The organism is Enterobacter sp. Ag1 (assembly GCA_000277545.1).
Classification (GTDB): Bacteria; Pseudomonadota; Gammaproteobacteria; order Enterobacterales; family Enterobacteriaceae; genus Cedecea.
The window spans coordinates 171,132-286,474 of record AKXM01000055.1 but is presented as its reverse complement, the minus strand read 5'-3'; the positions used below and the strand labels follow the sequence as shown (position 1 = coordinate 286,474).

Annotated in this window: 99 protein-coding genes (1 of these 99 only partly in view); 43 read left to right on the top strand and 56 right to left on the bottom strand. The window is 54.2% G+C overall.

Features of this window, described 5'->3' with window-relative positions; all coding sequences use genetic code 11:
• The 3 genes from asnS to A936_RS20560 form a co-directional block, all read left to right on the top strand.
• Window positions 1-1,160: the 3' portion of an asparagine--tRNA ligase gene (asnS, locus tag A936_RS20570; protein ID WP_008461212.1), read on the top strand. 241 nt of this gene lie to the left of the window's left edge; the window shows 1,160 of its 1,401 coding nt (coding positions 242-1,401); its start codon lies off the left edge, out of view; it ends in the stop codon at window positions 1,158-1,160.
• Between the two features lie 596 nt (window positions 1,161-1,756).
• Window positions 1,757-2,839 (top strand): porin OmpF, encoded by a 1,083-nt coding sequence (ompF, locus tag A936_RS20565; protein WP_008461210.1) that lies wholly within the window; start codon window positions 1,757-1,759, stop codon window positions 2,837-2,839.
• A gap of 185 nt (window positions 2,840-3,024) precedes the next feature.
• Window positions 3,025-4,215, top strand: coding sequence for an amino acid aminotransferase (locus tag A936_RS20560; protein ID WP_008461208.1), 1,191 nt, complete (start codon window positions 3,025-3,027; stop codon window positions 4,213-4,215).
• A gap of 57 nt (window positions 4,216-4,272) precedes the next feature.
• Here A936_RS20560 and A936_RS20555 read toward each other — a convergent pair whose 3' ends face one another.
• The 7 genes from A936_RS20555 to cmoM all read right to left on the bottom strand — a co-directional run bounded on the left by A936_RS20555 (window position 4,273) and on the right by cmoM (window position 14,967).
• The gene (locus A936_RS20555) at window positions 4,273-4,920 is read right to left on the bottom strand and encodes an MBL fold metallo-hydrolase (protein WP_008461206.1); all 648 of its coding nucleotides are present in this window, start codon (window positions 4,918-4,920) and stop codon (window positions 4,273-4,275) included.
• 39 nt (window positions 4,921-4,959) lie between these two features.
• Window positions 4,960-5,508, bottom strand: coding sequence for a peptidoglycan L,D-endopeptidase MepK (gene mepK / locus A936_RS20550; protein WP_008461203.1), 549 nt, complete (start codon window positions 5,506-5,508; stop codon window positions 4,960-4,962).
• A 184-nt stretch (window positions 5,509-5,692) separates the two neighbouring features.
• Window positions 5,693-7,531 (bottom strand): L,D-transpeptidase, encoded by a 1,839-nt coding sequence (gene ldtD / locus A936_RS20545; RefSeq protein ID WP_008461201.1) that lies wholly within the window; start codon window positions 7,529-7,531, stop codon window positions 5,693-5,695.
• 182 nt (window positions 7,532-7,713) lie between these two features.
• Window positions 7,714-12,171: a chromosome partition protein MukB gene (gene mukB / locus A936_RS20540; protein WP_008461199.1), complete on the bottom strand. Its 4,458-nt coding sequence runs from the start codon at window positions 12,169-12,171 to the stop codon at window positions 7,714-7,716.
• Window positions 12,168-12,884: a chromosome partition protein MukE gene (mukE, locus tag A936_RS20535; RefSeq protein WP_008461197.1), complete on the bottom strand. Its 717-nt coding sequence runs from the start codon at window positions 12,882-12,884 to the stop codon at window positions 12,168-12,170. The genes mukB and mukE overlap by 4 nt, the downstream gene beginning before the upstream one ends.
• Window positions 12,865-14,187 (bottom strand): chromosome partition protein MukF, encoded by a 1,323-nt coding sequence (gene mukF, locus A936_RS20530; RefSeq protein WP_008461196.1) that lies wholly within the window; start codon window positions 14,185-14,187, stop codon window positions 12,865-12,867. Before mukF ends, mukE begins: the two co-directional genes overlap by 20 nt.
• 3 nt (window positions 14,188-14,190) lie before the next feature.
• The gene (cmoM, locus tag A936_RS20525) at window positions 14,191-14,967 is read right to left on the bottom strand and encodes a tRNA uridine 5-oxyacetic acid(34) methyltransferase CmoM (RefSeq protein ID WP_008461195.1); all 777 of its coding nucleotides are present in this window, start codon (window positions 14,965-14,967) and stop codon (window positions 14,191-14,193) included.
• Window positions 14,968-15,099: 132 nt separating this feature from the next.
• On the opposite strand from cmoM, the gene elyC reads away from it, so the two are divergent.
• Entirely contained in the window at window positions 15,100-15,879 is a 780-nt protein-coding gene (gene elyC / locus A936_RS20520; protein ID WP_008461194.1) for an envelope biogenesis factor ElyC, read from the top strand.
• Here elyC and A936_RS20515 read toward each other — a convergent pair.
• The 12 genes from A936_RS20515 to serC all read right to left on the bottom strand — a co-directional run bounded on the left by A936_RS20515 (window position 15,856) and on the right by serC (window position 29,883).
• On the bottom strand, window positions 15,856-16,749 hold the full coding sequence (locus A936_RS20515) for a YcbJ family phosphotransferase (RefSeq protein WP_008461193.1): 894 nt from the start codon (window positions 16,747-16,749) through the stop codon (window positions 15,856-15,858). The two genes, elyC and A936_RS20515, sit on opposite strands and share 24 nt — an antisense overlap.
• 137 nt (window positions 16,750-16,886) lie before the next feature.
• Complete coding sequence (kdsB, locus tag A936_RS20510; RefSeq protein ID WP_008461192.1) at window positions 16,887-17,633, bottom strand: 3-deoxy-manno-octulosonate cytidylyltransferase; 747 nt, start codon at window positions 17,631-17,633, stop codon at window positions 16,887-16,889.
• Entirely contained in the window at window positions 17,630-17,812 is a 183-nt protein-coding gene (gene ycaR, locus A936_RS20505; RefSeq protein WP_008461191.1) for a protein YcaR, read from the bottom strand. The genes kdsB and ycaR overlap by 4 nt, the downstream gene beginning before the upstream one ends.
• A 48-nt stretch (window positions 17,813-17,860) precedes the next feature.
• Window positions 17,861-19,093 (bottom strand): winged helix-turn-helix domain-containing protein, encoded by a 1,233-nt coding sequence (locus A936_RS20500; protein WP_008461190.1) that lies wholly within the window; start codon window positions 19,091-19,093, stop codon window positions 17,861-17,863.
• A 43-nt stretch (window positions 19,094-19,136) separates the two neighbouring features.
• Window positions 19,137-20,120, bottom strand: coding sequence for a tetraacyldisaccharide 4'-kinase (lpxK, locus tag A936_RS20495; RefSeq protein WP_008461189.1), 984 nt, complete (start codon window positions 20,118-20,120; stop codon window positions 19,137-19,139).
• Complete coding sequence (msbA, locus tag A936_RS20490; protein WP_008461187.1) at window positions 20,117-21,865, bottom strand: lipid A ABC transporter ATP-binding protein/permease MsbA; 1,749 nt, start codon at window positions 21,863-21,865, stop codon at window positions 20,117-20,119. Before msbA ends, lpxK begins: the two co-directional genes overlap by 4 nt.
• Window positions 21,866-21,902: 37 nt before the next feature.
• On the bottom strand, window positions 21,903-24,170 hold the full coding sequence (locus A936_RS20485) for a ComEC family protein (RefSeq protein WP_008461184.1): 2,268 nt from the start codon (window positions 24,168-24,170) through the stop codon (window positions 21,903-21,905).
• A 202-nt stretch (window positions 24,171-24,372) separates the two neighbouring features.
• Window positions 24,373-24,657 carry an integration host factor subunit beta gene (gene ihfB / locus A936_RS20480; protein ID WP_008461182.1) on the bottom strand — a complete coding sequence of 95 codons (285 nt, stop codon included), beginning with the start codon at window positions 24,655-24,657 and terminating at the stop codon, window positions 24,373-24,375.
• A 115-nt stretch (window positions 24,658-24,772) separates the two neighbouring features.
• On the bottom strand, window positions 24,773-26,446 hold the full coding sequence (rpsA, locus tag A936_RS20475; RefSeq protein WP_008461180.1) for a 30S ribosomal protein S1: 1,674 nt from the start codon (window positions 26,444-26,446) through the stop codon (window positions 24,773-24,775).
• Window positions 26,447-26,560: 114 nt separating this feature from the next.
• Window positions 26,561-27,244 (bottom strand): (d)CMP kinase, encoded by a 684-nt coding sequence (cmk, locus tag A936_RS20470; RefSeq protein WP_008461178.1) that lies wholly within the window; start codon window positions 27,242-27,244, stop codon window positions 26,561-26,563.
• 192 nt (window positions 27,245-27,436) lie between these two features.
• Window positions 27,437-28,720 (bottom strand): 3-phosphoshikimate 1-carboxyvinyltransferase, encoded by a 1,284-nt coding sequence (gene aroA, locus A936_RS20465; RefSeq protein WP_034810093.1) that lies wholly within the window; start codon window positions 28,718-28,720, stop codon window positions 27,437-27,439.
• Window positions 28,721-28,797: 77 nt separating this feature from the next.
• On the bottom strand, window positions 28,798-29,883 hold the full coding sequence (gene serC / locus A936_RS20460; RefSeq protein ID WP_008461173.1) for a 3-phosphoserine/phosphohydroxythreonine transaminase: 1,086 nt from the start codon (window positions 29,881-29,883) through the stop codon (window positions 28,798-28,800).
• Window positions 29,884-30,221: 338 nt separating this feature from the next.
• Here serC and ycaO point away from each other — a divergent pair, with 338 nt between their 5' ends.
• From ycaO to pflA, 4 genes are all read left to right on the top strand, one after another.
• The gene (gene ycaO, locus A936_RS20455; protein ID WP_008461170.1) at window positions 30,222-31,985 is read left to right on the top strand and encodes a 30S ribosomal protein S12 methylthiotransferase accessory factor YcaO; all 1,764 of its coding nucleotides are present in this window, start codon (window positions 30,222-30,224) and stop codon (window positions 31,983-31,985) included.
• Between the two features lie 402 nt (window positions 31,986-32,387).
• On the top strand, window positions 32,388-33,245 hold the full coding sequence (gene focA / locus A936_RS20450; protein ID WP_008461168.1) for a formate transporter FocA: 858 nt from the start codon (window positions 32,388-32,390) through the stop codon (window positions 33,243-33,245).
• 50 nt (window positions 33,246-33,295) lie between these two features.
• Window positions 33,296-35,578 carry a formate C-acetyltransferase gene (gene pflB / locus A936_RS20445; RefSeq protein WP_008461167.1) on the top strand — a complete coding sequence of 761 codons (2,283 nt, stop codon included), beginning with the start codon at window positions 33,296-33,298 and terminating at the stop codon, window positions 35,576-35,578.
• A 194-nt stretch (window positions 35,579-35,772) separates the two neighbouring features.
• On the top strand, window positions 35,773-36,513 hold the full coding sequence (pflA, locus tag A936_RS20440) for a pyruvate formate lyase 1-activating protein (RefSeq protein ID WP_008461164.1): 741 nt from the start codon (window positions 35,773-35,775) through the stop codon (window positions 36,511-36,513).
• 132 nt (window positions 36,514-36,645) lie between these two features.
• On the opposite strand, the gene A936_RS20435 is transcribed toward pflA, so the two are convergent.
• From A936_RS20435 to lrp, 9 genes are all read right to left on the bottom strand, one after another.
• On the bottom strand, window positions 36,646-37,794 hold the full coding sequence (locus tag A936_RS20435; RefSeq protein WP_008461162.1) for an MFS transporter: 1,149 nt from the start codon (window positions 37,792-37,794) through the stop codon (window positions 36,646-36,648).
• 296 nt (window positions 37,795-38,090) lie between these two features.
• Complete coding sequence (locus tag A936_RS20430) at window positions 38,091-38,951, bottom strand: dimethyl sulfoxide reductase anchor subunit family protein (RefSeq protein ID WP_008461160.1); 861 nt, start codon at window positions 38,949-38,951, stop codon at window positions 38,091-38,093.
• 1 nt (window position 38,952) lies between these two features.
• Window positions 38,953-39,570 carry a DMSO/selenate family reductase complex B subunit gene (locus A936_RS20425; protein ID WP_008461158.1) on the bottom strand — a complete coding sequence of 206 codons (618 nt, stop codon included), beginning with the start codon at window positions 39,568-39,570 and terminating at the stop codon, window positions 38,953-38,955.
• A gap of 10 nt (window positions 39,571-39,580) precedes the next feature.
• A complete protein-coding gene (dmsA, locus tag A936_RS20420) occupies window positions 39,581-42,022 on the bottom strand; it encodes a dimethylsulfoxide reductase subunit A (RefSeq protein ID WP_008461156.1) in 2,442 nt (813 codons plus the stop codon).
• A gap of 345 nt (window positions 42,023-42,367) precedes the next feature.
• Entirely contained in the window at window positions 42,368-43,660 is a 1,293-nt protein-coding gene (serS, locus tag A936_RS20415) for a serine--tRNA ligase (RefSeq protein WP_008461154.1), read from the bottom strand.
• Between the two features lie 94 nt (window positions 43,661-43,754).
• A complete protein-coding gene (locus A936_RS20410; protein ID WP_008461151.1) occupies window positions 43,755-45,098 on the bottom strand; it encodes a replication-associated recombination protein A in 1,344 nt (447 codons plus the stop codon).
• A gap of 8 nt (window positions 45,099-45,106) precedes the next feature.
• Entirely contained in the window at window positions 45,107-45,718 is a 612-nt protein-coding gene (lolA, locus tag A936_RS20405) for an outer membrane lipoprotein periplasmic chaperone LolA (RefSeq protein WP_008461149.1), read from the bottom strand.
• Window positions 45,719-45,894: 176 nt separating this feature from the next.
• A complete protein-coding gene (locus A936_RS20400) occupies window positions 45,895-49,608 on the bottom strand; it encodes a DNA translocase FtsK 4TM domain-containing protein (protein WP_008461146.1) in 3,714 nt (1,237 codons plus the stop codon).
• Window positions 49,609-49,729: 121 nt separating this feature from the next.
• The gene (gene lrp / locus A936_RS20395; RefSeq protein WP_000228469.1) at window positions 49,730-50,224 is read right to left on the bottom strand and encodes a leucine-responsive transcriptional regulator Lrp; all 495 of its coding nucleotides are present in this window, start codon (window positions 50,222-50,224) and stop codon (window positions 49,730-49,732) included.
• A gap of 492 nt (window positions 50,225-50,716) precedes the next feature.
• On the opposite strand from lrp, the gene trxB reads away from it, so the two are divergent.
• The 5 genes from trxB to infA all read left to right on the top strand — a co-directional run bounded on the left by trxB (window position 50,717) and on the right by infA (window position 56,546).
• Window positions 50,717-51,685 (top strand): thioredoxin-disulfide reductase, encoded by a 969-nt coding sequence (gene trxB, locus A936_RS20390; RefSeq protein WP_008461113.1) that lies wholly within the window; start codon window positions 50,717-50,719, stop codon window positions 51,683-51,685.
• A 113-nt stretch (window positions 51,686-51,798) separates the two neighbouring features.
• Window positions 51,799-53,565, top strand: a complete 1,767-nt coding sequence (gene cydD, locus A936_RS20385; RefSeq protein ID WP_008461111.1) for a heme ABC transporter permease/ATP-binding protein CydD — start codon at window positions 51,799-51,801, stop codon at window positions 53,563-53,565.
• Complete coding sequence (gene cydC, locus A936_RS20380; RefSeq protein ID WP_008461110.1) at window positions 53,565-55,286, top strand: heme ABC transporter ATP-binding protein/permease CydC; 1,722 nt, start codon at window positions 53,565-53,567, stop codon at window positions 55,284-55,286. The genes cydD and cydC overlap by 1 nt, the downstream gene beginning before the upstream one ends.
• Before the next feature lie 61 nt (window positions 55,287-55,347).
• On the top strand, window positions 55,348-56,049 hold the full coding sequence (aat, locus tag A936_RS20375; RefSeq protein ID WP_008461108.1) for a leucyl/phenylalanyl-tRNA--protein transferase: 702 nt from the start codon (window positions 55,348-55,350) through the stop codon (window positions 56,047-56,049).
• A gap of 278 nt (window positions 56,050-56,327) precedes the next feature.
• The gene (gene infA, locus A936_RS20370; protein WP_002211347.1) at window positions 56,328-56,546 is read left to right on the top strand and encodes a translation initiation factor IF-1; all 219 of its coding nucleotides are present in this window, start codon (window positions 56,328-56,330) and stop codon (window positions 56,544-56,546) included.
• 97 nt (window positions 56,547-56,643) lie between these two features.
• On the opposite strand, the gene clpA is transcribed toward infA, so the two are convergent.
• Together clpA and clpS are read right to left on the bottom strand one after the other, a co-directional pair.
• Window positions 56,644-58,917, bottom strand: a complete 2,274-nt coding sequence (gene clpA, locus A936_RS20365) for an ATP-dependent Clp protease ATP-binding subunit ClpA (protein WP_008461105.1) — start codon at window positions 58,915-58,917, stop codon at window positions 56,644-56,646.
• 27 nt (window positions 58,918-58,944) lie between these two features.
• Window positions 58,945-59,265, bottom strand: a complete 321-nt coding sequence (gene clpS, locus A936_RS20360; RefSeq protein ID WP_008461103.1) for an ATP-dependent Clp protease adapter ClpS — start codon at window positions 59,263-59,265, stop codon at window positions 58,945-58,947.
• 323 nt (window positions 59,266-59,588) lie between these two features.
• Between clpS and cspD the strand changes: the two genes are divergently transcribed.
• Complete coding sequence (gene cspD, locus A936_RS20355) at window positions 59,589-59,810, top strand: cold shock-like protein CspD (RefSeq protein ID WP_008461102.1); 222 nt, start codon at window positions 59,589-59,591, stop codon at window positions 59,808-59,810.
• 77 nt (window positions 59,811-59,887) lie between these two features.
• Here the strand turns inward: cspD and macB are convergent, their stop codons facing one another.
• Together macB and macA are read right to left on the bottom strand one after the other, a co-directional pair.
• Window positions 59,888-61,834 (bottom strand): macrolide ABC transporter ATP-binding protein/permease MacB, encoded by a 1,947-nt coding sequence (macB, locus tag A936_RS20350; RefSeq protein WP_008461101.1) that lies wholly within the window; start codon window positions 61,832-61,834, stop codon window positions 59,888-59,890.
• The gene (macA, locus tag A936_RS20345) at window positions 61,831-62,946 is read right to left on the bottom strand and encodes a macrolide transporter subunit MacA (protein WP_008461100.1); all 1,116 of its coding nucleotides are present in this window, start codon (window positions 62,944-62,946) and stop codon (window positions 61,831-61,833) included. The genes macB and macA overlap by 4 nt, the downstream gene beginning before the upstream one ends.
• A 142-nt stretch (window positions 62,947-63,088) precedes the next feature.
• On the opposite strand from macA, the gene A936_RS20340 reads away from it, so the two are divergent.
• The gene (locus tag A936_RS20340; protein WP_008461099.1) at window positions 63,089-64,036 is read left to right on the top strand and encodes a VirK/YbjX family protein; all 948 of its coding nucleotides are present in this window, start codon (window positions 63,089-63,091) and stop codon (window positions 64,034-64,036) included.
• Between the two features lie 21 nt (window positions 64,037-64,057).
• On the opposite strand, the gene A936_RS20335 is transcribed toward A936_RS20340, so the two are convergent.
• Entirely contained in the window at window positions 64,058-65,713 is a 1,656-nt protein-coding gene (locus A936_RS20335) for an ATP-dependent endonuclease (protein WP_008461098.1), read from the bottom strand.
• 410 nt (window positions 65,714-66,123) lie between these two features.
• On the opposite strand from A936_RS20335, the gene aqpZ reads away from it, so the two are divergent.
• From aqpZ to hcr, 4 genes are all read left to right on the top strand, one after another.
• Window positions 66,124-66,819: an aquaporin Z gene (gene aqpZ / locus A936_RS20330; RefSeq protein ID WP_008461097.1), complete on the top strand. Its 696-nt coding sequence runs from the start codon at window positions 66,124-66,126 to the stop codon at window positions 66,817-66,819.
• Between the two features lie 144 nt (window positions 66,820-66,963).
• Window positions 66,964-67,863: a LysO family transporter gene (locus A936_RS20325; RefSeq protein WP_008461095.1), complete on the top strand. Its 900-nt coding sequence runs from the start codon at window positions 66,964-66,966 to the stop codon at window positions 67,861-67,863.
• 141 nt (window positions 67,864-68,004) lie between these two features.
• Window positions 68,005-69,657: a hydroxylamine reductase gene (hcp, locus tag A936_RS20320; protein ID WP_008461093.1), complete on the top strand. Its 1,653-nt coding sequence runs from the start codon at window positions 68,005-68,007 to the stop codon at window positions 69,655-69,657.
• A 9-nt stretch (window positions 69,658-69,666) separates the two neighbouring features.
• Window positions 69,667-70,635 carry an NADH oxidoreductase gene (gene hcr, locus A936_RS20315; RefSeq protein ID WP_008461091.1) on the top strand — a complete coding sequence of 323 codons (969 nt, stop codon included), beginning with the start codon at window positions 69,667-69,669 and terminating at the stop codon, window positions 70,633-70,635.
• Window positions 70,636-70,670: 35 nt separating this feature from the next.
• On the opposite strand, the gene A936_RS20310 is transcribed toward hcr, so the two are convergent.
• A complete protein-coding gene (locus A936_RS20310; protein ID WP_008461090.1) occupies window positions 70,671-71,102 on the bottom strand; it encodes a DoxX family protein in 432 nt (143 codons plus the stop codon).
• A 150-nt stretch (window positions 71,103-71,252) separates the two neighbouring features.
• Here A936_RS20310 and poxB point away from each other — a divergent pair, with 150 nt between their 5' ends.
• The 4 genes from poxB (at window position 71,253) to A936_RS20290 (ending at window position 76,607) form a co-directional block, all read left to right on the top strand.
• The gene (gene poxB / locus A936_RS20305; protein ID WP_008461088.1) at window positions 71,253-72,974 is read left to right on the top strand and encodes a ubiquinone-dependent pyruvate dehydrogenase; all 1,722 of its coding nucleotides are present in this window, start codon (window positions 71,253-71,255) and stop codon (window positions 72,972-72,974) included.
• A gap of 65 nt (window positions 72,975-73,039) precedes the next feature.
• Entirely contained in the window at window positions 73,040-74,041 is a 1,002-nt protein-coding gene (ltaE, locus tag A936_RS20300) for a low-specificity L-threonine aldolase (RefSeq protein ID WP_008461087.1), read from the top strand.
• A gap of 15 nt (window positions 74,042-74,056) precedes the next feature.
• Window positions 74,057-75,508, top strand: a complete 1,452-nt coding sequence (locus A936_RS20295; protein WP_034810039.1) for an SDR family oxidoreductase — start codon at window positions 74,057-74,059, stop codon at window positions 75,506-75,508.
• 88 nt (window positions 75,509-75,596) lie between these two features.
• A complete protein-coding gene (locus A936_RS20290; protein ID WP_008461085.1) occupies window positions 75,597-76,607 on the top strand; it encodes a 3-beta-hydroxysteroid dehydrogenase in 1,011 nt (336 codons plus the stop codon).
• On the opposite strand, the gene A936_RS20285 is transcribed toward A936_RS20290, so the two are convergent.
• Window positions 76,604-77,434, bottom strand: coding sequence for an N-acetylmuramoyl-L-alanine amidase (locus A936_RS20285; RefSeq protein ID WP_008461084.1), 831 nt, complete (start codon window positions 77,432-77,434; stop codon window positions 76,604-76,606). The two genes, A936_RS20290 and A936_RS20285, sit on opposite strands and share 4 nt — an antisense overlap.
• A complete protein-coding gene (locus A936_RS20280) occupies window positions 77,431-77,754 on the bottom strand; it encodes a heavy metal-binding domain-containing protein (RefSeq protein WP_008461083.1) in 324 nt (107 codons plus the stop codon). The genes A936_RS20285 and A936_RS20280 overlap by 4 nt, the downstream gene beginning before the upstream one ends.
• A 108-nt stretch (window positions 77,755-77,862) precedes the next feature.
• On the opposite strand from A936_RS20280, the gene A936_RS20275 reads away from it, so the two are divergent.
• From A936_RS20275 to artJ (A936_RS20250), 6 genes are all read left to right on the top strand, one after another.
• On the top strand, window positions 77,863-78,387 hold the full coding sequence (locus tag A936_RS20275) for a lipoprotein (protein ID WP_008461081.1): 525 nt from the start codon (window positions 77,863-77,865) through the stop codon (window positions 78,385-78,387).
• A gap of 227 nt (window positions 78,388-78,614) precedes the next feature.
• On the top strand, window positions 78,615-79,343 hold the full coding sequence (gene artP, locus A936_RS20270) for an arginine ABC transporter ATP-binding protein ArtP (protein ID WP_008461079.1): 729 nt from the start codon (window positions 78,615-78,617) through the stop codon (window positions 79,341-79,343).
• Between the two features lie 20 nt (window positions 79,344-79,363).
• Entirely contained in the window at window positions 79,364-80,095 is a 732-nt protein-coding gene (gene artJ, locus A936_RS20265) for an arginine ABC transporter substrate-binding protein (protein ID WP_008461077.1), read from the top strand.
• A gap of 8 nt (window positions 80,096-80,103) precedes the next feature.
• Window positions 80,104-80,820 carry an arginine ABC transporter permease ArtQ gene (gene artQ, locus A936_RS20260; RefSeq protein ID WP_008461075.1) on the top strand — a complete coding sequence of 239 codons (717 nt, stop codon included), beginning with the start codon at window positions 80,104-80,106 and terminating at the stop codon, window positions 80,818-80,820.
• Complete coding sequence (gene artM / locus A936_RS20255; protein WP_008461074.1) at window positions 80,820-81,488, top strand: arginine ABC transporter permease ArtM; 669 nt, start codon at window positions 80,820-80,822, stop codon at window positions 81,486-81,488. The genes artQ and artM overlap by 1 nt, the downstream gene beginning before the upstream one ends.
• Before the next feature lie 155 nt (window positions 81,489-81,643).
• A complete protein-coding gene (gene artJ, locus A936_RS20250) occupies window positions 81,644-82,375 on the top strand; it encodes an arginine ABC transporter substrate-binding protein ArtJ (RefSeq protein ID WP_008461072.1) in 732 nt (243 codons plus the stop codon).
• A 301-nt stretch (window positions 82,376-82,676) separates the two neighbouring features.
• On the opposite strand, the gene A936_RS20245 is transcribed toward artJ (A936_RS20250), so the two are convergent.
• Window positions 82,677-83,426 carry a GntR family transcriptional regulator gene (locus tag A936_RS20245; protein ID WP_008461071.1) on the bottom strand — a complete coding sequence of 250 codons (750 nt, stop codon included), beginning with the start codon at window positions 83,424-83,426 and terminating at the stop codon, window positions 82,677-82,679.
• Window positions 83,427-83,750: 324 nt separating this feature from the next.
• Here A936_RS20245 and A936_RS20240 point away from each other — a divergent pair, with 324 nt between their 5' ends.
• Both A936_RS20240 and A936_RS20235 read left to right on the top strand, forming a co-directional pair.
• Window positions 83,751-84,680: a DUF7916 family protein gene (locus tag A936_RS20240; RefSeq protein WP_008461070.1), complete on the top strand. Its 930-nt coding sequence runs from the start codon at window positions 83,751-83,753 to the stop codon at window positions 84,678-84,680.
• A 71-nt stretch (window positions 84,681-84,751) separates the two neighbouring features.
• On the top strand, window positions 84,752-86,605 hold the full coding sequence (locus A936_RS20235) for a glycosyltransferase family protein (protein WP_157141447.1): 1,854 nt from the start codon (window positions 84,752-84,754) through the stop codon (window positions 86,603-86,605).
• Between the two features lie 77 nt (window positions 86,606-86,682).
• Here A936_RS20235 and rlmC read toward each other — a convergent pair whose 3' ends face one another.
• The 13 genes from rlmC to A936_RS20170 form a co-directional block, all read right to left on the bottom strand.
• The gene (gene rlmC, locus A936_RS20230; RefSeq protein ID WP_008461068.1) at window positions 86,683-87,810 is read right to left on the bottom strand and encodes a 23S rRNA (uracil(747)-C(5))-methyltransferase RlmC; all 1,128 of its coding nucleotides are present in this window, start codon (window positions 87,808-87,810) and stop codon (window positions 86,683-86,685) included.
• Window positions 87,811-87,858: 48 nt separating this feature from the next.
• Entirely contained in the window at window positions 87,859-88,332 is a 474-nt protein-coding gene (locus A936_RS20225; RefSeq protein WP_008461066.1) for a YbjO family protein, read from the bottom strand.
• Window positions 88,333-88,407: 75 nt separating this feature from the next.
• Entirely contained in the window at window positions 88,408-89,253 is an 846-nt protein-coding gene (gene potI, locus A936_RS20220; protein WP_008461065.1) for a putrescine ABC transporter permease PotI, read from the bottom strand.
• Window positions 89,250-90,212 (bottom strand): putrescine ABC transporter permease PotH, encoded by a 963-nt coding sequence (gene potH, locus A936_RS20215; protein WP_008461062.1) that lies wholly within the window; start codon window positions 90,210-90,212, stop codon window positions 89,250-89,252. Before potH ends, potI begins: the two co-directional genes overlap by 4 nt.
• A 9-nt stretch (window positions 90,213-90,221) precedes the next feature.
• Entirely contained in the window at window positions 90,222-91,355 is a 1,134-nt protein-coding gene (gene potG / locus A936_RS20210) for a putrescine ABC transporter ATP-binding subunit PotG (RefSeq protein WP_008461060.1), read from the bottom strand.
• Between the two features lie 141 nt (window positions 91,356-91,496).
• Window positions 91,497-92,609, bottom strand: coding sequence for a spermidine/putrescine ABC transporter substrate-binding protein PotF (gene potF / locus A936_RS20205; protein WP_008461059.1), 1,113 nt, complete (start codon window positions 92,607-92,609; stop codon window positions 91,497-91,499).
• Window positions 92,610-92,992: 383 nt separating this feature from the next.
• Entirely contained in the window at window positions 92,993-93,472 is a 480-nt protein-coding gene (locus tag A936_RS20200; protein WP_008461058.1) for a YbjN domain-containing protein, read from the bottom strand.
• Between the two features lie 92 nt (window positions 93,473-93,564).
• Window positions 93,565-94,467, bottom strand: coding sequence for a 30S ribosomal protein S6--L-glutamate ligase (gene rimK / locus A936_RS20195; protein WP_008461057.1), 903 nt, complete (start codon window positions 94,465-94,467; stop codon window positions 93,565-93,567).
• A gap of 75 nt (window positions 94,468-94,542) precedes the next feature.
• Window positions 94,543-95,448, bottom strand: coding sequence for a LysR family transcriptional regulator (locus tag A936_RS20190; protein WP_008461056.1), 906 nt, complete (start codon window positions 95,446-95,448; stop codon window positions 94,543-94,545).
• 65 nt (window positions 95,449-95,513) lie between these two features.
• On the bottom strand, window positions 95,514-96,770 hold the full coding sequence (locus A936_RS20185; RefSeq protein ID WP_008461055.1) for a nucleoside permease: 1,257 nt from the start codon (window positions 96,768-96,770) through the stop codon (window positions 95,514-95,516).
• A 28-nt stretch (window positions 96,771-96,798) separates the two neighbouring features.
• Window positions 96,799-97,632 carry a xanthosine phosphorylase gene (gene xapA / locus A936_RS20180; protein WP_008461054.1) on the bottom strand — a complete coding sequence of 278 codons (834 nt, stop codon included), beginning with the start codon at window positions 97,630-97,632 and terminating at the stop codon, window positions 96,799-96,801.
• 140 nt (window positions 97,633-97,772) lie between these two features.
• Entirely contained in the window at window positions 97,773-98,495 is a 723-nt protein-coding gene (gene nfsA / locus A936_RS20175; RefSeq protein WP_008461053.1) for an oxygen-insensitive NADPH nitroreductase, read from the bottom strand.
• On the bottom strand, window positions 98,479-98,778 hold the full coding sequence (locus tag A936_RS20170) for a YbjC family protein (protein ID WP_008461051.1): 300 nt from the start codon (window positions 98,776-98,778) through the stop codon (window positions 98,479-98,481). The genes nfsA and A936_RS20170 overlap by 17 nt, the downstream gene beginning before the upstream one ends.
• Before the next feature lie 175 nt (window positions 98,779-98,953).
• Between A936_RS20170 and A936_RS20165 the strand changes: the two genes are divergently transcribed.
• Window positions 98,954-99,226: a GrxA family glutaredoxin gene (locus A936_RS20165; RefSeq protein WP_008461049.1), complete on the top strand. Its 273-nt coding sequence runs from the start codon at window positions 98,954-98,956 to the stop codon at window positions 99,224-99,226.
• Window positions 99,227-99,252: 26 nt separating this feature from the next.
• Here the strand turns inward: A936_RS20165 and ybjM are convergent, their stop codons facing one another.
• Window positions 99,253-99,642 carry an inner membrane protein YbjM gene (ybjM, locus tag A936_RS20160; protein WP_008461048.1) on the bottom strand — a complete coding sequence of 130 codons (390 nt, stop codon included), beginning with the start codon at window positions 99,640-99,642 and terminating at the stop codon, window positions 99,253-99,255.
• A 297-nt stretch (window positions 99,643-99,939) separates the two neighbouring features.
• Between ybjM and A936_RS20155 the strand changes: the two genes are divergently transcribed.
• Window positions 99,940-101,622, top strand: coding sequence for an aspartate:alanine antiporter (locus A936_RS20155; RefSeq protein WP_008461047.1), 1,683 nt, complete (start codon window positions 99,940-99,942; stop codon window positions 101,620-101,622).
• A gap of 205 nt (window positions 101,623-101,827) precedes the next feature.
• On the opposite strand, the gene A936_RS20150 is transcribed toward A936_RS20155, so the two are convergent.
• Window positions 101,828-102,388 carry a TetR/AcrR family transcriptional regulator gene (locus tag A936_RS20150; RefSeq protein ID WP_008461046.1) on the bottom strand — a complete coding sequence of 187 codons (561 nt, stop codon included), beginning with the start codon at window positions 102,386-102,388 and terminating at the stop codon, window positions 101,828-101,830.
• Window positions 102,389-102,498: 110 nt separating this feature from the next.
• Between A936_RS20150 and A936_RS20145 the strand changes: the two genes are divergently transcribed.
• From A936_RS20145 to A936_RS20135, 3 genes are read left to right on the top strand one after another with little or no spacing between them, the layout of a single operon-like run.
• Window positions 102,499-103,704, top strand: coding sequence for an MFS transporter (locus tag A936_RS20145; protein ID WP_008461044.1), 1,206 nt, complete (start codon window positions 102,499-102,501; stop codon window positions 103,702-103,704).
• An 11-nt stretch (window positions 103,705-103,715) separates the two neighbouring features.
• Window positions 103,716-104,528 carry a Cof-type HAD-IIB family hydrolase gene (locus A936_RS20140; protein ID WP_008461042.1) on the top strand — a complete coding sequence of 271 codons (813 nt, stop codon included), beginning with the start codon at window positions 103,716-103,718 and terminating at the stop codon, window positions 104,526-104,528.
• A 17-nt stretch (window positions 104,529-104,545) separates the two neighbouring features.
• A complete protein-coding gene (locus tag A936_RS20135; protein WP_008461040.1) occupies window positions 104,546-104,986 on the top strand; it encodes an acetyltransferase in 441 nt (146 codons plus the stop codon).
• Window positions 104,987-105,046: 60 nt separating this feature from the next.
• Here A936_RS20135 and A936_RS20130 read toward each other — a convergent pair whose 3' ends face one another.
• The 3 genes from A936_RS20130 to mntR form a co-directional block, all read right to left on the bottom strand.
• Complete coding sequence (locus A936_RS20130; RefSeq protein ID WP_008461038.1) at window positions 105,047-106,090, bottom strand: aldo/keto reductase; 1,044 nt, start codon at window positions 106,088-106,090, stop codon at window positions 105,047-105,049.
• 123 nt (window positions 106,091-106,213) lie between these two features.
• Window positions 106,214-107,326 (bottom strand): SLC13 family permease, encoded by a 1,113-nt coding sequence (locus tag A936_RS20125; protein WP_008461036.1) that lies wholly within the window; start codon window positions 107,324-107,326, stop codon window positions 106,214-106,216.
• Between the two features lie 2 nt (window positions 107,327-107,328).
• A complete protein-coding gene (gene mntR / locus A936_RS20120) occupies window positions 107,329-107,796 on the bottom strand; it encodes a manganese-binding transcriptional regulator MntR (protein ID WP_008461034.1) in 468 nt (155 codons plus the stop codon).
• Between the two features lie 190 nt (window positions 107,797-107,986).
• Here mntR and mntS point away from each other — a divergent pair, with 190 nt between their 5' ends.
• Together mntS and A936_RS20110 are read left to right on the top strand one after the other, a co-directional pair.
• Window positions 107,987-108,115, top strand: coding sequence for a manganase accumulation protein MntS (mntS, locus tag A936_RS20115; protein ID WP_008461033.1), 129 nt, complete (start codon window positions 107,987-107,989; stop codon window positions 108,113-108,115).
• A gap of 321 nt (window positions 108,116-108,436) precedes the next feature.
• Window positions 108,437-110,020 carry a phosphoethanolamine transferase gene (locus A936_RS20110; protein WP_008461032.1) on the top strand — a complete coding sequence of 528 codons (1,584 nt, stop codon included), beginning with the start codon at window positions 108,437-108,439 and terminating at the stop codon, window positions 110,018-110,020.
• Between the two features lie 71 nt (window positions 110,021-110,091).
• On the opposite strand, the gene ompX is transcribed toward A936_RS20110, so the two are convergent.
• Window positions 110,092-110,601, bottom strand: a complete 510-nt coding sequence (gene ompX / locus A936_RS20105; RefSeq protein WP_008461031.1) for an outer membrane protein OmpX — start codon at window positions 110,599-110,601, stop codon at window positions 110,092-110,094.
• 371 nt (window positions 110,602-110,972) lie between these two features.
• On the opposite strand from ompX, the gene rhtA reads away from it, so the two are divergent.
• From rhtA to glnQ, 5 genes are all read left to right on the top strand, one after another.
• A complete protein-coding gene (gene rhtA, locus A936_RS20100; protein WP_008461030.1) occupies window positions 110,973-111,860 on the top strand; it encodes a threonine/homoserine exporter RhtA in 888 nt (295 codons plus the stop codon).
• A 309-nt stretch (window positions 111,861-112,169) separates the two neighbouring features.
• Complete coding sequence (gene dps / locus A936_RS20095; protein ID WP_008461029.1) at window positions 112,170-112,673, top strand: DNA starvation/stationary phase protection protein Dps; 504 nt, start codon at window positions 112,170-112,172, stop codon at window positions 112,671-112,673.
• A gap of 361 nt (window positions 112,674-113,034) precedes the next feature.
• Window positions 113,035-113,781: a glutamine ABC transporter substrate-binding protein GlnH gene (gene glnH, locus A936_RS20090; protein ID WP_008461028.1), complete on the top strand. Its 747-nt coding sequence runs from the start codon at window positions 113,035-113,037 to the stop codon at window positions 113,779-113,781.
• Between the two features lie 127 nt (window positions 113,782-113,908).
• Window positions 113,909-114,568 (top strand): glutamine ABC transporter permease GlnP, encoded by a 660-nt coding sequence (gene glnP / locus A936_RS20085; protein WP_008461026.1) that lies wholly within the window; start codon window positions 113,909-113,911, stop codon window positions 114,566-114,568.
• Window positions 114,565-115,287, top strand: coding sequence for a glutamine ABC transporter ATP-binding protein GlnQ (gene glnQ / locus A936_RS20080; protein WP_008461025.1), 723 nt, complete (start codon window positions 114,565-114,567; stop codon window positions 115,285-115,287). The genes glnP and glnQ overlap by 4 nt, the downstream gene beginning before the upstream one ends.
• The last annotated feature ends 56 nt before the right edge of the window (window positions 115,288-115,343 follow it).

The window sequence follows — 115,343 nt, the reverse complement described above, 5'->3', positions numbered from 1 at the left end:
TCGAGTCTCAGGGCCAGGGCCAGGCATTCGAACTTCAGGCTACCAAAGTTGAAGTGACCGGCTGGGTTGACGATCCGGATACTTACCCGATGGCGGCCAAACGCCACAGCATCGAATACCTCCGCGAAGTTGCTCACCTGCGTCCGCGTACCAACATGATTGGTGCCGTGGCTCGCGTTCGTCACACGCTGGCTCAGGCGCTGCATCGCTTCTTCCATGAAAACGGTTATTTCTGGGTCTCTACTCCGCTGATCACCGCTTCGGACACCGAAGGTGCCGGTGAGATGTTCCGCGTTTCAACGCTGGATCTGGAAAACCTGCCTCGCACCGCAGAAGGCAAAGTCGATTTTGATAAAGACTTCTTCGGGAAAGAAGCCTTCCTGACCGTTTCCGGCCAGCTGAACGGCGAAACCTACGCGAGCGCGCTGTCCAAGGTTTATACCTTCGGGCCAACCTTCCGTGCAGAAAACTCCAACACCAGCCGCCACCTGGCGGAATTCTGGATGCTGGAACCGGAAGTTGCCTTTGCCGATTTGGACGACGTTGCCGGTCTGGCCGAAGCGATGCTCAAGTACGTCTTTAAGGCTGTTCTGGAAGAACGCATGGATGACATGAAGTTCTTTGCCGAGCGCGTAGACAAAGAGGCCATTGAGCGCCTCGAACGCTTCATCTCCGCAGACTTCGCCCAGGTGAACTACACCGATGCGGTCGACATCTTGCTGAACTGTGGGCATAAGTTCGAAAACCCGGTTTACTGGGGCGTCGATCTCTCCTCCGAGCACGAGCGTTACCTGGCCGAGCAGCACTTCAAGGCACCGGTGGTGGTGAAAAACTACCCGAAAGACATCAAAGCTTTCTATATGCGCCTTAACGAAGACGGTAAGACCGTTGCCGCGATGGACGTCCTGGCGCCAGGCATCGGTGAAATCATCGGTGGTTCCCAGCGTGAAGAACGTCTGGATGTGCTGGATGCGCGCATGGCTGAAATGGGTCTGAATAAAGAAGATTACTGGTGGTACCGCGACCTACGCCGCTACGGCACCGTGCCGCATTCCGGTTTCGGCCTGGGCTTTGAGCGTCTGATCGCCTATGTTACCGGCGTTCAGAACGTGCGTGACGTGATTCCGTTCCCACGTACCCCGCGTAACGCCAGCTTCTAAGCCAACAAAACCAAAGGCCAGCTCTCCGCTGGCCTTTTTTACATTTGAGAATAAAAGGTCTATTTTCTTCAACGCTCATTAAGCAAACGTCAATTTCAACCTCCATTCCCGACTACCCGGTTACCAACTGTTTCTATCTCACACTCTTTAACAAAAATTGCGCTTAAGTTTGCTCGCATTTCAAATCGGTGCTGGGCATAGCACAATCGTTCACTTTTCACACAGACATCTGGACATCCAAAAACAAGTCAAAAAATGAACAATTGTGAGCAAGAAATACCCATTCACTGAGCTTATGCGGATTAAACATAAGTAATTCATATATATATGTTAACAAGCGAAGCATTTTTGTTGCGCTAAGAATGAAATTTGAAATGGTTCACAAAGTTCCCTAAAATTAATATTTAGTTACACATATTTTCTTTTTGAAACTCAATGTGCGCATTTGTAGCACTTTCAGGCTAGCGAAACGGTTTCATGGATGGAAAGATGCCTGACAGATACAGAAAGACACCAAACTATCATCAATAGTTCCGTAAAGAATTATTGACGGCAGTGGCAGGTGTCCATAAAAACCACAATGAGGGTAATAAATAATGATGAAGCGCAATATTCTGGCAGTGGTTATCCCTGCTCTGCTGGTAGCCGGTGCAGCTAACGCTGCAGAAATCTACAACAAAGACGGCAACAAAGTAGACCTGTACGGCAAAGCGGTAGGTCTGCACTATTTTGCTAAAGACAACGGTGTTAACGCTCAGGGTAACGGCGACAAAACTTACGCCCGTCTTGGCTTCAAAGGCGAAACTCAGATTAACAGCCAACTGACCGGTTACGGCCAGTGGGAATACAACTTCCAGGGTAACAACTCTGAAGGTGCTGATGCTCAGAAAGGGAACAAAACCCGTCTGGCCTTCGCAGGTCTGAAATTCGGTGACGCAGGTTCCTTCGACTACGGCCGTAACTACGGTCTGGTTTATGATGCAATCGGCGTGACCGACATGCTGCCAGAGTTCGGTGGCGATACCGGCAACAGCGACAACTTCTTCTCCGGTCGTAACGGCGGCCTGGCCACTTACCGTAACCACAGCTTCTTCGGCCTGGTTGACGGTCTGGACTTCGGCGTTCAGTACCTGGGTAAAAACGATCGTGATGGTAACCCAACCCGCTCTAACGGCGACGGCTGGGCGAGCTCCGCAAGCTACACCGTTGATGGCTTCGGCATCGTAGGTGCATACGGCGCGGCAGACCGCACCAACACTCAGCAGACTCTGACTTACGGTCACGGCGCTAAAGCTGAGCAGTGGGCTACCGGTCTGAAATATGACGCGAACAACATCTACCTGGCCGCGCTGTACGGTGAAAGCCGTAACGCTACCCGTCTGACCATCAACGGTACCGACGGCTTCCTGAACAAAACTCAGGACTTCTCCGTTGTGGCACAGTACCAGTTCGATTTCGGCCTGCGTCCATCCATCGCTTACTACAAATCTAAAGCGAAAGATGTTGAAGGTATCGGCAGCGAAGACTACATCAACTACATTGATATCGGCGCGACCTACTACTTCAACAAAAACATGTCTACCTACGTTGACTACCAGATCAACCAGCTGGACAAAAACAACAAGCTGGGCGTTGGCTCAGACGACACCGTTGCGGTTGGTATCGTTTACCAGTTCTAATTTCAGCCATTTGTTTGTCTGAAATGTTTAAAAACAGGGCTTCGGCCCTGTTTTTTTATGGCAAAAAAGTAGAATAAACCCGATGTTATCGCTAACCGTCTCTTTTTGTCGCAAACGGTTGGCAATTCGTAAAACAGCAGTTAACCTGAAAGCGATTTCCCCCGATATCACTAATGGAACCCGTCATGTTTGAGAACATTACCGCTGCCCCTGCCGATCCTATACTTGGTCTGGCTGACCTGTTTCGCGCCGACGACCGTCCAACCAAAATTAACCTCGGCATCGGGGTCTATAAGGACGAGACCGGTAAAACCCCTGTCCTGACCAGCGTGAAGAAAGCTGAACTTTATCTGCTGGAAAATGAGACCACCAAAAACTATCTGGGCATTGATGGTATTCCAGAGTTTGGCCGCTGCACGCAAGAGCTGCTGTTCGGCAAAAACAACGCGCTTATTGCCGACAAACGCGCCCGTACGGCACAAACCCCAGGCGGGACCGGTGCGCTGCGCGTTGCCGCTGATTTCCTGGCGAAAAACACCTCAGTAAAACGCGTCTGGGTAAGCAACCCAAGCTGGCCTAACCACAAAAGCGTGTTTAACGCCGCTGGCCTGGAAGTGAAAGAGTACGCCTATTACGATGCGGAAAATCACAGCCTGGACTTTGATGGCCTGGTGGCCAGCCTGCAGGCGGCGGAAGCCGGTGACGTGGTGCTGTTCCACGGCTGCTGCCATAACCCAACCGGGATCGATCCTACCGCCGAACAGTGGAAAACGCTGGCGGAGATGTCGCTGGCCAAAGGCTGGCTGCCGCTGTTTGACTTTGCTTACCAGGGCTTTGCTCGTGGCCTGGAAGAAGATGCCGAAGGCCTGCGTCTTTTCGCAGCCGGTCACAAAGAACTGCTGGTGGCCAGCTCCTACTCCAAGAACTTCGGTTTGTATAACGAACGCGTGGGTGCTTTCACACTGGTTGCCGCCGATGCCGACACCGCTGACCGTTCATTCAGCCAGGTGAAATCGGTTATTCGTGCCAACTACTCCAACCCACCAGCACACGGTGCCTCCGTTGTGGCGACTATTCTGAGCAACGACGCGCTGCGTACCATGTGGGAACAAGAGTTGACCGATATGCGTCAGCGTATTCACCGCATGCGTCAGCTGTTTGTGAATACCCTGCAGGAGAAAGGCGCCAACCGCGACTTCAGCTTCATCATTAACCAGAACGGGATGTTCTCGTTCAGCGGCCTGACCAAAGAACAGGTTCTCCGCCTGCGTGAAGAGTTCGGCGTTTACGCCGTCGCATCTGGCCGCGTTAACGTGGCGGGCATGACGCCGGATAACATGGCGCCGCTGTGCGAAGCCATCGTTGCCGTGCTGTAATCACCACGCATAGCAAAAGAGCCGCATAAGCGGCTCTTTTTTTATTTGAAACCCGTTTTACCAGACCGGCTGCTCATCCTGCAAAAACGGATTATGCAGGCGCTCGTAACCCAGCGTAGACATTGGGCCGTGGCCGGGAATAAAGGTCACATCATCCCCCAGCGGCAGCAGCTTACGTTTGATCGAATCAATCAACGCCGCATGGTCACCACGCGGGAAATCGCTGCGCCCCACTCCGCCTTTAAAGATAACATCGCCCGAAACCAGTAAACGAGAGGCCGCATCGAAGAAAACGATATGACCAGGCGTATGCCCCGGACAATGCAACACCTGTAAAGTTACATTCCCTACGGAAACACATTCCCCTTCGTTTAACCAGCGGTCCGGCGTCAAAGGCTGACACTCGTCGAGGCCAAACATCCGGCTTTGCTGCGGCAGTCCCTGCAGCCAGAACTCATCTTCTTTTTCCGGCCCCACAACGGGCACGCCGTAATGTGCCGCCAGCTCAGCCGCCGCGCCGACGTGATCGAGATGACCATGCGTCAACAGAATTTGGCTAATCTGCACGCCTTTTTGCGCCACTTCTTGCTTAATGCGCGCCGCATCGCCGCCGGGATCCACCAGCGCTGCCTGCTGCGTTTCCTCGCACCAAATAAGAGAACAGTTCTGGGCAAAAGCCGTGACCGGAATAATGTGATAGTTCATGCTGCTCCATTACCGACAACAAAGCCGGATTCCGTTGTTTTACCAGTGCCTTACCGGCCCGGTATCAATATGCACAAAGTCGCTGCTGGGGTAGTATCCTACACCACCTGCCCGCATAGATAATGCTGCTTTGCGAATATTGCTTAACGAAACGCCTTCAATATGGAAATCCATCGCCTGGCCTTTGGTGTGGTAGCTTTTTTTCGCCACACCTCGGCTGTGAGCACGGAGTTCATTATTGGTGTCGATGGAACGGTAGCCAGAAACCAGCTGGACCGGTTTGTTAGTCCCCAAAAGCCCCTGCAGGCGATAGAGTTGGTCGAACAGGGAAGGATCGATGGATTTAATCTTGTTCGCCCGGTAGTCCCGGAAGAAATGATTAAGCCTTGCTAATTCATCCTGAATATAGCCTCTGCCATCAAAAAACTCAGCTTTCAGTGACTCTCCAGTATGCAGGTTATTGAGAGTCAAAATACGCGGGCGTGGTGTCGAGAGGGTGGCAAACGACGGCAAAGGCATGAGAGCGGCACCGAAAGCCACGCCCCCCAAAGCCAGTAGCTTGCGGCGATTAGCGTCAAATTTGTCCATGATATCCAGGTCTACAGGTAATAAAATGATGGTTTAATATGCACTTTTGCGCACAGCCATCGCACCATAACTGCCCGAATCCGGGGAGTCAAGGCACGATAAAACCCAGCAACGGCGGGCCCTGCAGAGGGCCCGGCTGCGTTTTACATTTTATACGACCACTAATTCATTAGAAATGTTGCGTTTAGCGGATTAATAACCCGGCTTTTGCGAGGTTTTGTGCGCCAGATCGCGCGGTGAGATCATAATTGTAAATATCTGTACGAAATTCGGTGCGGCCATCTTTTCCGACAAATGCGGTCAGATAGTAGAGATTAACCGGAATGTTATGCCGGATATTGACGTATTTAGTGTTCCCTTCCTGCAAGGTACTGGATATACGGGAATCATTCCATCCGGCATCCTGCAGCAGCATATTTGCCAGCTCAGACGCCTTGTTGACGCGTACACAGCCTGAACTCAGCGCCCTTGCATCCTTCTGGAAGAGGTTATGATTGGGCGTGTCATGCAGGTAGATGGCGTCAGAACTCGGCATATTAAACTTGTAGCGTCCAAGCGAGTTCTGCGTGCCGGGCTTCTGCTGGAAGCGGAACGGCAGATTATTCTCGGTGATCGTCGACCAGTCTACGCGCCACGGATCGATCATCTCCGCATTGTTGCTCCAGCCGCGAATCACGCTATAGCCGTGCTGTTCCAGGTAACCCGGATTCTGGCGAACCTTTGGCAAAATATCTTTTCGCGCCAGCGTTGGCGGCACGTTCCACGGTGGGTTAACCACAACGTTGTTCAGCGCGCTGCTCATCATCGGGGTTTTACGATCCGGGCGCCCAACGATAACGCGAGAAGCCAGCGCCTCGTTCCCGTTAAGGTAATACACCAGCGAATAGTTAGGAATGTTCACCATAATGCCGGTCTCAAGTTTATCCGGCAGCAGGCGTAAACGTTGAATATTCAATGCTACCAGGGCTGCACGCTGCTGAGGCGTGACGTTAAGCCAGTCGCGCGTCAGTTGGCCAATCGCACCGTCCGAGCCTAACCCTTGCCATTGCTGGAAGCGTTTCACGCCATCGACCAGATCTCGGCTATAAACGCCGCGGGCGGCAACCTGAGATTTTTTCTTGCCAGCCTGAGGAGACGCGTCCTCGACGTTAATCGCGGACGGGCTTACGGTGACATCAGCCACGCTGGTCACCCCCGATGGCTTGTCCTGAAGCATTCCGGTTCGGGCAAGAATTTCTCTCAGCGCCCCCACGTCGTTGCTCCACTGCCCTGGCCTTAATGTCTCTTTGCCGGCCATCTGCGGCCACGGACGGGTATCAGCCAACAGATGAATCAGCGACTGATGCAGCTGGGCATACTGCGGATGCTGAGGCGCAAGGCTGTCGATAAAGTTCACCAGAGAGCCCTGATCAACGGCGACCTGCCACTGGTTAATCACCGACAGGGGCGGCGTTTTTAACTTGTAAGGCGTGCTGCTATAAAGCCAGCGATTGCCGTCAATCGGGATGCCCGAAACGAACTGCAGGTAACCCATCATGGCGTCGGAAAGCACCACATCGCGTGCCATACCGGTCACTGCGGGATCGGTCAACAGCTCAACCCACTGGTTAAACTGCGGCTGTATTCCGGCAATGGCCACTTCCGCCAGCTGTTGCTGAAAGGCCTTAACCGCATCGCGGTTTTCCCACATCGGCTTCATGTCACGCGCAGCATAGAAGGCCGACAGGGCGTTGAGATAAACCGGCGTGTAGCCCGCAGGCAGGCCCGCAATAAGCTGCGACCGGCTTTGTGCCGCCGACATCGTGGAGGTGTTTGTTGGCAAAGTTCCGGCCATCGTGGCCGTCGCCGTAGACTGCGCCAAAGGCTGATTGAGTTCCGTGGGCCGATCGGTCTGGAAAGCAGAACTGTCGGAGGGAACGACGGCAGGCTCGTCGGCCTGGGCCACAAACAGCGGAGCGAAACTGAGCGCCAGGCAGTAACCGACTGCCGATAATCGAAAATCTTTAGCTTTTCTAAGCAACATCCCTTGCCCCCTGTTTATTACTGTGCTCACCGTCAAAGGCGGGAAGTATTCACCACTAGTATATAAACAGTAAAAACCATTTGCCTGACAAAATGTAAAGAAAATTAAAGATTAAGACTGTTCGCGACAAAGAAAAAGCGGGCCTTAGCCCGCTTGATAATATCGCATCCAGTAGCGCTGGTTTACGAGGCGTCAGCCGTTTCCGAACCCTGCTGCGGCTCTGGCAGCGCCGGGGCTGCAAAGCCACGCAGGCCAACAACGTGAACGTGCTCGCTGTTCTGGAAGACCTTACGCACCAGCTTATAGGTGGTGCCTTTTTCCGGGCTGATGTTTTCTGGAGCCGCAATAATTAATTGCATTTCCAGACGTTCACACAGCTCAAACAGCGTGGCGATGGACTTGGCATCCAGTCGCGCCGCTTCGTCAAGGAACAGCAGGCGGCAAGGGGAAATGTCTTTCCCACGCAGGCGCTGCGACTCATCTTCCCAGCTCTGAACAACCATCACCAGGATAGACATCCCGGTCCCGATAGCTTCCCCGGTGGACAACGCCCCGCTCTCTGCACGCAGCCAGCCGTCTGAACCACGGTTTACCTCAACTTCCATTTCCAGGTAGTTACGGTAATCCAGCAGCTCTTCGCCGATGGTCTGCGGCGTGCGCTGGCCCATGTCGATCTGCGGGTTAAGGCGCTGATAAAGCTTCGCTAACGCTTCGGAGAAGGTCAGGCGATTGCTGTTGAACAGATCCTGATGCTGCTCATGCTGCTCGGAAAGTACGTTCAGCAGCGTTGCGTGAGCCTCGCGCACGTTGACGTTCAGACGAACGCTCTTCACCTGACCGAAGGAGACGCTTTGCAGGCCCTGGTTGAGCATGCGAATACGGTTCTGCTCGCGCTGGATCGTCTTGCGAATGATGTTCGCCACGCTGCGGGAGCTGATCGCCAGTTTCTGCTCGCGTGAAGTCAGCTCTTCCGTCAGGCGACTCAGTTCAATTTCCATCTGCTCGATGGCTTCAACCGGATCGTCGGTACGAATGATGTCCTGGCGAATACGCTCGCGCAGATGCTGATAAACCGCGACGAAGAACTGGATCTTACGTTCAGGGCGCTTAGGATCTTCCGACAGACGAAGTACGTCACGCAGATGTTCGTTGTCGGCCACCGCCAGGCGCAGTGCACCCAACGCCTTATCCGACATGGAGCGCAGATCGTCCCCGGAGAGATAAGCCAGCTCACGACGATGCAGGCGGCGCTCAACGCCGTTGTCTTTCACCATACGCATGACGGCGCACCAGCCTGCTTTCGCCGTCACAACCTGCTCGCGCATTTCAAAGTAACTACGCTCCAGCTGCTTCAGCTTGCGGGTCAGGTTGTTCATCTCCGCTTCGCAGTAAGTCAGCTGCTTCTCAAGCTGATTACGGCGCGAGCGGTTGTTGCTGAGCGCGGTATGCAGCTCATCGCGGCGCGCACGAGCTCTTTCCTCAGCCCCGGTATCTGCACGAACGCCGATATCCTGCAGCTCTTTATGCAGATCCGTCAGCAGTTCTTTTTTGGTATCAAACGAACTTTTCAGCGACGCCAGAAGCTGGTTGTACTGACCCAGCTGCTGGGCATGCTGGCGCAGCGCTTCACGGGAACGCGTTCGCTCCACTTCAGCCTGTTCCAGACGCTGGCGCAGCTTCTCATTCAGGTCGCTGTTGCCGTCCAGCATAGCGGCAGAATCGCTGTAGCTGAAGTGGGCGCGACGCTGCACGACTTCGGTCAGCGCAAACGCGCGCTGACGGGCATCACGCTGTATTTGCTGCGCGTGAGCGTAGTCGTCTTTAAGCTGCTCGAACTGTTCAGGGTCGCTCTGCAGCACGCTGGCAACGCCTTCCAGTTTGATTAACTGGTTGCCGTGCTGGTGAATAAAGCGAGCTGATTCTTCGGCTTCATCCAGGCGCTCCTGGATTTCATCGCAGCGATCGGCCAGCGTTTCGTCATTCAGCAGGCTAATGCGCGGCAACAGGCGGTTAAGCTGGGCCACGCCCTCTTTTGCCTGCTCAAACTGCTGGCGCTGCTGCTGATTGTCATTTTCGTGGTTGTTGATCGCCCGCTCAATCTCGCCGCGACGGCTGTTGAGGTGGCGAATTTCCGCCTCAGGATCGTCTTCAAACGCCACGCCCAGATGCTGGCCGATAAAGCGGCTAAACGACTGGTGCAGGCGCTGGTTTTTCTGCACATCGAAAGAAAGCGTGGCGAAGCGCTCGGCCAGTGACTCACGTTCGTTATGCAACGCTTCAAGGCGGTTTTCACGCGCGGCACGGCCAAACAGCGGCAGCTCCGGCAGACGCGAATAGCGCCACTGACGTTCAGCGGTTTTGACGAGTACCGCCGTACCCATCTCTTCAACGGTAAACACGCTGTCATCGAACGAAGACGGGTCCCCTTCAATCAGGTACAGGTCTTCCGGGCAATCTTCCAGATTTTCCAGCTGTTCGCGTACTAAAGAAAGATCGGGCACCACGATGGCGTGACGGGATGGACCATACAGCGCGGAGAAGTACGGTGCATCTTCGAGACCGATATCGTCATAAATTTCAGACAGCAGCACGCCGCCAAAACGTTCGGCCAGCGCGTTGAGGCGCGGGTCTTCGGCACCGCCAGGCTGGCTGAGACGTTCGATTTCGTCATCTACGGCACGTTTACGCGCCCCGACTTCGTCACGCTCAACGGTGGATTCGCGCTCGCGCTCCAGCAGTTGCTGCATGTACTCAGTCACCTGCTGGCTGGCTTCGAACTGCTCGCCGCTTTGCTCGCACAGCTGAGTCAGGCTGGTTTGCGCCGCAATCCATCTTGGCGCGCGCAGGTTCAGCGTTTTGATGCTGGCCTGAATTTGTTCCAGCTCCTGACGCAGCGCCATGCGCTGCTCGCTTGCTTCGGCTACGGTTTGCTGCAGCGCGCCGATGCGCTCTTCCAGCTCCTCATGCAGCGCTTCAAGCTCTTCCGGATCGAACTGTTTGCCCTGGCGTTTACAGAAGTCAGCGAGCAAGCGCTCAGCTTCCTGCTGTTCTCGCAGGCGCTGTTCCAGCTCGTTGAGACGCATACGCAGCGGCTGGACCTGTTCGGCCAGATGGCGCTGGTTGCTACTGTCGCGCAGTAATTCACGCGCGGTGTCCCAGGCTTCGCTGCGGCTCACCGGGCCACTGATCGCCGTTACCAGTTGGTAAGCATGTTCGAACTGGCTATGCGCCGCCTGAGCCACGCTCATTTTCTGTTCAAGAGACAGCAGCTTGTCGGTTGCCTCGATCTCTTTCGCTTTGAAAGTGTCCAGCCATTCATCGGCGCTGTCGGCGGTTAAATCCGGCAGATGGCAAAGCTCACGAGCACGCTCCAGCGCCTGAAGCGCCTGCTGATACTGAATAGCGCGGGTCTGCTGCACGTCCAGCGCCTGCTGGTAATCGGCAAGCTGACTCTTCAGCTCATCCACTTCCAGCTCGGCGGCTTCGGCCCGGGCCTCGTTTTCTTCCTGCTGCTCGTGCGCTTCGGCAACGATCTCATTTTGCTCTTCAAGACGAATTTGCAGCTCGTCGAGGTCAGCTTCGTAGCGCTCGATCTTTTCCTGCTGGCGAATCGCCGTTTGCACCAGATTCAGGTGATCGCTTGCGGCCTGGTAATCCGTTTCCAGATCGCCTTCCGCACCGCTGTGTTCACCCAGCTCGCGCGCCATATCAACGTGCTTATATTGTTCGGCGGCCAGCTGCTGGCGGCTAATCAACAGTTCGCGACGAAATTCCAGCGCTTTATCCAGGTGGATACGTCGTTCGTTGGCGTGGCGCATGTAGTCTGCCGCCACATAGTCAGTCGCTTCCGAGATTAAGTGCTTAAACAAATCACGGTCGGACTGGGTGACGCGAATCGCTTCCAGCGTCATGCGGTTTTCACGCAGCGCCGCTTCCATGTCCTGGAAGGCTTTACGCACGCCGCCGTTTTCCGGCAGCAGGTAATCACGCAGAGAACGGGTGATCGCGCTGGAAATACCGCCGTACAGCGAGGCTTCAATCAGGCGATAGTATTTGCTACGGTCTGCGGCGCTGCGCAGGCGACGGGCAACAATGCCCAGATCGAACATCAGCGAGTGGTAGTCGGTAATGGAGTTGAACTGTTTGAACTGCACGCCTTCAATGGCTTCAACTTTATCCTTAAGCTCCTGCAGGCTGAGTACGCGAGCCTGACGTTCATTCAGCGTTTCAGTCAGTAACTGCGTCGGCTGAATCGAGGTTGGCAAGCCCTGAATTGCAAAGGGTTTAATATCGACTTTACGGTCGCGCCCGGCGACCTGCTGCAGACGAACCCCCACTACAACGCGCTGATGGCGCGAGTTGATGACGTCCAGCGTGGAGTAACACACGCCGGCTTTCAGCTTGCCGTGAAGACCTTTATCGCGAGAGCCTGAGGTGGCCCCCGCCTCCGTGGTGTTGCGGAAGTGCAGCAAGGTTAAGTCCGGGATAAGCGCCGTGACGAAAGCCGCCATAGTGGTGGACTTACCCGCCCCGTTGCCCCCGGAAAGCGTGGTGACCAGCTCATCGAGATCGAAGGTACGCGCGAAGAAACCGTTCCAGTTAACCAGCGTCAGCGAGCGAAATTTTCCGCGTTCAATCATTCTTGTTCATCCTCCGCGTTATCCAGTCCTGGTTGTGGCTCATCGCTCTCATCATTGAGCTGCAGGCGACTTTCGACCGCCATGGCTTCGCCGTCGCGAATCATGCGCAGCTGAGCTTCGCGCGGGTCATCGCCGGTGCGCACATCGGCGCCGAAGCGGAAGACCGATTCGGTGATGCGGAATTTACTGCTGTCGTGGCCCATAAACCAGATCATGCCGAGACGGCGCAGGCGAGTCAGTGAAGCACGCACTTTCTCCTGCAGCTTTTGTCGGTCAAGGTCGGACCCGGTGGAGCGGTTGTTCACCAGCTTCAGCAGCTTGTTTTCATCCGCCAGCGTTAGCAGCTCGTCATAAAGCTCCTGCTGGGTGAAGATCCCTTCGTTGGCCAGACGTTCCGGGCTGAGATAGAGGTAGCACAGAATTTTGCCCACCATCATATCCAGCTCGGAGAGCACAGAACGAGGGATTAGCGTGGTGGAACGTGGACGCAGATAGAAAAATCCTTCTGGCGCACGGATGAGTTCCACGTTATAGCGCGCGTAAAACTCTTCCAGATATTCCTGGAAATCCATCAAGAAGGCGTGGTTGTCCAGCTCTTCGAGGCCAATATGACGCCCGGCGCGCAGCTGGCTGTCGAGCGCAGGAAAAAGAGGGTTGGCCAGCGCCTGTGCCAGTTTAACCGGCATCACTTGTTCAATATTTGTTGATGACATGCGCCTGTACCTTGGCTCCGTAATCGTTAATGGTTTGCCACTTAGCCGGCAATCCTGTGAAATCCGCTTCCGCTACGCCCAGACGCACCGCCTGGTCTACAACAATACGCGCCACGTCGAAGTGACGCGCGCGCGGGTATTGCACGAGGTAGTCACGTACCACAACGCCCAAATCAAGAGGAGCTTGTTGGGTTTTGTAGACCTGCAGCGCCGCTTCAATCAGCGCCGCCAGCTGTTCACGAATTTCGTTAAATTCTTCAAACTCGAGTTCACTTGGCAACTCGCCGGTGACCTCTTCATCCCGCAGTGCCATCTCTTCGTCACGCATATCCAGCAGGCGATCGGCGCTGGAGTAGGTCAGCGCCCATGGCGCATCGAAGTAGCTTTGCACCGACTGGCGCAGACGCTGAGCAAAGACGCGGTTTTTATCCATATCGATAGCGGTACGGATAAATTTATGCACGTGGCGGTCGTAGCCAATCCACAGGTCAATGGCCTGCTGGCCCCAGCTGATAATGCGGTCGAGTTTGCTTTGCAGGTCGAACACAAGGCGGTCTACAAAGTGAAGATCGTCGCGCCCCAGGGTTGAGTCCTGAACGCGCAACAGGTTGGCCTGCAGCTTATCCCCCGCGGCTTCGAGCGTATCCTGCAGTTCACGTAGCGTGCCGGATGTCTCTGACAACAGCAGTTCACAGCTTGAAATCGCCGCCCGCCAGTCTTTGTTCAGCAGTTGGGCAATGTCATCTTTTACCTGCTGCTGCTGCTCGTCCATAATGCGCTGGGTAAGATCGATACTGTCGAAAATCTCCGCCACGGAATATTTGAGCGGCGCATAAACATTGCGGTGCCAGTGAAATTCATCGCCATCTTCATCGGCCGCATCAGCGGCGCGCTTAAGCTCGCCCGCAACGATAGAAAGCTGCATAGACAGACGCAGCGTGGAAAACTCACGCTGGCGAATGTAGTAGTCAGTGATGCCAATCCCCAGAGGCGTCAGGCGATAAATGGCATTGCCTTCGGTTAGCTCGCTGACAAAGCGATTGAGCAAACGCTGACGGACCATATCGTTGATGGCGTTGTTCGCGCGCACGCTGATGGTTTCGCTCGTTTGTTCAAAACCATCGCTGACGTGACGAAACGCATCAATCAGCTCTCCCTCGCTCAGCTCGCCATCAAGGCGCTCGCCGTTTAAGGTGGCCACGGCCAGCAAAAACGTCAGGCGCTCCGTCGGTAGCGAGATCGAAAAATCATTTTTCCTGGCCCAGGCAACCAGTTCAGGCACTGTCTGGGAAAAATCACTCATAATTTATCCTTGGCTCTGCGGCTTAAACGCGGTTACGTGAATATAGCGGCCGAGACTGATAAACGGCTCCTGCCGACAATAACGCGTCTCCAGCGTCAGCAAATCGTCAAAACCATCTCGTTGTTTGTGTTTATCTCGCAGGTAATCGTGAAACACCCGCACGCCGGTTTTACCGGTAATTTGCCAGCCAATTTGCTCCAGCCAGTGATAAACCTGTTCTGGCTGCAGCGGATTGTCGGGCGAAAGGGTTTTGCGCTTATTTTTTTTCATCCCCTGCAGTACATATTCGAAGTTTCCGACAAACATGTTTCGCATCAGCAGGCCGTTTGCATTGTAGAACATTAGCGACAAAGTGCCGCCGGGACGCAAACAATCCCAAAGCGCTTTTAGCACGGCCTGAGGATCGGTGACCCACTCAAGCACCGCATGAAACAATATCAGATCAACCGGGCTTTCCAAATGTTGAGCCATATCCTGAGCGGCAGATTGTACAAAATGCATGTTGTCGCTCACACCTTTCTCCTGAGCGAGCATTTTTGCACGCGCAATCATTTCGGCGGACACATCGCAAAGCACGACCTCATGCCCTCGCTCAGCAAAACGGGTGGCCGTTTGCCCCTCCCCACCGCCGGCGTCCAACACCTTTAAGGTTGCGGGCTGTGTCGCCAGAAAAGCATCCAGATCCAGCCAGAGAATCGCCTGCCGCAACTGGCCTTTGGTTGTGCCATAGATATTGTGCGAAAACTTCTCGGCAATATCGTCAAAATTGCGGTCACCCATGGGTACAGCTCCGTGGCAAAAGAGGTCATCTGACAAAACCGCTATTTTGGCACAGGCGGGACGAGAATGAACCCATCTGGTGTAATATCACGGGGGTTTACCTGCTGGATGGTTAAAAAGGATCCGAATTTCATGCTTTTTATACTGAAAAAAATCATTGGCGGGCTGCTGCTTCCCCTGCCATTCCTGCTGTTAACCATGGGCGTGGCTCTGGCACTGCTGTGGTTTACCCGCTGGCAAAAAACGGCCAAAAGGCTACTCACGGCCAGCTGGCTGGTGCTTTTTCTGATTAGCCTGCAGCCCGTCGCAGACTGGATGCTAAAGCCTATCGAAGACACCTACGCCACTCGCCAACACGGAGACAACGCCCGCTACATCGTTGTGCTGGGCGGCGGTTATACCTGGAACCCGGACTGGGCCCCCAGCTCAAATCTGATCGACAACAGTTTACCGCGACTCGCCGAAGCGATTCGTCTGAAACAGCTCAATCCGGGGGCAAAACTTATCTTTACCGGAGCCAGAGCAATGACCAACCCCGTCAGTACCGCAGAAGCTGGTGCCAGGGTTGCGGAAAGCCTCGGCGTTGCCAGAGACGACATCATTACGCTGGACACACCAAAAGACACAGAAGAGGAAGCCCATGCCGTCGCGAAGCTGATAGGCCAGCAGCCGTTTATTCTGGTGACGTCAGCTTCTCACCTGCCACGGGCGATGATCTTCTTCACTCGGGCCGGGCTGCATCCTCTCCCTGCCCCGGCTAACCAGTTGGCGATAACCTCTCCGCTGAATCCGTGGGAAAAGGCTATCCCCGACCCGGTATGGCTGATGCACAGCGAGCGCGTGGGCTATGAAACCCTCGGGCGCCTGTGGCAGTGGCTGAAAGGCCCTTCAGGAGAGCCAGGGCAGCAATGACTTAGAGGCGTTGTCAAACACCGGCCGGTTCAGTCGGCCGGTTTGCAGCAGGTGTGCTACCTCATCCCACAGCACATATAGCCAGCGCCGCCAGAGGAAAGATTCGGCAACCGGGGCGCGCTGCAAATAGTGCCAAAGCAGGCTTTCGGCCTGACCTGGCTCAGCCAGGCGAAACAGCTCATATTCTCGCGGCGCCCAAAGCATAACCCCGGGGTTAACCATCGCCAGCAATTGATCGCTACGAGAATCCTTGAGCATGCTGCGAAGGGAAAAATTGCCGTGAATAAGCACGCAGTTATCGCTGAAGTCTTCGAACATACGCGGCAGACATTCTCGGGTACGAAACAGAATACGTTTATCCTGCATGGTTAACCCGGTGTTCTGGTACTGATTGAGCGTAGTCCAGAGCTCTTCGATTCGCTGGCGGTACCAGTGCGGCCAGATGTTTTCCTGAGTGCTGTCGACGTTTCCCACACAGCCGCTGCTGTCCACGCGATGCCAGGCTAAGAGCCCCTCAACAATCTGGTCTTTGAGCTGCTCCCAGCGGTTAGGCGTTCGGGTTGGTGCTTCACCGGGAACCCCTCGCAGGCGCTCCATCAGTAAAACGTCCGGGCCAGGATGTTCTTCGTGAGTCAACACGCCGTAGACCACCGGCATGCGGACGGTGCCTGAACGCGCCAGCATCGACATTTTCCAGGCCAACTGAGTCGCCAGGCCCGGCGAGGTAAAGCTTTTGGCGAGCAGCGGCATTGCGTGACCGCCGCTGTCATAGAGCGACCAAAGTGCAGTTTCCGCATGTTCGCTAATGCACTCAATACGGCTTAACTTCTCACCCAGCAGGTGACTTAGCTCCTTACGCAGCAATTCCATACCGATTTCCCCTGGTAATACTGTTGATTTAATAATGAGCGCACCAGGCGAAGTTGTCACCACTCCAGATCAATTGGGTTTCAGAAAAAGAAAAACCGGCCTGGTTAGCCGGTTTGATTGTTCACGCTGAAGGTGAATTAGCGCATTGCCAGACGGACGCGTTCAAGATCTTCTGGGGTGTCCACACCAATACTTGGGATGGCTTTCGCCACGGCAACATGTATTTTTTCGCCGTTCCACAAGACGCGCAGCTGTTCAAGCATTTCGATTTGTTCAAGCTGGCTCGGTGCCCAGCTGACGTAGCGACGGATGAAACCAGCGCGGTAGCCATAGATGCCTATATGACGCAGGAAGGTATCGCCAATCTCTTCACGTGAAGCGGCAAAACGCTCGCGATCCCACGGAATCGTGGCGCGTGAGAAATAAAGCGCGTAGCCCTGCGCATCCATGACCACTTTTACCGCATTCGGATTAAACGCTTCTTCCGCAGATTCAATGGGTACTGCGAGGGTCGCCATGCCAGCTTTGCTGTTCGCGACGTTGTTAGCAACCTGCTGAATAATCACCGGGGGGATCATTGGCTCATCGCCCTGCACGTTCACGATCACCGTGTCGTCGCTGAAGCCACATTTCTCAATAACTTCTGCCAGGCGTTCAGTGCCGGACTGATGATCGGGGCTGGTCAGGCAGACTTCTCCTCCCGCAGCTTCGACGACTCGTGCAACTTCCGGGTGATCGGTCGCGACAATGATACGTTCCGCACCTGATTCGCGCGCGCGGTCCAGAACATGCAGCACCATTGCTTTGCCGTTAATCTCTTTTAAAGGCTTACCCGGCAGACGCGTGGACGCATAGCGAGCGGGAATAATGGCGACAAAACTCATGGGTTGGTCTCGTCTGAAGTCAGCGTCCGGGCTTCACTTTCCAGCAGAACTGGAATGCCATCACGCAGCGGGTATGCCAGGCCATCAGGCTTGCAGATAAGCTCTTGCTTTTCCTGGTTATAGTAGAGCTTGCCGTTACAGACCGGGCAGGCAATGATTTCAAGTAAACGACTTTCCATAATTACTCCAGATGAGTGCCATCAACGGCACCAGAATAGCATAAATGACTAGCCAGCCGGGGCCATTTCCCAGCCAGTGCCCCAGCTTTCTCTTAATTCTGCGGGCAAAATACCCAGGGTAAGATGCGTCGCGGATTGCCAGCGCGCAAATTCCGTCAGTGCACCACGCAGACCTGCCTGCAAGGCGTCGGTGTTTTTTATGCCCTCTTCCAGATAGAGGCTTATGACCTCCAGCTCCCCCTGCTTACGGTGCATTTTGGCGTCTATCCTGCCCACCAGCGCCCCTTTGTGCAGCAGCGGTAAAACAAAATAACCATAGCGACGCTTTTCCGCTGGGGTATAGCATTCCAGTCGATAGGAAAAGTTAAACAGCACCTCTGCTCTGCGACGATCCCAAACGACCGGGTCAAACGGTGAAAGCACGGCGCTGTGGGTAGCGTTAAGCTGATTTTGCTGCGCTTTTTCAAGCAGCGGTAGCAGCGAATGATGCAGCAGCATATCGCCCAGTTTATCGGCCTGGACGCGAATGACATTGCCCGATGAAAGCCAGCTTTCTATCAGGGGCTTTAACGCAATATTTTTCAGTCGGTAGTAATCAGTGAGCCATTCCGGACGGAAGATCCCCAGGCTACGGGCGCTGTTTTCCAGCATGAGTAACTCAGCCTCGGGCTGCTCAATCAGATGCAAGGCATCGTTCCAGTGCGGCATAACGCGCTGGGTTAAATCGTAAACTCTTTGAAAATTACGCCGTTCCGTCACCATCACCTGTCCGGCGGTAAATAACCCCTCAAGATGTTTTTTCTGTGGCTTCCATTCCCACCAGCCGCTCGCGCCTTTGCGTGGATGCTCAAAATCAGCTGAACGGACGGGGCCATTGTCTTTGATATAAGCGAGCAGCTGGCTGATATCTTCCGCATGCTCATTCATCCATTCGGGACGGTATTTCCAGCCCATGTTTTCAGGGCTCAGCATCCGGTGGCGAATGAGCGCAAAATCTTTTTTCGGCAAAAAACAGGCTTCATGCGCCCAGTATTCGATTAGCTCACCGCTCACCAGGGCACTATCAAGCCAGCCAGATTCATACTGACCAAGGCGACTGAACAAGACGAGGTAAGGGCTGCGGGCAACAATATTAATGGTGTCAATTTGCAGCAGCGACATGCGGGAAATCGCGTCGGCAACGTCAGAGGGCCGTGCACGACGACGAGGCTTTTGAAGTAATCCCTGGGCCGCAAGGTGGAGATTTCGGGCTGCTCGTAATGAAAGTTGTGAAACGGTCATGGCACACCTGTAATCAACGAACGAAAAACCGGTGCCGCAGAGATTAACGCACCAGCGCCAGTAATTGCTTGAGGAGAGTTTCCGCGAGAGGTGAATCAAGCTGCGCATCAACCGGCAGATACCACCAGTTTGTATGCCCCCCGGCAAACGCACGGCATTTTACTGCATCTTTTTCCGTCATCAGTACGACTTGCTCCGCCGTCGCGATAGCTAACATATCCTGTTCGGTAATTGCCTGATGATCGGCCAGCGCAACGGTTTTCACCGGCGTAATACCGCATTGCGCAAGCGTGGCAAAGAAACGCGGCGGATGGCCAATACCGGCCATAGCCACAACGTCAGTAAAATCGGTGACCGGCCGGCGTTCACCGGTGAGTACGTTAATGGCGAGCCCGGGCTTCAAGCGCATGGCGATTTCACCAGTCTGCGGTTCCCCACCATTGACGATAATTGCGTCCACGCTGCGCAGACGCCCGGCTCTTTCGCGCATTGGCCCGGCAGGTAACCACCAGCCATTACCGAATCTGCGGGCCCCGTCGATCACAACGATTTCTTTATCACGCCCTAGAGCATAATGCTGCAGGCCATCGTCGGTAATGATGATTTGCGGAGCTTTAGCCGCGATGAGGGCTTTTACAGCCTCGCTACGCTTTGGCGCAACGGCGACGGGCGCTCCGGTGCGTTGAAAAATAAGTACCGGTTCGTCTCCCGCTTCGGAAGGTGTGGTTTTTGCGTCAAGCAGCAAAGGGTACGCTGCCGCTTTTCCGCCGTAGCCCCGGGACACAACCCCAACTCGCACGCCACGCTGCTGTAGCTGTTCCACAAGCCAGATAACAACGGGGGTTTTCCCGTTTCCCCCCGCCGTCAGGTTTCCAACGACCACCACAGGTACAGGGGCACGCCATATGGCACGCAGACCAATACGGTAAGACAGGCGAATAACGCCGCTCACCAGGCCATAAAGCCAGGAAAGCGGCAACAGCAGCAGGTAGAGAGGTGATTTTCCCGACCAGATACGCTCTATCATTCGCCGAATTGCATCTTATGTAGCTGGGCATAGACGCCACGATGGGCCAGCAGCTCCAGGTGAGGCCCGCGTTCGACGATACAACCATCTTCCACCACCACGATTTCATCAGCCTGCTCAATCGTCGACAGACGGTGAGCAATCACCAGTGATGTGCGGTTTTTTTGCAGTTCATCCAGGGCAGATTGAATCGCGCGCTCCGACTCCGTGTCGAGCGCAGAGGTTGCTTCATCCAGGATCAGGATGGGGCTGTCACGCAGCAGCGCGCGAGCGATAGCGATACGCTGACGCTGGCCACCAGACAGCAGCACACCATTTTCACCGATAATGGTATCCAGCCCGTTGTCCATTTTGCTAATGAAGTCCATCGCGTAAGCCATGCGCGCGGCCTTTTCGATATCTTCACGGGAATACTCGCCGGTACGGGCGTAGGCAATATTATTCGCCACGGTATCGTTAAAGAGATGAACATTTTGCGACACCAGCCCCACCTGATTACGCAGAGACGCAAGGGTGTATTCGCGTATGTCGTGCCCGTCAATCAGGATGGCACCTTCCTGCTGCTCGTAGAAACGCGTGATCAGGCTGGCAATCGTCGATTTACCCGAACCTGAACGCCCTACCAGCGCAACGGTTTTTCCTGCTGGAATGGTCAGGTTGATATTGCGCAGCGCCGGGACATCACGGCCTGGATAGGTGAAGGTCACATTGCGGAATTCAACGTCACCTTTAGAACGATCGATGACCAGTTTGCCACCGTCCTTTTCCTGCTCAGAGTCAAGGATAGAGAACAGCGTTTGGCACGCTGCCATCCCGCGCTGGAATTGAGCGTTGACGTTAGTCAGTGACTTAAGCGGACGCATTAGCGCAATCATGGAGGAGAACACCACGGTAATGGTGCCGGCTGTCAGGGTTTCCATCACGCTAGGGAAGCTGGCGGCATAAAGCACAAAGGCCAACGCAAGGGAAGCAATAAGCTGAATAATCGGATCAGAGATAGAAGAGGCTGAAACCAGCTTCATCCCCTGATTACGCATGCGGTTACTGACTTTGTCAAAGCGGTCGGTTTCTACCTGCTGGCCGCCGAAAATAAGCACTTCTTTGTGCCCCTTCAGCATCTGCTCTGCGCTGGTTGTCACCTGCCCCATGGTGTTCTGCATGTTTTTGCTGATATTACGGAAGCGCTTAGAGACGAAGCGAATGGCAAAAGACACAACCGGTGCCAACACGATCAGGATCACTGAAAGCTGCCAGCTGTACCAGAACATCAATATAAACAGGCCAATAATTGATGCTCCCTCACGGACAACGGTGATCAGCGCGCCGGAAGAGGAAGAGGCAACCTGCTCAGAATCATAGGTAATACGGGAGAGTAACGTCCCGGTGGACTGCTGGTCGAAGAATGAAACCGGCATCCCCATCATGTGGCTGAACAGTCGGCGACGCATGTTCATGACCACCATACCTGACACCCATGAAATACAGTAGCTTGAAACATAGCTGGTCACGCCGCGCAGCAGCATCAACGCAATCACGGCCACTGGCATCCATAGCAGTACAGAAGAGTCCGTTTTACCAAAACCATCATCCAGTAATGGTTTAAGCAGCGAAAGCATGTAGGTATCACTCGCCGCATTGAGGATTAACGCTATCCCAGACACAATCAGACCCGTTCTAAAGGGGGAAATCATCGGCCAGAGCCGGCGGAAAGTCTGCCATGTGGAGAGATCTTTATCGTTCTGCATTAAGTCGAACCAGCCTTTTATGAAATAGCCGCATATTCTACCCATTATCTCGGGTGACGCCAAACCACTGATGATACCAACGGGGCAATATTTGTTCTCTGAAGCCAGAGATTTGCCATTTATCACCTTTTATTTCAATTGTCAGCTGCCCTGATTGTGCCGTGTCATGCCACTGATAACCGTATTGCCGGTAACGATGAATAATTGTTGAAGACGGTAAGCGCCAGGCGTTAAACCTGGAAGCAGAAGCCAGTGCCACGCTGCCTGAAACGGCTCTCAGTAAAGGGCCGCTGGACGAAGTTCGGCTCCCGTGATGTGGAACCTGCAGGACGTTTGCTTCTAGCGTTTGCCACCGTTTTCTCAGCATAGCCAATTCTGCATTCGCCTCCAGGTCCCCCGTAAGCAAAAGGCTGAATCCTCCGTGACTAACTTTAACCACACAAGAGCGATTGTTGCTGCTTCCCTCATACTCTTCGGGTGGCCACAGCACATCGAATTGAATCTCCTGCCATGCCCATTGTTGACCACGAAAGCAAGGCTCATGTCCCTTCCAGCGTAAAGGACTACGAATATTTAAAGCAGGCCACTGCTGCTTAAGACTTTTCAAGCCGCCGATATGATCAAGATGTTCATGGCTAATAATGACCTGCTCTGGATGAAGATTTCGCCATTTTAACCAGGGAATAATCACGGTTTTAGCCGCGTCTCCCCCTGGCCATGCGTTGCCCGTGTCGTAGAGTAACGCTTTCCCTTCACGCTCAATAACCACGGCAAGCCCATGGCCCACATCAAGCATATGGACGGCCCAGCTATTGGCCTCCGGCTTACGCCAAAAGGGAAACATCATCATAAGCAACACTGCTGCGGCGGTAGCGAAAGAGCTTCGCCAAAAACCGAATCGCCATATCACTATGGTCCACCAGGCAATGAACGCCAGAAATTGATAACGGCGATCGAGTTCTTTCCACCCATCCGGCAACCCAGCCAGTAACCCGAATACGCCTGCAAGTGATTTATCGGCCAGTGACCAAAGCACCTCGCCAATGACAGGGACTTCTCCGAACACCATACCGGCTAAAATGAAAGGCACGCTAACGAAGGTAATCAACGGCACAGCGAAGAGATTAGCGGCCAGCGAAGTCATACTGATGCCGTGAAATAAAATCACCTGAAGTGGAATGAGCAACAGCGTAATGCCTGTTTGCAAATAAAGCAGATCGGCAAAAGGCCGAAGCCAGCGATTTATCGTCATGCGAGGCAGCGGCACCCACTGGTACCAAAAGATAAGCCCGCATACCGCAAGCGCGGAAAGCCAAAGACTTTCAGACAAAATAGCCATCGGTTCGCTAAACACAATGCCCGCGACGCAGCACAACAACACATCCCAGGATGACCACTTTCTGCCGCTCAGACGTAATATTGCCCAAATGCCCATTCCAACCTGGGTTCTGACCGCCGGCGGATTCATCCCTGACAGCCAGGTGTAAAATAGCGCGACGCTAAAACTCATCCCCAGGGGAAAACGAAACCCTATCATCGAAGCTGGCAGGCAAAATTGCAGAACCCGAGCAAACAGCCAGCCAATCCCACCGGCTAACGCAATATGCAGCCCAGAAATGGCCATCAGATGTGCAGTCCCGGTATCACGCATGATTTTTTTGACGTCTTCGCTGACATCTATTCGCTCCCCAAAGCCCAGAGCGATAATCACACCCTGCCACGGGAGATTAGCGGTAGCATTTTTGGCTTGTTGGAGCCATTTACCTCGAAGATTACAGCCGCCCGATAGAAGGCTTGCTTTCAACACCCGACCACTAAACGGCAGCATCTGCGAAAGCGCATAGCGCTGTCCGTCAAAAATACCTTCATTAAGACGCCCATGTACCGGGCGAAGGCGTAGCGTCATTAACCATGTTTGCCCCTCACAAACAGGCTCAGGCAATACGCTATTTCGCAATACAACGCCTGGCGCAGGAAACAGGTAACGATCATCCCGTTTGACTATCCGCAGTTCATGCCGTTTTTCGCCATCACTTCTCGTAATTTTCACCTGTACGGTCAGCGGTTTCTCCCCAAACTCAGAGAACATATCCAGCATTTGCCGCGCACCCAACAGGTTCCAGCTCAAGAAAAAAAGGCAAAGCACCAGATAGCGCACCCAAACGATACGGCCCCAAAAACAGGCCAATGTCAGTGCAGCCGCCACGAACAGTAAAATCCCATTTTGTTCTGGAATAACCGACAGCCATAACAGTGGTAAAGCGCTAATCAGAACGGCGCCAGCAACGGCAGGAATAGAAAACACATTCACCTCCTTGTTACAGGAAGTGTGCGGGAATCTTGAGATTAAATCAGGAAGCAATTGGAGAAATACGTGATGGCCTGAACTCCGATGAGTCCGGCTTAACAATATTGCGTTAACCTTCAGGAAGGCGCTCGCAAAATAGCAAAATCAGTAAAAAAAATGGCACCTCATTTGAGGTGCCATTTTTGCTAACTCTAAGGAATTAGCCGTAAATATTGGCGCGGTCACGCAACTCTTTGCCTGGCTTAAAGTGTGGAACGTATTTACCTTCCAGATCCACTTTGTCGCCGGTTTTCGGGTTACGTCCGGTGCGAGGAGCGCGATAGTGTAAGGAGAAACTGCCGAAACCCCGGATTTCAATACGTTCACCCTCGGCGAGCGTAGAGGCCATATGCTCCAGCATTTCCTTCACCGCATCTTCTACTGCTTTTGCAGGGATGTGAGATTGCTGGGTTGCAAGTCTTTCGATCAATTCTGACTTGGTCATGATTCCTCCGGTTTCCTTTCAGGAAAATTAGCTTACAGCTCTCAATCGAACAAGGGCGGCCGAAGCCGCCCTGATTTTATACCCTGGCAGAAGCCGGGATACAACGCTCGGACGATTACTCGCCTTTAGCTGCTTTGAATGCTTCAGCCATTGCGTTAGAGAAGTTGCCTTCTTCCTGTTTGTTGTTAACAGTCGCAATTGCATCTTTCTCGTCAGCTTCGTCTTTAGCACGAACAGACAGGCTAACAACACGGTTTTTACGATCAACGCCGGTGAATTTAGCTTCAACGTCGTCGCCAACGTTCAGAACCAGAGTTGCATCTTCAACGCGGTCACGGGAAGCTTCAGAAGCACGCAGGTAGCCTTCTACGCCATCTGCTAATTCAACTGTAGCACCTTTCGCGTCAACTGCCGTTACTTTACCAGTAACGATAGTACCTTTCTTGTTCAGCGCAACGTAGTTGTTGAACGGATCTTCTGCGAGCTGCTTAACGCCCAGAGAGATACGCTCACGCTCTGCGTCAACCTGCAGAACAACGGCTGCAATTTCGTCGCCTTTTTTGTATTCACGTACTGCTTCTTCGCCCGCAACGTTCCAGGAGATGTCAGACAGGTGAACCAGGCCGTCGATGCCGCCGTCCAGGCCGATGAAGATACCGAAGTCAGTGATAGACTTGATTTTACCTTCAACACGGTCACCCTTGTTGTGGGTTTCCGCGAACTGCTGCCATGGGTTGTTTTTGCACTGCTTCAGACCCAGGGAGATACGACGACGTTCTTCGTCGATATCCAGAACCATAACTTCCACTACATCACCAACGTTAACAACTTTGGATGGGTGGATGTTTTTGTTGGTCCAATCCATTTCGGAAACGTGAACCAGGCCTTCAACGCCTTCTTCGATTTCAACGAAGCAGCCGTAGTCGGTCAGGTTGGTCACGCGGCCAGTCAGTTTGGTACCTTCTGGATAACGCTTAGCGATAGCTACCCATGGATCTTCGCCCAGCTGTTTCAGGCCGAGGGAAACACGAGTACGCTCGCGGTCGAACTTCAGCACTTTAACAGTGATTTCGTCGCCAACGTTCACGATTTCGCTTGGATGCTTAACGCGTTTCCATGCCATATCGGTGATGTGCAGCAGGCCATCAACGCCACCCAGGTCAACGAATGCACCGTAGTCAGTGAGGTTCTTAACGATACCTTTAACTTCCATGCCTTCTTGCAGGTTTTCAAGCAGCTGATCGCGCTCTGCGCTGTTCTCAGACTCGATAACCGCACGACGGGAAACAACAACGTTGTTGCGTTTCTGGTCCAGCTTGATCACTTTGAACTCAAGCTCTTTGCCTTCGAGGTGCAGAGTGTCGCGAACTGGACGAACGTCAACCAGGGAACCTGGCAGGAACGCACGAATACCGTTCAGCTCAACAGTGAAGCCACCTTTAACTTTGCCGTTGATAACACCAACCACAGTTTCAGCTTCTTCGTAAGCTTTTTCCAGCGTGATCCAAGCTTCGTGACGTTTAGCTTTTTCACGGGACAGCAGAGTTTCACCGAAGCCGTCTTCTACTGCGTCCAGCGCAACGTCAACTTCGTCACCAACCTGGATTTCCAGTTCGCCGGCTGCGTTTTTGAACTGCTCTGCAGGAATTGCAGATTCAGATTTCAGGCCCGCATCAACCAGAACGACGTCTTTGTCGATAGCAACAACAACACCACGAACGATGGAACCCGGACGGGTTTCGATTGTTTTAAGGGATTCTTCAAATAGTTGAGCAAAAGATTCAGTCATGTTTAATCTTCAAAAGTTAGATTAACGTCCATCTGGCCTCATGCCGGATGGGGTTGTTTTACATACCCGCTCACACTCCATTGCAGCGGGGGTACTACAAAATGGGTCGCTATCTCAAGCGAGCGCCAGCTTTTCGCGGGCGTATTGTAGCGCTTTTTCAATCACTTGCTCAATGCTCATACTGGTTGAATCCAGAACTAAAGCATCTATAGCAGGCACTAACGGCGCTACAGACCGATTACGGTCGCGATCGTCGCGTTCCTTGATCTCGGCCAAAAGGCGCTCAAAGTTAACACTAAAGCCCTTCTCCTGCAACTGTAGCATGCGCCTGTGGGCGCGCTCTTCAGAGGAGGCATCAAGGAAAATTTTCACCGGCGCATCCGGGAACACAACGGTCCCCATATCGCGGCCGTCTGCAATCAGACCCGGCGCTTCACGAAAAGCGCGCTGGCGGCGCAGCAAGGCTTCGCGCACACGCGGGAACGCGGCCACCTGAGAAGCCGCGTTTGCCACTTCCTGAGTGCGAATTTCAGCGCTAACGTCTTCCCCTTCGAGAATCACTTCCAAATTGCCGTCGGTGGAAATAAACCGAACGTCCAGGTGGGCCGCAAGGGGCACCAGCGCGTCTTCGGAAGCCACATCAACATGGTGATGTAACGCCGCGAGCGCCAGAACGCGATAAATCGCACCAGAGTCCAGCAGATGCCACTGCAGCGCTTCGGCCATGGCCTTACAAAGCGTGCCTTTACCGGCGCCACTTGGGCCATCAATCGTTATTACCGGGGCGGATGCCGTCATCGTTTTCTCCTCTATCGCTGGATTCGCGGGTGGTAAACGCCGCGCATTATACGCCGCAACCGCCAGGACTGTTATCTTTCCAGGCAAATATCCACGGGAATCAGGCTGAGTGTAGAAGAATTGCGCAACGGGCGTTGTAAGGAATCGTAGAGAGAAAGAAAAACCGCATCAGACGATGCGGTTTTACAAACGTTATACAGGCGTACTGATGCGAGCTAACTGCTCGAAATAATCAGGGAAGGTTTTTGCCGTGCAGCCTGGGTCAAGAATCGTCACTGGCGTATCGGATAACGCCACCAGCGAGAAACACATCGCCATACGGTGATCGTTGTAAGTGCCGATTTCAGCAAACGTCAGCTTAGCCGGTGGCGTAACGCTAATATAGTCTTCGCCCTCTTCAACTTCTGCACCGACTTTTCGTAATTCCGTCGCCATTGCGCTCAGGCGATCGGTCTCTTTTACGCGCCAGTTATAGATGTTACGCAGCGTGGTCGAGCCTTTAGCAAACAGGGCCGCGGTCGCGATAGTCATTGCCGCATCCGGGATATGGTTCATATCCATGTCGATAGCATTTAGCTCACCACGTTCACAGGTAATGAAGTCATCGCCCCAGGTCACTTTCGCGCCCATTTTCTCAAGTACATCAGCAAAGCGAATATCGCCCTGCACGCTGTTCCGCCCGATGCCGGTAACCTTGACCACGCCACCTTTAATTGCCCCAGCGGCCAGGAAGTAAGAGGCGGAGGATGCATCACCTTCTACCAGGTAAGCCCCTGGGGATTGATACTGCTGTGCGCCGCGAATCAGGAAACTGCGATAGTCGCGGTTTTCAACTTCCACGCCGAAAGTTTTCATCAGATGCAGCGTGATATCGATATAAGGTTTGGAAACCAGCTCGCCTTTAATGGTGATTTCAGTGTCATGTGCAGCCAGAGGGGCGGTCATCAGTAGCGCGGTCAGGAACTGGCTGGATACGCTGCCGTCCACTTCAACCTTGCCGCCGCCAAAGCCGCCACGCAGACGCAGCGGCGGGTAATTTTCTTGCTCAAGGTACTCAATGTTCGCTCCCCCCTGGCGCAGCGCATCGACAAGATGGCCGATTGGGCGCTCTTTCATACGCGGCTCGCCGGTCAGCACAATGTTGTTACTGCCGAGGCACAACGCTGCAGCCAGCGGACGCATAGCGGTGCCAGCATTCCCTAAAAAGAGTTCCAGCTCACCTTGTGCCTGCAGAGGGCCGGCCACGCCGGTGACTTCACAACGGGTACGATCCGCCGAAAGCGTATAGCTCACGCCCAACGCCTTCAGCGCGTTAAGCATATGGCGGACATCATCGCTATCCAGCAAATTGGTCAGCACCGTGGTGCCATTGGCCAGCGCGGCCAGGAGCAGCGCGCGGTTAGACACGCTTTTTGAACCTGGCAGATTAATGGTGCCGTCGACCAGCGCGATGGGTTGTAACGTCAGGGATTCCAGCATGGGAAAAATACTCTCAACTCAAACAGAATAAAAACCCCGCAGACGGGCCGCGGGGCGAAGTGCTACTGCATTAATTAACCGTGGCGACGCTCGAAGTCCACCATGAAGTCAGTCAACGCCTTGACGCCATCGAGCGGCATCGCGTTGTAAATCGAGGCGCGCATCCCCCCCACAACGCGGTGACCTTTCAGGGAATGCAGGCCCGCAGCGAAAGACTCGTCAAGGAACACTTTGTCCAGCGCGCTATCCGCAAGTTGGAACGGGACGTTCATCCGGGAGCGGTTAGAGGCCGCAACATCGTTACGATAGAAATCGCTGTTATCAATCACGCCGTACAGCAACTCAGCCTTGGCCTGGTTGATACGATCCATCGAGGCAACGCCGCCCTGCTCTTTCAGCCATTTAAAGACCAGGCCTGCAAGATACCAGGCAAAAGTCGGCGGGGTGTTAAACATTGAGTCATTATCGTTCAGCACGGTGTAATCGATAATCGACGGACACGCTTTGTCCGCCTTGCCTAGCAGATCTTCACGAACAACAACCAGCGTCAGGCCGGCAGGGCCGATGTTTTTCTGTGCGCCAGCATAGATAACGCCGAAACGGCTAACGTCGATAGGGCGAGACAAAATAGTAGAAGAGAAATCGGCGGCAACAACGGTATCACCAAAATCTGGGGTTTCATCGATTGAGATACCGTCAATTGTCTCGTTCGGACAATAGTGCAGAAATGCGCTGTTATCAGATACCAGCCATTCACTCATTGGCTTGATAGCACGTTTACCGTCCACGGTGATTTTTACGTCATGGGCAACCGGCTGGCAGTATTTTTTCGCTTCTTTAATTGCGCTATTTGCCCAGTAGCCGCCGTCAATGTAGTCGGCCGTGGTTTTGTCACCGAGAATATTCAGCGGCACGCCTGCAAACTGACCGCGCCCGCCGCCGTGGCAGAATAAAACTTTATAGTTGGAGGGGATTTGCAGCAGATCGCGAAAATCTTTTTCCGCCTCTTCAGCGACCTGAATAAACTCTTTACCACGGTGGCTAATTTCCATTACGGAAGTGCCCAGACCGTGCCAGTCGCACAGCTCCTGTTGTGCACGACGAAGTACTTCAGCCGGCAGCATCGCCGGACCAGAACTAAAATTGTATACCTGTGTCATTTCCCCTCACCACGCCTCGAGCAATAAGTTTTTATTACATTATCGGTTTTATCATTCAGCGGCGCAGTGTTGCAATGGTTAATCCCTCGCGGAAGACCAATGTGAGCAAAATCACACAACACAATCTTCCGGCAAGCGAAAAAACTGCCCGATTTCCGACGGCAAGGCAATACGACGGACATGCCCAATGGCGGCCAGTCATTTTACTACCATAACAGCGAGTTACTGTAAGCAGGTATAGCCTGTTATGCTAGCGTCGCCTGCACCGTGCGGAGGATAGCGTCTGCCCGGTAAAACCCGTATCATTGCGCGTTTTGCGTACCATTAAAGTGAACCCCATGACCCAGACATTTATCCCCGGCAAAGATGCCGCCCTGGAAGACTCCATCGCTCGCTTCCAGAAAAAGCTGACCGACCTCGGTTTTAATATCGAAGAAGCCTCCTGGCTTAACCCGGTACCCAACGTTTGGTCGGTGCATATCCGCGACAAAGACAGCGCCCTGTGCTTCACCAACGGTAAAGGTGCGACCAAAAAAGCCGCGCTGGCATCCGCGCTGGGTGAATATTTTGAACGTCTGTCGACTAACTACTTCTTCGCCGACTTCTGGCTGGGCGATACGATTGCGAACGGCCCGTTCGTGCATTACCCGAACGAGAAATGGTTCCCGCTGCCGGAAGATGACCAACTGCCTGAGGGCATCCTCGACGATCGTCTGCGCGCTTTCTACGACCCGGAAAACGAAGTCGGCGCCGGGATGCTGATCGATCTGCAGTCCGGGAACGAAGAGCGCGGTATTTGTGCTCTGCCGTTCACCCGCCAGTCAGACCTGCAAACTGTTTATATCCCGATGAACATCATTGGTAACCTGTACGTCTCCAACGGCATGTCTGCGGGCAACACGGCTAATGAAGCACGGGTCCAGGGTCTGTCTGAAGTCTTCGAGCGTCATATCAAAAACCGCATTATCGCAGAAAGCATCAGCCTGCCAGAGATCCCACAGGATGTGCTGGCCCGCTATCCAGGCGTCGTGGAGTCCATTAAAACGCTTGAAGCTGAAGGCTTCCCTATTTTTGCGTACGACGGTTCTCTGGGCGGTAAGTACCCGGTTATCTGCGTCGTGCTGTTCAATCCGGCCAACGGAACCTGTTTCGCTTCCTTCGGCGCGCACCCTGATTTTGGCGTAGCGCTGGAGCGTACCGTCACCGAGCTGCTGCAGGGGCGCGGTCTGAAAGATCTGGATGTCTTTACGCCGCCAACCTTCGATGATGAAGAAGTCGCTGAACACGCGAACCTGGAAACACACTTCATCGATTCCAGCGGCCTGATTTCCTGGGATATGTTCAAGCAGGATGCAGATTACCCGTTTGCTGACTGGAGCTTTGCTGGCACAACGGAAGAAGAGTTCGCTACCCTGATGGCTATCTTCAAGTCGGAAGATAAAGAAGTGTATATCGCCGACTACGAGCATTTAGACGTTTACGCCTGCCGTATTATCGTCCCAGGCATGTCTGATATTTACCCTGCCGACGACCTGCTGCTGGCCAACAACAGCATGGGCAGCCACCTGCGTGAAACAATTCTTGCGCTGCCGGACAGCGAATGGGAGCAGCAAGACTACCTCGATCTGATTGCCCAACTGGACGACGAAGGCCACGATGATTTCACCCGCGTGCGTGAATTACTGGGCCTGGCTACCGGGAAAGATAACGGCTGGTACACGCTGCGCATTGGCGAACTGAAAGCCATGCTGGCGCTAGCGGGCGGCGATCTTGAGCAGGCACTGATCTGGACCGAATGGACCATGGAGTTCAACGCTTCCATCTTTAGTCCTGAGCGTGCCAACTACTACCGCTGCCTGCAAACTCTGCTTCTGTTGTCACAGGAAGAAGAGCGCGAGCCTCTGCAATACCTGAACGCTTTCGTCCGCATGTACGGGGCTGAAGCCGTGGATGCCGCCAGCGCGGCAATGAGCGGTGAAGCGGCCTTCTATGGGCTGCAGCCAGTGGATAAAGATCTGAAAGCTTTCCCGGCGCATCAGGCGCTGCTGGCCGCGTACGAAAAATTACAGCGCGCTAAAGCCAAATATTGGCAGGTAAAGTAATTTCCTGACAACTTCCTGGTGCGCACGGCACCTTGTCTGAGCTATATTACGGGGCGCTTTTTTGCGCCCCTTTTTATTATTGCAACAATAATAATTTATTATGTAATTTTTTGGTTAACTTCAGGTAAATAGTTATTTTTTGACAGCGGCAATAATGTTATCAAAATATAAAAATACCCCATTATAATTAACCAATTTCGCGTAAGGGAGATGCTTAATTCAATTTTATCTATAATTATTAAAATTTATTTTTTCATTTATAATCAATAAATTAAGATGAAAAACAGGTAAAGACCTGCTTTTTCAGTGCCTATTAGCTTGGCGAGATATGATCCACATCAATTTTTACTCTATAATGCTTTGTTAGTATCTCCTCGCCGAATTAAATAAGAGAGAGTTAGTGTGAAAGCTGACAACCCTTTTGATCTAGTACTTCCACCAGCGATGGCAAAAATTGCCGAAGATGCTGGCGTCTATAAAGCAACGAAACAACCGCTAACGACCTTTTACTTAGCGATTACCGCCGGCGTCTTCATTTCGATTGCCTTCGTGTTCTACATCACCGCCACCACAGGCACATCCACGATCCCGTTTGGGATTGCCAAGCTGATTGGCGGCACATGCTTCTCACTGGGTTTAATTCTTTGCGTTATCTGCGGTGCTGACCTTTTCACCTCCACCGTGCTTATCGTCGTAGCCAAAGCCAGCGGCCGTATCACTTGGGGCCAGCTACTGCGTAACTGGGCTAACGTCTACATCGGTAACCTGATCGGTGCTCTACTCTTTGTGCTGCTGATCTGGCTGTCCGGCATGTATATGACCGCCAACGGCGCATGGGGACTGAATGTCCTGCAAACCGCAGATCATAAAATGCACCACACATTTGTTGAGGCCGTCTGCCTTGGCATTCTGGCAAACCTGATGGTGTGTCTCGCCGTCTGGATGAGCTACTCCGGCCGCAGCCTGATGGACAAAATGTTTGCTATGATCCTTCCGGTTGCCATGTTTGTTGCCAGCGGCTTTGAGCACAGCATCGCAAATATGTTCATGATCCCGATGGCTATCGTGGTTCGTGACTTTGCCAGCCCGGAATTCTGGACCGCCGTAGGGTCTTCTCCGGCAAGTTTCTCGCATCTGACCGTGCTGAACTTCATCACCGATAACCTGATTCCAGTCACCATCGGAAACATCATCGGCGGAGGTTTACTGGTTGGGTTGACATACTGGGTAATTTATCTGCGCGGTGGCGACAAGCACTAAGCTCCGTCAGTACGCAGGTTTAAGAACTCCACATTAAAGGTAGGTGTTACATGTCCGAGCAAAATGAAAAGTTAGCCACAGCCTGGGAAGGTTTTGCTAAAGGCGACTGGCAGAATGAAGTTAACGTCCGTGACTTTATTCAGAAAAACTACACCCCGTACGAGGGTGACGAGTCCTTCCTGGCAGGTGCTACCGACGCAACTACCAAACTGTGGGACAGCGTGATGGAAGGCATCAAACTGGAAAACAGCACTCACGCGCCAGTTGACTTCGATACCGACCTCGCGTCTACCATCACCGCTCACGATGCGGGCTACATCAACAAGTCCCTCGAAACTATCGTGGGTCTGCAGACCGATGCTCCTCTGAAACGCGCCATCATTCCTTTCGGCGGCATCAAAATGGTCGAAGGTTCTTGCAAAGTATACGGTCGCGAACTCGACCCAATGCTGAAAAAGATCTTCACCGAATACCGCAAAACCCACAACCAGGGCGTGTTTGACGTTTACACCAAAGACATCCTGAACTGTCGTAAATCCGGTGTTATTACCGGTCTGCCAGATGCCTATGGCCGTGGCCGTATCATCGGTGACTACCGTCGCGTTGCGCTGTACGGTATCGACTACCTGATGAAAGACAAGTTCGCTCAGTTCAACTCACTGCAAACCAAACTGGAAAACGGTGAAGATCTGGAAGCGACTATCCGTCTGCGTGAAGAAATCTCCGAACAGCACCGCGCGCTGGGTCAGATCAAAGAGATGGCCGCCAAATATGGCTACGACATCTCCGGTCCTGCTACCAACGCTCAGGAAGCTATTCAGTGGACTTACTTCGGCTACCTGGCTGCGGTTAAATCTCAGAACGGCGCTGCAATGTCCTTCGGTCGCGTATCCACCTTCCTGGATGCTTACATCGAGCGCGACATCAAAGCAGGTAAAATCAACGAGCAAGACGCTCAGGAAATGATTGACCACCTGGTCATGAAACTGCGTATGGTTCGCTTCCTGCGTACCCCTGAATATGATGAGCTGTTCTCCGGCGACCCAATCTGGGCAACCGAATCTATCGGCGGTATGGGCGTTGATGGCCGTACTCTGGTGACCAAAAACAGCTTCCGCTTCCTGAACACCCTGTACACCATGGGGCCGTCTCCGGAGCCAAACATCACCATTCTGTGGTCTGAAAAACTGCCACTGAACTTCAAAAAATACGCGGCTAAAGTCTCCATCGATACCTCTTCTCTGCAGTACGAGAATGACGATCTGATGCGCCCTGACTTCAACAACGATGACTACGCTATCGCATGCTGCGTAAGCCCGATGATCGTTGGTAAGCAAATGCAGTTCTTCGGGGCTCGTGCAAACCTGGCGAAAACCATGCTGTACGCTATCAACGGCGGCGTTGATGAAAAACTGAAAATGCAGGTTGGTCCTAAAGAAGCCCCCATCACTGCCGACGTTCTGGACTACGACAATGTGTTGGATCGTCTGGATCACTTCATGGACTGGCTGGCTAAACAGTACGTTACCGCGCTGAACATCATTCACTACATGCATGATAAATACAGCTACGAAGCGTCTCTGATGGCTCTGCACGACCGTGACGTTGTTCGCACCATGGCTTGTGGTATCGCTGGCCTGTCCGTTGCGGCTGACTCCCTGTCTGCAATCAAATACGCGAAAGTGAAACCTATCCGCGACGAAGACGGTCTGGCTATCGACTTCGAAATCGAAGGTGAATATCCACAGTTCGGTAACAACGATCCTCGCGTAGATGACATCGCCGTTGACCTGGTAGAACGTTTCATGAAGAAAATTCAGAAACTGACCACCTACCGTGGCGCTATCGCGACCCAGTCTGTTCTGACCATCACCTCTAACGTGGTTTATGGTAAGAAAACCGGTAACACCCCAGACGGTCGTCGTGCAGGTACTCCGTTCGGTCCAGGCGCTAACCCAATGCATGGTCGTGACCAGAAAGGTGCCGTTGCCTCTCTGACTTCCGTCGCTAAACTGCCGTTTGCCTACGCGAAAGATGGTATCTCTTATACCTTCTCCATCGTGCCAAACGCGCTGGGTAAAGACGATGACGTGCGTAAAACCAACCTTGCAGGTCTGATGGATGGTTACTTCCACCACGAAGCAAACATCGAAGGTGGTCAGCACCTGAACGTCAACGTAATGAACCGTGAAATGCTGCTGGATGCGATGGAAAACCCTGAGAAATATCCTCAGCTGACCATTCGCGTATCCGGTTATGCCGTTCGTTTCAACTCGCTGACTAAAGAGCAGCAGCAGGACGTTATTACCCGTACCTTCACTCAGTCCATCTAATTCCTTGTCAGACTGAAGAAGCGTACTATATAAAGGCTCCACTCCCGTGGGGCCTTTTTACTCACCTCCCTACCCTCAGCCTGCTTTGCCAGCTATCTATACTCTGGGTATCTGTCAAAACAGACTTAACACAGCCGGCTTGAGCTGTGCACGACACAGGCCCTGGACGGGCCACATCTGGAGAGATCACCGCAATGTCAGCAATCGGACGAATTCACTCTTTTGAATCCTGCGGTACCGTGGACGGCCCCGGTATCCGTTTTATCACCTTCTTTCAGGGCTGCCTGATGCGCTGCCTTTACTGCCACAACCGCGACACCTGGGACACCCACGGTGGCAAAGAAGTGACGGTAGAAGAGCTGATGAAAGAAGTTGTTACCTATCGCCACTTCATGAATGCCTCGGGCGGCGGCGTTACCGCATCCGGTGGCGAAGCTATTCTGCAGGCCGAGTTCGTACGTGACTGGTTCCGCGCCTGCCGTAAAGAAGGGATTCATACCTGCCTGGACACAAACGGCTTTGTTCGCCGCTACGATCCGGTGATTGATGAGCTGCTGGAAGTCACCGACCTGGTAATGCTCGATCTCAAGCAGATGAACGACGAAATCCACCAAAACCTGGTGGGCGTGTCAAACCACCGCACGCTTGAATTTGCGCAATATCTGTCGAAAAAAGACATTAAAGTGTGGATCCGCTACGTTGTTGTACCGGGCTGGTCTGACGATGACGACTCTGCACATCGACTCGGGGAATTTACCCGCGATATGGGCAACGTTGAAAAAATCGAGCTGCTGCCATACCACGAGCTGGGCAAACACAAGTGGGTGGCGATGGGCGAAGAATACAAGCTGGATGGCGTGCACCCGCCGAAGAAGGAAACGATGGAGCGGGTGAAAGGTATTCTGGAGCAGTACGGCCATAAAGTGATGTACTGATTCGAACCGTGCTCCCCTCTGTGGGAGCACGTATATTTTTTCTTTCGGCTCGCTCACTTCTCAGCAGGGCCTCACATAGCTCAACCAGCCACAAACGCCCATGAGATCGGGTCTATAGACGCGGCAAGCTGATTAAGCGTGAGCCACCGGGGTTGGATGATGGCCCGCCTTACGCAGCAGCATCATCAGGTAAACAAATGACACTGCGGCCATCATGATAAACAGCACGTTATCAGAGTAGTTTTGCATCAGCAGCGCAGTCACTGTCGGCCCAATTAAGCTCCCGATGGTGTAGCTCAGCAACAGCGCCTGATTCATCGCCACCAACTGATGACGCTCAATCCTTTCGCAAGCCCAGGCCATCGCCACCGGGTAGAGCGTGAAACCAAAAGCCCCCAGAACGAATAGCGCAGGCCCCATGGCGGCGTTGCTGAGCATCGCCAGACAGCCGAGAATCACCACAAACACCTGCACACGCAGCACCAGCAGACGGCCATATTTGTCCGCCAGACGCCCCATAGGCCACTGACCAACAATACCCGCGCTGATCATCAGCGCCATCCAGAAACCAATACCGGAGTCACTCACGCCCTGATGGTTCAAATACAACGGCATCAGACCATACAGAGAGCCGAGTACGATACCTGACATAATGCAGCCGTTCACGCCCAGTCGAGCCTGGCGCAGACGCAGCATCGGCCAGACCGGCGTGTTATCCCGATGCTCATCCCCATCGCTCACGATATGGGTAAACAGCAATGGTAGAATAGCGGCCAGCACCAGCGCGGTAGCCCAGGGCAGAACGTTCATCAGCTCTGTAGAAAGCTTGCTGACCATCAGTTGGCCGACCACCATCCCGATGTAGTAAACGGTCATATAAGCCGCCAGCAGACGGCCACGGTTGCGGGAAGTCCCGCTGCACATCAGGGCGCTTTCAACCACAACCCAAATCATGGCGCAGCCCACGCCGGCCACAAAGCGCCAGACCATCCAGCTCCAGAAACCAACCATCAGCCCGAGGCCAATACAGCCCACGGCAAAGATAATGGAGGCAAGATAGTAGCTGCGGTTAAACCCGTGGCGCTTAATCACCCATCCGGTAATCAATGTCCCGACCAGGTTGCCGGTAAAGTAGGCGGAGCCCACCATCCCGACCTGCCAGGTAGGAAGATTATCGTGAGCCAGCCAAAGCGGGACGAGCGTGTTTAAAACCGCCATCGCCAGAGTCAGCAGCAAAAGCCCGCAAAGCAGGAGCAATACGGGACGGGTATAGGTGGTCATGGGTATCAAACCGTGAGGAAATCAGGAAATTTGTGCGCATCATGCCACCGGTAAATTGATTGTCAATCCAGCAATAATGGGGGGTATGGAGGGTTTGAGCGGGTACGATTTGAAAAACTTATCCTGCTAATAAGTGACCGGAGTCACGTAAATTGTATCTCGCTGTTTTTGATGCGATATAGCGGGAAGCAGGTCAAAATGAGCAATCAAAAATTTCATGGATATTCAGGTGAAATTTTCTTATGCGAGAAGATGAAAAAGCGCGCCCTCAGACGCGCTTATAACTCGATGAAATGTTAGCTCGCTATCGCCATACCAACCGTCATATGCAGCCCGTAGAAAACGCCGCGACCGATAAGTTCACCTGCAATCATCAAGACCATCGCCAACGTCAGCAGACCGACGCCAGGCCGAGAGCCTTTCAGCTGCGGTACAATCCAGCCGACCAGAGCAATCACCAGCAGAACCATCCGCCCGGCCATCAGCGAACCGTACTCCGGCACCAGCGCAGATGCCTGTTGAATAGAGTTATGCAGCGTAGCCAGTTCCATCCCCTGCATCAGCACAACAACCATGCTAACCAGCAAAGCAAGCAGTGAGACGACAGGCAATATACGCATCCCCCAACCGCTAACCCCGGCTGCAGAAAGCAGCAAATAGCCCAGCAGTGGACCACCGATAAACATCGTCAGGAAGAAGCTCAGCGGCGTCCAGACGCTAAACCAGGTCGGAACTGTGTCAATCAGGTAAACCCGACTCATCATCCAGACAAATACCACGCCCAGAATCATGGTGATTACGACCCAGACTTTGCTGAGTGCCTGAGGCATTTTTCCGAGCACGGTCAAAAGCCACCAGAAACCACCCACCGCAAAGAATACCGATCCGCTGGCAATTTCATTGCTCAGCGCTGAACTGCCGAGGCGATTCAGGGAGTTGAACGCTCGCAGCGGCGAACCGAGATGCAGAATTGAGGCAATAAAGCCGATGCCCATCAGGATCCATAGCACCACCATCAGCAATTCGGCGCGCTTGCGAACCGCCTTGTCCTTCACGCCATACAATAGCGCCAATGCCATAACGATAAACCCGCCCGCAACGCACTGGCCTAACACCGTAAAGACCATCAGCGGCCATTCATGCCATCCGTTTCCCATCTCACACCTCCTTCGGGTTGGCCAGATAACCGCTGGTATCCCCACTTGGGCGGCTGTTGGCGTTAGGTTTAATCACGATATTTGGTTTTGTGAAGTGCGATGCAGGCAGCGGCGCAATGGCGGCCTGAGTCCCGTACTTTTTGCGTAATTCGTCGACAGGTGCTAAATCCAGCGCTCGCAACGGGCAGGATTCCACACAAATCGGCTTTTTCCCCTCGGCAACGCGCTCATAACAGCCGTCACACTTGGTCATGTGGCCTTTCTCTTCGTTGTACTGCGGCGCACCGTACGGACACGCCATATGGCAGTAGCGGCAGCCGATACAAACCTCTTCGTTCACCACCACAAACCCATCTTCGCGCTTGTGCATGGCACCGCTAGGGCAGACCTTAGTACAGGCCGGATCTTCACAGTGGTTACAGGAAATAGAGAGGTAATAAGCAAATACATCCTGATGGAAAACACCGTTGTCTTCCTGCCAGTTACCGCCCGCATATTCATAAATGCGGCGATAGCTAACTTCCGGACTCAGGTTCTTAAAATCCTTGCACGCCAGTTCGCAGGTTTTGCAGCCGGTGCAGCGACTGGAGTCGATATAAAAGCCATATTGGGTTGTCATTTACTGCTCCTTACGCCTTTTCAACCTGGACCAGGTTACTGTGGGATGGATTGCCTTTTGCCAGCGGTGACGGGCGCTGGGTGGTCAGCACATTGATGCTGCCCCCGCGGTCGACTTTATTGGCATCGGGGCTATACCAGGCGCCTTCCCCTAAGGCGACAACGCCAGGAATGATGCGTGGCGTCACTTTGGCGCTAATGCAGACTTCCCCGCGGTCGTTAAAAATACGGACTTCATCACCATTGGCGATGCCGCGCTGTTTTGCATCAAGCGGGTTGATCCACATCTCCTGGCGACAGGCAGCCTTCAGCACGTCAACGTTGCCATAGGTCGAGTGCGTCCGCGCTTTGTAATGGAAGCCGGTCAGCTGCAGCGGCCATTTCTCCGCCAGCGGATCGCCAACGTTCTCAAAACCAGCGCTATAAACCGGCAGCGGGTCGATGACATCCCCTTCCGGCAGTTCCCAGGTGGCGGCAATATCCGCAAGCTGAGCGGAATAGATCTCAATTTTCCCTGACGGCGTCGTTAATGGGTTGGCATGGGGATCTTCACGGAAGGCTTTGTAGGCGACGTGATGCCCTTCCGGGTCACGCTTTTTAAACATCCCCAATTGGCGGAACTCATCAAAGCTCGGCAGCTCAGGGATCGCTGCCTGAGATTGAGCATACAGGTGACGCATCCAGCCTTCCTGCGTCCGTCCTTCCGTGAAACGCTGCTCCACACCCATACGCTTCGCCAGTTCGGTCGTCATTTCATAGATGGTTTTGCATTCAAAACGCGGCTTGATGGCCTGTTCAGCAAAAATCACATAAGACATGTTGCCGCAGGAAGCATCGAGGCAGAAATCCATCTGCTCAGAGGCCGTGCAATCCGGCAGAAGAATATCGGCGTATTTCGCAGAGGACGTCATATGGTTGTCGATTACCACGATCATTTCGCATTTTTTATCATCCTGCAGAATGTCGTGCGTGCGGTTGATCTGAGAATGCTGGTTAATCAGGCAATTCCCGGCATAGTTCCAGACCATTTTAATCGGTACATCCAGTTTCTCTTTACCACGCACGCCGTCGCGGGTGGCTGTCATCTCCGCGCCGCGTTCGATGGCATCGGTCCACATAAACATGGAAATACTGGTTTGAACCGGGTTTTCCAGCGTAGGCATTCGCACAAAAGGCAGGCTATAAGAGCCTTCACGCGCCCCGCTGTTGCCCCCGTGAATACCGACGTTACCGGTCAGGATAGAAAGCATGGCGATTGCGCGGGAAACCAGCTCGCCGTTGGAGTGACGCTGCGGCCCCCACCCCTGGCTGATAAAGGCCGGTTTAGCACTGCCAATTTCCCGGGCAAGTTTGATAATACGATCGGTCGGAATACCGGTTATCTGCGAAGCCCATTCAGGCGTCTTGGCAATGCCGTCAGCTCCCTGACCGAGGATATAAGCTTTGTAGTGGCCATTGCGCGGCGCACCGGCCGGGAGCGTTTTTTCATCATAGCCCACGCAGTATTTGTCCAGAAAGGCCTGATCTACGAGGTTTTCGTCAATCATGACCCACGCCAGTGCGGAAATCAGCGCCGCATCGGTGCCAGGGCGAATAGGGATCCACTCGTCTTCTCGGCCCGCGCCGGTGTCGGTGTAACGCGGGTCAATAATGATCATTCGGGCATTGGACTTTTGGCGAGCCTGTTCGAGGTAATAAGTTACCCCGCCACCGCTCATCCTCGTTTCGCCCGGATTATTGCCGAACAGCACCACCAGCTTGCTGTTTTCAATATCGGATGGGCTGTTGCCGTCCGCCCAGCCGCCGTAGGTATAATTCAGACCGGCGGCAATCTGTGCGGTGGAATAGTCCCCGTAATGATTGAGGTAGCCCCCGCAGCAATTCATCAGGCGAGCAATCAGCGTGGAACCCGGCGGCCAGGAACGCGTCATGGTTCCACCCAGCGTACCGGTACCGTAGTTCAGATAAATAGCTTCGTTACCATGCTCTTTAATGATGCTCTGCATGCTGTGGGCAATGGTATCAAACGCTTCATCCCAGCTAATGCGCTCGAACTTCCCTTCGCCACGCGCGCCAACGCGTTTCATCGGGTATTTCAGGCGGTCAGCATTATAGACCCGTCGGCGCATAGAGCGACCACGCAGGCAGGCCCGAACCTGGTGTAAACCTTCATAATCGTCATCGCCGGTGTTATCGGTTTCGACATATTTAATTTCGCCATCCACCACATGCATACGCAACGGGCAGCGGCTGCCACAGTTCACCGTACAGGCGCTCCAGACCACTTTTCCACTGCTACCGGGATTAACGGTTTGAGCGGCAAAAGCGAGCCGGGAGAAGGGGAGTGAGAAGGCGCTAGTTGCAGCAGCTAAACCACCGATTGCCGTGGTTTGGACCAGCTTACGACGGCTGACCTCTGCCGCGAGGATCGCGTTAGGGGTTTTATCAGTCATAGTGACCTACTTGTTTTGCTCACAGTTGAAATAAACCGACAGCGGTCACGCGGGTTGAGAGCCCACATTCCGTTGCGCAGCTAAAGGGTGAAAGGGGTGTCCGGTATATTTTTATTGAAGGATTGACCTGGCCGCGTCACGCCTTGTGAAGCACGGCCGTCAAATGATGATTAGATGTAAGTTTTAATTGAACAATCATCACCCGCTTCCGGTGAGCAATAATACTTCTTTGGGAGTAGGGGTTATTGTCTGGTATCAAGAAAGGCGGTGTTGACGTAAAACCTCGGAATTAGGGTATAAAAAAAGCGCCCTTAGGCGCTTTTTCAATGCATCACAAACGGCGGATTACCCGATGTATTCCAGGCCATTCATGTAAGGACGCAGCACTTCTGGTACCTGAATGCGGCCATCAGCCTGCTGGTAGTTTTCCAGGACGGCGACCAGAGTACGGCCAACTGCCAGACCAGAACCGTTCAGGGTGTGAACCAGGCGAGTCTTCTTGTCTGCTTTACTGCGGCAGCGAGCCTGCAGGCGGCGAGCCTGGAAGTCCCAGCAGTTGGAGCAGGAAGAGATCTCACGGTACGTATCCTGTGCCGGCAGCCAGACTTCCAGATCGTAAGTTTTGCGCGCACCGAAACCGATATCACCGCTGCAAAGCAGCACTTTACGGTATGGCAGCCCCAGCAGTTGCAGAACCTTCTCCGCATGCCCGGTCATCTCTTCCAGCGCATCCATAGAGTCTTCAGGGCGAACGATCTGCACCATCTCAACTTTGTCGAACTGGTGCATACGAATCAGCCCGCGAGTATCACGGCCATAGGATCCCGCTTCAGAGCGGAAGCACGGTGTGTGCGCAGTCAGCTTCAGCGGCAGGGAATCTTCGTCGATGATCTCGTCGCGAACCAGGTTGGTCAGCGGCACTTCTGCGGTAGGGATCAGCGCATAGTTGCTGCTGTCCGCTTCTTCTTCCAGCGGACGAGTATGGAACAGGTCACCGCCAAATTTAGGCAACTGGCCCGTACCGTACAGCGTGTCCTGGTTAACCAGATACGGAACATAGTTTTCCATGTAACCGTGCTGCTCGGTGTGCAGATCCAGCATAAACTGGCTCAGCGCACGGTGCATACGCGCCACCTGCCCCTGCATTACTACAAAGCGGGAACCGGTAAGTTTAACCGCCGCAGCGAAGTCCAGGCCTTTTGCCATTTCGCCCAAGGTGACGTGATCGCGCACTTCGAAATCAAATTTACGCGGCTCGCCCCAGCGGCTGACTTCGACGTTTTCGCTGTCGTCTTTACCCAATGGCACGCAGTCATCAGGAATGTTTGGCAATGTCAGCGAGATATCGCGAATTTCTGCCAGCAGAGAATCAAGCTCGTTTTTCGCTGCATCCAGCTCTTCACCCAGCTGGTTAACCTGCAGGCGCAGCGGCTCAATGTCTTCTCCGCGCGCTTTCGCCTGGCCGATGGATTTCGATCGCGAGTTACGTTCAGCCTGCAGATTTTCCGTTTTGACCTGCAGTACTTTACGACGCTCTTCCAGAGAGCGCAGCGTGTCTACATCCAGCTTAAAGCCCCGGCGTGCCAGTTTTTCAGCGACTGCGTCTGGCTCTGTACGCAGCAGATTGGGATCGAGCATGCTTATCCTGTGCTTATCGAATTGAATTTATAGGAGTGCGGCCACAGCCTGCGACCGCTTTGATAGTCTTGCTAACCTTACCGCAACGCCTGCATTAGCGGTAGCGTTTTGTGGGGCTTTTCTGATCCTGCTCGGTCAGCCAGGCTAGCTTTTCGCCAATCTTCCCTTCCAGACCTCTGTTGGTCGGCCGATAGTAGCGAGTTTGCGCCATTTCAGGTGGGAAATAGTCTTCCCCGGCGGCATAGGCATTGGGCTCGTCATGGGCGTAACGGTATTCCTGGCCATAGCCCATTTCTTTCATTAATTTCGTTGGGGCGTTACGCAGATGGACGGGCACGTCATAATCGGGGCGTTCGCGCGCATCCGCCATTGCAGCTTTGAACGCGGTATAAACGGCGTTGCTTTTCGGGGCGCAGGCCAGATAAACAATCGCCTGAGCAATAGCCCTCTCCCCTTCCGCTGGCCCTACGCGGGTGAAGCAATCCCAGGCGGCAATGGCCACCTGCATACCTCTGGGATCCGCGTTACCAACGTCTTCAGAGGCAATCGCCAGTAAGCGCCGCGCAACGTAGAGCGGATCGCCACCTGCGCTAATAATACGCGCGTACCAGTAAAGAGCGGCATCCGGGGCAGAACCGCGAATTGATTTATGTACCGCTGAAATCAGATCGTAAAAACGATCGCCTTTATTATCGAAACGCGCACTGCGTTCACCAGCAATCTCCGTTAGCAATTGGGTTTGCAAAATCCGGTTGCCGCTGGCGTCAATTTCAGCCATATCCGCCATCATTTCGAGCGTATTTAACGCCCGGCGCGCATCGCCGTTTACCAGCTCGGCAATGGCTTTACGCGTTTCGTCCGGCAGGATGATATTTTGCCCGCCGTAGCCCCTGGCTTTATCGTTCATCGCCTGATCGAGCACCAGCTCAATATCCGCCACGGTCAGTGATTTCAGTAGATACACGCGGGCACGGGAAAGCAGCGCCGAGTTGAGCTCAAAAGAAGGGTTTTCGGTTGTCGCACCAATAAAAGTAATGGTGCCGTCTTCGATATGCGGCAGGAAGGCATCCTGCTGGCTTTTGTTGAAGCGGTGAACTTCGTCGACAAAAAGAATGGTGCGGCGCCCGGCATTGCGGTTCTGCCGCGCACGTTCGATGGCCTCACGAATATCTTTCACGCCTGAGGTTACCGCAGAAATACGTTCAACATCCGCGCTGGCATAGCGAGCAATCACTTCGGCGAGGGTTGTTTTACCGGTGCCCGGCGGCCCCCAAAGAATCATGGAATGCAGATGACCTGCTTCAATGGCTCGGGGCAGCGGTTTTCCATCAGCCAGCAGATGCTGCTGGCCGATGTACTGCGCCAGATTTTCTGGCCGCATACGCGCGGCCAGCGGCTGGAAGGTATTCTCTGAAAAATCGAGCGACAGATTGCTCACTCAAGCCTCTACTTACGTTGGTCGTCCACCGTGACGCCTTTTGGCGGGGTGAACGTAAACTTACCGGCATCCACTGCGCCGTTTTGCTGAGCCTTCAAAGTATAGCTGCTGCGCTGGTCATCCTGCTCTACGGCGCTGAACTGATGGATAGTGCCGTCTCGGCCGACGTTGATGGTGAATTGCTTCAGGTTACCAGAGCTGCTTTTTGGCGTCAGCACAAAGTCATCGCCGTTCTGCTTAATGTTGTATTGCTTCCAGTCGCTGGACTGGTTGCGGGCAATCAGCATAAACGGCGTATTGCTGGTGGCGTCTTTTAGCCAGGTAGCCGTAACCTGCTCAACGAACGGGTTGTAGAACCACAGGGTTTTACCGTCGGAAACGAGGATGCTTTCATCGGGCTGAGTCATGTGCCAGTTGAACAGGTTTGGGCGCTTAACCCACAGATCCCCCTGGCCTTCCTGCACGGCAGCGCCGCTACCATCGGTGACTTTCTGGGTGAAGCTGGCGTGGAAGCTGCCAACTTTATCAAGGCGACCTTGCAAATCCCCGGCTGCGTCAGCCCAGGCTCCGGTTGCGGTCAGGCCGGCTAGCAGCGCACAGGTAATTACGATTTTTTTCATTATGTTCCCTCTGGATTCATTGACCACCTGACGATGGCACTTCTGCTGCTCACTCTAGTGAAGTCTTCGGCTACCGCAACAGAAGAATAAGCTGATTTTCCGGTAATTTACCCATCTTTGCAAAAAGAGCCGCAGGCGCGGCTCTTTTTTGCTCAATGGACTAGCGCTCGGCCGGATTACTCAAACTGAGGTGGCGCAAGAACCTCTCGGTTACCGTTATGCCCCTGTGGGCTCACGATCCCCTGCGCTTCCATCTGCTCCACGATTCTCGCGGCTCGGTTGTAGCCGATACGGAACTGGCGCTGCACGCCGGAGATGGATGCTTTGCGTTTCTCTACCACGAAAGCGACAGCCTGATCGAACAGCGGATCCAGCTCTTCGTCACCGTCCATCCCGCCGCCACCGCCGTCAGCGCTGCCTTCATCATCGGTAATGCCGGTGATGTACTGCGGACGGCCACGTGCTTTCCAGTCCTGCACCACCGCATGCACTTCTTCATCACGCACAAAGGCACCGTGCACACGAATCGGCGTCGTGGAGTTTGGCGCGGAATAAAGCATATCCCCCATGCCGAGAAGTGATTCAGCGCCGCCCTGATCCAGGATTGTGCGTGAGTCAATTTTGCTCGACACCGTAAACGCGATACGGGTTGGGATGTTAGCTTTAATCAGGCCGGTAATGACGTCAACCGATGGACGCTGGGTTGCAAGAACAAGGTGAATACCTGCGGCGCGCGCTTTCTGTGCGAGGCGGGCGATCAGCTCTTCTACTTTTTTGCCTACCGTCATCATCAGGTCGGCAAATTCATCCACCAGCACCACGATATACGGCAGTTTCTCCAGCATCGGGTGGCTCACTTCCATGCTGTCACCAGGTTTCCAGAACGGGTCAGGGATTGGGCGCCCCATGCGCTCAGCTTCCAGCACGCGTTCGTTGTAGCCCGCAAGGTTTCGCACGCCCAGCGCGGACATCAGCTTGTAGCGGCGCTCCATCTCGTTCACGCTCCAGCGCAGCGCATTCGCGGCGTCTTTCATATCCGTAACCACTTCGGTCAACAGATGTGGAATGCCTTCATACACCGACAGCTCAAGCATTTTCGGGTCGATCATAATGAAGCGAACATCTTCCGGCGTTGCTTTATACAACATGCTGATGATCATGGCGTTTACGCCAACCGACTTACCGGACCCCGTTGTACCGGCTACCAGCAAGTGAGGCATTTTCGCCAGGTCTGCAACGACAGGCTCACCGCCGATATCTTTACCCAGAACCACGGTCAACGGAGAGCCGTTGTCGCGGAATTTAGCGCAGTCGAGCACTTCACGCAGATAAACGGTCTGGCGCTTTTTGTTAGGCAACTCAAGGCCTACGTAAGGTTTACCCGGAATAACCTCAACCACACGCACGGCGACGGTGGAGAGCGAACGCGCCAGGTCGCGGGAAAGGTTAGAGATGCGGGCAGCCTTCACACCCGGAGCCAAATCCAGCTCGAAGCGGGTAATGACTGGGCCAGGGGAATAATCCACTACATCCGCTTTAATGCGGTAATCCGCCAGACGCGCTTCAACCAGGCGCGCCATCTGCTCCATTGCAAAGGTATCTACCGGTTCAACCTCAGTTGGAGGAGAAGTCAGTAGATCCAACGACGGCAGCGGCGTGGTCGGTTTCTGAAGCGGGCGGTCGTCACCGTTGCGCATCAAGAACGGGTGGATCAGGCTCTCTTTTGGCTCTGGCGCAGCAGGCTGATGCTGAGCCGCCTGAGCATATTGAGAAGGCTGTGCAGCGGGTTGAATGTGCTGAACTGGCTGCGGGGCCGGTTCAAAGCTCGGGGTAAACAGCGGCTCGCTCGGCGTATCATCCACCAGTTCCTTCAACGATGACTGGAAATCAAAGTCGTCAAGAGAGAACGGCGCATTATTCTGCTGTGGCTGCTCGCTATAGCGCTGTTGCTGCTGTGCAGCAAACTGACGCGCAAGTTCTGCCTCTTCCGCCTCGGCCTGCTGTTCTTCAGACCAGCTTTCGTCTTCGTACTCTTCGCCATAGCGCTGCTGTTGCTGGGCTGCAAACTGGCGGGCCAGTTCGTGCTGCTGCAGCGCATCGCCTTCATCGCCGTAATCGTCTTCAGACTGCTGGTTCTCGGCGAGTCTCGCCTGCTCTTCTGCCATTCGCTGGGAAGGCAGTTTTATGCCATAGGACGCCAGTTCACGACGAGTCGGAACGCGTACCCGGTTTGGACGTGGCAGTTGAGGGCCAATACCTTCTTTTACCTGAGGACGTGGCGCATCGCTGGCGATACTGAACACGGGTGAAAATGCTGCCGCTGCAGCCCCAGTTTTTACTGCCTGCTGAATGCCAGATGCAGTCTGCGTTATATCCGGCACTGGCATTTCTGGTGACAATAACGGCGTGGAAGCGGGCGCAGATGTCGGTATCAAAGGTTGAACCGGTTCCGGGCTAGCGGGTTTTACTGGCGCATAGCTGTAAGGATCAGGCTTTGGCTCATTGACTGGTTGATACCACGCCGCAAGCTGTTCGCGTTCCCGGGCTCGCTTCTCTTCCACTTCTTCAAAGTGGTACATCGGCGGGCGAACGTATTTCACCTCTTCTACCGGCTCAGGCACGGACAGTGGTTCAACGGCTGGCTGAGCCACTGGCACAACGGGTTCAGACCAGCTTTGATACGTCTCAGGCACAACCTGCTGTTGTATGCTTGCCGGGTGCGGCGACGTGTAATGATCCGGGGCAGGCGCAATAACCGGTTCTGGCGTGACCGTTGTCGGTGCCGGTTCCCAGGCAATCGCTGGGGCAGCAAGCTCAGCGTCAACGGCAGGTGCCGGTGTTGATACTGGAGGCATTGAAGCAACCGGCGGTACCGGTGCAGCCCACGACTGGTGAACGGTTGTTGCCGCGGCAGCCGCTGCAATAGGCTCAACGGCAGAGTGTCCACTGAACAGCGGATCGTATTCCTGATCTTCTGGCAAAGTCGCTTTATGCCCGGAGAACAGCACATCGTTCGGATCCGCTTCTACACCACGAGCGCTGAACAACACATCGTCTTCAGCGTCATCCATACGCTTGCCGGAGAACAACGCCGCATCCGTTTTGCGACCATTAGGATTAGCAAACTTCTGCGACAAGCGCTGCTTACGCGCAAGCGCCCCGCGTAAAATACGCGCCCGGCGAGATTCGCGTTTCTCAGCAGAAACCTGCGGCGCTTCGTCTTCGTCATGCTCTTCTTCGTATTCGTCCTCATCCTGCCAGGTGTTATCCCGGCGGGTGCGGTTGCTGGCAAAAGTCAGCACGGTCAGCACCGCGCTGCCAAGTTTCTCAGCAATACTGACCCAGGACCAGCCGGTGAACAGCGTCAGACCAGCAGCCCAAACGCAAAGCAGCGCAATTGTGCCGCCGCTGCTGTTCAACAGCGGCATCATAGCGGTGCTAAGCAAGCTACCCAGCACGCCGCCCGAAGCGAAGTACCAAATATCGTCCGCATTGATGGCCGCCAGGCCACAAGAGGTCAGCACCATCGCAAGTACGCCGATCAGGCGCAGCGAAACGGCAAAATAATCGATGAATTCTTCACTGTCACGCTGGCGCCAGGTGAACCAGCAGCCCCCGATGATAATCACCGGAATGGTGTATGCCATCACGCCAAAAATGAAGAACAGCGTATCAGCAAACCACGCTCCCGGCGCACCACCCAGATTATGGATGGGCTCATGCCACGCGGTTTGCGACCAGCTGGGGTCTGAGGGGTTAAAACTTAGCAAGGCTGCCATCAAATAGATGGCGAATAAGGCAACAAGGATCAGCAACGCCTCGAGTAAACGGCGCCCGCTGCTCAGTTTCCGCAATGTTACTTCTTTATCTTCGGTATATTCCTGGCTCAAGAAAGGCTCTCCAGGTCCTTAAACTCAATGGAGACAACAGCACCGGCGGCCTGCCGGAGCTGTTGCTGTATGGATTCCCAGGAGTGTAACCAAAATACGCCAATTTTGCACCTGGCCCGTATTAACGGGTCTTAATGACCAAACGGTTACTCTGTTTGACCTCTTCCATGACAACATAAGTACGGGTGTCGTTCACGCCCGGCAGACGCAGCAGGGTCTCACCTAAGAGTTTACGATACGCCGACATATCCGGCACGCGTGTTTTCAACAGGTAGTCGAAATCACCGGATACGAGATGACACTCTTGAATTTCTTCAAGTTTCTGCACTGCGGCGTTAAATTGCTCAAACACATCCGGGGCGCCACGATTCAGAGTAATCTCAACAAATACCAGCAGCGAGGCATCCAGATAATGCGGGTTTAACAGCGCCGTATAGCCCTGAATAAAACCCTGACGTTCCAGACGACGAACGCGCTCAAGGCACGGCGTCGGCGAAAGCCCAACACGCTTTGAAAGCTCAACGTTAGAAATGCGCCCATCCTTTTGCAATTCGTTGAGAATATTGCGATCGATACGGTCGAGATCTTTGCCCGGGCGCTTCTTGCTATCTACCATTATTATTGTCTCTCTCTATTCCTTCCTTCACCTGCCATAACCCTGGTGACGTCAATGTTCAGGGTGTACGTGAGAAGACCGATGCCTTGCGGCTGCTATCGACATCACGCATAGCGTCTGTCCACGTCATGCGTAAATTTCAATAACTCGGTAAATTTGCATCAGGTTTGCGCGAGAGCACGCGGCTTCCACATCACCAAATGTTTTTCTTCCTCGAATGTTTTCGCAAATGCTTAGGGGATTGTCAAAGCAAAACATCTATTTTTAGTGGAACGTGCCAGATATTCCTTTTGGCTGATGATTATTCATCATTTTCGCACCGTGATTACCGTGCTATTACAATGATTATTTATGCACATGACGGCGATATTCATTGGGCTTATAGGCAGCATCAATGACACACATCGTTAACAACATTGCTGCACTCTTTTTTTACTGCAACGAATTCCCTACAATCACCCCCATTGTCTGTAAACGTTCAATGAGGATCTCATGGGCACAGCTAAACACAGTAAGCTGCTTATTCTTGGCTCCGGCCCTGCGGGCTATACCGCAGCGGTCTACGCTGCACGCGCCAACTTAAAACCGGTTTTGATTACCGGGATGGAAAAAGGCGGTCAGCTGACCACCACAACCGAAGTCGAAAACTGGCCTGGCGATCCTAACGACCTGACCGGTCCGTTACTGATGGAACGTATGCACGAGCATGCGGCTAAGTTCGAAACTGAAATTCTGTTCGACCACATCACCAGCGTCGATCTGCAGAACCGTCCTTTCCGCCTGGTGGGCGACAGCGGCGAATACACCTGTGACGCGCTGATCATCGCGACCGGCGCATCTGCACGCTATCTTGGCCTGCCTTCCGAAGAAGCCTTCAAAGGCCGCGGCGTTTCTGCCTGCGCCACCTGTGACGGTTTCTTCTACCGCAACCAGAAAGTCGCGGTTATCGGCGGCGGGAATACCGCAGTTGAAGAAGCGCTTTATCTGGCAAACATCGCTTCAGAAGTGCATTTGATCCACCGTCGCGACAGCTTCCGCGCGGAGAAGATCCTGATTAACCGTCTGATGGATAAAGTGCAGAATGGCAACATTGTGCTGCACACCCATCGTACGCTGGAAGAAGTCACAGGCGATCAAATGGGCGTCAGCGGCCTTCGCCTGCGCGACACGCAAAACACCGATGTTACCGAAGAACTGGAAGTTGCAGGGCTGTTCGTGGCTATCGGTCATAGCCCGAACACCGCCATCTTCAACGACCAGTTGGAGCTGGAAAACGGCTACATTAAAGTGCAGTCCGGTATTCACGGCAACGCTACCCAGACCAGTATTCCAGGCGTATTTGCCGCAGGCGATGTGATGGATCATATTTATCGTCAGGCCATCACTTCTGCCGGAACCGGCTGCATGGCCGCTCTGGACGCCGAGCGCTATCTCGACGGCCTGGCCGAACAGTGTAAATAATCTAAAGATGTTAAAAAAGGCGGCCTTGCTGGTCGCCTTTCTTGTTTCTGCCATGTAACATTGCCTGTCAAAATTGCCTGAGAATTCCTTCTTCTACCAGAATCTGGCACGCGATGAATAAAACCCGTCAGCAAGAACTTAGCCTCTGGCTAAAACAGCAAAGTCTTATCTCTCGCCGTTGGCTCGGCTTGTCACGTCTGCTCGGTTTGGTCAGTGGTTTACTGATTGTGGCCCAGGCCTGGCTGCTCGCCCGCATTCTCCAGCACATGATCATGGAAAATATTCCGCGTGAAGCACTGCTCATGCCGTTTATTTTGCTGGTTCTGGTATTTGTGCTGCGCGCGTGGATCGTGTGGCTGCGCGAAAAGGTCGGATTCCACGCCGGATTGCACATTCGCCAGGAAATTCGCCGCCAGGTACTCGACAGATTACATCAGGCAGGCCCAGCCTGGATTCAGGGCAAACCAGTGGGGAGCTGGGCTACGCTGGTTCTTGAACAAATAGAAGACATGCACGACTACTACGCGCGCTACCTGCCGCAGATGTCGCTGGCGGTCATGGTGCCTTTGCTGATTATTATTGCCATTTTCCCGATCAACTGGGCAGCCGCACTCATTTTGCTGGGCACCGCGCCGCTTATCCCTATTTTCATGGCGCTGGTAGGCATGGGCGCAGCCGATGCGAACCGCCGTAATTTCCAGGCACTGGCAAGGCTCAGCGGACACTTCCTCGATCGTCTTCGCGGGATGGAAACACTTCGTGTATTTAACCGTGGCGCGGCGGAAACTGAAAATATTCGCGCGGCAAGCCAGGACTTTCGTCAGCGCACCATGGAAGTGCTGCGTATGGCCTTTCTTTCTTCCGGCGTGCTGGAGTTTTTCGCCTCGTTATCTATCGCCGTGGTGGCCGTCTATTTCGGCTTCTCTTACCTTGGCGAGCTGAATTTCGGCCATTATGGTGCTGGAGTCACTTTATTCGCTGGCTTCCTGGCGCTCATTCTTGCCCCTGAATTCTTCCAGCCGCTGCGTGATATGGGCACCTTCTATCACGCCAGGGCTCAGGCCGTAGGCGCGGCAGAGACCCTGAAGACCTTCCTCGACGCACCGCTGCAACACCCTGAGCAGGGAACCGTGCAGCTTTCGGGCAACGGAACTTTCACTCTTGAAGCCCGAGAGATGACAATTCTGTCCGCAGAGGGGAAAGTGCTGGCCGGGCCGCTGAATTTTATGCTTCCTGCCGGGCAACGCGTGGCGCTGGTGGGCCAAAGCGGTGCGGGCAAAAGCTCCCTGCTGAATGTCCTCTCCGGCTTCCTGCCCTATCAGGGGCAGTTGCTGGTCAATGGCGTCGAGCTGGCACAGCTTTCACCTGAATGGTGGCGCACACAGCTTAGTTGGGTGGGGCAAAATCCGCAGCTACCGGCGGCTACCCTACGTGACAACGTACTTCTTGGGATGCCAGAAGCGGACGGCACTCGTTTGCAGGCAGCTCTGGATAAAGCCTCGGTAACAGAGTTTCTGTCGCAGCTGCCAGAAGGTATCGACACCCCAATCGGCGATCAGTCTACCCGTTTATCCGTGGGTCAGGCACAGCGAGTGGCCGTAGCCAGAGCCTTACTCTCCCCTTGCGGTGTTTTATTGCTGGATGAGCCTGCCGCGAGCCTGGATGCCCACAGCGAACAGCGTGTAATGGAAGCGCTCACGGAAGCGTCCCAGAAACAAACCACACTGATGGTGACTCACCAACTGGACTACATCAGCAGTTGGGATCAAATTTGGGTGATGCGGAACGGGCTGATTGTTCAGCAGGGAAACTTCGAACAGCTTTCCGTTGAAGAAGGCCCCTTTGCTCTATTACTGGCCAGTCGCCAGGAGGAGATCTAATGCGCGCATTGCTGCCTTATCTGGCGCTTTATCGCCGCCACAAATGGTTACTGTCTTTAGGCGTTGTTCTGGCGATTATCACGCTGCTTGCCAGCATTGGTCTGTTAACGCTCTCCGGCTGGTTCCTTTCTGCCTCGGCCGTAGTGGGCGTTGCAGGACTCTACAGCTTTAACTACATGCTGCCTGCCGCAGGCGTTCGCGGGGCGGCTATCACCCGCACAGCGGGTCGCTATTTTGAGCGTCTGGTCAGCCACGATGCTACCTTCCGCGTCCTGCAGCATTTACGCGTGTCAACCTTTAGCAAGCTGCTGCCCCTCTCCCCTGCCGGGCTGGCGCGCTTTCGCCAGGGAGAATTGCTCAATCGCGTGGTGGCAGACGTCGATACGCTCGATCACCTTTATTTACGGGTTATCTCCCCGCTCGTCGGCGCTTTTGTCGTTATCCTGGTGGTGACTTTTGGCCTGAGTTTCCTTGATGTTTCCCTTGCCTTAACGCTTGGCGGAATTTTACTCGCGACTCTGCTCCTTCTGCCGCCACTGTTCTACCGCGCCGGGCAGCCAACCGGGGAAGCGCTAACCGTTCAACGCGGTAACTATCGCCAGCAGCTCACCTCCTGGCTGCAAAGCCACGCGGAATTAACCATTTTCGGCGCTGCAAACCGCGCGCGCGAACAGTTAGATGCCACGGAAAACAGCTGGCAGGAAGCGCAACGTCGCCAGGCCGGGTTAACTGCCCTGTCGCAGGCTGTCATGCTGCTTATCAGTGGTATTGCCGTACTGACGATGCTGTGGATGGCATCCGCAGGCGTAGGCGAAAGCCAATCTCCCGGCGCGCTGATTGCCCTGTTCGTCTTTTGTGCCCTGGCGGCATTTGAAGCGATGGCCCCGGTTACCGGCGCCTTTCAGCATCTTGGCCAGGTCATTGCCTCCGCGCTGCGCGTGACGCAAATCACCAGCCAGACACCTGAAGTTATTTTTCCTGAAGCAACGCAGCCCGAGCAACGGCGGGCAACTCTGGACATTCGTGAGCTGAGTTTTACTTATCCAGGCCAGAGTCAGTCTGCACTGAAAGACATTTCACTGTCCGTCAGCGCCGGGCAGAGAATAGCGATCCTCGGTAAAACCGGCTGCGGTAAATCCACTTTACTGCAATTACTGACCCGCGCATGGGATGCTCAGCAGGGCGAAATTCAACTTAACGGCATCACCCTTAGCGCTTTTGATGAAGTCACTCTGCGCAAAGCAACGAGCGTTGTCCCTCAGCGCGTACACCTGTTTAGCGCCACGCTTCGCGATAACCTTTTACTGGCATCTCCAGAGGCCAGCGATGCCCAACTCAGCACCGCTCTGACTCAGGTAGGACTTGAAAAACTGCTTGAAGACGGCGGGCTTAATAGCTGGCTTGGCGAAGGTGGTCGTCAGCTTTCCGGCGGGGAGCTTCGTCGCCTTGCGATTGCCAGGGCAATATTGCATAACGCCCCTCTTATGCTGCTGGATGAACCTACCGAAGGCCTGGATGCAGAAACAGAGCGCCAAATCCTTGATTTGTTGGCTGAAGTCACCAGAGATAAAACGGTGCTGATGGTCACTCACCGCCTGCGCGGTTTGAACGCTTTTGACAGCATAATTGTGATGGACAACGGGCAAATAATTGAGCAAGGTAATCACGCTGAATTAATGGCGTCCGGCGGACGTTATTATCAATTTCGCCAGCGCCTGTAGGCGTTCTGAATAGACTATTATCAATTTATTATTGCTCTATTGCTCTGGAGTATTGGTCGTCATGCGCCTGGTACAGCTGTCTCGTGACTCGATTGCCTTTCCTTCGCCGGAAGGCGCGTTGCGTGAACCTAATGGGTTATTGGCGCTTGGCGGCGACCTGACCCCCGCACGCCTGCTGATGGCCTATCAGCGAGGTATCTTTCCGTGGTTTTCTCCCGGCGATCCTATTTTGTGGTGGTCGCCCGATCCCCGCGCCATTCTTTACCCGGCGCAGTTTCATCTTAGCCGCAGCATGAAGCGCTTTCATCGCACTTCGCCTTATACCGTCACGCTCAACCACGCTTTTGAGCGCGTACTCTATGGCTGCGCCAGCGACCGAAATGAAGGCACATGGATCACCGCAGACATTGTAGAAGCTTATTTGCGCCTGCATGAATTAGGCCATGCCCACTCCGTTGAAGTATGGGAAGGAAAAGAGCTGGTAGGCGGCATGTACGGCGTGGCACAGGGAGCATTATTTTGCGGCGAATCTATGTTTAGCCGCCGGGTGAATGCCTCCAAAACGGCGCTGCTGGTTTTCTGTCAGCACTTTATTCGCCATGGCGGTAAATTGATCGACTGCCAGGTATTAAATGAGCATACGGCTTCGCTGGGCGTGATTGAAATTCCTCGTAGAGAGTATCTCCAGGCATTAGCGGAACTTCGCCTCCAGCACTTGGGCTCTCATTGCTGGGTTCCGCAGATGCTGAGCAATAATGTTTAACAACACATTTTATGTGAGGGTGTTATAATTAGCGCCGCTAAGTGGCTTTTGCCTGCTACCCCGCCGTTGTCTGGGATTTATTGTTTAAGGGAATACCCTCTCATTTATCTCCTTGCGTTCTTCGTCGCAGACGTTGCCATGCGGCAAGCTGCTAACCGGCGGGTAATAAGCAAAATGCACTTTCACTGGTGATTTCACCAACAATTCTTTACATGATAAGCGAACTTCGGCATTATCTTGCCGGTTCAAACTACGGTAGTGATACCCCAGAGGATTAGATGGCCAAAGAAGACAATATTGAAATGCAGGGTACCGTACTTGATACGTTACCTAACACCATGTTCCGCGTTGAGCTGGAAAACGGGCACGTGGTTACCGCTCATATCTCCGGTAAAATGCGCAAAAACTACATCCGCATTCTGACGGGCGACAAAGTCACCGTTGAGCTGACCCCGTACGACCTGAGCAAAGGCCGCATTGTCTTCCGTAGCCGTTGATAGTTTTTATTCCGCGGCCTGAGATGGGCGGCGTTAAGTGTTCGTTGTAATAGAAAGGCCGGGCAATGCCCGGCCTTTTTTACATCCTCAGCCAGCGCTAGTGCGCGGCCTCCGGCTTGTGCTTCTGCGCACTCGCAAAGTTGAAGGTCAACTGCTGCTGGTCTTTATCCAGCGCAACTGTGACCTGCCCACCGTCAACAAGGGTGCCGAACAGCAGTTCGTTGGCCAGCGGTTTTTTCAGGTTGTCCTGGATAACACGCGCCATTGGGCGAGCGCCCATCGCGCGGTCATAGCCCTTATCTGCCAACCAGTCACGCGCTTCCTGACTCACTTCCAGCGAAACGCCTTTCTGATCCAGCTGCACCTGAAGCTCGACAATAAACTTATCCACCACCTGATGAATCACCTCGGTAGAGAGGTGGTTGAACCAGATAATGTTGTCGAGACGGTTACGGAACTCCGGCGTAAAGATCTTTTTGATCTCTTCCATCGCATCGGTGCTGTTGTCCTGGCGGATAAGCCCGATAGATTTACGTTCGGTTTCCCGCACCCCGGCGTTGGTGGTCATCACCAGAATCACGTTGCGGAAGTCCGCCTTGCGTCCGTTGTTATCGGTCAGCGTACCGTTGTCCATTACCTGCAGAAGCAGGTTAAAGACATCCGGGTGCGCTTTTTCGATTTCATCGAGCAGCAGAACCGCATGCGGATGCTTAATCACCGCGTCCGTCAGCAGCCCGCCCTGATCGAAACCAACATAGCCTGGAGGGGCACCAATCAGGCGGCTCACGGTATGGCGTTCCATATACTCGGACATATCAAAGCGCAGCAGCTCAATGCCCAGCGACTTCGCCAGCTGCACGGTGACTTCCGTCTTACCAACCCCGGTAGGGCCAGCAAATAAGAACGAACCGACAGGTTTATGATCCTGACCCAAACCGGCACGACTCATCTTGATCGCTTCGGTCAGCGCTTCAATCGCTTTATCCTGGCCAAACACCAGCATTTTCAGGCGATCGCCCAGGCTTTTCAGCGTATCACGATCGCTCGCGGAAACGCTTTTTTCAGGGATGCGAGCAATGCGAGCGACCACGGTTTCGATGTCCGCCACGTTAACGGTTTTCTTACGCTTGCTGACCGGCATCAGGCGGCTGCGTGCACCCGCCTCATCAATGACGTCGATAGCCTTATCCGGCAGATGCCTGTCATTGATGTATTTCACCGCCAGCTCAACCGCCGCGCGAATCGCCTTCGCGGTATAGCGAACGTCGTGGTGCGCTTCGTATTTCGGTTTCAGCCCGTTGATGATCTGCACCGTTTCTTCAACGCTTGGCTCAGTAATATCGATCTTCTGGAAGCGGCGCGCCAGGGCACGATCTTTTTCGAAGATGTTGCTGAACTCCTGATAAGTCGTTGAGCCAATCACCCGAATTTTACCGCCGGAGAGCAGCGGTTTAATCAGGTTAGCGGCGTCGACCTGGCCACCGGAAGCGGCACCCGCACCAATAATGGTGTGGATTTCATCGATAAACAGGATGCTGTTTTGATCCTGCTCGAGCTGTTTCAGCAGCGCTTTAAAACGTTTTTCAAAATCGCCGCGGTATTTGGTACCGGCCAGCAGAGAACCGATATCCAGCGAGTAGATGGTGCAGTCGGCCATCACTTCCGGCACATCGCCCTGCACAATTCGCCACGCCAGCCCTTCGGCAATAGCCGTTTTACCCACGCCAGATTCACCGACCAGCAGCGGGTTATTTTTACGGCGACGGCACAGAACCTGGATAGCACGCTCCAGCTCTTTATCGCGGCCAATCAGCGGATCGATCCCGCCCACGCGCGCAAGCTGATTAAGATTGGTGGTGAAGTTTTCCATACGTTCCTCCCCGCCTGCTTGCTCTTCGTTGACCGGATTTTCAGAACCCGATGACTGATTCGGTTCGTCTTTGCGCGTGCCGTGAGAGATAAAGTTCACCACGTCGAGGCGGCTTACTTCATGTTTACGCAGCAGGTAGGCTGCCTGGGATTCCTGTTCGCTGAAAATGGCAACCAGCACGTTGGCGCCGGTCACTTCACTGCGCCCGGAGGACTGCACATGGAACACCGCTCGCTGCAGCACACGCTGGAAGCTTAGCGTCGGCTGCGTGTCGCGCTCTTCAACGTTGGGTGGCAGGACCGGCGTAGTTTGTTCGATGAAGGCTTCGAGCTCCTGCCGCAGCGCCACCATATCCACAGAACACGCTTCCAGCGCTTCGCGGGCAGATGGGTTACTGAGCAATGCCAGTAACAGATGCTCGACGGTCATAAACTCATGTCGGTGCTCGCGCGCTCTGGCGAAAGCCATGTTTAAACTGAGTTCCAGTTCTTGATTGAGCATAGGCACCTCCCCAAATTATCGGCCTTGTCAGGCCTTTTCTAGCGTACACAGCAACGGGTACTCGTTCTCCCTTGCATACTGGTTCACTAACGCCACTTTGGTTTCCGCTACTTCTGCAGTAAAGATGCCACAGATAGCTTTACCCTGATAGTGAACCGTGAGCATCAACTGCGTGGCACGTTCAACATCATAAGAAAAGAACTTTTGCAGTACGTCAATAACAAATTCCATTGGCGTGTAGTCATCGTTCATCAGTATAACTTTATACATGGAGGGCGGTTTTAGCGTTTCGCGCAGTTTATCCGCCGCCATTTGGTCAAAGTCCAACCAGTCGTTCGTCTTACCCATTGCGATTTATCATCGTTTGTTGAAGCCCAACATACTGTCAGGCAAGGCCTTATATTGAGTGTAATACGCTTTTCGCAAACGTATGACAACGTATTCGATCCCGTAACGAATCTCCGTAAGCGAGCTACATCACATTAATAGCAATAGCGTTAACTGCTTCAAATTTTTGACTCATTGTTGCCTTACCTGCCCCGCCAGACGCTTGACGCAGTGTATAAAATATCTACATTGTAGCGGGGTGAGTTGGCGAGGTTTTGAACAGCCCGCCCTTACCCACCGGTTGATTCCATCTCACTATTAAGAGTTACGAAGGATGTCGAAGCATGGAGACGGGTACTGTTAAATGGTTCAATAACGCCAAAGGGTTCGGTTTCATCTGCCCGGAAGGCGGCGGCGAAGACATCTTCGCTCACTACTCAACCATTCAAATGGACGGGTACAGAACGTTAAAAGCCGGACAGCTTGTCAGGTTTGATGTGCATCAGGGACCTAAAGGCAACCATGCCAGCCTGATCGTTCCCCACGAGGCGGAAGCGGTCGCGTAGTTCCCCATTAATTGTGTACATCCCGCAAATAAAATGCCAGCCCATAAGGCTGGCATTTTTATGACCAACCGCCGGGATTACTCACGAGCTAGTGCATCGATGGGGTTCAGGCGCGCCGCGTTTCTGGCCGGCAACCAGCCAAAAAGCACCCCCGTGGCCGTAGAGCAGCCAAACGCGGTCAGCAGCGCCACCGGCGAGAAACCTATCTGCCAGCCCGGCAGCACCAGCTGCAGCGTGAACGCGATAACCAGCGACAGCGATATCCCCAGCGCGCCACCGACCAGGCAAACCAGCACCGCCTCAATTAAAAACTGCTGCAGTACATCGCTGGCTCGGGCGCCCACCGCCATACGGATACCGATCTCTTTGGTACGTTCAGTGACCGACACCAGCATAATATTCATGACCCCAATCCCCCCAACCAACAGCGAAATAACCGCTACCAGCGTCAGGAACATCTGAAGAGTACGTGTGGTCTTTTCCGCCGTTTTCAACAGCCCGTCCATGTTATAGGTGAAAAAGTCTTTCTTGCCATGACGCAGCGACAGCAGGCGATTAAGCTGCTGCTCGGCTTCGTGGCTGTCGTACCCTTCTTTAACACGTACGGTTATTGAGTTGAGCCAGCTTTGCCCCATCACGCGCCCGGCCATCGTGTTATAAGGCAGCCAGACGCGCAGCACTTTGCTGCTGCCGAACATCGACTGTTTCTCTTCCGCCACGCCAATCACCGTGGCCGGCATATTCCCCACCAGCACAACTTCCCCGACAACATCACTTTTGTTCGGGAAAAGCTGCCTTTTGCTATTGGCGTCCAGCACCACAACCTGAGCACGACCCTTCATCTGCTCGTCGTTAAAGCTTGCGCCCTGGCTCATAGTCATACCGTAAACATCAAAATAGTCGCCGCTGACGCCATTGACGCTGGCCGCCGCATCCACGTTGCCGTAGCGAAGGCGTAAATTGCTGGAAATAGAAGGCGTGGCCGAACTTACCCAAGGCTGCTGGCCGATAGCCAGCAAATCATCATATTTTAATGCCTGCTGGAACTGCGGATTGTCATCACCAAAATCTTTACCGGGGTAGACATCGATCGTATTGGTGCCGATGGAGCGAATATCCTCCAGCACCATCTGCTTGGCGGCATCGCCCACCACGACAATGGAGACCACCGAGGCAATGCCAATAATAATGCCAAGCATAGTCAGCAGCGTGCGCATCTTGTTCGCGGCCATCGCCAGCCAGGCCATGCCGAGCGCCTCGCGGAAACTGCTGATGACTTGCTGTATCGACGAACCGCTTCGCAGCGTTTGATTTTCAACCATGCGCGCCGCAGGCTGATGAACCGGCGGAGGATTACTGATAATTTCTCCGTCGCGAATTTCAATAATACGCTGAGCCTGCGCCGCCACGGCCGGATCGTGAGTCACAATAATCACCGTATGCCCGCGCTCGCGCAGTTGCTTCAGCGTGGCCATCACTTCTTCGCCGGAATGACTGTCCAGCGCACCCGTGGGTTCATCCGCCAGAATCACCTGCCCGCCGTTCATTAACGCACGGGCGATACTGACGCGCTGCTGCTGCCCGCCCGAAAGTTGTGACGGCAGATATTCCACCCGCTCCTTTAGCCCCAAACGCCCAAGCAACTCATGCGCCCGCCGCTGACGCTGGGCTCTCGTTGTCCCGGCGTACACCGCTGGGACTTCAACATTTTGCGAAGCATTCAGATGAGAAAGCAGGTGATAACGCTGGAAGATAAAACCGAAATGCTCGCGACGCAGCGTCGCCAGCGCATCGTTATCCAGCCCCGACACATCCACGCCCGCGACCTTATAACTGCCGCTGCTAGGTTTATCCAGGCAACCGAGGATGTTCATTAGCGTCGATTTACCGGAACCGGACGCACCGACAATCGCCACCATTTCCCCGGCTTCAATCGTCAGGCTGATGCCCTTCAGGACCTCAACCTGCTCTTCACCAGAAGGATAGCTGCGGCGAATGTCCTTTAATTCAAGCAGCGCCGTCATTTGCTACTCCCGGCATTGGCGCGACCAGTCACCACCTCTTCGCCTTCTTCCAGCCCATTAACGACCTGAACCTGGGTGTCGTTTCGCATCCCGATAGTTATTTCACGGGTTTTGGTTTCCCCGTTGCGCAACACCGTGATGTTATAGCGATTATCACCGATCGGTTCGCCCAGCGCGGCCAGCGGAATCGTCAGTACATCTTTTACGCTGCCGAGTTGAATATGCACCTGAGCGGTCATATCCAGGCGCAGAATGCCCTTCGGATTCGGCACCTCAAAACGCGCATTATAGAAAATGGCCTCATTGACTTTGTCTGGCGTCGGCAGGATATCTTTCAGCACGCCTTCATAGCGCGTCATCGGGTCGCCAAGTACTGTAAACCAGGCTTTCAGGCCCGGTTTGAGATGGATAACATCGGCTTCAGAGACCTGCGCTTTCACCAGCACCGTGCTTAAATCCGCCAGCGTCAGAATATTTGGCGCCTGCTGCGCCGCAATCACGGTTTGCCCCTGCAGCGTCGTTATCTGCGTCACTTCCCCCGCCATTGGCGCGACGATACGGGTGAACTCGAGGTTAGTTTTCGCGGTGCTCAAAGAAGCCTGATTGCGCTTAATTTGGGCGTCAATGGTGCCAATCTGAGCCTGTTTTACCGCCAAATCGGTTGCCGCTTTATCAAGATCCTGGCGGGACACCGCCTGAGTTTTTGCCAGCGTCTGCTGGCGGGAAAGTGTCACCGCGGCAAGCTTACTTTCAGCTTCGGACTGCATACGCTGGGCACGCAGCTCCATCAGCGTGGCCTCAACCTCTTTGACCTGGTTTTCTGCCTGTTCGGGATCGATAACCCCCAAAAGCTGATCTTTTTTTACTTTATCGCCGATGCTAACTGACAGCGTTTTTAACTGCCCGCTCACCTGCGCCCCGACGTCAACTTTGCGCACGGCATCGAGCTTTCCGGTGGCCAGAACGCTTTGTTGAAGCGAAGCCTTACGCACGATCATCGTTTGATATTGTGGGGCTGGCACATGCAAAAACTGCCAAAGCCAGAGGAAAAATATCACCACCAGCAGCGCGTAAAGCCAATAACGTTTTTTAAATTTTCCCTTAATTTTCATATAAATCCTGAAATAGCTAGCGCATGATTAAACGGTTCTTAAACAAACTGCACAATGTGAAGATATGTAACAGTTATTGAACGTCGGTTGACATCCGGCGTGCTGAAATAGTGCCATCTTTCCCGAATATCAGGTTGTTATTATGTCCCAGATCGCTGCCGCGCATGTTACCGAAGCCCTGCCTCAAACAGGCTGGAAACTCTTCCTTTCCCTCGCGACGGGGGAATGGCAGCCGGGAGCATCCTGGGGCAAGAAGGCTTACCGCCGCAAGTTTATTTTACGCTCACTGGCGATGCCTTTGCACACCGTCAGCCTGATGAACAACCTCGCAAGCCAGCCTCATCTTGCCAGCATGCTGAACGCTCAGCCTGGTCTGCCTTGCCGCCTGCATCGCCCTTACCTTGCGCTGCCGCTAAAACGCAAGCATACGCGGGATACTATCGCTTACCACTACCAGAAAATTGCCGAGAAAATGCCGAAAAAAATGCTTAACGGGCATTTCTCTGCAGAAGGTTACCGCCTGGCCACGCTGGTGGGTAAAAACAACGAGCTGATGTTTATCGATCTCACCTCTCACGATATTGAAGGTAAAGAAGGCGAAGCCTTCCTGAACTTCTGTAATGAAGAGGGCGTTCCCCTGGCGCGTATGACCTTTACTCTCAACCAGTTTGAAGGCAAGAACACCTTCTTTATTGGCTGCCTGCAGGGAGCCAAAACCTGGGTGCCTCATGAAGCCATTCAGGCTGCCACAAAGGCTTGCCACGGGCTGTTCCCGAAACGCATGCTGCTTGAGGTTGCCTGTGAACTGGCGAAGCTTCTCGACGCAGAGCGCATTCTGGCCGTCGGCAACGGTACGCATATTTACCGTTCATGGCGCTACGAGAAGAAGAAAAAAGACAGTCTACATGCGGACTATGACAGTTTCTGGCAGTCTATGAGCGGTGAACCTCGCGCCGACGGCCTGTTTGCCCTGCCATCCAACGTGGAACGCAAACCGCTGGAAGACATTGCCAGCAAAAAACGTGCAGAATATCGCCGCCGTTATGAATTGCTCGACGGCATGATGAACAGCATCAACGGTCATTTCTAGATCTGCATTTCCAGCCGGGCGCTAATCCGCCCGGCCACGCGCCAGCCAAAGTACCCGAGAAAACATTTTACGAAACAGCGGCGGAACCGCATCCACGCCGCGACGCCCCGCCTCCAGAGCCACTTCGATAGCTAAATCCGGCTTTGACGAACGATGAATAGCTTTCGTAATAATCCTGCGCAAATTCATCGGCACATTTTCGGGCAACTGAGCCACGCGATGAAACACATCCGAAAATCCCTGCCGATACATAAAGTGTTCCATATCCAGCGCAGGCAGCGCTGTAAGATGATCGCGCTCCTGATCCCGGTCATTGTCCAGCAAGCCGCGTACGGTTGCCGCATATTTTTTACCGGCATCATCCCCATCCACCAGCACATGCCATTCAATGCCCATCCGGCGAGCGAACTTAATCAGCGGGCGCAGGCCAGATTGTGCAAACTCGATGACCTTCACGCCTTCGGCATCAAAATGGTGCCCACACTGGCGCGCCAGTTCGTTCATCACCCACACTTCGGTCTCGCCTTCCACCAGCAGCCAACAGCGGGCAAAGAGTGACGACGCGCGATTAAAACGAATGTGGAAAGCAATTCTCCGGCTCTCTTCCGCGTTCATACCGCCCGGTCCAAGCCGCCACGCGGCCACTCGGGAGGATTCACGCACCAGCCGGCAAACCTGTTCTACCGGCGTCAGAGAGAGCAGCTCTCCGGAATTGGTCGTGGTAATTTTTTGTAGCGGCAGCAGATTCAGCAGGTGCCAGGCGACAGACAGCATAATAGGATGCAGCCGAGTTTCAGGATCTTCCACCAGCAGCAGGGGGCGAGCGTCCCTGTCGAGCGCAATGCTGCCCTTCGCCTGTAGCAACGTGGAAAACATGCCCAGCAGGATCATGCGGTGCGAACGGCTGCCTGGCTTGTCGATCATCCGGTTGATCACATCCAGATAGCGCCAGCTGCGTTGCTCATCATGAGAACGCCGCCGCATCAGGCGCTGGTGCGCTATCGCGCCCTGCTCAGAGAAATAGTGTTCAAGCAGCTGTACCATGGCCGACAGCCCTTGCCGCAGCTGCGCATCGGTGAGGTTTTGCGGCCTTGATACCAGCTCTCGCGCCAGGAAATCCAGCTGGCGCGCGGTCAGCTCCGTTTCCGGCATTTCGGGCATGCTTCCGTTGCGCAGCCGCCGCATGAATCGGGCATCTCTGAGGCGCAGCACCGGGTTCAGCCGCGTGATATTCATCGCCATGTCGTCAATTTCGTCCAGCGCCAGCGGCTGGCCGTGGGCATTGAGAAAGCTTCGCAGCGTTAAAACCGTCCCTTCATCCCCAAGCTCTCCTTCCAGACGGTAATAAATACGATGGAAGCCGTCGTTCCCCGCCACCCAAACCGGGGAAAGGTTACGATACCGCCGCCCTAAATGATGGCCAGGCGCCGCCTCGCGGAAGGTCAGGATGATTTGCAGGTGACTTTCACGGCCATGCAGCTCGCCGGGGGGAAAATAGAAATCTTCGCGAACAAAATGGTACAGCTCCCGGTGCGGGGAAAGTAGCAAAGTCAGCGCATCTAACAGGCTGGATTTACCCCAGGCATTTTCGCCAATCAGCACGTTGTTTTGCTCAAGCATTAACGACAAACGGTTAATACCGCGAAAACCAACCATCTCAACTCGCTCGAGAAACATACCGCCTCCTGTGCATCCGCTTTCATCCAGCGTCCTTTTCGAGTATAGCGGCAACCCGGAAGGCAATGTAACCACACAATGTCAAAGCGTTACGCGATAAACGCACGCCGCCTTTACCATAATCAATTCGTGCTGAGGCGTATTTTTTTATTATCCGGAATATTCTTACTTCATTCAAAGATAACCTATACTTCTGCTACCTCTCCTCAGAAAAGGAATAACACCTCATTGCCCTAAATCAAAAAACTAGAATTTATTGTACTGGTGGCGAAATGGCGAAATACCTAATATTAACGCGCATTTAATATTACTTTCGTCATTCACTTGATGACGGTGAATTAGCGACAGTCAGGGTCATGTGATTTAGCGCGTGAACCTTGCATTGTTTCTGGCTTTTATCAGAGGTGGTTATGTTTAGAAAATTAGCAGCCGAGTTCTTCGGGACATTCTGGCTGGTATTTGGTGGCTGTGGTAGCGCAGTATTAGCGGCAGCATTCCCGGAATTAGGCATTGGCTTTGTCGGCGTCGCGCTGGCATTTGGTTTAACCGTGCTGACCATGGCTTTTGCCGTCGGCCATATTTCCGGTGGTCACTTTAACCCGGCCGTCACACTTGGCCTCTGGGCCGGTGGCCGCTTCCCGGCTAAAGAAGTGATTGGCTATATTATTGCCCAGGTGATTGGCGGGATTGTCGCTGCCGCTATCCTTTATTTAATCGCCAGCGGTAAAGCAGGCTTTGATGCCGCAGCCAGCGGTTTTGCTTCTAACGGCTACGGCGAACATTCTCCGGGTGGATATTCCATGCTGTCCGCCATTGTGATTGAAATCGTATTAACCTGTGGATTCTTGATTGTTATTCACGGTGCAACGGACAAATTTGCTACACCGGGTTTTGCGCCAATAGCCATTGGCCTGGCATTAACCTTAATTCACTTAATTAGTATTCCGGTTACCAACACCTCAGTAAACCCTGCGCGCAGTACCGCAGTGGCTATTTTCCAGGGCGGCTGGGCGCTGGATCAACTGTGGCTTTTCTGGGTGATGCCTATTATTGGCGGGATTCTGGGCGGTATTATTTACCGCACCCTGCTGGAAAAACGCAGCTAGGCCCCGAGGCAGGCTTACTCGGGTAAGCCTGCCGTTTTCTTTTCCCCGCATAAACCTTTTTCTTCGCCCCTACTCGACTCAATTCCTTTCTTTCGGTAGTGTGACATCCGTCGTAACATTTTAACTACAAGGACTGTCCCTCCCATGCTGTCAGGATTACTTATTATCCTGGTGCCGTTGCTCGTCGGTTACCTGATTCCGCTGAAACAAATCCACCTGCTCAGGCTGATTCACCGCCTGCTGGGCTGGATTGTTTACGTGATCCTCTTCCTGATGGGCATTAGCCTGGCGTTCCTCGATAATCTCGCCAGCAACCTGCTGACTATCCTGCATTACTCGGTGATAAGCGTCGGGGTGATCCTGCTGTGTAACATCGCCGGCCTCTTGCTGCTGGAACGTGCTCTCCCGTGGCGGCATCAGCACAAACAGGAAAAACTCCCCTCGCGCCTGGCGATGGCCCTGGAGTCCTTACAGCTTTGCGGGGTAGTGGCTTTGGGCTTCCTGCTGGGGCTGACCGGATTTGAGGTGCTTAAATACGCCACAGAGGCCAGCGAATATACGCTCATTTTCCTGCTGCTGCTGGTCGGGATCCAGCTTCGCAACAGCGGCATGACCTTCCGGCAAATCGTTCTCAACCGTCGCGGCATTATTGTCGCCATTGTGGTCGTTTTCAGCTCAATGGTCGCCGGGGCGATCAACGCCCTACTGCTTGGCCTGCCGATAAAAATAGGTCTGGCTATGGCCTCTGGGTTCGGCTGGTATTCGCTGTCCGGGATCCTGATGACCGAGTCCTACGGGCCGGTGATTGGCAGCGCAACCTTCTTTAACGATCTGGTGCGGGAATTACTGGCTATTATGCTTATCCCGGCTTTGGTGCGCCGCAGCCGCTCAACGGCTCTGGGCCTTTGTGGCGCCACCTCGATGGACTTTACCCTGCCGGTGCTGCAGCGCAGCGGCGGTGTGGAAATCGTGCCTGCCGCCATTGTGCACGGATTTATTCTTAGCCTGCTGACCCCGCTGCTCATTGCCTTCTTCGCCGCCTGATACCTCTCTGGCGGTAGCCTGCTGCCGCCAAAGTTGAGCTATATCAATCTCCCTTTAAGTTGCACCAAAAAGTCCTTTTAACCTGTTGAGCCGGAGCCTAACCTTAAACATGCATTTAAAATATAACTTTAAGGTGACATCATGTTTTGTGTGCAGTGTGAACAGACCATTCGTACCCCGGCCGGCGACGGCTGCGCCTATGCCCAGGGCGTCTGCGGTAAAACGGCCCAGACTTCCGATCTACAGGATCTGCTGATCGCGACGTTGCAGGGGCTGTCCGCCTGGGCCGTTGCCGCACGCGAACGCGGTATTATCGACCACGAAATTGATAACTTTGCTCCCCGCGCCTTCTTCTCAACGCTGACCAACGTGAACTTCGACTCCGGCCGCATCGTTGGCTATGCCCGAGATGCCATTGCCATGCGCGAAGATCTGAAAATCCGTACGCTGGCTGTCGATCCTGCGGCCATCGTCACTCACCCGATGGCAGAGCTTCAGTTGGTCAGCAGTGACCTCGGTGAACTTCAGCGCCAGGCCGCTGAATTCACGCCAAATCGTGACAAAGCCGACATTGGCGAAGATATTCTCGGCCTGCGCCTGCTGTGCCTGTACGGCATGAAAGGCGCCGCCGCTTATATGGAACACGCACATGTGCTGGGCCAGTACGACAACGATATTTACGCCCAGTACCACAACATCATGGCGTGGCTCGGCACCTGGCCTGCGGATATGGGCGCGCTGCTGGACTGTTCCATGGAAATCGGCCAGATGAACTTCAAAGTAATGAGCATTCTGGATCAGGGGGAAACCGGCAAATACGGCCATCCAACCCCAACCCAGGTTAACGTACGCCCGGTCGCCGGGAAGTGCATCCTGATTTCCGGCCATGACCTGAAAGATCTCTATAACTTGCTCGAGCAAACCGAAGGCACCGGCGTGAACGTCTACACTCACGGTGAAATGCTCCCGGCGCACGGCTATCCAGAACTGCGGAAATTCAAACACCTGGTCGGCAACTACGGCAGCGGCTGGCAGAACCAGCAAACGGAATTCGCCCGCTTCCCAGGCCCTATTGTCATGACTTCCAACTGCATCATCGACCCAACCGTGGGCTCGTACGATGACCGAATTTGGACCCGCAGCATCGTCGGCTGGCCGGGCGTCAGCCACCTCGAAGGCGACAATTTTAGCCCGGTGATTACCCAGGCCCAGCAAATGGCCGGTTTCCCGTACAGCGAAATCGAACACCTGATCACCGTCGGCTTTGGCCGCCAGACGTTACTGGGTGCGGCAGACACGCTCATCGATCTGGTTAGCCGCGAAAAACTTCGCCACATCTTCCTGGTCGGCGGCTGCGACGGCGCACGCGGAGAACGTAATTACTTCACCGACTTCGCCACCAGCGTGCCGCAGGACTGCCTAATCCTGACCCTGGCCTGCGGTAAATACCGCTTCAACAAGCTGGATTTCGGCAACATCGAAGGGCTGCCGCGCCTGGTGGATGCCGGCCAGTGCAACGATGCATATTCAGCGATCATTCTGGCGGTCACCCTCGCCGAGAAACTGGGCTGCGGCGTGAACGACCTGCCGCTGAGCCTCGTGCTCTCCTGGTTTGAGCAAAAGGCGATTGTAATTCTGCTCACGCTGCTGTCGCTCGGCGTGACTAACATCGTGACCGGTCCGACCGCACCGGGCTTCCTGACGCCAAACCTGCTGGCGGTGCTGAACGAGAAATTTGGCCTGCGCGCCATCACCACCGTTGAGCAAGACATCCAACAGTTAATGAGCGCGTAAGGAGCAGCCATGACCATGCCAACGCCGCTGTGCCCGCACCGTATGCAGGTACACCATATTCACCAGGAAACGCCGGATGTCTGGACGCTGTCGCTGATCAACCACGACTTCTATCCCTACAAAGCCGGGCAATATGCCCTGGTGAGCATTCGCAACGGCAGCGAGACGCTGCGGGCCTATACGATCTCTTCCACTCCGGGTCTGAGTGAGTTCATCACGCTGACGGTACGGCGCATCGACGGCGGCGCGGGCTCAGAGTGGCTGACCGGAGAAGTGAAAATCGGCGACTACCTGTGGCTGTCTGAAGCCCAGGGCGAGTTCAGCTGTGAAAACATCGTGTCGGAGCGCTATCTGCTGCTGGCGGCGGGCTGCGGCGTCACGCCGATTATGGCCATGCGCCGCTGGCTGGCAAAATACCGCCCGCAAGTGGACGTGCAGGTCATCTACAACGTGCGCTCCCCGCAGGACGTGATTTTTGCTGACGAATGGCGGCATTACCCGGTCACGCTGGTGGCAGAAAACAACGCCACCCACGGCTTTATCGCCGGGCGACTGACTCGCGAGATCCTGGCCGCGGTGCCGGATATCGCCAGCCGGACGGTTATGACCTGCGGGCCTGCGCCTTATATGGACATGGTTGAGAAAGAAGTGAAAGCGCTGGGAGTCGCGGCGTTTTATCGGGAAGTGTTCTTCACGCCAGCCGCTGCACCCTCAGCGGGCGGCCTGAAGTTCACCACGCTCCAGCCGATGCGTGAGTTCTACTCACCGGTGGGCAGCACGCTGCTTGCCGCGCTGGAGAGCAACAGCGTGCCGGTGAATGCCGCCTGCCGCGCCGGAGTTTGCGGCTGCTGTAAAACAAAAGTGGTTTCTGGCGACTATACCGTCTCCAGCACCATTACACTGACGGAAGAAGAAATTGCCAGCGGCTACGTGCTGGCCTGCTCCTGCCATCCACAGAGCGACCTGGTGCTCGCCTGATCTAAACAGGCACCTTCACGGTGCCTTTTCTTTTTCTACCGCCAGGCCGACTTGCCAAACGCGTAACGCCCTGCGCCGCAAAAGACTATCGCCAGCGCGCCGAGGAAAAAGTACATCAGGCTTTCAACGCCCCAGGCCCCGGTTTTATCCAGCATGAAGGTTTCCCCCACGCCCACCAGCAGCCAGGCCACAATCATCGTGCACGCCAGCCCAAGCGCGGACAGGCGAGTGAGGATCCCTAAAATAATCAGCAGCGGGGCAAGCACCTCACCCAGCAGCACGCCATAGGCGACAAACTCCGGGATACCATGCGCCGCCAGCATTCCCTTAATCCCGTCCACGCCGCCAAACAGCTTGTGCAGGCCGTGAAACAGCATCAGGCCGCCTACCGCCAGACGCAGTAACAATTTTCCCAGATCGTCTTTGTTTAGCGCGCCATTCACTGCATTTAACAATTTAGTAACCATATGAATTGCCACCCTTTTAAAATGATAACGAGAATAATTTACGCTTAATATTTGCTAACAAATAGCCCCAATTTTAGGGGGGCCATTCCCTGCCGTTACGCAGAATTGAACTAAGCTTGTAAGCGCTATCACACTGGACAAGGAAAACCGATGAAACAATCCGTAGCGGCCTGGCTGGCCAAAACCCTTGAGAGCGCGGGCGTGAAACGTATCTGGGGCGTCACCGGCGATTCGCTGAACGGCCTCAGCGACAGCCTCAACCGGATGGGCACGATTAAATGGATGCCAACTCGCCATGAAGAAGTGGCCGCTTTCGCCGCCGGGGCCGAAGCGCATCTCACCGGCGAGCTTGCTGTCTGCGCCGGTTCATGCGGCCCAGGTAACCTGCACCTGATTAACGGCCTGTACGATTGCCACCGCAATCACGTGCCCGTTCTCGCCATTGCAGCCCATATTCCCTCCAGCGAAATTGGCAGCGGCTACTTCCAGGAAACGCATCCCGAAGAGCTTTTCCGCGAATGCAGCCACTATTGCGAACTGGTTTCTAACCCGGAGCAGATCCCGCAGGTATTGGCGATTGCCATGCGCAAAGCCATTCTGAACCGGGGCGTTTCCGTGGTGGTACTGCCCGGCGACGTGGCGCTCAAACCCGCGCCAGAGCATGCCACGACGCACTGGTATCCTGCACCGCCGCCCATCGTGGTTCCCCCTCACGATGAGCTTAAAAAACTCGCCCAACTTCTGCGTTACAACGACAATATCGCCCTAATGTGCGGCAGCGGCTGCGCTGGGGCACATACTGAGCTGGTGCAGCTGGCGGCAACCCTGAAAGCGCCCATTGTTCACGCCCTGCGTGGCAAAGAACACGTTGAGTACGACAACCCTTACGACGTTGGCATGACCGGATTAATAGGCTTCTCATCCGGCTTCCACACGATGATGAACGCCGACACGCTGGTCCTGCTCGGCACCCAGTTCCCCTACCGCGCGTTCTACCCGACGGACGCAAAAATTATCCAGATTGATATCAACCCCGGCAGCATAGGCGCGCACAGCAAGGTCGACATGGCGCTGGTGGGCGATATCAAAGCCACGCTGTCCGCCCTGCTGCCGATGCTGGAGGAGAAAACCAATCGCAGCTTCCTCGACAAAGCGCTGGAGGATTATCGCAAAGCGCGTGAAGGGCTGGATGAACTGGCCAACCCCTCGGAAGGCAAGCAAATTCACCCGCAATATCTGGCGCAGCAAATAAGCCATTACGCCGCCGATGATGCCATTTTCACCTGCGACGTAGGCACGCCCACCGTCTGGGCCGCGCGCTACCTGAAAATGAACGGCAAACGCCGCCTGCTGGGCTCGTTTAACCACGGCTCAATGGCTAACGCCATGCCGCAGGCGCTGGGCGCCAAAGCCACCGCGCCCGATCGCCAGGTGGTGGCGATGTGCGGCGACGGCGGCTTCAGCATGCTGATGGGCGACTTCCTGTCCGTAGCACAAATGAAGTTGCCGATTAAAATCGTGGTGTTCAACAACAGCGTGCTCGGTTTCGTGGCGATGGAGATGAAAGCCGGGGGCTACCTCACCGATGGTACCGAACTGCACGACACCAACTTTGCCCGTATCGCCGAGGCCTGCGGCATTACCGGCATCCGCGTTGAAAAACCTGAGGAGCTGAACGCTGCGCTGGAACGAGCCTTCAGCACCGATGGCCCGGTGCTGGTCGATGTTGTCGTCGCCAAAGACGAGCTGGCTATCCCGCCGCAGATCAAGCTGGAGCAGGCCAAGGGGTTCAGCCTGTATATGCTGCGCGCCATCATCAGCGGGCGAGGAGATGAAGTGATCGAGCTGGCGAAAACCAACTGGTTCCGGTAAAAAAGAAGGTTGCCTCAGGCGCCCGGATAACCGTCCGGGCGCAGCCTCTCGATAAAGGACCCGTCATGATCGATTTACGCAGCGATACCGTTACCCGCCCTTCCCGCGCCATGCTGGAGCAAATGATGGCCGCCCCGACCGGGGATGATGTTTACGGCGATGACCCCACTGTTAACGAGCTTCAGGCATACGCGGCAAAAATCAGCGGGAAAGAAGCTGCCCTGTTTTTACCTACCGGCACGCAGGCCAACCTCGTAGCTTTGCTCAGCCACTGCGAGCGCGGCGAAGAGTACATCGTTGGCCAGGCCGCACATAACTACCTCTACGAAGCTGGCGGCGCAGCGGTGCTGGGCAGCATTCAGCCTCAGCCCATTGAAGCGGATCGTGACGGCACGCTGCCGCTGGATAAAGTAGCGGCAAAAATTAAACCGGACGACATTCACTTCGCCCGCACTAAATTGCTGAGCCTTGAAAACACCCATAACGGCAAAGTGCTGCCGCGCGAATATCTCCAGCAGGCCTGGGAATTCACCCGCAAGCACAATCTGGCGCTGCACGTAGACGGCGCGCGTATTTTTAACGCCGTGGTGTCCTACGGCTGCCAGTTGGAAGAAATTACTCGCTACTGCGACAGCTTCACCATTTGCCTGTCGAAAGGTCTTGGCACGCCGGTGGGATCCCTGCTGGTGGGCAGTAAAGAGTACATCAAGCGCGCTGTACGCTGGCGCAAGATGACCGGCGGCGGTATGCGTCAGGCCGGTATTCTGGCGGCGGCAGGCCTGTATGCGCTGAAAAATAACGTCGGGCGGCTGAAAGAAGACCACGACAACGCCCACTGGCTGGCAGGCGAGCTGCGCGAAATCGGCGTCGATGTGATGCGTCAGGACACCAACATGGTCTTTGTGCGCATGACGGCGGAAGAAGCAGAAGATTTAGGGCCCTACATGCGTGAGCGCGGCATCATCCTCAGCGCAGGTCCGGCAACTCGGCTGGTCACCCATCTGGACGTCACCCGCAGCCAGCTGGCTGAAGTCGTCGCCCACTGGCGCAGCTTCCTGCAAAACTAACGGGACTCAGGGACGATGGCAGAACCTCAAAGGATAGTGGTCCTCGGCGCCAGCGGCTACATTGGCCAGCATCTGGTGCCGTTACTCGTGGCGGCGGGACATCACGTCACCGCCGCAGCCCGTCGCATTGACTGGCTAAAAAAACAGCCCTGGCCAGGCGTAGAGTGCCGGCACGTAGATTTGCACTGGCCGCACCGCCTGGGTGCCCTGCTCGAAGGGGCGGATACCGTCTACTATCTGATCCACAGCATGGGCGACGGCGATAATTTTATGGAGTTCGAACGCCAGGCGGCGCTGAACATGCGCGACGCGCTGACCGAACATCCGGTCAAGCAGGTCATTTTCCTTAGCTCTTTGCAGGCCAAAAGCGGGCAAACGCATTCAAAGCACCTGAAAGCCCGGCAAATCACCGCGGATATCCTGCGAGATTCCGGCGTGCCTGTCACAGAACTGCGCGCGGGGATTATTGTTGGCGCTGGCTCGGCGGCCTTCGAAGTCATGCGGGATATGGTGTACAACCTGCCGGTGCTGACGCCGCCGCGCTGGGTTCGCTCCCGTACTTCACCCATTGCTTTGGATAATCTGCTGCACTACCTCGTCGCACTGCTGGACCAGCCGGCCACAGAACATCGCCTGTTTGAAGCCGCCGGACCGGAAGTTCTGAGCTATCAGCAGCAGTTCGAGCGCTTTATGGCTATCAGCGGCCGCCGCCGCCCGCTGATCCCCGTGCCACTCCCCACCAGCTGGATTTCCGTGTGGTTTCTGAATGTCATTACCTCGGTGCCGCCCGGTATTGCTAAGGCGCTGATTCAGGGTCTGGAACACGATTTGCTGGCGGATGACCGTAGCCTGCGCGAACGCATCCCGCAGCAGCTCATCAGCTTTGACGACGCCGTGCGCCTGACGCTGGCCAACGAACACCGGCTCGCCAACTCCCAGGACTGGGGCTACGATGCCCAGGCGTTTGCCCGCTGGCGACCTGACTACGGTTTTTTTGCTAAACAGGCGGGCTGCACGCTGGCCACCCAGGCCTCACTCTCTTCGCTCTGGCAGGTGATCAACCAGCTAGGCGGTAAAGAAGGCTACTTTTTTGGCAATGCGCTGTGGAAAACCCGGGCGCTGATGGATTTGCTGGTCGGGCATCGGCTTGCTAAAGGGCGGCCTGATAAAGCCACGCTGGAAGTGGGCGACACCGTCGATAGCTGGAGAGTGATTATCGCTGAACCAGAAAAAGAGCTAACGCTGCTGTTTGGTATGAAGGCCCCAGGCCTGGGGCGGCTGTCGTTCACCTTGCAGGATGATGGCAAGCAGCGTCGGCTGGACGTCAGAGCCTGGTGGCATCCTCACGGCTGCGCCGGTTTGATCTACTGGCTGGCGATGATCCCCGCCCATTTATTTATCTTTAGGGGAATGGCGCGGCGAATTGTTCATTTAGCGGAACAAAACTCGATCAAAAAGAGAAGTTAGCTCCTAATCTTTCAGTATTCCCATTGCATGCGCTGCCGTTTCACGGAAAAATGCGCAGCGTTAATCCAAAACATAACGAGTTGGTCACATGAAGGTACTGGTCACGGGCGCCACCAGCGGTTTAGGCCGAAACGCGGTCGAGTATTTACGCGCCAGAGGCATCAGCGTTCGGGCCACCGGGCGCAACGAAGCGATGGGCAAACTGCTGCAGAAAATGGGCGCTGAATTTGTCCATGCCGACCTGACGGAGCTGGTCTCTTCCCAGGCGAAAGTGATGCTTGCGGACGTCGACACGCTCTGGCACTGCTCCAGCTTCACCTCGCCGTGGGGAACCCAGCAAGCCTTCGACCTCGCCAACGTCCGCGCCACACGCCGTCTGGGCGAATGGGCCGTGGCCTGGGGCGTGCGTGACTTTATTCATATCTCGTCGCCGTCGCTCTACTTCGACTACCACCACCACCGCAACATCAGCGAAGATTTTCGCCCGGTGCGCTTCGCCAACGAATTTGCCCGCAGCAAAGCCGCCAGCGAAGAGGTGATTCAGCTGCTGGCGCAGGCCAACCCGAACACCCGTTTTACCATTCTGCGCCCGCAAAGCCTGTTTGGGCCGCACGACAAAGTGTTTTTCCCGCGCCTTGTGCAGATGATGCGCCACTACGGCAGCGTGCTGCTGCCGCGCGGCGGCGATGCGCTGGTGGATATGACCTATCTGGAAAACGCGGTACACGCGATGTGGCTGGCGACACAGAAACAGAATTTACCTTCTGGCCGCGCCTACAACATCACCAACATGGAAGCCCGCCCGCTGCGGACCATCGTGCAGAAGCTGATCGACGAGCTGGGCATTAAATGCCGCATTCGCTCGGTGCCGTACCCGATGCTGGATATCATCGCCCGCAGCCTGGAGCACTTTGGCAATAAGTCTGCCAAAGAGCCGGTGCTCACGCACTACGGCGTCTCCAAGCTGAACTTCGATTTAACGCTGGACACCACGCGTGCGGAAACGGAGCTGGGCTATCAGCCTATCGTCACCCTTGATGAAGGCATTCGCCGTACCGCGCTGTGGTTGAAAGATCACGGCACGCTGCACCGGGGCTAACCCTGGCCGTATTTCTCCAGTAATGCCTCGGCGATCGCCAGGCTTTCCGCATCCGCCTCGCCGCTGTAGTTGGCCGGGCGGAAGTGCATCTGGAAGGCGGTAATCACTCTTTTCTGCTGCGCCTCAGTCATGCCCGGCAGCACTTCGTAGCCATACCGGGAAAGCACATCCAGCAGCTCGGATTTATCCACGGGCTGCAGCGGGCCGCGGCCGTTAAGATAAAACGCCACTCTAGCGGCGTCCGGCCATGCGCCAATCCCTTTTTCCGCAAATTGCTTCCAGGGGAACAGCGGGCCAGGATCAACCTTGCGCTGCGGCGCGATATCCCCATGAGCGACCACGTTCTGCGGCGCGATGTTATAGCGCGCAATAATCTGCTTCGCTAAATCCTCAAGCACCGCAATCTGCGGCTGGCTGAAGGGGTAAAAGCGCTGAACACCGCCAACCCGGGTATAGCCCTGGTTTTCCAGCTCAATACCTACGGACGTGTCGTTAATCCGCGTAGCCCCTCGCCAGAAACTGACCCCGGCATGCCAGGCCAGCTGCTCTTCCGGCACCAACTGCCAGACAACGGGTTTCCCGCCGGACAGCGGCGGCTCGGCGGGAACAAGATAGTGGGCGCTGACGTTACGATCGGTCAACGTGGAAAGCGAACTTGAAAAATCATCCGCCGTGTAATGGATCACCAGAATTTTCACCCGCGGATAAGCGGCCTGAGCCTGATGCAGGGTGTCCACTTTATAGCTGCCTCGATCGACAATCCCTTTTTGCCCGGCGCAGCCCGCCAGTAACAGCGCCAGGGCAAGCGCTAAGATCCTGGTTTTCATTTGCGCGTTTTCACCGCCGTCCCGCTGACGCAAACCATCAGCATACTGCCGTCCTTGCCGACGGTTTCATAGTCGATATCAATCCCGACCACGGCGTTAGCGCCCAGGCTTTCGGCCTGTTCCTGAATTTCACGAAATGCGATGTCCCGCGCTTTGCGTAACTCTTTTTCATAAGCCCCCGAGCGGCCGCCGACGATATCGCGAACCCCGGCGAAAAAATCGCGGAAAATATTGGCACCCAGGATAGCTTCCCCGGTCACTACGCCGCAATATTCAGTAATGGTGTGGCCTTCCAGGCCTGGCGTCGTTGTAAACTGCATCACGTTCTCCTCTCTTTGCCATCAACATGTTAGCCCGGCAATCGCCACGCGATTTTGAGCCAATACGCTATGCTAAGGTAGTCCTCCTGAGAAAATAAGGAAATAAAAATGCGCAGCTCGGCTTTGGCTCTTCTCCCCTGTGCCCTGGTGTTGTCGGCCTGTACCACCGTCACCCCGGCCTTCAAAGACATCGGCACCCGCAGCGGCCCCTGCGTCAGCGGCGGCCCGGATGACGTCGCTCAGCAGTTCTATGATTACCGTATCGCGCACAAGGGCGAAGGCCTGAGTTCCGTTGCCGCGCTGCGCCCCTATCTGAGCGATTCCCTGTTCCAGCTTCTGCAAAAATCCAGCACCTCTCCGGCGGCGCAAAGCGCGTTTACCCGCAGCGATATCTTCTCCAGCCAGTCTGAAGGCCCTGACAAAGCCAGCGTGACTTCGGCGTCAACTATCCCGAATACCGATGCGCGAAATATTCCTCTGCGCGTCGAGCTGACCCGCGGCAGCCAGACCTGGAAAGATGAAGTGTTGATGGTCCGTGAAGGCCAATGCTGGGCGGTGGACGATGTGCGTTACCTCGGCGCGGCGAGCCATGCGCCAACCGGCACGCTGCGTCAGGCAGTTGAAGGCAAATAGCGGCAATTTATGCTTACGCTATGCGGGTGGAAGAAACGTAACCCCTGTAAATAGTCTGGTATATTCAGGGATCCCGGTTTTTTATACTTAGCCACCACCCGCCTCGCTATTTTGTGCTAATTTTAGGCAAGGTAAGTGGTTGCTTATAAGTTTTAACGCACAAAGATTGCATAACTATTCTGTTAAAGGTACCCTTTGCGGCCTCAATTGCTATTCAACTTCAGCGCATGAGTATTCAACTAGACAGCATTAATTGCTTTTACGGTGCCCATCAGGCGCTGTTCGATATCACACTACATTGCCCGCAGGGCGAGACGCTGGTATTGCTGGGCCCGAGCGGCGCCGGCAAGAGCTCTCTGCTACGCGTCCTTAACCTGCTTGAGATGCCGCGTTCCGGTAAGCTGAGCATTGCGGGCACGACTTTCGACTTCGCCAAAGCCCCCAGCGACAAAGCGATTCGCGATCTGCGCCAGAACGTCGGTATGGTCTTCCAGCAATACAATCTGTGGCCGCATTTAACCGTGCTGCAAAACCTGATTGAAGCGCCGTGCCGCGTGCTCGGATTAAGCAAAGATCGGGCGCGTGAACGCGCCGATAAACTGCTTGAACGCCTGCGCCTGAAGCCCTACATGGACCGCTATCCGCTGCACCTTTCCGGTGGCCAGCAGCAGCGTGTTGCCATTGCCCGCGCCCTGATGATGGAGCCGCAGATTCTGCTGTTTGATGAGCCTACCGCCGCTCTTGATCCGGAAATCACCGCGCAGATCGTCAGCATTATCCGCGAACTGGCGGAAACCAACATTACTCAGGTCATCGTGACCCATGAAGTAGAAGTGGCGCGTAAAACCGCCAGCCGCGTGGTGTATATGGAAAACGGCCACATCATCGAACAAGGTGATGCCAGCTGCTTTGCTAACCCGCAAACCGATGCGTTTAAATTCTATCTCTCTCACTGATGTTGAACGGGAAAACGACAATGAAAAAAGTTTTGCTGGCCACTCTTTTAGCCACTCTGAGCCTTTCTGCTACCGCCGCACAGACTATCCGTTTTGCTACCGAAGCCTCTTACCCTCCGTTTGAGTCTATCGACGCCAACAACAAGATCGTCGGTTTTGACGTTGATCTCGCTAACGCCCTGTGCAAGCAGATCGATGCCACCTGTACCTTCACCAACCAGGCCTTCGACAGCCTGATCCCAAGCCTGAAATTCCGCCGTATTGACGCGGTAATGGCGGGGATGGACATCACCCCTGAGCGTGAAAAACAGGTACTGTTCACTAAACCTTACTATGACAACTCCGCGCTGTTCGTTGGCGTGAAGGGTAAGTACGCTGATATTGCCGCGCTGAAAGGCAAAAAAGTGGGCATCCAGAACGGCACCACCCACCAGAAATACATCACCGACAAACACCCGGAAATCACCACCGTGCCTTACGACAGCTACCAGAACGCTAAGCTGGATCTGCAGAACGGTCGTATCGACGCGGTCTTCGGCGACACTGCCGTGGTGACCGAGTGGCTGAAAGCCAGCCCTGAACTGGTTGCCGTGGGTGACAAAGTGACCGACAAAGATTACTTCGGCACCGGCCTCGGCATCGCCCTGCGCCAGGGCAACACTGACCTGCAGAGCAAATTCAACGCCGCGCTGGATAAAGTGAAACAAGATGGCACCTACAAAGCCATCTACGACAAATGGTTCCAGAAGTAATCGACTCGATGAACGAATTGTTTCCATTAGCAAGCGCCGCCGGGATGACCGTCGGCCTTGCTGTTTGTGCCCTCATCGTCGGCCTCGTGCTGGCGATGATTTTTGCCGTCTGGGAATCCGCCAAATGGCGCCCGGTGGCATGGATAGGCTCCGGGGTAGTCACGCTTTTCCGCGGCCTGCCTGAAATCCTGGTGGTGCTGTTTATCTACTTCGGCTCCTCCCAGCTGCTGCTGATACTCTCTGATGGCTTCACCCTCAACCTCGGTTTTACCGCGATCCCGGTCAAAATGGAGATTGAGAACTTTGACGTCAGCCCGTTTCTCTGCGGCGTGATTGCCCTCTCCCTGCTCTATTCCGCCTACGCGTCACAGACGCTGCGCGGCGCGCTGAAAGCGGTGCCGGTTGGGCAGTGGGAATCGGGCCAGGCGCTGGGTTTATCCAAAACTGCGATTTTCTTCCGGCTGGTCATGCCGCAGATGTGGCGTCACGCGCTGCCGGGCCTCGGTAACCAGTGGCTGGTGCTGCTGAAAGACACCGCGCTGGTGTCGCTTATCAGCGTGAATGACCTGATGCTGCAAACCAAAAGTATCGCCACGCGCACCCAGGAGCCGTTTACCTGGTACGTGATTGCGGCGGCGATTTATCTGGTCATCACCCTGCTGAGTCAGTACATCCTGAAGCGCATTGACCTGCGCGCCACGCGCTTTGAACGGAGACCTGGCTGATGCTCGAGTATTTACCGGAGCTGATGAAGGGTCTGCACACCAGCCTGACGCTCACCGCCGCTTCCATTGCCGTTGCGCTCGTGCTGTCGCTGCTGTTCACCATTGTTCTGACGCTGAAAACGCCGGGGCTGGTGCATATTGTGCGCGCCTACATCACGCTGTTTACCGGCACGCCGCTGCTGGTGCAGATCTTCCTGATTTACTACGGTCCAGGGCAGTTCCCGTCGCTTCAGCATTATCCGGTGCTGTGGCATCTGCTTTCCGAACCGTGGCTGTGCGCGTTGATTGCGCTCTCTCTGAACAGCGCCGCGTACACCACGCAGCTGTTTTACGGGGCAATTCGCGCTATACCGGAAGGTCAGTGGCAGTCCTGCAGCGCCTTAGGGATGAGCAAGAAAGATACGCTGGCCATCCTGTTGCCGTACGCCTTCAAGCGCGCACTCTCTTCTTACTCGAACGAAGTCGTGCTGGTGTTCAAGAGCACCTCGCTGGCCTACACCATTACGCTGATGGAAGTGATGGGCTACGGGCAGCTTCTGTATGGCCGCACCTATGATGTGGCGGTTTTCGGCGCAGCCGGTCTGGTCTACCTCATCGTCAACGGGCTGCTTACGTTGCTGATGCGCCTGATTGAACGACGGGCACTGGCCTTTGAACACCGCAGCTAGACAAGCTAACAGACAAAGCGGGGCAACCCGCTTTTTTTACGCCCATTTAATTATAAATATACATTTTTATTGCATATAAATTCACTCTTTGGCATGGTGGTTTGACGCCGGGAAACGGCGACTTAAAACAATATTGACAGACAGGAGCAACACGCATGAAAAAGTTACTGTTAGCCGCCATGTTCGCTACAACCGCATTCAGCGCGGCCGCAGCGGAGAAAATCAACTTCGGCTCTTCGGCAACCTATCCTCCTTTTGAATCTCTGGACGCCAGCAATCAGATCGTCGGTTTCGATATCGATCTGGCCAAAGCATTATGCAAACAAATGCAGGCAGAATGTACCTTCACCAACCACGCATTTGACAGCCTGATCCCTTCCCTGAAGTTTCGTAAATACGACGCGGTGATTTCCGGGATGGATATCACACCTGAGCGTGCCAAACAGGTCGCCTTTACCAACCCTTACTACGCCAACTCGGCGGTGGTGATTGCGAAAAAAGGCCAGTTTGCTTCGCTGGACGATCTCAAAGGCAAACGTATCGGGATGGAAAACGGCACCACGCACCAGAAATACCTGCAGGATAAACATCCTGAGATCAAAACCGTCTCCTACGACAGTTACCAGAACGCGATTATTGACCTGAAAAATGGCCGTATTGATGGCGTGTTTGGCGATACCGCCGTGGTGAACGAATGGCTGAAGACCAATCCGCAGCTGGGCACCGTGGGCAAGCATGTGACCGACTCACAGTACTTTGGCACCGGTTTAGGGATTGCGGTTCGCCCGGATAATCAGGCACTGCTGAAGAAGCTGAACGACGCGCTGGCGGCGATTAAAGCGGACGGGACTTACCAGAAGATCAGTACTCAGTGGTTCCCAGGCTGATAACTCCTGTATTCATTATAAATGATGGCCTTTCGTACCCGGTTATTAGCCTGATCTATATTAGCTATTCTTCTAACCTGAGAGGGTGCAACACACTCTCAGGTTTATCCCTGCTCACATCTGCGAGCCGCCACTCATCTAATCGGCAAGCCACATGCTCGACGCTAGTTATTCTGAATACAAAAACATAATCTGAATAATAAAATCCCCTTCTGGATAAATAATATTTATTCATCAGGTAATTTTAAAAAAAATAACATTATGCTGGCGCTAATGGGTAGCACTTTATTTTCCTGATGGATTATTTACCTGTCGTTTTGAGCTCAATTTTGAAATCGTAATATTCGTTCAGACACCATGTCTGCGTATATTCCACGGGAATATTATTATGGCTATACCCGATACGGGTGACCAATAATATAGGATCGCGTTCCGAGATATTCAGGTAATAGGCCAAGTGCTTATCTGCGGCAACTGCGCTAAATTTTTGGGTGGCTGATAACACCGGGACGCCTTTTTCCTCAAGATAGCGATAGAGAGATTCATTCAATTCGTTGATTTTATTCAGCAACGGCGCGGGTAATATTGCCCTCTGCACCGAAACGACGGTGCCACTAATTTTACGCAGGCGCGTCAGCTCGACAATATCTTTATGACTTTCTGCGAGCTGTAAAAATTGTTGTTCTTTTTCAGTCGCAGCTCGACGAACATAGCCCACCAATTCGCTTTGTGCCTCCCCCCCGCTGGCAAAGGCTATTTCACTGAAGCTCTCCAGCTGGACTAATGACTGGCGGACGTGAGGAGCAACATAGGTCCCAGAGCCAGGATTTCGGACAAGGCTTCGATCCTCGATAAGCTGCTCAATAGCTTTTCTGGTGGTCCCCCGAGAAATACCTAACGCCTCCATCAGCGTGCGCTCTGAAGGCAATGCATCTCCAGGGCGAAGCTGACCTTCATCAATCACGCGCTGGATCTCATTCGCCAGTTGCAGATACAGCGGCATGGCATTTGAACCATCGATTTTTAAATCAGCAGGTTGCAACAACTTCATTCTCTTTACGTCCAGTTTGCCAGGTAGCGATTCAACTATACCACTTATTAACAACACAGATATCAACGACGTGATTTTTGATCGTTCTGGCGATCTAAAGAGCCGTACAAGATCACAAAAAAGACAAAATAAGTATGAAAATTCCCCTCATTACCATTATGGTACACAAGTGGTACACAACCGGTACATAGTGAACATTTGAATTTGCAAATGGTTTTTATGCAGGAACGTTTATTACGGTGAAATACCGTTTTTTTCCCACACAAATACCCTGCAGAACGCAGGAGGATTTCGTTAACTACTGCGCCAATGAGGAAATCTATGATGACATCGAAACGTTTACTCGACTGCAGCGCTTCTGAGCTGGCTGCGCTCACCAAACCGCAGCTACTTCACGCTATCCGCGCTAGCGAGGGTCGGGTCATGGTCAGTGAAACCATCGCCATCACTCAACCTCTGCTCGCGAACATCACGAATGCTGAACTTGCAGCCTCTCAGGGTGCCGATATTCTGCTGATCAATATGTTCGACTGCCAACAACCTTTGATACAGGGTATGCCGGGTGATATTGATCCGGCACAGACCTTACATGTGCTCCAACAGCTAACCGGCCGCGTAATTGGCGTCAATCTCGAAGCCGTCGATCCACGGTTTGCCACGGAACATGATGAGTTATGGAAAATGAAGCCAGGCCGTGCGGCGACACCTGAGAATGCCCGCAAATTGGTAAAGATGGGGGCAAAAATTTTAGTTCTTACTGGTAACCCAAACAATGGCGTCAGCAATATGGCTCTGGCTCAGTCGGCAGGAAAAATCCGCAGTGCCATTGGCGACGAGGCCGTCATTATCAGTGGAAAAATGCACGGTGCGGGCGTGGTTCAGGAAAGCGGTACAGCCATTATAAATGAAAGCGATCTCCATGAATTTGCGCGCCAGGGCGTTGATATTGCGCTGATCCCAGCCCCGGGTACTGTACCGGGCATGAGTATTGAGGCAGCCAGCTCACTAATTCGCTGCGCACACTCGGCCGGCATGATGGCAATGACGGCTATTGGTACCTCTCAGGAAGGTGCCGATCGGGATACCGTTCGCCAGATAGCCTTGATGAGCAAAATGGCCGGTGCCGACCTGCATCATATTGGCGATACCGGTTATATGGGGATCGCGCTGCCAGAAAATATTTTCGCCTACGGGATAGCTATCAGAGGAGTCAGGCATACCTACAGCCGAATCGCCCGCTCAGTGAATCGTTAATGATAACGCATTCCGGCCGGTTCACCGGCTGGAATTCCTCCACAATGAAATATCGATGAGGTACGATAATTATGCCACTTGCTGCATCCTCACTTTCGCGTCTATTAACTCAATTTAATCTGGAAAAAACAACAAAGCTCCTAATCGTCGGCTATTCGCCTACGGGTGGAGGGCATACCGGTCGACTATTACAAATAATCGATCATGCCCTTCAGCAAGACACGCTACCTAAAGACTCCATAGTAATATTTCATGCACCTCCCGCCTGGGAGAATGTCCAGCGCCGGGGAGAACTCCAGACGCTTGCAAATAAGCTGGCAAGCCGAGGAATTCACGTCTTACTGACAGAGTCAACTAAGCCCGTCTACGGTTATCTGGATGATAAAACTGGAGGGTCAGACGATGCAAAAATACTTGAAAGACTGGCCAGTAACCCTTTACGATATCGCAACAATCGTCCCGCCTTACTACCTGATATATCTCATCGTACGCGAACCCTATCCCCGGAAACGTTTCTTAGCAATATCCTCGACATCAATAAACTTCCCGTTATTGAAAGCGCCGATCTTTTTAGCCATCTGAAAAAATATCTCGACATAAAAGCGTTTCAAAAACGTATCTATGTACTTACTGATATGGATTATTCCCTGCAAAAATCAGCCGCCAAAGCTGGCGTGCCGGCTATACACCGTCTGGATCAGCAAAATCACGCCATTCTGCTGGATCCCAAAAATTCGGCAATGAACTTACTGCCAAAATATGCGTTGTTAGCAAAGGTATTGGGTGGTACTTTCGAAAATATTTCTCATATATCCCTTGGCGAAAAAAATACGCTGAGTTCGGTCAAATCTACCGCCGACATGCTGCGGATCACCTCCGCCAGCGGAATAAGAGAAGCACATACGAAAATTATTCAATTGCTGCAGGCTCACGCTCTCCCCTTGAATGCGGTCGCGAGTGCCTTAGGGAGCGGTGCTCTCTTTGCGGGAGTGATAGCAGGGAGCAGATGCATGGCAAACATGGCTCTACGCAACATTGTTTATATTTACGCGCATAAGAAAAGCAATCTCATTGCCCAGCATGTTCTGTCTAAAATCAGTCAGAACGATGAGCATTATTCCCGGCGCATATTTTTATTCTGCGGTGCAAAAGCAGTTGGAAACTATAACGCACTGCATCTGGCCTACCTGGCCGATGCTGATGGCATTACCACCGCAGGGGCTGGTACCAACGGAGAATTCAGTTACTTACATCGTAATACTCCATGTAAATCCCGTCTGCTGGTACTGCCTATTGAAGGGCACAACGAACAGTTGGCCAACACCAAATATCTCAGCAGTCATGCCGCTACAAGAGACTTTATCTACCAGTTGGAAGTAAATGAAAAACTTGACGCGGCGCTCGACAAATATGTTTCTACTGAACCTGACGTTATCGATACATCTTTAACGCTGGCCGCATTGATTGAAGCCATATCCTCGCAGGAAACTTATGTTTCAAAGGCACATGACATTTTGTTCAGGCAGCTTCCACTCGCCAATGATTCCCTGCGATTGAAAAATTTAGAGGAAAAAATGAATCAGTCGGTGGTATTAAAAGCTACCCGCCGTTATCTAAAAATTGTGCTTCAGGGCATGCAGGCTCTGGCCTCCTCACCCACAGGCAGCATTAGCATCTGGTATAGCGACAAAGCGACCAATCCCGTTCATTTCGCCAGCCCATGGGAACTGGGACTGATGCTTGAAAATAACAAAATGCTCAGCAACGCTATTGAAATTTCTGAAACGGAAATGCCTGAGCTGCCCTTGCGTCAGCAAGTTGCTAAGTTGTTTAAAGATGGTTCAAAAAATTGGAACACATTATTTATCAACGAGATGAGCGTCATTAAACACAGGCTGGGTGATATCATGATCACTGGCTTCTGACAGTCTTAACGGCTACATATAAAAGCGGAAACACGCATCGTGACGGCACCAACCCGGCGGCTTCCGCTTCCCAAATGTTAGTCCCGGACCAGCAGCGTCAACACTTCGTAATGCGAAGTATGCGGGAACATATCAAACAGCTGGGTACGCACCACGCGATAACCCGGCAGCATCTGAATATCCTTCGCCATGGTCTGCGCGTTGCAGCTTGAGTAGACGATAAACGCCGGAGCCATCTGCGTCAGATAATCGCACAGCGCTTTACCGATCCCACGGCGCGGCGGGTTCACCAAAACCAGCTGCGGGATATCCTGCTGGGCGACGGCAAACTGAGTGGAATCCAGCGCCTGAAAATGAATATTATGCAGGCCCAGTTTTTCAGCCGACTGCTGTGCGCTGGCTATCGCCTCCGGGGCAATTTCAATCCCGGTAAGCTTCATCTCCGGCGTGGCGCAGTGCAGGCCAAAACCTCCCACGCCGCAGAACAGATCCCACATATGGTTGACGGGTAGCGCGCGCACCCAGTCACGGGCGGTGGCATACAACCGGGAAGCAACCTGAGGGTTAGTCTGGAAGAAACTTTGCGGACGAATATAGAGCGGTACGCCGTTGAAAACCTCTTCGAGCGCACGCTGTTCGGTCAGCAGAATTTCCTGCTCACCTTCCATAATCGCCATGTGTACGGGCTGAATGTTGGCCGAAATCACCTTGAGCTGAGGGAGTTGCTGCTGTAACCACGGCAGCGCCGCTCGCAACTGCCCCAGCTTGCTTTCCGAACGCAGCACAAAGCGCAGCATCATGCCGCCATCCGCCAGGCTTTCGGTCAGCAGGAGATACTTCAGCTCTCCACGCTTACGCGCCACGTTGTAGGGCGTTAATCCCGCACGGGCAATAAAGGGCTTCAATGTCGCAAAAACAGGCCCAAATGAAACAGGATACAGCGGGCAGTCGGTTAAATCCTCGGGCGTGCCGTCGCGGTGTAACATCCCCAGCAGCGGTTTTTCCACGCTGCCGCTAACCACCATTTTAGCTTTATTGCGAAATGCCTGCTCAGGGCCGCTGACCGGCTGGCACCACTCGCCCACGGCAATGCCTTCCAGCAGTTGCCGGAGATCGGTCATTTTAGCGAGAAGCTGGTCTTCCACCGGTTGTTCAATCCACTGGCAGGAACGACAGCGGCCGGCATCATAGAGCGCGCATTGCATAGAAAAACCCTGAGAAAAAACGAGGGCGCAGATTGTAGCACTCTGCGCTTACTGAAGTCTGAAAAAAAGCCGGCTGCGGGCGGGGATAAACAGCAAAATCAGCACCAGAATATCGGGCAGCTTTTGGGTAAACAGCGAACGGAAGATCTCGCGCTTAGTGCCCCCGGCAACGCTGAATAATTCAGGGTATCCCCAGCCCAGGGAGGACAGAGACAACCAGGTCACGGAAATAATTTGGGTCAGCAGGAACAGCCAGCGTCCCCAGTTACGCCCTTTGACGATGACGAACGCGCAACGCAGTTCGACAAACAGCATCAACAGGCTGCCGAGAAAAACCAGCGTCAGGGGCCAGGTTTGCACGCTGCGATGGACAAAATCCATCACCCCGCTAACTCCGAGCATATTAAACAGCAGCAGCAGGTCGAGGCATCGGGTAGTGACGATGCCGATAGCCGCCACCATCACCAGCGTGGGGACGTTTAATTTTGCATGGGATGACCGCTGTTTCCTGATAATTTCCACAACCTCGCGTTCCTTACGTCACGGTGCCGCGACAAGCGCGGCACCGGAGGCACATCATTGCAGATTTTAGGCGTTTTAACCACGTCTTGCACTCTGGATATCGCGCAGCCGCTGCTTTTCTGCCCGCGCCATAAACCACCATGCAATCAAGCCGATAACGCCCACAACGCCGAGAATAATGGACGCCAGGGCGTTAATTTCCGGGTTAACCCCCATGCGCACGTTCGAGAACACCAGCATCGGCAGCGTAGTCGCACCCGGCCCGGACACGAAGCTGGCGATAACCAGGTCATCAAGCGAAAGCGTGAACGCCAGCAGCCAGCCGGAGATAATGGCGGGCGAGATCATCGGCACGGTGATCACAAAGAACACTTTCAGCGGCGTCGCCCCCAGATCCATTGCCGCTTCTTCAATGGAGCGGTCCAGTTCCCGCAGGCGTGAGCTAATGACAACCGCAACATAGGCGGTGCAGAACGTCACATGCGCCAGCCAGATGGTAAGCATTCCCCTGTCGCTCGGCCAGCCAATCGCGTGCGCCAGCGCCACGAACAGCAGCAGTAGCGAAAGCCCGGTGATCACATCCGGCATCACCAGCGGTGCCGTTAGCATAAAGGCAAAGCCGGTTGAGCCACGAAAGCGACCAAAACGCACCATCACCACGGCAGCAATCGTCCCCAGGATAACGGCCATCGTGGCGGCCGCCGCAGCAATGGTCAGGCTCAGGCCAACGGCGTTCATCATCGCCGAATCCCGGAACAGCTCCCCGTACCAGCGCGTTGACCAGCCGGCCCACACCGTCACCAGCTTAGAGCTGTTAAACGAGTAGATAACCAGCATCAGCATGGGCGCATACAGGAAGGTAAAGCCAATCACCAGAATCAAAATACGCCACGGAGAGCGCACAACCGGTAAGTTGTTCATGCGTGGTCCTCCCCCGCTTTGTTCTGGTATTTGTGGAACCACATGATCGGCACGATCAGCAGCAGAAGCATGATAATCGCCACGGCTGAGGCCACCGGCCAGTCGCGGTTATTAAAGAATTCCTGCCACAGGACGCGGCCAATCATGATGCTGTCCGGCCCGCCGAGCAGTTCCGGGATAACAAACTCCCCTACCGCCGGAATAAACACCAGCATCGAACCGGCAATAATCCCGCCTTTGGTCAACGGCACAATCACGCTGAAGAACGTTTTCAGCGGCCGCGCGCCGAGATCTAACGAAGCCTCCACCAGCGAATAATCTATGCGCGTTAGCGCGGTATAAATCGGCAGCACCATGAACGGCAGGTAGGCATAAACTACCCCGATGTAGACCGCAAGATTGGTGTGCAGGATCGTCAGCGGCTGGTCGATAACCCCGAGCCAAAGCAGCACGTTATTCAATATGCCGTTGTTTTTCAGGATGCCCATCCACGCATACACGCGGATCAGGAACGAGGTCCATGAAGGCAGGATCACCAGCAACAGCAGGATGTTTCGCGTTGAGGGTTTACTGTGTGCCACCGCCCACGCGAGCGGATAGCCCAGCGCCAGGCAGCACAGCGTTGACACCGCCGCGACCTGCAAAGATTGCAGATAAGCCTCGAAGTAGAGCGGATCGTCCGTCAGCTGGAAGTAGTTCGCCAGATTCAGGGTGATCGACAGCTGGCCATCGGCCCAGCTCACCAGGTCGCTGTAAGGCGGGATCGCCCGGGCTATTTCCGAAAAACTGATCTTAAAGACGATCAGGAACGGCAGCATAAACAGCAGGATCAGCCACAAATAGGGCAGCGCGATCGCCAGCTTGCGCCCGTGCGCCATCTGCAAACGGGCAAGCAAACGCTTCACGCCCGAGGGCTGAGGAACCGCCGTCTCTGCCGGGCCTTCAGAAAGTGTTGTCATCTTGCCCCCTTAAACCGTCAGAACCACGCAGCTGTCGGCATCCCAGCACAGGCGAACTTCATCCCCCCAGGTAGGCGCTCCTTTACGGTAGCGGTGCTCATTTTGCAGCTGGGCGCTGATCATCTGCCCGCTTTTCAGCCGAACGTGGTAGATGGAGAGATCGCCGAGGTAGGCGATATGCACCACCTCTCCGACGGCAAAGTTATAGCCATCGGCGGGCGGCTCCTCGCAAAGCGTCACCTTTTCCGGGCGCAACGCAACGAAGACCGGTACGCCGTCCACCACGGAAGCATCAGGATCCACCTTCAGCGGATGCACAAGTCCGGGGCTGTCTATCACCAGCCCGTCGTCCTGACGCTCTTTCAGCAGCCCTTCGAAGACGTTTACCGACCCGATAAACTCCGCGCTATAGCGGGTGGTTGGGTGCTCATAAATCTCTTCCGGCTCGCCAATTTGCACGAACTTGCCGCGATTCATGATGGCTATTCGCCCGGCCATGGTCATCGCTTCTTCCTGATCGTGGGTCACCATTACGCAGGTCACGCCGACGCGTTCAAGGATGTCCACTACTTCCAGCTGCATCCGGTCACGGAGCTTTTTATCCAGCGCCCCCATCGGCTCGTCGAGCAGCAATAATTTGGGACGCTTGGCCAGGCTTCGGGCTAACGCCACGCGCTGACGCTGGCCGCCGGACAGCTGGTGAGGCTTGCGCCTGGCGAACTCCTGCATGTGTACCAGGGTCAGCATTTCTGCCACCCGGCTGGTAATTTCCGCCTTCGGCAGTTTGTCCTGCTTCAGGCCAAAGGCGATGTTTTGCTCCACGGTCATGTGCGGGAACAGCGCGTAGGACTGGAACATCATATTGATTGGGCGCTGGTAAGGCGGCACATGCGACAAATCGACGCCATCAAGCATGATTTGCCCGGCACTTGGCTGTTCAAACCCCGCCAGCATGCGCAGCAGCGTGGATTTGCCGCAGCCCGAGGCGCCCAGCAAAGCAAAAATTTCGCCTTTGTAGATGGTCAGACTGACGTCATCCACGGCATGTTGGCCATCAAACGATTTTGTGAGGTTACGAATTTCCAGCAGCGGCGTCAGCGCTTTGGGTGTTTTGGACTGCGGGCGAGGGATTGCGTCGTTCAATTCTGTTGCTCTCCGGCAAAAGCAAAAAGAAGATACGGCCCGGTTGCCGTACTTTTCGCCATTCTGGAAACAAGGGCTTCCGTTCAGGCTGGGGCGATTGCACAACTCTGGTGCAACCGCCCGGTGCAGGGTGTCACAGGACTATTTGCCTGTTTTAACCTTAGTCCACGCGCGGGTGATAACCCGGTCAATCTTCGCTGGCATCACCGTTTGTGTGAACAACTTGGCACGAATATCCGCCGGCGGGTAAATTCCCGGATTGCTGCGGACCTCTTCGCTCAGTAACGGCGTAGCTTCTTTGTTGGCGTTAGCGTAGTAAATATGATTACTGATGTTGGCGATAACGTCCGGCTTCATCAGGTAGTTCAGGAACTGGTACGCTTCGTCTTTATTCTTCGCATCTACCGGCAGGGCAAACATATCGAAGTAGACCATCGCGCCTTCCTTAGGAATGGAATAAGCAACATTCACGCCATTTTTAGCTTCTTTGGCGCGGTTTGCCGCCTGCAGAATATCCCCGGACCAGCCAATCGCCACGCAGATGTCACCGTTGGCAAGGTCGTTGATGTACTGCGACGAATGGAAGTAACGAATATTTGGCCGCAGCTTCATCAGCAGATCGTTAGCCGCCCCGGTGTAGTCCGCGGCGTTGGTGCTGTTCGGATCTTTGCCCAGGTAGTGCAACACGGTCGCGTAAATTTCACTTGGCGCGTCCAGGAACGACACGCCACAGCTTTTCAGTTTTTCAAGGTTTTCCGGCTTGAAGATCAGATCCCAGCTGTCCACCGGCGCGTCTTTCCCCAGCACGGCTTTCACTTTATCGACGTTGTAGCCGATGCCGGTCGTCACCATCATGTACGGAATGCCGTATTTGTTGTCGTGGTCGTTTTGCGCCACCAGCTTGAGCATTTCCGGGTCGAGGTTTTTGTAGTTCGGCAGTTTGCTTTTATCCAGCGGCTCGAAGATGCCGGCCTGCGCCTGGCGCTCAAGGAACTGCGAAGACGGCACCACCAGGTCATAGCCCGTGCTGCCCGCCATCAGCTTCCCTTCCAGCACTTCGTTGGAATCAAACACGTCGTAGACCACTTTGATGCCGGTCTCTTTCGTGAAGTTTGCCAGGGTATCCGGGGCTATATAGTCAGACCAGTTATAAACGTGCAGCGTCTTTTGTTCGGCGGCAGAGCTGGCGGCAGAAGCCACCATCAGCGCGCCAGCAACCATCCCCAACAACCCTTTTTTACGTAGGTAGAGCATAATTTCATTCCTTCTGAATAAAGGCCAAACCAGGCTCGAATGAGCCGAATTTACGCAATGTGGCTTATCCGCATTCGCCGCACGCTTTTTTAGCATGCAAAATTCATGCATCTCTATTCATTCTGCTGAAAAAGAATTTGGGTAATCTTCACGCAGACGTTGCTCGTTTTTACGGCCAAGCAAGAATAACTGTAGCCAGGGTTGGCGACTATAGCCCGGATGAAAAAACGCCTTTTATCAACTTTTTAGACATCTTTCGTCTATTCAGGCGGCAAAAACGCGCCTTATGGCAGGGATTTGTCTGGCTGTGACGGCTTTATGACAGAATAAAAACATGCAGAACGCAGCGGCGCTGGTGGCCGCTGCGTTAAAAAAAGAAAGGATCAGTGCAGAGAGTGGGTGTGAATAATTGTGCCGTCGCGCTCTTCTTCTTCGGCCACAAAAAGCAGCTGATTAGCGCAAGCCTCGAGGATCACCATCGAAACCTGCTCTTCGCTCTGCTGAACAAAGGCGGCAAACTGCTCGCGGGTAATGCCCACGGAGGCAGACAACGACTGACACACCACCAGCTTGGGCAGGTTATCATCCTGGATGTCGAGAAACGCTTTCACCGTCAGCGAGCTGGCGTTGATCGAGGAGAGATCGGACGCCAACGGCAGCAGCGCCGACGGCTTAACTTCTGCCAATGCGGAAAACAGAATAATGTTGTCCACGAGATCGATTTTCGCGTCGTATACGCCATCGAAGTTCTGCATATGGGGCAAATGCAATGCCTGGCAGGTATCGCACTCGAAAAAGGTTACGCCAGTTTCATCCAGCCAGCGGCGTAAAGTGTCCAGAGTCGGGACCACGAGTGAATCCATAAACGCAAAAACCTCATTACCTGTTCAAAAATTAACGTGCCATCTTACGCAAAAATGACACGTCATACTATGCATTAGCGCCGATTTGGTAATTATCCCCCGGTTTTAAGACAGTACCCAGGGCGGGCCTGCCGCTCTATCCATTTGATCATCAGCCCGGCGATATCGACCCCGCTCGTGTTTTCAATGCCTTCCAGCCCCGGCGAGGCGTTCACTTCCATCACCAGCGGCCCGCGTTCGGCGCGTAAAATGTCCACCCCGGCAATATCCAGTCCCAGCGTGCTGGCCGCTTTTAGCGCCACTTCTCGCTCAAGATCGGTAATTGTGACCTGATGCGCGACGCCGCCACGGTGCAGGTTTGAGCGGAAATCGCCGGGCTTGGCCTGCCGTTCAATGGCGGCCACAACCTCATCCCCCACCACCAGACAGCGAATATCTCTGCCCTTCGCTTCTTTGATGTATTCCTGCACCAGAATATGGGCGTTAAGACCGCGAAACGCATCAATCACGCTTTCCGCCGCCTGCCGCGTTTCAGCCAGCACCACGCCAATTCCTTGCGTACCTTCAACGAGCTTCACCACCAGCGGCGCGCCACCCACCATATCAATAAGATCGCTGGTGTCGTCCGGCGAGTGGGCAAACCCCGTCACCGGCAAATCAATCCCCTGCTTCGCCAGCAATTGCAGCGAACGCAGCTTATCCCGCGCGCGGGTGATCGCCACCGACTCATTCAGCGGGTAGCTTCCCAGCATTTCGAACTGGCGCAGCACCGCCGTGCCGTAAAAGGTGATAGCCGAGCCAATACGCGGGATAACCGCGTCATAATGCGGCAGTTGACGCCCCTTGTAATGCACGGAAGGCGCGGCCGGATTAATGTTCATATAGCAAGAAAGGGGATCAATGATCTCCACCTGATGACCACGACGCGTTGCCGCCTCGCGCAGGCGCTTGCATGAGTAGAGCGTTCCATCCCGGGATAAAATAGCGATTTTCAACCTGCACCTCTGAGCAACCAGACCAAAATTAACCGCCCGCTAATCATACCACTGCCTTCACCTTTCAACGACGGACTAATCGGTGGGAGACATCTTAAGTGCCTCAATTAATTGCTTTGTGGTCGAGGTGAGATGGACCGGATCAAAAACGGCATACAGGTCGGCGGGTATCGGCCTCGCCGGGGGGCGAAACACCACGCCAGGCCAGTTCATCTGTGCGTAGCTGTCGGCGATGATGGTTAGCCCGAAACCAATGCTCACCAGCGCCAGGACGGTTTGCGGCTCCACCGCCTCACGGACAACCCTCGGGGTAAAACCAGCTTCACGGCAAACACGTTGCAGGAAAGTCCAGTCAGAGTGAATGGCGGTCATCGTCACGAACGCCTCATGCCGCAGTTGGGTAATGTCCACCGTTTGCTGCCGGGCTAGCGGGTGCTGCTCCGGCAGCGCGACCATAAATGTCGCCTCATGCAGCTTTTCGCTCTTAAGGCCACCGGGCGGGCTGGTTTCCATCCGCCAGATCCCGGCATCAATCTCGTGACGTTCAAGCAAAGCAAGCTGATCCCCCGGGGACTTTTCGCGGAAGGTCACATCAATGGCGGGATAGTCAGCAATAAACCGCTGTAGCCCAAGCCGCAGCCCACCCCAAATGGCGGTGCCAACAATCCCTAGCTGAATTCGACCGCCTTCACCACGGCCAATCTGCTCAACCCTGGCCAGCGCAAGGCTTGCGTTGTTCAGCAGCTGTTTTGTCTCTTCCAGCAGGACTTCGCCTGCGTGAGTCAGCGCCACGTGCCGGGAATGGCGGATAAACAGTACCGTCCCCAGCTGAGCTTCCAGTTCTTTGATATGAAAGCTCAGGGGAGGCTGCGACATGTTCAGCCGCGCGGCGGCCCGGCCAAAGTGCAGTTCCTCGGCTACGGCCTGAAAATAGCGCAGCAGCTTAAGATCGGTGCGATAGATACGCTGAGATGTATTCATGAGGCTCCCTGAGTGGCAAGCCTCATAAATTACCATCGCTTACGCTCGCTGTAAGGCCAGGAGCCTTAATGTGCGAGCGATGCCGAAGAATCACTCTGCTGGCGGTGGTGATAGTGGAAGCTAAAGTGGAAGACGACGGCAAGCACCAGCGCATAGCCAGCAAAAACCAGCCAGATAGTCGGCCAGTCTTTGGCGCCATCGGTGGTGAAATAATCCACCACATAACCGCTGACAATCGCCCCGAAATACGCCCCAACCCCGTTCACCATCGTCATAAACAGCCCTTGAGCGCTGGCGCGAATACGTGACTCCACCTCTTGCTCAACAAACACGGAGCCGGAGATATTAAAGAAATCAAAGGCGCAGCCGTACACCACCATCGACAGCAACAGCAGCACAAAACCAAAGACAGAAGGATCGCCCCAGGCGAACAGCGCAAAGCGCAGCACCCAGGCGACCATGCTCATCAGCATGACCTGTTTAATGCCAAAACGCCGCAGGAAGAAAGGGATCGTCAAAATAAAGACCACTTCCGACATCTGCGAGACGGACAGCAAAATCGAGGGATACTGCACCACAAAGCTGCTGGCAAACTCAGGCTGACGGGCAAAATCATGCAGGAAAGGGTTACCGAAAGTATTGGTGATTTGCAGCACCGCCCCAAGCAGCATGGCGAACAGGAAAAAAACCGCCATTTGTGGCTTTTTGAACAGCACAAACGCGTCCAGCCCCAGGCGGCTCACCCAGCTGCGCGTGGCCTGGCTTTTTATCACCGGGATAGTCGGCAATGTGAGCGCATACAGCGCCAGCAGACCGGAAGCCCCTGCGGCAATATAGAGCTGCATGCTGCTCAGCTCTATGCGCATCAGGCTAACGGTCCACATCGCCGCAATAAAGCCCACGGTACCGAACACCCTCACAGGCGGGAAATGCGTCACCGTATCCAGTCCGTTTTTTTCCAGGCAGGCGTAAGACACCGTATTGGACAGCGCAATGGTCGGCATAAAGGCCAGGGCATTACCCAGCATTGCCCAAAACATCAACCCCGGCTGGTCGATGCTGGCCGCCCAGACCAGCATCCCCGCCCCCACCAGATGGCAGAGAGAGTACACCCGATTGGCCGGGAGCCATTTATCGGCCACAATGCCGATAAGACCCGGCATCAGCAGCGCCGCAAGCCCTTTGGTACTGTAAACCATGCCAACATCTGCCCCCTTAAAGCCGAGCGTATTGATCATGTAAGATCCCAAAGTGACCAGCCACGCCCCCCAGATGAAGTACTGTAAAAACAGCATGATTTTTAAGCGGAGTTTAATCGCCATCTGTTTTCCCTGCCTTGGTCAGTGAGGATCAGGCCAGTTTGCCGAGGAAGCCGCAAATCAGGTTAATAAAGTTCTGCCGCGACAGCGCAGCCGCTTTCAGCGTCTGTTCATGGGAAAGCTGAATACTCCCCAGCCCTTCGGCAAGGTTGGTAATCGCCGAGACGGCAACCACCTTCAGGCCGCAATGGCGGGCGCTGATCACCTCCGGCACAACCGACATCCCCACCACGTGGCCGCCAATGATTTGCATCATGCGAATTTCCGCTGCGGTTTCGAAGTTTGGCCCTGGATAAGAAACAAATACTCCCTCGTGCAGCGGGAACCCCTGCTCATGTGCAACCTGCTGGAGTACGGCGCGATAGTCGGCATCATAGGCGTTTGCCAGCGAGAAAAAGCGCTCACCAAACCGCTCATCATTTGGCCCAACGGTCGGCGTGCCCGGCATCGTATTAATATGATCGCTGAGTGCCACCAGGCTTCCAGGTTCCACTTCCGGGCGCAGAGAACCGGCGGCGTTGGTAGAAAACAGCATCTCGCATCCCAGCAGCTTAAAAGTGCGAATTGCGCTGGTCATCACCGACATTCCACGCCCTTCATAAAAGTGCCCCCGCCCTTTCATACAGGCTACAGGCACGCCAGCCAGCGTGCCGACGACCAGTTCGCCCGCATGGCCGTGGACGGTGCTGACGGGGAACCCGGGCAGCTCTTCGTAGGAAAATGTTACAGGGGAGTCGATTTTTTCCGCCAGCTCCCCCAGCCCGGAGCCCAGAATAAAAGCGATGCGGGGTACCAGACCGTTAATGCGGGCGCGAATAATGTCGGCGGCGTAGAAAGGCGAATTATCAAAAGCAGAGGTTGGCATAGAAGGTTCCTTGACAGATTGTCGTTATAACTTCAGCAGTTATAACGACTCACCGACGGATGAAACCAATACCGTTTGAGGCCACGATTAATACTGAAAATGTATCAATCGCCGTTTTGATGACCAGGCGGCCGCGTGAATTAGCGTGTCGCCCAGCCCTGCTTGTGCAGGTAATCCAGAATGAAAGGCCGGCTTTCTTTAATGATGGTACGGCTGATGTGGTCGCTCCAGGTGTCGCGCCGTGTATTGCTGTCCCGGCTCAAATAATACTGCGCCAGCTGCTCGTCGTACTCGTCCAGCAGCGGCCTGTTCAGCGGCTGATAGCGGTTTTCATGCACCAGCATCGCAGCGGGCATACGCGGCTTGATATCCGGCGTGGCAGCAGGCCAGCCCAGGCAAAGGCCAAACAGCGGTAACACGTATTTCGGCACGCCCAACAGCTCTCCCACCGCTTCAATGTTGTTGCGGATGCCGCCAATATAGACCCCGCCCAACCCCAACGATTCTGCGGCGGTAAACGCATTCTGCGCCAGAATCGCGGTATCGACCGCACCAAGCAGCAGCTGTTCCGCCAGCCCAAGCTGGGCGTCCGGGCAGATTTGAAGATTGCGGTTAAAGTCGGCGCAGAACACCCAAAACTCGGCGGCTTCCGCCACATGCTTTTGCCCGCCGGTCAGCGGCACCAGCTGCTCGCGCAGCGCTTTATCCGTGATGCGAATGATTGAACTGCACTGAAGGAAGCTGGAAGTAGAAGCTGCCTGTGCACTGGCAATAATGGCTTCGCGCTGCTCGTCGGTAATAGGTTCCCCGGTAAAATGACGAATGGAACGGTGGGAACGAAGCAGATCAATGGTCGGCGTCATCGCGATTTTCCTTTGGCTTTTTTATATCAGAGAGTTTTGAAGCAGAATCAGGCTGCATCAGCTGCGGGGCAAGACGTTTAGCAATATGCCACGTCATGATGATTGCCGCCGGCAGCATCAGCCCAAGGCCAATAAATACCATGACTATGGCCGCCGTTGCAGTGGCCACAGGTGCGGGCAGCGTCAGGTATCCCTGCAGCGAGAGAAAAGCTAGCGCCAAAAAACCTATCCCCACCGCTTCCAGCACAATCACCGATTTGGGTAACGATCCGACCGCGCGCATAGCGGCACCTCCTGTGTTCAGGCCAGCTATCATCGAGTCCGCGCCCCTCCCACTGAAAGGAGATAGCCTACGGGCATCGAACTAACAGGCACGACCTTCTTTAAAAATGTGACGGATATCGGCATTATAAGCGCATTCGCCGGTTCGTATCGGCCATAAAAACTGAGGAGAGAGCATGTTTGCAGTAATTTTTGGACGCCCTGGCTGCCCATATTGTGTTCGCGCTAAAGAACTGGCTGAGAAACTGACCGCCGAGCGTGATGACTTCAACTTCCGCTATGTTGACATCCACGCAGAAGGCATCACCAAAGCTGATCTGGAAAAAACCGTGGGTAAACCGGTTGAAACCGTGCCGCAGATCTTCCTGGATCAGAAGCACATTGGTGGCTGCACCGATTTTGAAGCTTACGCAAAAGAACATCTGAACCTGTTCCAGACCGCACAGTAAACTTTACGAATGCAGAAAACCGACTCTCAGTAGTCGGTTTTTTTATGCGTGCGATTCCGGTTCTTACACATAAAAAATAGCAGATAACACAGCGAACCGAGGGACGACCAGAAGACAGCGCTCAGTAGCCAGGCCATTTCTTGCCAGAACGAGCGTGTGACGGGGAAAAACAGGTGGGCAATCAACAGGCAGAACGGCGAAGCAAGCATCGCTCCCACCAGCGGTTTGACCACTCGATCTCCTTGGGAAAAGAAGCTGGCCACGCCACCCGGGAGAAGGAAAAACAGCAGCCCAAGCTCATAGTGCCCGGTGGCAATAAACCGCCCCATCACGTTCAGGCGCAGAGAAAGAAAAACCAGAATAAAGAGCACGAAGCAGCAGGTAATTCCTAACCACTTTTGCGCACGTCTGTGCATTTTACCTCCTGACATCTGCTTTTGCTCGAAAATACCCTGCCGGAAAATTCAGCAGCGTCTTTACCCGATTTGATAATGCCTGGCCATCCGTGCCGATAAAGCATTGCCACATTTAGCACAATATTCTTACTAGCCGCTGATACAGAGAAAGATTAAACTAGCGGCAGAAATTCGGTCGTCGCGTGAGATATTTATATGCGTGATAATTTGCCGGTCGTCGCTGACGGAACCGTCAAAACCTTAGCGCATAACTCTATCTCTTTCAACAGCTTACTGGTAAACAAGAAGTTAGCCTTCGTGAATATAAACGTCGCAGATTTGTTAAACGGGAATTACATCCTTTTGTTATTTGTTGTACTAACGCTCGGACTTTGCCTGGGGAAATTACGCCTCGGCCCGGTGCAACTGGGTAATTCCATTGGTGTTTTAGTGGTCTCTTTATTACTCGGGCAACAGCATTTCTCGATCAATACCGACGCGCTAAATCTGGGTTTTATGCTGTTCATTTTCTGCGTAGGCGTCGAAGCCGGGCCAAACTTTTTTTCTATTTTCTTCCGCGACGGCAAAAATTATCTGATGCTGGCCCTGGTGATGGTTGGCAGCGCCCTGCTGATTGCGCTGGGGCTGGGCAAACTGTTTGGCTGGGACATTGGCCTGACGGCCGGTATGCTCGCCGGCGCCATGACCTCCACGCCCGTGCTGGTCGGCGCGGGCGATACCCTGCGCCATTCAAGCATCCCCGCCGCGCAGCTTGCGACCTCGCTGGATAATCTGAGCCTCGGCTATGCCCTGACCTACCTGATTGGCCTGGTCAGTCTGATTGTTGGGGCTCGCTATTTGCCGAAGCTGCAGCATCAGGATCTGCAGACCAGCGCCCAGCAAATTGCCCGCGAGCGCGGTCTGGATACTGACGCGAGCCGCAAAGTTTATCTCCCGGTGATCCGCGCCTACCGCGTCGGGCCTGAGCTGGTTGCCTGGGCCGACGGTAAAAATCTGCGCGAACTGGGTATTTATCGCCAGACCGGCTGCTACATCGAACGTATTCGCCGCAACGGCATTCTGGCTAACCCGGACGGCGATGCCGTGCTGCAAATGGGCGATGAAATCTCGCTGGTGGGCTACCCGGATTCTCACTCGCGCCTCGACCCAAGCTTCAGAAACGGCAAAGAGGTTTTCGATCGCGATCTGCTGGACATGCGCATCGTCACCGAAGAAATTGTGGTGAAAAACCACAATGCCGTGGGCCGTCGCCTGGCGCAGCTCAAGCTCACCGACCACGGCTGCTTCCTGAACCGCGTGATCCGCAGCCAGATTGAAATGCCCATCGACGACAATATCGTGCTGAACAAAGGCGATGTCCTGCAGGTCAGCGGCGATGCCAGACGCGTGAAAACCGTTGCCGAGCGCATCGGCTTTATCTCCATTCACAGCCAGATAACCGACCTGCTGGCCTTCTGCGCCTTCTTTGTTATTGGCCTGATGGTGGGCATGGTCACCTTCCAGTTCAGCTCGTTCAGCTTCGGCATCGGGAACGCCGCTGGCCTGTTGTTTGCGGGCATCATGCTTGGCTTCCTGCGCGCCAACCACCCCACCTTCGGCTATATTCCGCAGGGGGCGCTAAATATGGTGAAAGAGTTCGGCCTGATGGTGTTTATGGCGGGGGTTGGCCTGAGCGCCGGTAGCGGCATCAGCAACGGCCTCGGTGCGGTAGGCGGCCAAATGCTGATTTCCGGGCTTATCGTGAGCCTGGTGCCGGTGATTATCTGCTTCCTGTTCGGCGCCTATGTGCTGCGAATGAACCGCGCCCTGCTGTTTGGCGCGATGATGGGGGCACGAACCTGTGCGCCAGCGATGGAAATCATCAGCGATACCGCCCGCAGCAACATTCCTGCGCTGGGGTACGCCGGCACCTACGCTATCGCTAACGTGTTGTTAACACTGGCCGGTACATTAATTGTCGTGATATGGCCAGGTTTGTGATCGCAACCACAGACAAAGAAAAATACTTTTTTTTTATGCCTGAGCGAACTTTCTTTCGGGGCGTCAGTCTGAATTAGTGCCACTGCTTTTCTTTGATGTCCCCAATTTGTGGAGCCCATCAACCCCGCCGCTTTCGGTTCAAGGTTGATGGGTTTTTATTTTTTAGGGCTTCAATAACAAACGCTTACTAGCCCCTCCACTCGCTTTATTTTGCATCCCCTGTCCCCACAATCCTACGCACCATCACCCGCATATCATCGCGCCCCATCGGTTCGCGATCGGTGACGTAGTGCAGCGTCATGCCTTCCAGGAAAGCATCCAGCGCCCGGGCGGTTAGCGGATCGAAAAACGGCTCCAGCGCCTGCTGGCTGCGAATCATCCACTCCTGCATGATGTCTTTTAGCTGCGGATTACAGCTGGCATAAGCATAAAGCTGGTACATCACCTGCATGTTATACGGCGTGGCCACGCAGCCGCCGCAAATCATATCGACAATCGCTTCGCAGGCCTCATCGCGATTGGTGGCCTGCTGCATGCGCTCCCGGTAGCTGTCCGACATCTGGTGGGCAAACAGGGTAAACGCTTCGCAAAGCAGCGATTCAATCCCGGCAAAATAGTAGGTCATTGACCCCAGCGAAACGCCAGCCTCAGCGGCAATTTTGCGGTGCGTGATATCGCTGATGCCGTGCTTTACCACCATATCCAGCGTCGCCTGCAAAATACGCGATCGACGTTCGGGGTCATTCCGGCGCGGGGCTTTGCTCATCATTACCTACCTGAATTTAGAGTATGACAAAGAGTCTATACCGGGATGTGTACAAATGTACACAAGCTTGCTAGTCTGCTCCCCTGTTTCTCTTTCACTGGTTGTTGTTCATGTCTGTTTCACAGAGAAAAGCCCTGCAGCTCCGTACCTGGGCGTTATTCACCTTCTTCTTCCTTCCGGGCCTGGTGATGGCATCCTGGGCCACACGCACGCCCGCCATCCGCGATACGCTCAGCGTCTCGACGGCCGGAATGGGCATCGTATTATTTGGCCTGTCGATAGGATCGATGGGCGGTATTCTCTGTTCCGGCTGGCTGGTGAAACGCTTTGGCACCCGTACCATTATTCGCAGCGGCATGACGCTGATGGTCGCCGGAATGTTAATGATGAGCTTCGCGCTGTACCTCGCCTCCCCGGTGCTGTTTGCCTTCGGCCTGGCGCTGCTCGGCAGCGGGATGGGGTCATCAGAAGTGGCTATGAACGTCGAAGGGGCCATTATCGAGAGCCTGATGAAGAAAACTGTGCTGCCGATGATGCACGGCTTCTTTAGCCTCGGCACGCTCGTTGGCGCCGGGATTGGCCTGACGTTAACCGCGTGGAACGTCGTGTCCTGGGGGCACCTGCTGCTGATTGGTCTGTTGACCATTGCGCCGATTGCCATCGCGCTTATCGCCGTGCCGCACGGCGTGGGCAAAGATAACCCGGAGAACACCGAAGCCCACGAGCCGCACCGACCGTTTTACAAAGATATTCAGCTATTGCTGATTGGTTTTGTCGTGCTGGCGATGGCCTTTGCCGAAGGCTCGGCCAACGACTGGCTGCCGCTGCTGATGGTGGACGGGCACGGCTTTAGCCCAACTTCCGGGTCGCTTATCTACGTAGGCTTTACCCTCGGCATGACGGTCGGGCGCTTCACCGGCGGCTGGTTTATTGACCGCTACAGCCGCGTTATTGTGGTCCGCGCCTGTGCGATCATGGGCATTATTGGCATCGGCACCATTGTGTTTGTCGACAACGCCTTCCTTGCCGGCGTGTCGGTGATTCTGTGGGGGTTGGGCACCTCTTTAGGCTTCCCGCTGACCATTTCAGCGGCGGGTGATACCGGCCCCGATCCGGCCAGCCGCGTCAGCGTCGTTGCCGCTTCGGGCTATGTCGCCTTTTTAGTCGGGCCGCCGCTGCTGGGCTTCCTCGGCGAGCATTACGGGCTGCGCCAGGCCATGCTAGTTGTGCTGACGCTAATGGTGATTGCGGCGCTGGTCGCCCGCGCCGTGGCCAAACCGGGGCAATCTTCCGGCCAGACTTTAGAAACTGAATAATGGAGAGTTCAATGAGCATCAAACTGATTGCAGTAGACATGGACGGCACTTTTCTTAATGACGAAAAAAGCTACAACCGCGAACGCTTTGCCGCGCAATATCAGCAGATGAAAGAGCAAGGCATCCGCTTTGTGGTGGCCAGCGGGAACCAGTATTTCCAGCTTATCTCCTTCTTCCCGGAGATTGCCCACGAGATCTCTTTTGTCGCCGATAACGGCGGCTGGGTGGTCAGCGAAGGCGAAGATCTGTTCAACGGCGAGCTGACCAGACAAGAGTTCAACACGGTGGTCGATCACCTGCTGACCCTGCCGCACGTGGAGATCATCGCCTGCGGCAAGCATAACGGTTATACCCTCAACGGCTATAGTGATGATTTTAAAGCGCTGGCGGCGAAGTACTATCACCGCCTTGAGCACGTGGAAAACTTCTCCGGCCTCGACGACGTGTTCTTCAAGTTTGCCCTGAACCTGCCGGACAGCCAGCTCGATGAAACTATGGACGCCCTGGGCGCAGCGCTGGTAGGCATTATGGTGCCTGTCACCAGCGGGCACGGCTCTATCGACCTGATTATTCCGGGGATTCATAAGGCTAACGGCCTGCGGATCCTGCAGGAAAAATGGGGCATCCAGGACAGCGAAGTGGTGACCTTTGGCGACGGCGGCAACGACATCGAGATGCTGACTCAGGCGCAATACGGGTTTGCGATGGCCAACGCCCCGGACAAAATCAAACGCATTGCCAGCTACCAGGCAGGGCACTGCAATCAACAAGGCGTGCTGGATGTGATCGACAAGATCCTGAAGAAAGAAGCGCCGTTTAACTAACGACCTCTGGAACAAGAATGTTAACGATAAGACAAGCAAACCCGGCGGATTTTGATGCGCTGGCGGAAATCTGGGAAGCATCCGTTCGCGCCACGCATGACTTTTTACCTGAAGAAAATATCAGGGCGTTAAAGCCCCAGGTGCGCGAACTCTACATGCCACAGATCCCGATGCTGCTGGCAGCTGGCAAAACCGGTGAGCCTCTGGGCTTTATCGGCTGCCACGAAAATCGGATTGAAATGCTGTTTGTTTCGCCTGAAAGCCGTGGCACGGGTGTGGGCAAGCAGCTTCTGCAGTATGCCATTGAACATTTGCAGGTCGATGAGGTGGATGTGAATGAGCAGAATCCGCAGGGCGTGGGCTTTTATCTTCATATGGGGTTCGCACAAACCGGGCGGTCTGAACTCGACGGTGAAGGGAATCCTTTCCCTTTGCTGCATTTGAAGCTGAAACGATAGTTTTATCGCATCGCTTGTTTTCCCCCTCTCCCTCCGGGAGAGGGCTAAATTATTCCCGATTTATGACTGATTCTTCAGCTGTTCCCGGCGATACTCACCCTGCCGCTCAAGCATCCAGCCCGGATATTCGCGCGGCAGCTCACTTACCGCATTCAGCCTGTCAAGCTCGTCCGCGCTAAGCTGAACCCCCGTCGCAGCGATATTATCCTCAAGCTGCTCAATGCGCTTCGCGCCCACGATGACCGTCGTCACTGCCTGCTGATGCAGCAGCCAGGCCAGCGCAATCTGCGCCACAGAAACGCCTTTGGCATCGGCTATGTCACGCATCACATCCACGCAATCAAACGCGCGATCCCTGTTTACCGGTGGAAAATCAAACTCCAGGCGGCGGCTGCCGGTTTCGGCTTTCCCGTCGCGGTCGTACTTGCCGCTGAGCAGCCCGCCCGCGAGCGGACTCCACACCATCAGGCCGACGCCTTCACTTTGCATCATCGGCACCAGCTCTCGCTCCAGATCGCGCCCGGCAAGGGTGTAATAAGCCTGCAGAGAGGCAAAACGTGTCAGTCCCAGGCGTTCGGAAATCCCGAGTGCCTTCATGATTTGCCAGGCCGCCCAGTTGGAAACGCCTATGTAGCGAACCAGCCCCTGCTGTACCAGCGAATCCAGCGCCCGCAGCGTTTCCTCTATCGGCGTCGCTGGGTCAAAACCGTGCAGTTGGTACAGGTCGATATAGTCGAGCTGTAGCCGCTGCAGGCTCTCTTTGACGCTATTTAGCAGATGAAAACGCGATGAACCTCGAGAGTTCGGCCCGGCGGTGCCTGTTTCGCCGAATGCTTTGGTGGCCACCACCACATTCTCACGCGGCACATTAAGGTTTTTCAGCGCCTGGCCGGTGATGATTTCCGAACGCCCACCGGAGTAAACATTGGCGGTATCAATAAAGTTAATCCCGGCCTCCAGCGCGCGTCCAACCAGCTTGTCGGCATCATTTTGCGCAAGCTGGCCTATTTTTCCCCATATACCGTCTTCACCACCAAAAGTCATGGTGCCCAGGCAAAGCTCTGAAACAAACAGGCCGGTATTTCCTAATTTTTTATAACGCATAGCGGTACCTCATGTTCAGGATTTCAGGAAGGAAAAGTGCGGACTGCCAGTTATACGCGTCGCCCGCGATTCTGGAATGGGGGATTTCTGCTCATTCCTTGCCTGTTTCTGCCTGAGTGGGCGCTAGCGTAAAAGCAATAATAAGCCGTAGCCGACCAGCGCGGCCCAAAGCAACATAGGGAGAGAATAGAGATGGAACCGCCACCAGATCCGACGGTCGTTGGCCATACGAAGGGCAATCAAGTTCGCCAGCGAACCCGGCAACAGGCCAAAACCGCCGATATTGACCGCGAAGGCCAACAGCAGCGAAGAAGGCACATAGTTCAGCAGTAAAATGGTGGCAGGCACATTGCTGATGAATTGTGACAGCAAAATACCCAGGCCAAACACCCCGCCAGGAGAGAGTTGCGCCACGCCCTGAAGCGAGTGCTGCAGCACCGAAAGTTGGGTGATGAGGTGAACATCAATAAACATCACCATAAATACCACCAGCAGGCTCCAGTCGATACTGAGCAGCACTTTGCGCGCCAGCCCCAGGAACCCAAGCGCAATCAGCCCCAGCCCCCAAAGCTCAAGCTTAAGCTCCAGGGCCAGAATAAAGACGATGTAAAACGCCAGGCAGCACCAGACCAGCTTAGGCTGCCAGCGGCTGTCATTCACTTCACCGTGGTAACGCAGCGGTTTTGGCTTGAAACAAAGCCACGCCAACACCAGCAAGCTGGCGGTCATGGCCAGCGCCAGCGGCATCATCTGCCAGGTAAAGGCGCCGAAAGAGAGCCCGGAATGCCCCCACAGTAAGATGTTCTGCGGGTTACCGATAGGCGTGAGCAAAGAGCCGGCGTTGACCGCCAGCGCCTCAAAAATAATCAGCTTACTGGCCGGCACCGAGCAGAGTTTTTTCAGCGTGATGGTGAGAGGCACAATGATGAACAGCGCGACATCGTTAGTCAGGAAGGTCGACAGGGCCGCCGCTGCCGTAACCATAAACAGCGCCAGCTGCCGCTCGTTGGCAAACCGCGCCACCATCTTGCGGCCCAGCACCTCGAAATAACCGCTCAGCTCGACGCCCTTGGTCAACATCATCAGCCCGGCCAGGGTAATAATGGTGTGCCAGTCTATGGCGGCGGGCCATAAAGCCGGGCGGAACGGCACCGCCAGGCTCAGGGCGACGCCGATTAACAACAATAAATGCAGGAATCGATCGCGCAGGAACGGCTGCGCAAGACGCAGCAGCATGTTTAACCGATGCCTCGCTCTGCGCTGAATTTGCGGAAAGCCTCCAGCGTCTCTTCGCTGACGTGGTGTTCCACACCTTCGGCATCAATACGCGCGGTCTCCGGGCTGATGCCCAGCGCGAGGAAGAAGTTTTCAACAATCTGGTGCCGTTCCCGGCTCTGCTGCGCCAGTTTTTCACCTTCCGGCGTTAAAAAGACGCCGCGCCATGGGATCTGCTCAATCAGCCCGACGGACGCCAGGCGTTTTAGCATCTTGGCAACCGTCGGCTGGGAAACGCCGAGCCGGGCCGCCATATCTACCTGGCGAACCTCACCCACTTCATGAATCAAATCCGAAATCAGCTCAACATAATCATCAATTAACTCGCGGCGGTGCGCCTCGCGTACCTGCCTGAAGCCCTCAACATGCTCTTCAATATTCGGTAATGGCGTCACTTTTTCGCTGTTCTTTTGCCCTGCCCGACGGCTCATAGTGCTTCCTCTTCCAGTGGCGCGGCGTCGTCATCTGACGACGGAAGGCTTTATTGTAAACCAGCATTGCTCATCCACAAAAAATTAACGAAATAGCCATGGCTATAAAATATAGCCTGTGCTATACCTGTATGTAATGCAGTCAGGCTTGTTTACGGAAAAACGGTCGCACGGCTAACAGGAGGACGCTATGAACGAATTTAAGAGGTGCATCAACGTGTTTACACAATCTCCCTTCCAGGTACGCTTAATGCTGCTGAACATGATTTGTGATTGGGTTGCCGGTAAACCCCAGCAGAAAGAAGAAAAACAACAATAACGCCAGGCCACGCCGCCTGGCGACTTTGTTCAGCGTTCCGCGCGAACGATCATCCTTTTGTCACAATTCCCCTGCAAAATCCCCGTTAATGGCTACTCTGGCCGAGCTTTAACCCCATCATTTGTCGGATTTGCAATCAGCTTCGCAAAACCTCGCTCTGTTATCAGTTGATATTCTTATCTTACGGCTCTATCTTCTTGCAGCCCTGCACATGAAGCGGCTCGCAGATGCGGTGCAATTCCCCTTCGTTTCCGTCTGTCAGGCAGGCTCTGCCCTTATCGCCAGGGTCACCGCATGGCGTTTTGCAAGACCATAATAAAGATGAATGTAACGGTTAAAGATACCCTGACTGCGCGCGGAATCGCGCTGAATCCGTGGGCTGGTTTCTATTTTCTGCAGTCTCTGCTGATAAACTTCGCGCTGGGCTATGCCTTCAGCCTGCTTTACGCCATTGCCTTTAGCTGCGTCCTTATGCTGCTGTGGCGCACCGCTCCCAGCGTCCAGAAAATCTTGCTTGGGCTTTGCAGCCTCGTGGCAGCCATGTACTTCCCGTTCGGCCAGGCCTACGGCTCGCCCAACTTCAATACTCTGCTGGCGCTGCATTCAACCAACTTTGAAGAATCCACGGAAATCATGACCATCTTCCCGTGGTACAGCTACGTGGTTTCTCTCTTTATTCTCGCCCTTGGCGTGATGGCGCTGCGCCGCAAACGTGAAGAAAAACGCGCCTGGGGTCATTTCGATAGCTTATCTCTCGCCGTCAGCGTGGTCTGTTTTTTTGTCACACCGGTAACCAACCTTGCCTACGGCGGCGTGTTTAAATTTAAAGATACTGGCTACCCGGTGGTGCGCTTCGTGAAAGATGTCGTGGTCAACAACCACGAAGTTATCGAGGAGCAGGCGCGCATGAAAGAACTGTCGCAGCAAAAAGATTCCTGGAACGTAGTGTCGGTGCAGCCTAAATACCATACCTACGTCGTAGTGATTGGCGAGAGCGCCCGCCGCGATGCGCTGGGAGCCTTTGGCGGCCACTGGGACAACACGCCCTTTGCAAGCCAGGTCAAAGGCAATCTGTTTATGGACTACGTCTCCGCCAGCGGCTCAACGCAAAAATCGCTGGGGCTGACGCTGAACCGGGTCGTGGACGGCAAACCCCAGTATCAGGACAATTTTGTTACCCTGGCAAACCGCGCGGGCTTCCAGACCTGGTGGTTCTCAAACCAGGGCCAAATCGGCGAATACGATACCGCCATCGCCAGCATCGCCAAACGCGCTGACGAAGTGCAGTTTTTGAAAAATGGGGATTTTGAGGCGGATAAAAACACTCGCGATGAAGCCCTGTTAAAAATGACGGCCCAGGTGTTTGCTACTCAGCGCAACACGCCGCAGCTGATTGTGCTGCATTTGATGGGTTCGCACCCGCAGGCCTGCGATCGCACTCAGGGGAAATACAAAGATTTTGTGCAGTCTAAAGAGACATCCTGCTATCTCTACAGCATGACGCAAACCGACGACTTGCTAAAACAGCTTTATCTGCAGTTACAAAACACCGGGAACAGCTTCTCAATGGTCTATTTCTCCGACCACGGCCTGGCGTTCAAAGAGCGCGGCACCGACGTGCAATATCTGGCGCACGACGATAAGTTCCAGCAAAATTTCCAGGTGCCATTTATGGTGTTGTCGAGCGATGACACCGCGCACCGGCTAATCAAAGCACGCCGCAGCGCCAATGATTTCCTCAACTTCTTCTCTGCGTGGACGGGGATTAAGGCGAAAGAGCTTACGCCGAAGTACAAATTTATTTCCGAGCAAAAGGCCGGGCCCGTCTGGATAACCAACTTCAACCTGAAGAAAGTGGACTATACTCATCTGCAGACGGATATGTTTGAGACCAGGACACGTTAACTTTTGCCGGTTAACCGATAAAAAAAATCCGCCACTTGGGCGGATTTTTTATTTCTATCCCGAAAGGGATATTAGAAGCGGTAGCCTACGCCAGCGATCCAGGTGCCAACGTCAACGCTACGAATACGGCTCTGCTCGTAGGAGAAGTCCAGAGCAACGTTTTCGATTGGGTTGAACTGCAGGCCAGCACCGTAGGAGAAGCCGTAGTCGCTAACGGAATCGTGAGCGCCTGGGAATTGAGTCGCCTGGAATTTACCGTAGCCAACACCGACTACACCGTAAATGCTTGCCCAGTCGTTGATGCGGTAAGCAGGACCAGCGGTGATGCCGTAGTACTGGCCTTTGGTGTACACGTCGTTAGAAGTGTCACTTTTCTGGGTGTAGGTGAAGGAGCCGATGTAGCCCAGCGGGGTATCATTTTCGTAACGGTATTTCAGGTTGAAACCGCCAGCTTTGTTAGCAACGCCCTGCATATCGCTCTGAGCATAGCCACCGGTTACGGTGCTGGTTGCTGCAGATGCGGTACCTACGGAGACGGCCAGAACACAGGCCAGAGCTGAAAGACATGCAATTTTTTTCATAATATCCACCTCAAATGTGCTTCAAGTAAGTCCTAAGTTTTAAATATAACAAAACCATGACAGAAACTCTTCGCCAATTGTGTTGTCTAACGATCTTTTTCCTGTAACATAACATTTCCACTACATGCTAAATCACTAAAAAATCAGGAAAATACCGCTTCACGACGGCAAATTTTAATCCCTTTAATAACATCGTCATTCAGATAATTCTGGAATTATTTTTGACACAAACTGACAAAAGCCCCCGGATCGTACTCCACGCCATGAGAATTTTTCTTAATGAAAGTTCAACCAGCCATAACTTAATCCTTTAGACTGGGCAGACTTTTATTTTCTTGACCAAACATAGACAAATACTGACAAGGTACAGGATGCCGCAAACCTCCCGTAATATGCCGCGCTGGCTGCCGATCGTAGTTTTACTTATCGCCATGACCTCGATTCAAAGCGGCGCCTCGCTGGCGAAATCATTATTCCCGCTAATCGGTCCCCAGGGCGTCACTTCGCTGCGCCTGTTTTTAGGCACTCTTATTCTCGCGGTGATTTTTAAACCCTGGCGCCTGCGTTTTAAGCCAGAGCAACGCCTGCCTTTACTGTTTTATGGGCTGGCGCTGGGCAGCATGAATTACCTCTTTTATGTCTCTCTGCGCACGGTACCGCTGGGCATCGCGGTGGCGCTGGAGTTTACCGGGCCGCTTGCCGTGGCGCTTTTTGGCTCACGCCGTGCCGTGGACTTTATCTGGGTGGTGCTGGCGGTAGCCGGACTGTGGTTCCTGCTTCCCCTCGGCCAGGACATCTCCCAGGTAGATTTGACCGGTGCTGCCTGCGCCCTCGGGGCCGGTGCCTGCTGGGCTATCTACATTATTGCCGGGCAAAAAGCGGGCGCTGAGCACGGCCCCGCCACGGTCGCGTTTGGTTCTCTGATTGCTGCCATTATCTTTGTCCCCCTGGGCGCCTGGGAAGCCACCAGCTCGCTGCTGCAGTGGTCGCTGCTACCCGTCGGCCTGGCCATTGCCGTGCTTTCCACGGCGCTGCCTTATTCGCTGGAGATGATTGCGTTAACCCGACTCCCTACCCGCACCTTTGGCACACTCATGAGCCTTGAGCCTGGCCTTGCGGCCCTGTCAGGTATGCTGTTCCTCGGGGAGCACCTGACCCTGGTACAATGGCTGGCTCTGCTCTCAATCATCGCAGCATCGGTGGGATCAACGCTGACCATGAAACGCGAAGCACAGATTAAAAACGTCGACATAAATTAATCTGTTGCCCTGCATTTAATGCGGTGATAATTGCCGCATTAAATGATGTATCCGTAATCAAGCACTTATATTCCCGTCAACTGTAATACTCAATAAGAATTATTTTCTTTTCGCCGTCATATTTATTCATGATTTTTGACATAAATTAAGAACACTCAATAACCAGCTGTTAAATAACAAATTAATCTTTTCCATTTTTCTCTTACTATCGGTTTGATAGGTATTACCCTCACCAGCAAAGTAAAAAAGTGGTGCTATACTTATCCCCGGTAATTCATTGGGACACCAACATCAAGAGGATGAAAGATTATGAGTACCGCTAAACTGGTAAAAACTAAATCTACAAACCTGCTATATACCCGCAATGATGTAAAAGACAGCGAGAAAAAAGCCACTATCGAGCTGCTGAATCGCCAGGTCGTCCAGTTCATCGACTTGTCGCTGATTACCAAGCAGGCTCACTGGAATATGCGCGGAGCTAACTTTATTGCCGTGCACGAAATGCTGGACGGCTTCCGTACGGCGCTGACCGAGCACCTGGACACCATGGCAGAACGTGCCGTGCAGCTTGGCGGCGTGGCGTTGGGCACCACTCAGGTGATCAACAGCAAAACTCCGCTGAAAAGCTATCCGCTGGACATTCACACCGTTCAGGAGCACCTGAAAGAGCTGGCCGATCGCTATGCCATCGTGGCGAACGATGTGCGTAAAGCCATTGGTGAAGCAAAAGACGAAGATACCGCAGATATTTTCACCGCCGTTTCCCGCGATCTGGACAAATTCCTGTGGTTCATTGAGTCCAATATCGAGTAACCAGAGCATTTTCCTATGGCTCCTCCTCCGCCCGGGGGCGGAGCCTGCACCAAAACAGCGCAGACCATCGATTAATTCATAGCCCAAAGTTAATCAAATGTAATAATCACCTCACACAATCGTTAACGAATGATTGTTTTGTCCACTGATTTCGCGGTAAAACTAACCCCTACCCTGCCGGCTCATTTTGCGCACCAAAATGGTGCACCATAACGGTGCGTTATGACCTGCTTGCAACGCTCAATGTGCAATGTTAAATAATCACATCCTTGCAAAACAGTAAGTTGCAAATTTGGCACGATTCTTTCATGAGTCGCCGCTGACGCAGGGGATCGCCCCGTGGATTAACAAAGGAAATGCTATGAAGTCGATTTTGAAAGTTTCACTGGCTGCACTTACCCTGGCTTTCGCTGTATCTTCCCATGCCGCTGATAAAAAACTGGTCGTTGCGACCGACACCGCGTTCGTTCCTTTTGAATTTAAACAAGGCGATCAGTATGTCGGCTTTGACGTGGATCTGTGGGCGGCTATCGCCAAAGAATTGAAGCTGGACTATACCCTGAAGCCAATGGACTTCAGCGGCATCATCCCTGCCCTGCAAACCAAAAACGTGGACCTGGCACTGGCCGGGATCACCATCACTCCTGAGCGCGAAAAAGCGATCGACTTCTCCGACGGCTACTACAAAAGCGGCCTGCTGGTGATGGTCAAAGCCAATAACAACGACATCAAAAGCGTGAAAGATCTGGACGGTAAAGTGGTTGCTGTTAAAGGCGGCACCGGCTCCGTTGATTACGCAAAAGCTAACATCAAAACCAAAGACCTGCGTCAGTTCCCGAACATCGATAACGCCTACATGGAACTGGGCACCAACCGCGCTGACGCGGTTCTGCACGACACGCCAAACATCCTGTACTTCATCAAAACCGCCGGCAACGGTCAGTTCAAAGCGGTAGGTGAGTCTCTGGAAGCTCAGCAGTACGGTATCGCCCTGCCTAAAGGCAGCGACGAACTGCGCACCAAAATCAACGGCGCGCTGAAAACCCTGAAAGAGAACGGCACGTACAACGAAATCTACAAAAAATGGTTCGGTACCGAGCCTAAATAATAATTCTAAGTATGAGTAAGACCTGAGGGGCGCCTTTCGCCCCTCTTATTATTAAACGCCTCTCACGCTGCAAGGCCCCGGCCTGAAGCCCGAAGAGGTGAACCACGGTAGACAACAGGAACACATCATGCAGTTTGACTGGAGCGCCATTTGGCCTGCAATTCCCATCTTGTTTGAAGGCGCTAAGATGACCCTATGGATTTCTATCCTGGGTCTTTGCGGCGGTTTAGTAATTGGTTTAGTGGCGGGCTTTGCCCGTACCTACGGCGGCTGGATTGCCAACCACGTAGCGCTTGTTTTCATCGAAGTGATTCGCGGCACGCCAATTGTGGTGCAGGTGATGTTTATCTACTTCGCCCTGCCGATGGCCTTTACCGATCTGCGTATCGATCCGTTCAGCGCAGCGGTCGTCACCATCATGATCAACTCCGGAGCCTACATCGCGGAAATCACCCGTGGTGCTGTGCTCTCAATTCATAAAGGCTTCCAGGAAGCGGGCCTTGCACTTGGGCTGTCAAAACGTGAAACCATCCGTCACGTGATTATGCCGCTGGCGCTGCGCCGTATGCTGCCGCCGCTGGGTAACCAGTGGATCATCAGCATCAAAGACACCTCGCTGTTCATCGTTATCGGTGTAGCAGAGCTGACTCGTCAGGGTCAGGAAATTATCGCCGGTAACTTCCGCGCGCTGGAGATTTGGAGCGCCGTTGCGGTCTTCTATCTGATTATTACCCTGGTGCTGAGCTTCGTGCTGCGTCGCCTTGAAAGAAGGATGAAAATCCTGTGATTGAATTTAAAAATGTCTCCAAGCACTTTGGCCAAACCCAGGTGCTGCACAACATTGACCTGAACATCAAACAGGGTGAAGTGGTGGTGATTATCGGGCCAAGCGGCTCCGGCAAATCAACCCTGCTGCGCTGCATCAACAAGCTGGAAGAGATCACCAGCGGCGACCTGATTGTTGACGGCCTGAAAGTGAACGATCCGAAGGTAGACGATCGCCTGATCCGTCAGGAAGCTGGCATGGTGTTCCAGCAGTTCTACCTGTTCCCGCACCTGACGGCGCTGGAAAACGTCGCCTTCGGCCCGATTCGCGTCCGCGGCATGAAAAAAGACGCCGCTGAGAAGCTGGCGAAAGAGCTGCTGGCGAAGGTTGGCCTGGCGGAACGCGCGCATCACTATCCGTCAGAGCTTTCTGGCGGCCAGCAGCAGCGTGTGGCTATTGCCCGTGCCCTTGCCGTGAAGCCGAAGATGATGCTGTTTGATGAACCAACGTCGGCCCTCGACCCGGAACTGCGTCATGAAGTGCTGAAAGTGATGCAGGACCTGGCCGAAGAAGGCATGACCATGGTGATCGTGACCCACGAAGTCGGCTTTGCTGCGAAAGTGGCTTCTCGCCTGATCTTTATCGACAAAGGTCGCGTGGCGGAAGACGGCAACCCACAAGAACTTATCGACAACCCGCCGAGCCCGCGTCTGCGCGAGTTTCTGCAGCACGTCGCATAACGCCTGACTCAGGGCGGCAAATTCCAGCCGCCCTGATTTTTCTGGAATCATCCCGC

What these genes read in the sequence shown, in the direction of transcription:
- mukE (WP_008461197.1), bottom strand. Translation starts at nt 12,884, where the DNA reads ATGTCATCAACAAATATTGAACAAGTGATGCCGGTTAAACTGGCACAG.
- A936_RS20295 (WP_034810039.1), top strand. Translation starts at nt 74,057, where the DNA reads ATGGCAGAACCTCAAAGGATAGTGGTCCTCGGCGCCAGCGGCTACATT.
- A936_RS20425 (WP_008461158.1), bottom strand. Translation starts at nt 39,570, where the DNA reads ATGACAACCCAATATGGCTTTTATATCGACTCCAGTCGCTGCACCGGC.
- artJ (WP_008461077.1), top strand. Translation starts at nt 79,364, where the DNA reads ATGAAAAAAGTTTTGCTGGCCACTCTTTTAGCCACTCTGAGCCTTTCT.
- potI (WP_008461065.1), bottom strand. Translation starts at nt 89,253, where the DNA reads ATGAACAACTTACCGGTTGTGCGCTCTCCGTGGCGTATTTTGATTCTG.
- A936_RS20285 (WP_008461084.1), bottom strand. Translation starts at nt 77,434, where the DNA reads ATGAAAACCAGGATCTTAGCGCTTGCCCTGGCGCTGTTACTGGCGGGC.
- mepK (WP_008461203.1), bottom strand. Translation starts at nt 5,508, where the DNA reads ATGGACAAATTTGACGCTAATCGCCGCAAGCTACTGGCTTTGGGGGGC.
- A936_RS20335 (WP_008461098.1), bottom strand. Translation starts at nt 65,713, where the DNA reads ATGTTTCTCGAGCGAGTTGAGATGGTTGGTTTTCGCGGTATTAACCGT.
- hcr (WP_008461091.1), top strand. Translation starts at nt 69,667, where the DNA reads ATGACCATGCCAACGCCGCTGTGCCCGCACCGTATGCAGGTACACCAT.
- lpxK (WP_008461189.1), bottom strand. Translation starts at nt 20,120, where the DNA reads ATGATAGAGCGTATCTGGTCGGGAAAATCACCTCTCTACCTGCTGCTG.
- ltaE (WP_008461087.1), top strand. Translation starts at nt 73,040, where the DNA reads ATGATCGATTTACGCAGCGATACCGTTACCCGCCCTTCCCGCGCCATG.
- trxB (WP_008461113.1), top strand. Translation starts at nt 50,717, where the DNA reads ATGGGCACAGCTAAACACAGTAAGCTGCTTATTCTTGGCTCCGGCCCT.
- cmoM (WP_008461195.1), bottom strand. Translation starts at nt 14,967, where the DNA reads ATGGGTGACCGCAATTTTGACGATATTGCCGAGAAGTTTTCGCACAAT.
- clpA (WP_008461105.1), bottom strand. Translation starts at nt 58,917, where the DNA reads ATGCTCAATCAAGAACTGGAACTCAGTTTAAACATGGCTTTCGCCAGA.
- A936_RS20150 (WP_008461046.1), bottom strand. Translation starts at nt 102,388, where the DNA reads ATGAGCAAAGCCCCGCGCCGGAATGACCCCGAACGTCGATCGCGTATT.
- A936_RS20165 (WP_008461049.1), top strand. Translation starts at nt 98,954, where the DNA reads ATGTTTGCAGTAATTTTTGGACGCCCTGGCTGCCCATATTGTGTTCGC.
- potF (WP_008461059.1), bottom strand. Translation starts at nt 92,609, where the DNA reads ATGCTCTACCTACGTAAAAAAGGGTTGTTGGGGATGGTTGCTGGCGCG.
- A936_RS20310 (WP_008461090.1), bottom strand. Translation starts at nt 71,102, where the DNA reads ATGGTTACTAAATTGTTAAATGCAGTGAATGGCGCGCTAAACAAAGAC.
- A936_RS20555 (WP_008461206.1), bottom strand. Translation starts at nt 4,920, where the DNA reads ATGAACTATCACATTATTCCGGTCACGGCTTTTGCCCAGAACTGTTCT.
- mukF (WP_008461196.1), bottom strand. Translation starts at nt 14,187, where the DNA reads ATGAGTGATTTTTCCCAGACAGTGCCTGAACTGGTTGCCTGGGCCAGG.
- macA (WP_008461100.1), bottom strand. Translation starts at nt 62,946, where the DNA reads ATGAAAATTAAGGGAAAATTTAAAAAACGTTATTGGCTTTACGCGCTG.
- A936_RS20130 (WP_008461038.1), bottom strand. Translation starts at nt 106,090, where the DNA reads ATGCGTTATAAAAAATTAGGAAATACCGGCCTGTTTGTTTCAGAGCTT.
- artQ (WP_008461075.1), top strand. Translation starts at nt 80,104, where the DNA reads ATGAACGAATTGTTTCCATTAGCAAGCGCCGCCGGGATGACCGTCGGC.
- A936_RS20275 (WP_008461081.1), top strand. Translation starts at nt 77,863, where the DNA reads ATGCGCAGCTCGGCTTTGGCTCTTCTCCCCTGTGCCCTGGTGTTGTCG.
- glnH (WP_008461028.1), top strand. Translation starts at nt 113,035, where the DNA reads ATGAAGTCGATTTTGAAAGTTTCACTGGCTGCACTTACCCTGGCTTTC.
- ycaO (WP_008461170.1), top strand. Translation starts at nt 30,222, where the DNA reads ATGACCCAGACATTTATCCCCGGCAAAGATGCCGCCCTGGAAGACTCC.
- artM (WP_008461074.1), top strand. Translation starts at nt 80,820, where the DNA reads ATGCTCGAGTATTTACCGGAGCTGATGAAGGGTCTGCACACCAGCCTG.
- hcp (WP_008461093.1), top strand. Translation starts at nt 68,005, where the DNA reads ATGTTTTGTGTGCAGTGTGAACAGACCATTCGTACCCCGGCCGGCGAC.
- A936_RS20190 (WP_008461056.1), bottom strand. Translation starts at nt 95,448, where the DNA reads ATGAATACATCTCAGCGTATCTATCGCACCGATCTTAAGCTGCTGCGC.
- serC (WP_008461173.1), bottom strand. Translation starts at nt 29,883, where the DNA reads ATGACACAGGTATACAATTTTAGTTCTGGTCCGGCGATGCTGCCGGCT.
- aat (WP_008461108.1), top strand. Translation starts at nt 55,348, where the DNA reads ATGCGCCTGGTACAGCTGTCTCGTGACTCGATTGCCTTTCCTTCGCCG.
- clpS (WP_008461103.1), bottom strand. Translation starts at nt 59,265, where the DNA reads ATGGGTAAGACGAACGACTGGTTGGACTTTGACCAAATGGCGGCGGAT.
- rlmC (WP_008461068.1), bottom strand. Translation starts at nt 87,810, where the DNA reads ATGCAATGCGCGCTCTATGATGCCGGCCGCTGTCGTTCCTGCCAGTGG.
- rpsA (WP_008461180.1), bottom strand. Translation starts at nt 26,446, where the DNA reads ATGACTGAATCTTTTGCTCAACTATTTGAAGAATCCCTTAAAACAATC.
- cspD (WP_008461102.1), top strand. Translation starts at nt 59,589, where the DNA reads ATGGAGACGGGTACTGTTAAATGGTTCAATAACGCCAAAGGGTTCGGT.
- poxB (WP_008461088.1), top strand. Translation starts at nt 71,253, where the DNA reads ATGAAACAATCCGTAGCGGCCTGGCTGGCCAAAACCCTTGAGAGCGCG.
- A936_RS20245 (WP_008461071.1), bottom strand. Translation starts at nt 83,426, where the DNA reads ATGAAGTTGTTGCAACCTGCTGATTTAAAAATCGATGGTTCAAATGCC.
- dmsA (WP_008461156.1), bottom strand. Translation starts at nt 42,022, where the DNA reads ATGACTGATAAAACCCCTAACGCGATCCTCGCGGCAGAGGTCAGCCGT.
- A936_RS20140 (WP_008461042.1), top strand. Translation starts at nt 103,716, where the DNA reads ATGAGCATCAAACTGATTGCAGTAGACATGGACGGCACTTTTCTTAAT.
- A936_RS20185 (WP_008461055.1), bottom strand. Translation starts at nt 96,770, where the DNA reads ATGGCGATTAAACTCCGCTTAAAAATCATGCTGTTTTTACAGTACTTC.
- potH (WP_008461062.1), bottom strand. Translation starts at nt 90,212, where the DNA reads ATGACAACACTTTCTGAAGGCCCGGCAGAGACGGCGGTTCCTCAGCCC.
- ompF (WP_008461210.1), top strand. Translation starts at nt 1,757, where the DNA reads ATGATGAAGCGCAATATTCTGGCAGTGGTTATCCCTGCTCTGCTGGTA.
- mntR (WP_008461034.1), bottom strand. Translation starts at nt 107,796, where the DNA reads ATGAGCCGTCGGGCAGGGCAAAAGAACAGCGAAAAAGTGACGCCATTA.
- msbA (WP_008461187.1), bottom strand. Translation starts at nt 21,865, where the DNA reads ATGCAGAACGATAAAGATCTCTCCACATGGCAGACTTTCCGCCGGCTC.
- infA (WP_002211347.1), top strand. Translation starts at nt 56,328, where the DNA reads ATGGCCAAAGAAGACAATATTGAAATGCAGGGTACCGTACTTGATACG.
- A936_RS20515 (WP_008461193.1), bottom strand. Translation starts at nt 16,749, where the DNA reads ATGGAATTGCTGCGTAAGGAGCTAAGTCACCTGCTGGGTGAGAAGTTA.
- lolA (WP_008461149.1), bottom strand. Translation starts at nt 45,718, where the DNA reads ATGAAAAAAATCGTAATTACCTGTGCGCTGCTAGCCGGCCTGACCGCA.
- rhtA (WP_008461030.1), top strand. Translation starts at nt 110,973, where the DNA reads ATGCCGCAAACCTCCCGTAATATGCCGCGCTGGCTGCCGATCGTAGTT.
- mntS (WP_008461033.1), top strand. Translation starts at nt 107,987, where the DNA reads ATGAACGAATTTAAGAGGTGCATCAACGTGTTTACACAATCTCCCTTC.
- A936_RS20170 (WP_008461051.1), bottom strand. Translation starts at nt 98,778, where the DNA reads ATGCGCGCGGTCGGATCGTTACCCAAATCGGTGATTGTGCTGGAAGCG.
- ompX (WP_008461031.1), bottom strand. Translation starts at nt 110,601, where the DNA reads ATGAAAAAAATTGCATGTCTTTCAGCTCTGGCCTGTGTTCTGGCCGTC.
- pflA (WP_008461164.1), top strand. Translation starts at nt 35,773, where the DNA reads ATGTCAGCAATCGGACGAATTCACTCTTTTGAATCCTGCGGTACCGTG.
- glnP (WP_008461026.1), top strand. Translation starts at nt 113,909, where the DNA reads ATGCAGTTTGACTGGAGCGCCATTTGGCCTGCAATTCCCATCTTGTTT.
- cydC (WP_008461110.1), top strand. Translation starts at nt 53,565, where the DNA reads ATGCGCGCATTGCTGCCTTATCTGGCGCTTTATCGCCGCCACAAATGG.
- macB (WP_008461101.1), bottom strand. Translation starts at nt 61,834, where the DNA reads ATGACGGCGCTGCTTGAATTAAAGGACATTCGCCGCAGCTATCCTTCT.
- A936_RS20435 (WP_008461162.1), bottom strand. Translation starts at nt 37,794, where the DNA reads ATGACCACCTATACCCGTCCCGTATTGCTCCTGCTTTGCGGGCTTTTG.
- aqpZ (WP_008461097.1), top strand. Translation starts at nt 66,124, where the DNA reads ATGTTTAGAAAATTAGCAGCCGAGTTCTTCGGGACATTCTGGCTGGTA.
- dps (WP_008461029.1), top strand. Translation starts at nt 112,170, where the DNA reads ATGAGTACCGCTAAACTGGTAAAAACTAAATCTACAAACCTGCTATAT.
- xapA (WP_008461054.1), bottom strand. Translation starts at nt 97,632, where the DNA reads ATGCCAACCTCTGCTTTTGATAATTCGCCTTTCTACGCCGCCGACATT.
- A936_RS20200 (WP_008461058.1), bottom strand. Translation starts at nt 93,472, where the DNA reads ATGGATTCACTCGTGGTCCCGACTCTGGACACTTTACGCCGCTGGCTG.
- A936_RS20325 (WP_008461095.1), top strand. Translation starts at nt 66,964, where the DNA reads ATGCTGTCAGGATTACTTATTATCCTGGTGCCGTTGCTCGTCGGTTAC.
- mukB (WP_008461199.1), bottom strand. Translation starts at nt 12,171, where the DNA reads ATGATTGAACGCGGAAAATTTCGCTCGCTGACGCTGGTTAACTGGAAC.
- A936_RS20340 (WP_008461099.1), top strand. Translation starts at nt 63,089, where the DNA reads ATGTCCCAGATCGCTGCCGCGCATGTTACCGAAGCCCTGCCTCAAACA.
- A936_RS20125 (WP_008461036.1), bottom strand. Translation starts at nt 107,326, where the DNA reads ATGCTGCTGCGTCTTGCGCAGCCGTTCCTGCGCGATCGATTCCTGCAT.
- A936_RS20110 (WP_008461032.1), top strand. Translation starts at nt 108,437, where the DNA reads ATGAATGTAACGGTTAAAGATACCCTGACTGCGCGCGGAATCGCGCTG.
- cydD (WP_008461111.1), top strand. Translation starts at nt 51,799, where the DNA reads ATGAATAAAACCCGTCAGCAAGAACTTAGCCTCTGGCTAAAACAGCAA.
- ycaR (WP_008461191.1), bottom strand. Translation starts at nt 17,812, where the DNA reads ATGGAAAGTCGTTTACTTGAAATCATTGCCTGCCCGGTCTGTAACGGC.
- ybjM (WP_008461048.1), bottom strand. Translation starts at nt 99,642, where the DNA reads ATGCACAGACGTGCGCAAAAGTGGTTAGGAATTACCTGCTGCTTCGTG.
- A936_RS20430 (WP_008461160.1), bottom strand. Translation starts at nt 38,951, where the DNA reads ATGGGAAACGGATGGCATGAATGGCCGCTGATGGTCTTTACGGTGTTA.
- A936_RS20135 (WP_008461040.1), top strand. Translation starts at nt 104,546, where the DNA reads ATGTTAACGATAAGACAAGCAAACCCGGCGGATTTTGATGCGCTGGCG.
- A936_RS20280 (WP_008461083.1), bottom strand. Translation starts at nt 77,754, where the DNA reads ATGCAGTTTACAACGACGCCAGGCCTGGAAGGCCACACCATTACTGAA.
- nfsA (WP_008461053.1), bottom strand. Translation starts at nt 98,495, where the DNA reads ATGACGCCGACCATTGATCTGCTTCGTTCCCACCGTTCCATTCGTCAT.
- ldtD (WP_008461201.1), bottom strand. Translation starts at nt 7,531, where the DNA reads ATGTTGCTTAGAAAAGCTAAAGATTTTCGATTATCGGCAGTCGGTTAC.
- artP (WP_008461079.1), top strand. Translation starts at nt 78,615, where the DNA reads ATGAGTATTCAACTAGACAGCATTAATTGCTTTTACGGTGCCCATCAG.
- A936_RS20290 (WP_008461085.1), top strand. Translation starts at nt 75,597, where the DNA reads ATGAAGGTACTGGTCACGGGCGCCACCAGCGGTTTAGGCCGAAACGCG.
- A936_RS20145 (WP_008461044.1), top strand. Translation starts at nt 102,499, where the DNA reads ATGTCTGTTTCACAGAGAAAAGCCCTGCAGCTCCGTACCTGGGCGTTA.
- A936_RS20240 (WP_008461070.1), top strand. Translation starts at nt 83,751, where the DNA reads ATGACATCGAAACGTTTACTCGACTGCAGCGCTTCTGAGCTGGCTGCG.
- cmk (WP_008461178.1), bottom strand. Translation starts at nt 27,244, where the DNA reads ATGACGGCATCCGCCCCGGTAATAACGATTGATGGCCCAAGTGGCGCC.
- elyC (WP_008461194.1), top strand. Translation starts at nt 15,100, where the DNA reads ATGCTTTTTATACTGAAAAAAATCATTGGCGGGCTGCTGCTTCCCCTG.
- kdsB (WP_008461192.1), bottom strand. Translation starts at nt 17,633, where the DNA reads ATGAGTTTTGTCGCCATTATTCCCGCTCGCTATGCGTCCACGCGTCTG.
- ihfB (WP_008461182.1), bottom strand. Translation starts at nt 24,657, where the DNA reads ATGACCAAGTCAGAATTGATCGAAAGACTTGCAACCCAGCAATCTCAC.
- serS (WP_008461154.1), bottom strand. Translation starts at nt 43,660, where the DNA reads ATGCTCGATCCCAATCTGCTGCGTACAGAGCCAGACGCAGTCGCTGAA.
- A936_RS20235 (WP_157141447.1), top strand. Translation starts at nt 84,752, where the DNA reads ATGCCACTTGCTGCATCCTCACTTTCGCGTCTATTAACTCAATTTAAT.
- pflB (WP_008461167.1), top strand. Translation starts at nt 33,296, where the DNA reads ATGTCCGAGCAAAATGAAAAGTTAGCCACAGCCTGGGAAGGTTTTGCT.
- A936_RS20560 (WP_008461208.1), top strand. Translation starts at nt 3,025, where the DNA reads ATGTTTGAGAACATTACCGCTGCCCCTGCCGATCCTATACTTGGTCTG.
- A936_RS20500 (WP_008461190.1), bottom strand. Translation starts at nt 19,093, where the DNA reads ATGACCGTTTCACAACTTTCATTACGAGCAGCCCGAAATCTCCACCTT.
- lrp (WP_000228469.1), bottom strand. Translation starts at nt 50,224, where the DNA reads ATGGTAGATAGCAAGAAGCGCCCGGGCAAAGATCTCGACCGTATCGAT.
- artJ (WP_008461072.1), top strand. Translation starts at nt 81,644, where the DNA reads ATGAAAAAGTTACTGTTAGCCGCCATGTTCGCTACAACCGCATTCAGC.